Origin of the sequence: Thiomonas sp. UBA7699 (genome assembly GCF_002482605.1) — a bacterium.
Lineage (GTDB): Bacteria > Pseudomonadota > Gammaproteobacteria > Burkholderiales > Burkholderiaceae_C > Thiomonas > Thiomonas arsenitoxydans.
The window spans coordinates 1-112,305 of record NZ_DLGH01000001.1; the positions used below are offsets into that span (position 1 = coordinate 1).

102 protein-coding genes and 3 tRNA genes (1 of these 105 only partly in view) are annotated in these 112,305 nt (G+C 63.5%); 49 read left to right on the forward strand and 56 right to left on the reverse strand.

Annotated features, from left to right (window positions below; all coding sequences use genetic code 11):
- On the reverse strand, positions 1-1,942 hold a 1,942-nt coding region (locus tag B3H47_RS00005; RefSeq protein WP_286985284.1), incomplete at its 3' end, for an FUSC family protein.
- Between the two features lie 80 nt (positions 1,943-2,022).
- Between B3H47_RS00005 and B3H47_RS00010 the strand changes: the two genes are divergently transcribed.
- Positions 2,023-3,027 carry a ketopantoate reductase family protein gene (locus B3H47_RS00010; protein ID WP_286985285.1) on the forward strand — a complete coding sequence of 335 codons (1,005 nt, stop codon included), beginning with the start codon at positions 2,023-2,025 and terminating at the stop codon, positions 3,025-3,027.
- A gap of 181 nt (positions 3,028-3,208) precedes the next feature.
- Here the strand turns inward: B3H47_RS00010 and phaP are convergent, their stop codons facing one another.
- Positions 3,209-3,769, reverse strand: a complete 561-nt coding sequence (phaP, locus tag B3H47_RS00015; RefSeq protein ID WP_286985286.1) for a TIGR01841 family phasin — start codon at positions 3,767-3,769, stop codon at positions 3,209-3,211.
- A gap of 224 nt (positions 3,770-3,993) precedes the next feature.
- A complete protein-coding gene (locus B3H47_RS00020; RefSeq protein WP_276709566.1) occupies positions 3,994-5,016 on the reverse strand; it encodes an inositol monophosphatase family protein in 1,023 nt (340 codons plus the stop codon).
- 61 nt (positions 5,017-5,077) lie between these two features.
- Here B3H47_RS00020 and B3H47_RS00025 point away from each other — a divergent pair, with 61 nt between their 5' ends.
- Both B3H47_RS00025 and cysE read left to right on the forward strand, forming a co-directional pair.
- A complete protein-coding gene (locus tag B3H47_RS00025; RefSeq protein ID WP_286985287.1) occupies positions 5,078-5,860 on the forward strand; it encodes an RNA methyltransferase in 783 nt (260 codons plus the stop codon).
- A 70-nt stretch (positions 5,861-5,930) separates the two neighbouring features.
- Positions 5,931-6,698: a serine O-acetyltransferase gene (gene cysE, locus B3H47_RS00030; RefSeq protein WP_013105289.1), complete on the forward strand. Its 768-nt coding sequence runs from the start codon at positions 5,931-5,933 to the stop codon at positions 6,696-6,698.
- Between the two features lie 41 nt (positions 6,699-6,739).
- Here cysE and B3H47_RS00035 read toward each other — a convergent pair whose 3' ends face one another.
- A complete protein-coding gene (locus B3H47_RS00035) occupies positions 6,740-6,886 on the reverse strand; it encodes a hypothetical protein (protein WP_286730775.1) in 147 nt (48 codons plus the stop codon).
- A gap of 223 nt (positions 6,887-7,109) precedes the next feature.
- On the opposite strand from B3H47_RS00035, the gene B3H47_RS00040 reads away from it, so the two are divergent.
- The 3 genes from B3H47_RS00040 to B3H47_RS00050 all read left to right on the forward strand — a co-directional run bounded on the left by B3H47_RS00040 (position 7,110) and on the right by B3H47_RS00050 (position 8,031).
- Positions 7,110-7,406: a hypothetical protein gene (locus B3H47_RS00040; protein ID WP_414718213.1), complete on the forward strand. Its 297-nt coding sequence runs from the start codon at positions 7,110-7,112 to the stop codon at positions 7,404-7,406.
- Positions 7,407-7,555: 149 nt separating this feature from the next.
- Positions 7,556-7,759: a DUF3563 family protein gene (locus B3H47_RS00045; protein WP_286985288.1), complete on the forward strand. Its 204-nt coding sequence runs from the start codon at positions 7,556-7,558 to the stop codon at positions 7,757-7,759.
- Positions 7,753-8,031, forward strand: coding sequence for a hypothetical protein (locus tag B3H47_RS00050; RefSeq protein WP_286985289.1), 279 nt, complete (start codon positions 7,753-7,755; stop codon positions 8,029-8,031). The genes B3H47_RS00045 and B3H47_RS00050 overlap by 7 nt, the downstream gene beginning before the upstream one ends.
- A 185-nt stretch (positions 8,032-8,216) precedes the next feature.
- Here the strand turns inward: B3H47_RS00050 and B3H47_RS00055 are convergent, their stop codons facing one another.
- From B3H47_RS00055 to kynB, 4 genes are read right to left on the reverse strand one after another with little or no spacing between them, the layout of a single operon-like run.
- Positions 8,217-8,705: an Lrp/AsnC family transcriptional regulator gene (locus B3H47_RS00055; RefSeq protein WP_013105293.1), complete on the reverse strand. Its 489-nt coding sequence runs from the start codon at positions 8,703-8,705 to the stop codon at positions 8,217-8,219.
- Positions 8,706-8,716: 11 nt separating this feature from the next.
- On the reverse strand, positions 8,717-9,574 hold the full coding sequence (kynA, locus tag B3H47_RS00060) for a tryptophan 2,3-dioxygenase (RefSeq protein WP_286985290.1): 858 nt from the start codon (positions 9,572-9,574) through the stop codon (positions 8,717-8,719).
- Positions 9,571-10,854: a kynureninase gene (kynU, locus tag B3H47_RS00065; RefSeq protein WP_286985292.1), complete on the reverse strand. Its 1,284-nt coding sequence runs from the start codon at positions 10,852-10,854 to the stop codon at positions 9,571-9,573. Before kynU ends, kynA begins: the two co-directional genes overlap by 4 nt.
- A 22-nt stretch (positions 10,855-10,876) precedes the next feature.
- Positions 10,877-11,500 carry an arylformamidase gene (kynB, locus tag B3H47_RS00070; RefSeq protein WP_286985294.1) on the reverse strand — a complete coding sequence of 208 codons (624 nt, stop codon included), beginning with the start codon at positions 11,498-11,500 and terminating at the stop codon, positions 10,877-10,879.
- A gap of 176 nt (positions 11,501-11,676) precedes the next feature.
- On the opposite strand from kynB, the gene hppD reads away from it, so the two are divergent.
- Both hppD and phhA read left to right on the forward strand, forming a co-directional pair.
- Positions 11,677-12,783, forward strand: coding sequence for a 4-hydroxyphenylpyruvate dioxygenase (gene hppD, locus B3H47_RS00075; protein ID WP_286985295.1), 1,107 nt, complete (start codon positions 11,677-11,679; stop codon positions 12,781-12,783).
- A gap of 14 nt (positions 12,784-12,797) precedes the next feature.
- The gene (gene phhA / locus B3H47_RS00080; RefSeq protein ID WP_286985296.1) at positions 12,798-13,664 is read left to right on the forward strand and encodes a phenylalanine 4-monooxygenase; all 867 of its coding nucleotides are present in this window, start codon (positions 12,798-12,800) and stop codon (positions 13,662-13,664) included.
- 19 nt (positions 13,665-13,683) lie between these two features.
- On the opposite strand, the gene maiA is transcribed toward phhA, so the two are convergent.
- The 10 genes from maiA to B3H47_RS00130 all read right to left on the reverse strand — a co-directional run bounded on the left by maiA (position 13,684) and on the right by B3H47_RS00130 (position 29,062).
- Positions 13,684-14,328, reverse strand: a complete 645-nt coding sequence (gene maiA, locus B3H47_RS00085) for a maleylacetoacetate isomerase (protein ID WP_286985297.1) — start codon at positions 14,326-14,328, stop codon at positions 13,684-13,686.
- Positions 14,325-15,338 carry a fumarylacetoacetate hydrolase family protein gene (locus B3H47_RS00090; RefSeq protein ID WP_286985298.1) on the reverse strand — a complete coding sequence of 338 codons (1,014 nt, stop codon included), beginning with the start codon at positions 15,336-15,338 and terminating at the stop codon, positions 14,325-14,327. The genes maiA and B3H47_RS00090 overlap by 4 nt, the downstream gene beginning before the upstream one ends.
- Positions 15,335-15,880, reverse strand: a complete 546-nt coding sequence (locus B3H47_RS00095; RefSeq protein WP_286985299.1) for a VOC family protein — start codon at positions 15,878-15,880, stop codon at positions 15,335-15,337. The genes B3H47_RS00090 and B3H47_RS00095 overlap by 4 nt, the downstream gene beginning before the upstream one ends.
- 74 nt (positions 15,881-15,954) lie before the next feature.
- The gene (gene pelG, locus B3H47_RS00100; RefSeq protein ID WP_286985300.1) at positions 15,955-17,325 is read right to left on the reverse strand and encodes an exopolysaccharide Pel transporter PelG; all 1,371 of its coding nucleotides are present in this window, start codon (positions 17,323-17,325) and stop codon (positions 15,955-15,957) included.
- The gene (gene pelF, locus B3H47_RS00105) at positions 17,326-19,089 is read right to left on the reverse strand and encodes a GT4 family glycosyltransferase PelF (protein ID WP_286985301.1); all 1,764 of its coding nucleotides are present in this window, start codon (positions 19,087-19,089) and stop codon (positions 17,326-17,328) included. It abuts the gene before it with no gap.
- Between the two features lie 14 nt (positions 19,090-19,103).
- Entirely contained in the window at positions 19,104-20,252 is a 1,149-nt protein-coding gene (locus B3H47_RS00110) for a HEAT repeat domain-containing protein (protein WP_286985302.1), read from the reverse strand.
- Complete coding sequence (locus tag B3H47_RS00115; RefSeq protein WP_286985303.1) at positions 20,249-21,724, reverse strand: hypothetical protein; 1,476 nt, start codon at positions 21,722-21,724, stop codon at positions 20,249-20,251. The genes B3H47_RS00110 and B3H47_RS00115 overlap by 4 nt, the downstream gene beginning before the upstream one ends.
- A gap of 34 nt (positions 21,725-21,758) precedes the next feature.
- Positions 21,759-22,343, reverse strand: a complete 585-nt coding sequence (locus B3H47_RS00120) for a penicillin-binding protein activator LpoB (RefSeq protein WP_286985304.1) — start codon at positions 22,341-22,343, stop codon at positions 21,759-21,761.
- A 37-nt stretch (positions 22,344-22,380) separates the two neighbouring features.
- Positions 22,381-26,133, reverse strand: coding sequence for a tetratricopeptide repeat protein (locus tag B3H47_RS00125; RefSeq protein ID WP_286985306.1), 3,753 nt, complete (start codon positions 26,131-26,133; stop codon positions 22,381-22,383).
- Positions 26,134-26,164: 31 nt separating this feature from the next.
- Positions 26,165-29,062: a bifunctional glycoside hydrolase 114/ polysaccharide deacetylase family protein gene (locus B3H47_RS00130; RefSeq protein ID WP_286985307.1), complete on the reverse strand. Its 2,898-nt coding sequence runs from the start codon at positions 29,060-29,062 to the stop codon at positions 26,165-26,167.
- 180 nt (positions 29,063-29,242) lie between these two features.
- On the opposite strand from B3H47_RS00130, the gene B3H47_RS00135 reads away from it, so the two are divergent.
- Complete coding sequence (locus B3H47_RS00135) at positions 29,243-30,118, forward strand: TatD family hydrolase (RefSeq protein WP_286985308.1); 876 nt, start codon at positions 29,243-29,245, stop codon at positions 30,116-30,118.
- Between the two features lie 60 nt (positions 30,119-30,178).
- The gene (gene htpG, locus B3H47_RS00140; RefSeq protein WP_286985309.1) at positions 30,179-32,143 is read left to right on the forward strand and encodes a molecular chaperone HtpG; all 1,965 of its coding nucleotides are present in this window, start codon (positions 30,179-30,181) and stop codon (positions 32,141-32,143) included.
- 50 nt (positions 32,144-32,193) lie between these two features.
- Here the strand turns inward: htpG and B3H47_RS00145 are convergent, their stop codons facing one another.
- From B3H47_RS00145 to rpsP, 6 genes are all read right to left on the reverse strand, one after another.
- Complete coding sequence (locus B3H47_RS00145) at positions 32,194-33,168, reverse strand: CobD/CbiB family protein (RefSeq protein WP_286985310.1); 975 nt, start codon at positions 33,166-33,168, stop codon at positions 32,194-32,196.
- A 95-nt stretch (positions 33,169-33,263) separates the two neighbouring features.
- The gene (locus B3H47_RS00150) at positions 33,264-33,974 is read right to left on the reverse strand and encodes an NUDIX hydrolase (RefSeq protein WP_286985311.1); all 711 of its coding nucleotides are present in this window, start codon (positions 33,972-33,974) and stop codon (positions 33,264-33,266) included.
- Between the two features lie 92 nt (positions 33,975-34,066).
- Positions 34,067-34,471 carry a 50S ribosomal protein L19 gene (gene rplS / locus B3H47_RS00155; protein WP_013105313.1) on the reverse strand — a complete coding sequence of 135 codons (405 nt, stop codon included), beginning with the start codon at positions 34,469-34,471 and terminating at the stop codon, positions 34,067-34,069.
- Between the two features lie 110 nt (positions 34,472-34,581).
- The gene (gene trmD / locus B3H47_RS00160) at positions 34,582-35,349 is read right to left on the reverse strand and encodes a tRNA (guanosine(37)-N1)-methyltransferase TrmD (protein ID WP_286985313.1); all 768 of its coding nucleotides are present in this window, start codon (positions 35,347-35,349) and stop codon (positions 34,582-34,584) included.
- A gap of 8 nt (positions 35,350-35,357) precedes the next feature.
- Positions 35,358-35,900, reverse strand: a complete 543-nt coding sequence (rimM, locus tag B3H47_RS00165) for a ribosome maturation factor RimM (protein WP_286985315.1) — start codon at positions 35,898-35,900, stop codon at positions 35,358-35,360.
- 93 nt (positions 35,901-35,993) lie between these two features.
- The gene (gene rpsP / locus B3H47_RS00170) at positions 35,994-36,242 is read right to left on the reverse strand and encodes a 30S ribosomal protein S16 (protein ID WP_013105316.1); all 249 of its coding nucleotides are present in this window, start codon (positions 36,240-36,242) and stop codon (positions 35,994-35,996) included.
- Positions 36,243-36,485: 243 nt separating this feature from the next.
- On the opposite strand from rpsP, the gene B3H47_RS00175 reads away from it, so the two are divergent.
- Both B3H47_RS00175 and B3H47_RS00180 read left to right on the forward strand, forming a co-directional pair.
- On the forward strand, positions 36,486-37,013 hold the full coding sequence (locus tag B3H47_RS00175; protein ID WP_286985316.1) for a GNAT family N-acetyltransferase: 528 nt from the start codon (positions 36,486-36,488) through the stop codon (positions 37,011-37,013).
- A gap of 9 nt (positions 37,014-37,022) precedes the next feature.
- Positions 37,023-37,451, forward strand: coding sequence for a TM2 domain-containing protein (locus B3H47_RS00180; RefSeq protein WP_276727304.1), 429 nt, complete (start codon positions 37,023-37,025; stop codon positions 37,449-37,451).
- Positions 37,452-37,455: 4 nt separating this feature from the next.
- On the opposite strand, the gene B3H47_RS00185 is transcribed toward B3H47_RS00180, so the two are convergent.
- Positions 37,456-38,145, reverse strand: coding sequence for a TetR/AcrR family transcriptional regulator (locus B3H47_RS00185; RefSeq protein ID WP_286985319.1), 690 nt, complete (start codon positions 38,143-38,145; stop codon positions 37,456-37,458).
- A 17-nt stretch (positions 38,146-38,162) separates the two neighbouring features.
- On the opposite strand from B3H47_RS00185, the gene B3H47_RS00190 reads away from it, so the two are divergent.
- Positions 38,163-38,684 (forward strand): hypothetical protein, encoded by a 522-nt coding sequence (locus B3H47_RS00190; protein WP_286985320.1) that lies wholly within the window; start codon positions 38,163-38,165, stop codon positions 38,682-38,684.
- Between the two features lie 57 nt (positions 38,685-38,741).
- Here the strand turns inward: B3H47_RS00190 and folK are convergent, their stop codons facing one another.
- From folK to B3H47_RS00215, 5 genes are read right to left on the reverse strand one after another with little or no spacing between them, the layout of a single operon-like run.
- Positions 38,742-39,248 (reverse strand): 2-amino-4-hydroxy-6-hydroxymethyldihydropteridine diphosphokinase, encoded by a 507-nt coding sequence (gene folK, locus B3H47_RS00195; protein WP_286985322.1) that lies wholly within the window; start codon positions 39,246-39,248, stop codon positions 38,742-38,744.
- A gap of 6 nt (positions 39,249-39,254) precedes the next feature.
- The gene (gene pcnB, locus B3H47_RS00200) at positions 39,255-40,691 is read right to left on the reverse strand and encodes a polynucleotide adenylyltransferase PcnB (protein WP_286985323.1); all 1,437 of its coding nucleotides are present in this window, start codon (positions 40,689-40,691) and stop codon (positions 39,255-39,257) included.
- Positions 40,688-41,359 (reverse strand): HAD family hydrolase, encoded by a 672-nt coding sequence (locus B3H47_RS00205; RefSeq protein ID WP_286985325.1) that lies wholly within the window; start codon positions 41,357-41,359, stop codon positions 40,688-40,690. The genes pcnB and B3H47_RS00205 overlap by 4 nt, the downstream gene beginning before the upstream one ends.
- Before the next feature lie 27 nt (positions 41,360-41,386).
- Positions 41,387-42,139: a DnaA regulatory inactivator Hda gene (gene hda / locus B3H47_RS00210; RefSeq protein WP_286985327.1), complete on the reverse strand. Its 753-nt coding sequence runs from the start codon at positions 42,137-42,139 to the stop codon at positions 41,387-41,389.
- 3 nt (positions 42,140-42,142) lie between these two features.
- Positions 42,143-43,201 carry an AI-2E family transporter gene (locus B3H47_RS00215; RefSeq protein ID WP_286985328.1) on the reverse strand — a complete coding sequence of 353 codons (1,059 nt, stop codon included), beginning with the start codon at positions 43,199-43,201 and terminating at the stop codon, positions 42,143-42,145.
- A 155-nt stretch (positions 43,202-43,356) separates the two neighbouring features.
- On the opposite strand from B3H47_RS00215, the gene purM reads away from it, so the two are divergent.
- Positions 43,357-44,400 carry a phosphoribosylformylglycinamidine cyclo-ligase gene (gene purM / locus B3H47_RS00220; protein WP_286985329.1) on the forward strand — a complete coding sequence of 348 codons (1,044 nt, stop codon included), beginning with the start codon at positions 43,357-43,359 and terminating at the stop codon, positions 44,398-44,400.
- An 8-nt stretch (positions 44,401-44,408) separates the two neighbouring features.
- Here the strand turns inward: purM and B3H47_RS00225 are convergent, their stop codons facing one another.
- Positions 44,409-45,926, reverse strand: coding sequence for an AMP nucleosidase (locus tag B3H47_RS00225; protein ID WP_286985330.1), 1,518 nt, complete (start codon positions 45,924-45,926; stop codon positions 44,409-44,411).
- 162 nt (positions 45,927-46,088) lie between these two features.
- Between B3H47_RS00225 and B3H47_RS00230 the strand changes: the two genes are divergently transcribed.
- From B3H47_RS00230 to rfaD, 4 genes are read left to right on the forward strand one after another with little or no spacing between them, the layout of a single operon-like run.
- The gene (locus tag B3H47_RS00230) at positions 46,089-46,409 is read left to right on the forward strand and encodes a LapA family protein (protein ID WP_013122732.1); all 321 of its coding nucleotides are present in this window, start codon (positions 46,089-46,091) and stop codon (positions 46,407-46,409) included.
- Positions 46,399-47,571: a lipopolysaccharide assembly protein LapB gene (gene lapB / locus B3H47_RS00235; protein ID WP_286985332.1), complete on the forward strand. Its 1,173-nt coding sequence runs from the start codon at positions 46,399-46,401 to the stop codon at positions 47,569-47,571. The genes B3H47_RS00230 and lapB overlap by 11 nt, the downstream gene beginning before the upstream one ends.
- Positions 47,568-48,497, forward strand: a complete 930-nt coding sequence (rfaE1, locus tag B3H47_RS00240; protein ID WP_286985333.1) for a D-glycero-beta-D-manno-heptose-7-phosphate kinase — start codon at positions 47,568-47,570, stop codon at positions 48,495-48,497. The genes lapB and rfaE1 overlap by 4 nt, the downstream gene beginning before the upstream one ends.
- Entirely contained in the window at positions 48,494-49,486 is a 993-nt protein-coding gene (gene rfaD, locus B3H47_RS00245; RefSeq protein ID WP_286985334.1) for an ADP-glyceromanno-heptose 6-epimerase, read from the forward strand. The genes rfaE1 and rfaD overlap by 4 nt, the downstream gene beginning before the upstream one ends.
- On the opposite strand, the gene B3H47_RS00250 is transcribed toward rfaD, so the two are convergent.
- Positions 49,487-50,698, reverse strand: a complete 1,212-nt coding sequence (locus B3H47_RS00250; protein WP_286985336.1) for a YbfB/YjiJ family MFS transporter — start codon at positions 50,696-50,698, stop codon at positions 49,487-49,489.
- 70 nt (positions 50,699-50,768) lie between these two features.
- Entirely contained in the window at positions 50,769-51,746 is a 978-nt protein-coding gene (locus B3H47_RS00255; RefSeq protein ID WP_013105331.1) for a GMP reductase, read from the reverse strand.
- Between the two features lie 140 nt (positions 51,747-51,886).
- Here B3H47_RS00255 and B3H47_RS00260 point away from each other — a divergent pair, with 140 nt between their 5' ends.
- Complete coding sequence (locus tag B3H47_RS00260) at positions 51,887-54,232, forward strand: UvrD-helicase domain-containing protein (RefSeq protein ID WP_286985338.1); 2,346 nt, start codon at positions 51,887-51,889, stop codon at positions 54,230-54,232.
- 156 nt (positions 54,233-54,388) lie between these two features.
- Here B3H47_RS00260 and B3H47_RS00265 read toward each other — a convergent pair.
- The 6 genes from B3H47_RS00265 to B3H47_RS00290 form a co-directional block, all read right to left on the reverse strand.
- A tRNA-Asn gene (locus B3H47_RS00265) sits at positions 54,389-54,464 on the reverse strand.
- A 72-nt stretch (positions 54,465-54,536) separates the two neighbouring features.
- Positions 54,537-55,628 (reverse strand): NAD(P)/FAD-dependent oxidoreductase, encoded by a 1,092-nt coding sequence (locus B3H47_RS00270; protein WP_286985340.1) that lies wholly within the window; start codon positions 55,626-55,628, stop codon positions 54,537-54,539.
- A 75-nt stretch (positions 55,629-55,703) separates the two neighbouring features.
- Complete coding sequence (gene fdxA, locus B3H47_RS00275) at positions 55,704-56,027, reverse strand: ferredoxin FdxA (protein WP_013122740.1); 324 nt, start codon at positions 56,025-56,027, stop codon at positions 55,704-55,706.
- A 155-nt stretch (positions 56,028-56,182) separates the two neighbouring features.
- Positions 56,183-56,650 (reverse strand): DUF6691 family protein, encoded by a 468-nt coding sequence (locus B3H47_RS00280; RefSeq protein ID WP_286985342.1) that lies wholly within the window; start codon positions 56,648-56,650, stop codon positions 56,183-56,185.
- 3 nt (positions 56,651-56,653) lie between these two features.
- Positions 56,654-57,103 carry a YeeE/YedE family protein gene (locus B3H47_RS00285; RefSeq protein WP_286985344.1) on the reverse strand — a complete coding sequence of 150 codons (450 nt, stop codon included), beginning with the start codon at positions 57,101-57,103 and terminating at the stop codon, positions 56,654-56,656.
- A 114-nt stretch (positions 57,104-57,217) separates the two neighbouring features.
- Positions 57,218-57,568, reverse strand: a complete 351-nt coding sequence (locus B3H47_RS00290) for an ArsR/SmtB family transcription factor (RefSeq protein WP_013105356.1) — start codon at positions 57,566-57,568, stop codon at positions 57,218-57,220.
- Positions 57,569-57,658: 90 nt separating this feature from the next.
- Between B3H47_RS00290 and B3H47_RS00295 the strand changes: the two genes are divergently transcribed.
- The 3 genes from B3H47_RS00295 (at position 57,659) to clpB (ending at position 63,681) form a co-directional block, all read left to right on the forward strand.
- Complete coding sequence (locus tag B3H47_RS00295) at positions 57,659-58,525, forward strand: MBL fold metallo-hydrolase (protein ID WP_013105357.1); 867 nt, start codon at positions 57,659-57,661, stop codon at positions 58,523-58,525.
- Between the two features lie 63 nt (positions 58,526-58,588).
- Positions 58,589-60,991, forward strand: coding sequence for a Tex family protein (locus tag B3H47_RS00300; protein ID WP_286985346.1), 2,403 nt, complete (start codon positions 58,589-58,591; stop codon positions 60,989-60,991).
- A 104-nt stretch (positions 60,992-61,095) separates the two neighbouring features.
- A complete protein-coding gene (gene clpB / locus B3H47_RS00305) occupies positions 61,096-63,681 on the forward strand; it encodes an ATP-dependent chaperone ClpB (protein ID WP_286728737.1) in 2,586 nt (861 codons plus the stop codon).
- Between the two features lie 36 nt (positions 63,682-63,717).
- Here the strand turns inward: clpB and B3H47_RS00310 are convergent, their stop codons facing one another.
- Positions 63,718-64,674, reverse strand: coding sequence for a hypothetical protein (locus B3H47_RS00310; RefSeq protein WP_286728736.1), 957 nt, complete (start codon positions 64,672-64,674; stop codon positions 63,718-63,720).
- Positions 64,675-64,944: 270 nt separating this feature from the next.
- Here B3H47_RS00310 and B3H47_RS00315 point away from each other — a divergent pair, with 270 nt between their 5' ends.
- On the forward strand, positions 64,945-65,571 hold the full coding sequence (locus B3H47_RS00315) for an SCO family protein (RefSeq protein WP_276727250.1): 627 nt from the start codon (positions 64,945-64,947) through the stop codon (positions 65,569-65,571).
- Between the two features lie 20 nt (positions 65,572-65,591).
- Here the strand turns inward: B3H47_RS00315 and B3H47_RS00320 are convergent, their stop codons facing one another.
- A complete protein-coding gene (locus tag B3H47_RS00320; RefSeq protein ID WP_286728734.1) occupies positions 65,592-65,840 on the reverse strand; it encodes a hypothetical protein in 249 nt (82 codons plus the stop codon).
- A 162-nt stretch (positions 65,841-66,002) separates the two neighbouring features.
- On the opposite strand from B3H47_RS00320, the gene B3H47_RS00325 reads away from it, so the two are divergent.
- Complete coding sequence (locus tag B3H47_RS00325; RefSeq protein WP_013122748.1) at positions 66,003-66,629, forward strand: SCO family protein; 627 nt, start codon at positions 66,003-66,005, stop codon at positions 66,627-66,629.
- Between the two features lie 72 nt (positions 66,630-66,701).
- Here the strand turns inward: B3H47_RS00325 and B3H47_RS00330 are convergent, their stop codons facing one another.
- The 4 genes from B3H47_RS00330 to B3H47_RS00345 all read right to left on the reverse strand — a co-directional run bounded on the left by B3H47_RS00330 (position 66,702) and on the right by B3H47_RS00345 (position 71,331).
- Positions 66,702-68,501 (reverse strand): TRAP transporter large permease, encoded by a 1,800-nt coding sequence (locus B3H47_RS00330; RefSeq protein WP_286728732.1) that lies wholly within the window; start codon positions 68,499-68,501, stop codon positions 66,702-66,704.
- Positions 68,502-69,095: a TRAP transporter small permease subunit gene (locus tag B3H47_RS00335; protein WP_276707664.1), complete on the reverse strand. Its 594-nt coding sequence runs from the start codon at positions 69,093-69,095 to the stop codon at positions 68,502-68,504.
- A gap of 241 nt (positions 69,096-69,336) precedes the next feature.
- Positions 69,337-70,413, reverse strand: coding sequence for a selenide, water dikinase SelD (selD, locus tag B3H47_RS00340; RefSeq protein WP_286985350.1), 1,077 nt, complete (start codon positions 70,411-70,413; stop codon positions 69,337-69,339).
- 18 nt (positions 70,414-70,431) lie between these two features.
- Complete coding sequence (locus tag B3H47_RS00345) at positions 70,432-71,331, reverse strand: LysR family transcriptional regulator (RefSeq protein ID WP_286985352.1); 900 nt, start codon at positions 71,329-71,331, stop codon at positions 70,432-70,434.
- Between the two features lie 279 nt (positions 71,332-71,610).
- Between B3H47_RS00345 and iscR the strand changes: the two genes are divergently transcribed.
- The 7 genes from iscR (at position 71,611) to fdx (ending at position 77,343) form a co-directional block, all read left to right on the forward strand.
- Positions 71,611-72,147: a Fe-S cluster assembly transcriptional regulator IscR gene (gene iscR / locus B3H47_RS00350; protein WP_013105368.1), complete on the forward strand. Its 537-nt coding sequence runs from the start codon at positions 71,611-71,613 to the stop codon at positions 72,145-72,147.
- Positions 72,148-72,268: 121 nt separating this feature from the next.
- A complete protein-coding gene (locus B3H47_RS00355) occupies positions 72,269-73,489 on the forward strand; it encodes an IscS subfamily cysteine desulfurase (protein WP_013105369.1) in 1,221 nt (406 codons plus the stop codon).
- A gap of 119 nt (positions 73,490-73,608) precedes the next feature.
- On the forward strand, positions 73,609-74,034 hold the full coding sequence (gene iscU, locus B3H47_RS00360) for a Fe-S cluster assembly scaffold IscU (protein WP_286985353.1): 426 nt from the start codon (positions 73,609-73,611) through the stop codon (positions 74,032-74,034).
- 45 nt (positions 74,035-74,079) lie between these two features.
- Positions 74,080-74,403, forward strand: coding sequence for an iron-sulfur cluster assembly protein IscA (iscA, locus tag B3H47_RS00365; protein WP_286985354.1), 324 nt, complete (start codon positions 74,080-74,082; stop codon positions 74,401-74,403).
- 48 nt (positions 74,404-74,451) lie between these two features.
- Positions 74,452-74,988 carry a Fe-S protein assembly co-chaperone HscB gene (gene hscB, locus B3H47_RS00370; protein ID WP_286985356.1) on the forward strand — a complete coding sequence of 179 codons (537 nt, stop codon included), beginning with the start codon at positions 74,452-74,454 and terminating at the stop codon, positions 74,986-74,988.
- Positions 74,989-75,088: 100 nt separating this feature from the next.
- Complete coding sequence (gene hscA, locus B3H47_RS00375) at positions 75,089-76,984, forward strand: Fe-S protein assembly chaperone HscA (RefSeq protein ID WP_286985358.1); 1,896 nt, start codon at positions 75,089-75,091, stop codon at positions 76,982-76,984.
- A 20-nt stretch (positions 76,985-77,004) separates the two neighbouring features.
- Positions 77,005-77,343, forward strand: a complete 339-nt coding sequence (fdx, locus tag B3H47_RS00380) for an ISC system 2Fe-2S type ferredoxin (protein ID WP_013105374.1) — start codon at positions 77,005-77,007, stop codon at positions 77,341-77,343.
- Positions 77,344-77,354: 11 nt separating this feature from the next.
- On the opposite strand, the gene B3H47_RS00385 is transcribed toward fdx, so the two are convergent.
- From B3H47_RS00385 to argA, 4 genes are all read right to left on the reverse strand, one after another.
- A complete protein-coding gene (locus B3H47_RS00385; RefSeq protein ID WP_286985360.1) occupies positions 77,355-78,764 on the reverse strand; it encodes an exonuclease domain-containing protein in 1,410 nt (469 codons plus the stop codon).
- A gap of 71 nt (positions 78,765-78,835) precedes the next feature.
- Entirely contained in the window at positions 78,836-80,104 is a 1,269-nt protein-coding gene (locus B3H47_RS00390) for an OmpP1/FadL family transporter (protein ID WP_286985362.1), read from the reverse strand.
- Between the two features lie 276 nt (positions 80,105-80,380).
- Positions 80,381-80,653, reverse strand: coding sequence for an oxidative damage protection protein (locus tag B3H47_RS00395; RefSeq protein ID WP_013105378.1), 273 nt, complete (start codon positions 80,651-80,653; stop codon positions 80,381-80,383).
- A gap of 22 nt (positions 80,654-80,675) precedes the next feature.
- The gene (gene argA / locus B3H47_RS00400) at positions 80,676-82,001 is read right to left on the reverse strand and encodes an amino-acid N-acetyltransferase (RefSeq protein WP_276727217.1); all 1,326 of its coding nucleotides are present in this window, start codon (positions 81,999-82,001) and stop codon (positions 80,676-80,678) included.
- A gap of 49 nt (positions 82,002-82,050) precedes the next feature.
- On the opposite strand from argA, the gene hrpA reads away from it, so the two are divergent.
- The 9 genes from hrpA to B3H47_RS00445 all read left to right on the forward strand — a co-directional run bounded on the left by hrpA (position 82,051) and on the right by B3H47_RS00445 (position 94,421).
- A complete protein-coding gene (gene hrpA / locus B3H47_RS00405) occupies positions 82,051-86,052 on the forward strand; it encodes an ATP-dependent RNA helicase HrpA (RefSeq protein WP_286985363.1) in 4,002 nt (1,333 codons plus the stop codon).
- A gap of 185 nt (positions 86,053-86,237) precedes the next feature.
- Entirely contained in the window at positions 86,238-88,742 is a 2,505-nt protein-coding gene (locus tag B3H47_RS00410; RefSeq protein WP_286985364.1) for a heavy metal translocating P-type ATPase, read from the forward strand.
- Between the two features lie 9 nt (positions 88,743-88,751).
- A complete protein-coding gene (gene ccoS, locus B3H47_RS00415) occupies positions 88,752-88,970 on the forward strand; it encodes a cbb3-type cytochrome oxidase assembly protein CcoS (protein ID WP_286985365.1) in 219 nt (72 codons plus the stop codon).
- Between the two features lie 170 nt (positions 88,971-89,140).
- The gene (gene ccoN, locus B3H47_RS00420) at positions 89,141-90,583 is read left to right on the forward strand and encodes a cytochrome-c oxidase, cbb3-type subunit I (RefSeq protein ID WP_013105383.1); all 1,443 of its coding nucleotides are present in this window, start codon (positions 89,141-89,143) and stop codon (positions 90,581-90,583) included.
- A gap of 19 nt (positions 90,584-90,602) precedes the next feature.
- Entirely contained in the window at positions 90,603-91,244 is a 642-nt protein-coding gene (ccoO, locus tag B3H47_RS00425) for a cytochrome-c oxidase, cbb3-type subunit II (protein ID WP_013105384.1), read from the forward strand.
- A gap of 9 nt (positions 91,245-91,253) precedes the next feature.
- A complete protein-coding gene (locus B3H47_RS00430) occupies positions 91,254-91,448 on the forward strand; it encodes a cbb3-type cytochrome oxidase subunit 3 (RefSeq protein ID WP_286985366.1) in 195 nt (64 codons plus the stop codon).
- Complete coding sequence (ccoP, locus tag B3H47_RS00435) at positions 91,445-92,389, forward strand: cytochrome-c oxidase, cbb3-type subunit III (RefSeq protein WP_286985367.1); 945 nt, start codon at positions 91,445-91,447, stop codon at positions 92,387-92,389. Before B3H47_RS00430 ends, ccoP begins: the two co-directional genes overlap by 4 nt.
- A 107-nt stretch (positions 92,390-92,496) precedes the next feature.
- On the forward strand, positions 92,497-93,915 hold the full coding sequence (gene ccoG / locus B3H47_RS00440) for a cytochrome c oxidase accessory protein CcoG (RefSeq protein WP_286985368.1): 1,419 nt from the start codon (positions 92,497-92,499) through the stop codon (positions 93,913-93,915).
- A gap of 26 nt (positions 93,916-93,941) precedes the next feature.
- Positions 93,942-94,421 carry a FixH family protein gene (locus B3H47_RS00445; RefSeq protein WP_286985369.1) on the forward strand — a complete coding sequence of 160 codons (480 nt, stop codon included), beginning with the start codon at positions 93,942-93,944 and terminating at the stop codon, positions 94,419-94,421.
- Positions 94,422-94,479: 58 nt separating this feature from the next.
- On the opposite strand, the gene B3H47_RS00450 is transcribed toward B3H47_RS00445, so the two are convergent.
- Entirely contained in the window at positions 94,480-95,217 is a 738-nt protein-coding gene (locus B3H47_RS00450; protein ID WP_013122765.1) for a helix-turn-helix domain-containing protein, read from the reverse strand.
- Between the two features lie 4 nt (positions 95,218-95,221).
- On the opposite strand from B3H47_RS00450, the gene B3H47_RS00455 reads away from it, so the two are divergent.
- The gene (locus B3H47_RS00455) at positions 95,222-96,016 is read left to right on the forward strand and encodes a sulfite exporter TauE/SafE family protein (protein ID WP_286985370.1); all 795 of its coding nucleotides are present in this window, start codon (positions 95,222-95,224) and stop codon (positions 96,014-96,016) included.
- Between the two features lie 14 nt (positions 96,017-96,030).
- Here B3H47_RS00455 and B3H47_RS00460 read toward each other — a convergent pair whose 3' ends face one another.
- The 3 genes from B3H47_RS00460 to B3H47_RS00470 all read right to left on the reverse strand — a co-directional run bounded on the left by B3H47_RS00460 (position 96,031) and on the right by B3H47_RS00470 (position 96,968).
- Positions 96,031-96,573, reverse strand: a complete 543-nt coding sequence (locus B3H47_RS00460; RefSeq protein ID WP_286985371.1) for an NUDIX hydrolase — start codon at positions 96,571-96,573, stop codon at positions 96,031-96,033.
- A gap of 139 nt (positions 96,574-96,712) precedes the next feature.
- Positions 96,713-96,799 (reverse strand) — tRNA-Leu (locus B3H47_RS00465).
- An 84-nt stretch (positions 96,800-96,883) separates the two neighbouring features.
- Positions 96,884-96,968, reverse strand: a tRNA-Leu gene (locus tag B3H47_RS00470).
- A gap of 175 nt (positions 96,969-97,143) precedes the next feature.
- Between B3H47_RS00470 and rnr the strand changes: the two genes are divergently transcribed.
- Positions 97,144-99,471: a ribonuclease R gene (rnr, locus tag B3H47_RS00475; RefSeq protein WP_286985372.1), complete on the forward strand. Its 2,328-nt coding sequence runs from the start codon at positions 97,144-97,146 to the stop codon at positions 99,469-99,471.
- Between the two features lie 44 nt (positions 99,472-99,515).
- Here the strand turns inward: rnr and B3H47_RS00480 are convergent, their stop codons facing one another.
- From B3H47_RS00480 to ompA, 3 genes are all read right to left on the reverse strand, one after another.
- Complete coding sequence (locus B3H47_RS00480) at positions 99,516-100,430, reverse strand: cytochrome c oxidase assembly protein (protein ID WP_286985373.1); 915 nt, start codon at positions 100,428-100,430, stop codon at positions 99,516-99,518.
- Between the two features lie 94 nt (positions 100,431-100,524).
- Complete coding sequence (locus B3H47_RS00485; protein WP_414718214.1) at positions 100,525-101,883, reverse strand: aspartate aminotransferase family protein; 1,359 nt, start codon at positions 101,881-101,883, stop codon at positions 100,525-100,527.
- Between the two features lie 174 nt (positions 101,884-102,057).
- The gene (gene ompA / locus B3H47_RS00490) at positions 102,058-102,750 is read right to left on the reverse strand and encodes an outer membrane protein OmpA (RefSeq protein WP_013106252.1); all 693 of its coding nucleotides are present in this window, start codon (positions 102,748-102,750) and stop codon (positions 102,058-102,060) included.
- A gap of 440 nt (positions 102,751-103,190) precedes the next feature.
- On the opposite strand from ompA, the gene gyrA reads away from it, so the two are divergent.
- The 7 genes from gyrA to rpsA form a co-directional block, all read left to right on the forward strand.
- Positions 103,191-105,797, forward strand: coding sequence for a DNA gyrase subunit A (gene gyrA / locus B3H47_RS00495; RefSeq protein WP_286985374.1), 2,607 nt, complete (start codon positions 103,191-103,193; stop codon positions 105,795-105,797).
- Between the two features lie 6 nt (positions 105,798-105,803).
- Positions 105,804-106,907, forward strand: coding sequence for a 3-phosphoserine/phosphohydroxythreonine transaminase (serC, locus tag B3H47_RS00500; protein WP_286985375.1), 1,104 nt, complete (start codon positions 105,804-105,806; stop codon positions 106,905-106,907).
- 6 nt (positions 106,908-106,913) lie between these two features.
- Positions 106,914-108,011, forward strand: a complete 1,098-nt coding sequence (pheA, locus tag B3H47_RS00505) for a prephenate dehydratase (protein WP_013123469.1) — start codon at positions 106,914-106,916, stop codon at positions 108,009-108,011.
- 35 nt (positions 108,012-108,046) lie between these two features.
- Positions 108,047-109,177 carry a histidinol-phosphate transaminase gene (gene hisC / locus B3H47_RS00510; RefSeq protein WP_286985377.1) on the forward strand — a complete coding sequence of 377 codons (1,131 nt, stop codon included), beginning with the start codon at positions 108,047-108,049 and terminating at the stop codon, positions 109,175-109,177.
- A 4-nt stretch (positions 109,178-109,181) separates the two neighbouring features.
- Positions 109,182-110,096, forward strand: coding sequence for a prephenate dehydrogenase (locus tag B3H47_RS00515; RefSeq protein ID WP_286985378.1), 915 nt, complete (start codon positions 109,182-109,184; stop codon positions 110,094-110,096).
- Positions 110,083-112,062: a bifunctional 3-phosphoshikimate 1-carboxyvinyltransferase/cytidylate kinase gene (locus B3H47_RS00520; RefSeq protein ID WP_286985379.1), complete on the forward strand. Its 1,980-nt coding sequence runs from the start codon at positions 110,083-110,085 to the stop codon at positions 112,060-112,062. The genes B3H47_RS00515 and B3H47_RS00520 overlap by 14 nt, the downstream gene beginning before the upstream one ends.
- A 74-nt stretch (positions 112,063-112,136) precedes the next feature.
- Positions 112,137-112,305, forward strand: the 5' end (the start) of a protein-coding gene (rpsA, locus tag B3H47_RS00525) for a 30S ribosomal protein S1 (protein ID WP_286985380.1). 1,535 nt of this gene lie beyond the right edge of the window; the window shows 169 of its 1,704 coding nt (coding positions 1-169); its start codon is at positions 112,137-112,139; its stop codon lies off the right edge, out of view.

Here is a 112,305-nt window from a genome sequence, read left to right on the forward strand (position 1 = left end):
GGAAAGTCCGACAGCCTCCTAGGGTGTGGCGCAGGCGGGCCTGCTCGGCGGCAGACAGCACCCGGTCGCCGCGCTGCGCCCTAAGCACGCGCAAGGTGGCAAGGTGGGCGCTGAGCAGATCGCTGTGGGTGATGAACGCGGCGAGTTCGCGCCGCATGCGCTGATGCTGACGCGGCTCTTCCAGCATGCGAGCGTGCAGGCCGCCCACGGCGGCGAGCGCGTCTTGAATGCGCTTGCGCTCACGGCGGTAGTTCAGGTCGCTGACCTGCTGCGGGTCGAGCACGGCCTGCGCATAGCCCAGCGCGGCGCGCTGCAAGGCATCGACCTGGCGGCGCAGATCGTTGGCCTCCCACCTGGGCAGCACAAAGCTGAAAGCCCAGGCCAGCGCCGCGCCGATCAGCGTGTCTTGCAGGCGCTGGGTGACCAGAAACTGGGTGCCCGGCTCCAGCAAGGCCACGAGCAGCAGGGCGTTGACGCTGGCGAACAGGGCCGTGAAGCGGTAGTTGAGGGTGATGAAGGTGCGCGCAAAGGCCAGGGAGACAAACACCCCCAGCGTCATCACCCCCAACGACGGGTGGGTGGAGAGCAGGGCCGCGACCAGGATGCAGCCCAGCAACGTGCCCAGCACACGGTCTTTGATGCGCTGGCGGGTGACGCTGTAATTCGGCCGGAGAATCACGCCGATGGTCAGCAGCACCCAGTAGTCATGCGGGTGATAGGGCAGGGCGCGCAGCACCAACTCGCCTGCGAACAAGGCCAGTGCTAGACGGATGGCATAACGCAGGATGGGTGATTCAAAGCGGATGGATTGCCACAGCGCGTTCGGGTCGTAGCGCAGCGGGCTGAGAAAGGCCTGCAGATCCATGCCCTGCAGTGGATCGGGCTGAGCTGCCGGTCCGACGGGTTTTTCTTGAGCGAGCAGATCGCTGATGCGCTGAAACTTGTCGGCACTGGCGCGCAAAGCCATGCGGGCCTGCTCGAATTCGGCGCTGGGCTGGCTGGGCTGCAGGGTGGCGAGTGCATGCTCGATGGTTTGCGCGCAGGGCAGGTGGGCGGGCAGGGTGTTGGCCGGCCTGCCGCGCAACAAGGCGTCGGCGCGCTGGTCGAGGGCGTCGCCGATGCGCTGCGCCCAGTCGCGCAGCGCATCGGGCACGGGCGTGGCGTCGAACTGCTTGAGAATCAGGTCGCCATCGGTCTGGCCGGCCAGCAGGGCTTCGTTGACCTCCAGCAGCAGAATCAGCCGCGCCGCCAGGGCGCGATCCGCCGCGGTGCGCACATCCCGCAGCACGATGTCGCGCGTGTTCTGCAAGGTGTCGTTGATCGCGGTGAGTTGCGCTACCGCGCCGCTCAATCCAGAAGACTGCCCGCCGAAGTGATTCGCCAGCCAATGCGCAAACTGTCCCAACTGCGCCAGCAACTCGGCCAACGCCTGCTCTTTGGTTCGCCGACGCAGCCAGCGCGCCAGCAGCAGGGCATAGGCGGTGTAGAGCAATGCGCCGATGAAAAACAGCGCCACGGCCGCCGCCAGTTGTACCGGGCCTTGCATCGGCGGAGAGCCCACGGTGATGACCGAAATGAACAGCACGCTGAAACTCATCGCCAGCGCCCGCTTGCCCCACACGGCGATCAACCCGCTGATAAAACCCAGCAAGGGAATGAGCACGATCTGCACCGCAGGCCACCACAGGCTGGCGCCGACCAGCGCAAAGGCAGCCGTGCTCGCCACGCTGGTAAACAACAACTCCACACGCTTGACCCGGGTGGGCGCCGGGTTGTCGGCGAAGCAGACGGTGAGCGCGCCGCTGCCCAGGGCGATCGCAGGGCCCAAGCCCGCGATTGCGTAAGTCACCAAGCCGAACAGGGCGACGCCCACGGCCGACACCAGCCCGCCAGTGAAGTAGCGGCCGTGGAGCAGAACGAGGACTTGTCGCGGTGTCAGCATGTGAGGTGTTTTTTGCGTGCTATTGTCGTTGGAGAGTTGTCTATTTGCGCACGGCTGAACGTGCTACGAGGAGCAAGAGCATGGCATCCCCCTGGAAAATTCTGGTCGTTGGCGCGGGCGCCGTGGGCGGTACGCTGGCCGTTCGGCTCGCGGCGGCCGGACACACGGTCAGCGTGCTGGCGCGTGGCGCGCATCTGCAGGCGATTCAGCGCGCCGGGCTGTGTCTGGAAGACCCGCAAGAGCGGGTTTGTGTCGAGGTGCAGGCCAGCGACGATCTGGCCGATTTCGCGCCGCAAGATCTCGTGATTCTGGGCCTGAAGGCGCATCAACTCGGCCCCGTTCTGCCGCAGCTTCGCCCTTTGCTGCATGCCGATACGGTTGTGCTGCCCGCTATTAACGGCGTGCCCTGGTGGTATTTCCACGCCGACACCAGCCCGCAGGCGCGCACGGCGCATGGGCGCATCGCGCATCTGGAAAGCATCGACCCCGGCGGCCGCTTGCTGGGCGCCATCGACCCGGCGCATGTCGTGGGCTGCGTCGTGCACGCCAGCGCCGAGGTGGCCAGCCCCGGCGTGATACGCGTCAATGGGCAATACCGCTATGTGATCGGCGAACCCGCACACACGCGCAGCCCACGCGTGCAAGCGCTGGCCGACCTCTTGCGTGCGGCGGGCTGCGAGCCGGAAGTCACCGACCGCATCCGCGACGCCATCTGGATGAAGCTCATCGGCAACGCCACCTTCAACCCGGTGGCCGCGCTGACGCGAGCGCGCATGAACGCCATCTGCGACAACCCCGAACTCGTCGCCCTCATCCGCGACGGCATGGCCGAGATCATGGGCCTGGCGCGGGCCTATGGTTGTGATCCGCTGGTCAGCATCGAGCAGCGCATGGACATTGCCCGCGGCATCGGCCCGGTGAAAACTTCCACCCTGCAAGACCTGGAGCGCGGCCGCGCACTGGAGATCGCCGCCTTGCTGCACGCTCCGCTGGAAATGGCCCGCCTCGCCCACCATCCCATGCCCACCCTGCAAATGCTGAGCGCCCTGCTGGGTGAGCTTGATCGGCAGGTTTGCAAGGCTTGAAGATTGGCAAAAAAAAGCCGGTCAGAGACCGGCTGGAAGGGTACCTTTGGGGTACCGAGGAGACAACTGTTTGGGCGATAGGCGGCGCTTTTTGAATCGGCCGCTCAGCCTCATGCGCAGTCAACGCAGCGTGGGAGCAAAAGTTGACAAGCCGCCACACCGCGAAATAACGGCTGAACGATCAGGCCGCGGCGCGCTTGGCGGCGGTGCGGCTGGTGGTTTGCGCCGCTTTCATTGCGGTGCTGGTCACAGCGTTCATATTGGCTTCCACCGCTTCGGCGGCCTGCTTGGTGACTTTCTGCACCGAGTCATAGGCGTTGTTGGCGGCGTTCATGGCGCTTTTCATCATGGCCACGGCGGTTTCCGAACCGGCCGGGGCATTCTTGGCGGCGGATTCGGCCAGGTCCATGAACTTCTTGTGGGTTTCAGAAATTTGCGACTCGGCGGTCTTGGCCAATTCGGCCTGGGCGCCAGAGGCAATTTCGTAGGCATGACGTGAGTAGGACAGAACCTTCTCGGCCATCGGCTGCATCCAGCCCGATTGCAGGGTCGAGAGTTCCTGCAGGTCTTTGACCGACAGAAGCGCCATGGTGTGATCGGCGCTTTCTTGCAGCGAGGTCTTGACGGCTTGCATGTTCAGGTCAATCAGTTTTTCCATGTTGTCCATGGACTTGGCGGCCAGACCGAAAAAGGTTTCGAACTGGGCTTTTTGTGCTGCGGCGAATTGCTCGGGGGTCATCATGATGTCTCTCCTGGGTTGAGGGCGTTGGCTGCGGTTTAACTGCTAAAGGGGGCGGCAGCCAACACATTTTGAACCCGCAACGGTGTCACGAAGATGACGGCCTGCTCAGGTTCATTTGTGCACTGCACAATCCATATTGTAGAGATGACTTCTTGAATTGCAAGAAAAATTTGTGCGTTGCAGCAAAATTATTGAAATCTCAATAATTTCAATGAGTTGCCGATCTATTCCTTAGGGCGTTTGGGCTTGTAGACGGAAGGGGGAAGCGACTTTTCGGTTTGCCGCGGCTGGGCAACGTCGCTGGCTTTGATGCGGCGCGGTGCCGCTTTCACCCGTTTGCTTTCGGGTACGGCCAGAGTGCCCGATTTTTTGTCGGCCGCAGCAGTCATCAACTCGACTTGAGCGGCGTTCGTAGAGAAATCGGGCTCCGCGCGGCGCCCCGATTCTGCCGGGGAAACTTTGGAAAACCGCTGCAACAGGCTGACGATCTGACCATAGACGCGGGGCGTGGCGGCGAGCACTTCACCGGTAAAAAGGAAGTCGCCATCGCCGGCAAAATTGCCTACCAGGCCTCCGGCCTCGGTGATCAGCAGACTGCCGGCGGCAATGTCCCAGGGTTTGAGCCCTGTTTCGAAAAATCCGTCGTAGCGCCCCGCAGCCACGTAGGCCAGGTCGATGGCGGCAGCGCCCGGGCGGCGCAGGCCGACGCAGCGCTGCGCCACGAGCTTGAACATTTCGAGATAGGTGTCGATGTCGTCGTTCTTGCGAAACGGAAACCCGGTGCCGATGAGACTGTCTTCCAGACGCACGCGGTTGGAAACGCGGATGCGGCGGCTGTTGAGAAACGCCCCGGCGCCGCGCGTGGCGGTGAAGAGTTCATCGCGGGTCGGGTCGTAAACCACGGCCTGTTGCACTACGCCGCGATGGGCCAGTGCGATGGAGACGGCGTACACCGGCATGCCGTGTATGAAGTTGGTGGTGCCATCGAGAGGGTCGATGATCCACTGATATTCCGACGAGGCATCGCCGAAGGCGCTACCGGTTTCTTCTCCCAGAATGCCATGCTGCGGATAGGCCTTGAGCAGCACGTCGATGATGGCTTGCTCGGCGGCGCGATCGACTTCGGTCACGAAATCGTTGGCGGCTTTTTGCGCGACGCGCAGCAGGTCAATATCGAGACTCGCGCGGTTGATGATTTTGCCGGCTTCGCGCGCTGCGCGAACGGCCACATTGAGCATGGGGTGCATGGTGTCCTGAGCGCCAGCAACGACAATGGCGCGAGAAATTTCGGGAAGTGACAAAGAACAGATGAAAGACGCGCATTTTATCGACGCCGAGGCGGCCGCGTGTGCGCCGTCGCTGGATGACACGGTCTTCGTGCTCGTGGGCACCAGTCATCCGGGCAATGTGGGCGCCGCGGCGCGCGCCCTCAAGAACATGGGTTTCGCCAACCTGCGGCTGGTCGCTCCGCGCTTTGCCGATGTGCTCACCCAGCCCGAAACCCTGGCCTTCGCCAGCGGCGCGGAAGATGTGCTGAAGGCGGCGCAAGTGCACGGGGAACTGGGTGACGCCGTGGCGGACTGCGGCGTGGTCGTGGCGCTGTCGGCGCGGGTGCGCGATTTCGGCCCTCCGCTGCACACGCCGGAGTGGTTGCCCCAACTGGCGCAGCGAAGTGCGGAGCAGGGGCGGCGCGTGGCGTTTGTTTTCGGCAGCGAACGCTTCGGGCTGAGCAACGCCGATGTGTATCGCTGCGATGCCCTGCTGAGCATTCCCGCCAATCCGGCCTACACCTCGCTCAATCTCGCGCAGGCGGTGCAGGTCATCGCGTGGGAGTGGCGTAAAGGGATCGGGCTGCATGCGGTGCAGCCTGCGCAGACCGAAAGCGTGGCGGCGACGGCGGGAGAGGTGCAGGGGATGCTGGCGCATGTCGAGCAGGCTTTACTGGCCTTGGAGGTGCTCGACCCCAACGCGCCGCGCAAACTGCTGCCGAGGTTGCAGCGTCTGGCTTCGCGAGCAGAACTCACGCGCGACGAGGTGCAGATTTTGCGCGGGGTGTGCACCGCCGTACTGCGCAAAGTGCCGAAGGGCTGATGCCGCCGCATGGAAAATCAGGGTTCAATACACTGACCTTTCCCTTCACTAGCTGTAAAGCGACCGATCCATGCTGCAACGATTGCGTGAGACCATCCAGATCATCTTGGAGCGCGACCCTGCCGCGCGTTCGACCTGGGAGGTTGTCACCTGTTATCCGGGCCTGCACGCCTTGCTGTTTCACAGCATGGCGCATGCCTGCTGGAAGCGCGGCTGGCACTGGCTCGGGCGATGGATTTCGCATTGGGGGCGCTGGCTCACCGGCATCGAGATTCATCCCGGGGCCACCATTGGTCGGCGCGTGTTCATCGACCACGGCATGGGCGTGGTCATCGGTGAAACGGCCGAAATCGGCGACGACTGCACCATCTACCAAGGCGTGACGCTGGGCGGCACCTCGCTCTATAAGGGCGCCAAACGGCACCCCACTCTGGAAGCGGGTGTGGTGGTCGGCGCCGGGGCGCAAGTGCTCGGCGGCTTCACCGTGGGCGAGGGCGCGCGCATCGGCTCGAACGCGGTGGTCGTCAAGGCGGTTCCAGCCGGGGCGACCGCTGTGGGCAACCCCGCGCGCATCCTCCAGAAAGAAGTGGATCAGCAGCGTGAGGCCACGGCAGCGCGCATGGGGTTTTCCGCCTATGCCGTCACTCAGAACGGCGACGACCCGCAATCACGCGCGGTGCTCGGGCTGATCGACCATGCCGCGCAGCTCGAACATCAGGTCGCGCTGCTCTGGCAAGCGCTTGAGCGTCACGGCGTTTGCCCGGCCGAGACCTGTCCGCCCGAGGCGCTGCGCACCGAGCATTTTGATAAAGCCAAGCTGGAAAAACTGGTGGAGTGAAGGAGGCAGGGCGGCGCCTTGCGCGCGGGATGATCGCCGCGTCAATGCCGATGAAGAGCGCGACGGTCGCGCAGCATGTGCTCCAGCTCATTCAGGCTGGTGGTACGCACGGCAAAAAGTCGGATCGTTTCGGCAGAGCTGCCGTTTGAGCCGAAGAAGAAATTGAGAATTTGTTTCACTAAGCCCATGATGGCACCGATGTAAGTCTAGGGTTAACCCTTATTCTAAGGGGCGCCTGGTTTTATTGCTGGGCCGCCCCCCCGAGGGGGAGACCACTCCGTGCGCAATGGGCGATGAAAAGGAACCGACTCATGAGACTTTTGATCTGGCTCACGCTGGCCTGTCTTTGTCTGAGCGCTTGCGCTGCGCCGGGGGCGTCGGCTGATCATCATTCCGGCGTGATCCTTTACGGTGAACTGGACGAGGGCGTCCAAATCCATCCTTAGAACCGACCAGCAAATCTCTCAGGCCGTCGCGCAACTCAACACGGTGACCCAGCACAACGCCTCGGCTTCAGAAGAACTGGCCGCGACGGCGGAAGACTTGAGCGAGCAGGCGAAGTTTCTCGAAAAAGCCATGGTGCAGTTCCGCCTGAATGGTGAGCGCGTTCCCGTCGTGCTGTCGCGTGCAGAGCGCAAGCGGCAAGGCGCACAGGACATGCCGGGCACGGGTTCGCTGGCCAGCGAAGGAGGATTCACCGCGTTCTGATGGGAAGAGTACTGCGGGAAGGGTGCAGTGATGCTGCAACGCAACATGCAATAGCCCTGATCGCGCAGCTTGTTGGCAAGCAGACTAAGATCAGGGTTATCCCTTATTCTTTTGCGGATGTTCCCACAAGGAATCACCCGCACCTCATCATGAATCACTTCAAGCATTTTCTCGACAAACTCCTGTCCAGCATCGAGACGCACCAGGGCGCGGACGAGCACTATCTTGCCCAATCCGTCGACGCCTGTGACTTCGAACGCCGCGTGCGCGAGTTGGAATTGCGCGGCTCTCATACCCAAGATTGGACCTGGGCCGATGTGGCGCGAAATCAAACGGAGCGCCATTCATGGTGATGGTGACGGTGTTTGCTGCAGCGCAGCACGACTCGGTGTGCGCGTCTGCGGCGCCTGCGCCGTGGCTGGCTCTGTCCGAAGGCTGGTTGGGGTCGGTCCATGCGGTCAGTCGGCAGGTGCTGTACTGGCCGTTCGACGCGCTGCGAGATCAGTACGCTACTGCCGTGCGTGCGGGGCTGATCGAGCGCTCGCTCATCGCGTCATCACAGTTCGAGCGCAAAACTGCGGCGCTGGAGCAGGCCTTGCTCGGCAGCTACGCCCGGCGGGTCTGATTGCTGAGAGCGCCCTCAGACCTGCCGCGTTCGCGTCAGGCCCCCCGAGGGGGATGAGGCCCGCGGCTCCAAGCTGCCCTGCGGCAGCTTGGACGGAGTCGAATCCGAGCGGCTTGCAAGCCGCGAGGTGGACAAGAAAACTTGGGGCGGCCCTGCGTTTTCTCATGAGCGGCTCACGTAGACAATCAGACTGAAATGCCGGTGAAGGGCTTGACCTCGGTGAGCACGAAGCTGGATTTCACGTCTTCGACGCTTTCGTGTTTAAGCAGGGTTTCGAGCACGAAGTGGGCGTAGTGCTCCATGTCTTGCACATGCACGCGCAGCAAGTAGTCCATCTCGCCGGTCATCGCTAGGCATTCCACCACCTCGGGCCAGCCTTGAACGGCGGCGCGAAAGAGGTCTTGCGGCGAACGCTGGTTGCTGGCACGGTGTTTTTCCAGGCGGACACTGAGCAGGGCGCTCAGGCTGAGGCCGAGTGCGCGCGGGCTGACGATGGCGCGATAGCCCTCGATGACCCCGATCTGCTCCAGCCGCCGGATGCGTCGCTGAACGGCCGAGGCGGAAAGCCCGATCTGCTCGGCCAGCTTTTCCTGCGTCAGTCGTGCATCGGTCTGCAGCAGGGCCAGCAGCTTGCGGTCGATGCGGTCGATGTCTTCAGTCGGGGGTTTGCGCATGACGGGCGGGCTCACAGATCGGTGCGCAGAGTCCACAACTCGGGAAACAGCACGGTGTCGAGCATCTTGCGCAAATAAGGTACGCCGCCGGTGCCGCCGGTGCCACGCTTGAAGCCGATGACGCGTTCGACGGTGGTGACGTGGCGGAAGCGCCATAGGCGAAACGCATCTTCGAGATCAACCAGTTCTTCGCCGAGCTGGTAGAGGTCCCAGTGATCTTCGGGTGAGCGGTACACCGTCAGCCAGGCTTGTTCCACTTCTGCGTGGTCGGCATACGGTTGCGCCCAGTCGCGCTCGAGGTGGGTCTGGGGAATGGGTAGGCCGCGGCGGGCGAGCAGTCGCAGGGCTTCGTCGTACAAGCTGGGCGCGCGCCAGGCGGCCTCTACCGTGGCGAGGTGGTCCGGCCGGTGGGCATGCGGGCGCAGCATGGCCGCGTTTTTGTTGCCCAGCCGGAATTCGATGCATCGATATTGCCAGCTTTGAAAACCGCTGGAACTGGCTAGATACGGCCGCAGCGCGGTGTATTCGCTGGGCGTCATGGTGGCGAGAACGTCCCAGGCGTGGACGAGTTGCTCCATGATGCGCGAAACCCGTGACAGCATCTTGAACGCCGGCTGCAGCGCGTCGGCGCGCACGCAATCGAGCGCGGCGTGCAACTCATGCAGCATCAGCTTCATCCAGAGTTCGCTGGTCTGGTGCTGAATGATGAACAGCATCTCGTTGTGCGTGGGCGAGAGCGGATGCTGCGCGCCGAGTAGTTCGTCGAGATGCAGGTAGTCGCCGTAGCTCATCGACTGCGAAAAATCGAGTTGCGCGCCTTCCTCGCGCACGATCTCCTCGCCTCTGGCTGCTGGCTGAGCGGCGCTCATGTCACTGCTCCCTTGCGGGCGAATCGCGCCTCTCGCCAGACGCCGCTGTCGAGTACGTCGCGCAGCGTCTGCACGGCGTCGAACACATCGACGTAGCGCAGGTAAAGCGGGGTGAAACCGAAGCGCAGCAGGTCGGCATCGCCCCGGGTTTTGTCTCCGGCGCGGAAGTCGCCGATCACCCCGCGGGCGATCAGGGCTTGCATCAAGGCGTAGCCATCGCCGTCGAAGGTCAGCGAGACCTGACTGCCGCGCCGGGCGGCGTCGAGCGGGGTGGCGACGGTGAGCGGGTGCGCGCTCAGTTGCTCGTGAACGAGGCGGATGAACAGGTCGCTGAGCGCCACAGACTTGCGACGCAGCGCCTGCATGCCGCCCATGGGCTCGGCGGCGAGCAGCGTGTCCACGCCGCAATCGAGCGCGGCTAGCGAGAGCAAGGTCGGCGTGCCGCAGAGGTAACGCGCAATGCCCTGCGCGGGCCGGTAGTCGGGGGTGAAAACGAAGGGCGCCGCGTGGCCATGCCAGCCCGACAGCGGCTGCTCCACCCGGTTGACATGGCGCGCATGCACCCAGACAAAGGCGGGCGCACCCGGGCCGCCGTTGAGGTATTTGTAGCCGCAGCCGATGGCGAAATCGGCTTGCGCGCCGTTGAGATCGACCGGCACCGCCCCGGCGGAATGCGCCAGATCCCACACCGTCAATGCACCTGCCGCGCGGGCCGCTGCGGTGACAGCGGCCATGTCGTACAGCGCACCGCTGCGATAGTTCACCTGCGTGAGCAGGAGCACGGCCACGTCGTCGCGCAGGCGGCCGAGGGCCTGCCCCTGCTCCACGAGTTCGAGCTGCATGCCGTGCTGCGCGGCGAGCGACTGGGCCATGTAGAGATCGGTCGGAAAATTTTCCCGCTCGGAAACGATGACGCGGCGCTGCGGGGCATCGGCGCGGGCGATGGCCAGCGCGGCGCTGAGCACTTTGTAGAGGTTGATGGAGGTGGAGTCGGTCACCACCAGTTCGTCGGGCGCGGCGCCCACGAGTCGGGCGATCTTGTTGCCTACGCGCCGGGGTAGATCGATCCAGCCCGCCGTGTTCCAGCTGCGAATCAGGCCTTCGCCCCATTCTTCGGTGAGCACGGTCTGCACCCGCGCGGCGGTTGCCCGGGGCAGGGCGCCGAGCGAATTGCCGTCGAGGTAGATGACGTCGTCGGGCAGGGTGAATTGCTCGCGTAGCGGGGCGAGGGGATCGGCGGCGTCGAGCGCGAGGCTGTCTTGGCGTTGTAGCGTTGTCATAGGCACAGGAAGGAGGGTGAGATCAAAGTTCGCGCAGTACGGCGCGCACCGGCGAGGCGCAGGCGCCTTGCAACTTCAGGGGCAGGGCGATCAGCTCATAGTCGCCTTCGGGAACGTCATCGAGCACGAGGTTTTCGAGCACGCGCAGCTCATGCCGCAAGAGTTGCGCGTGGCTGTCGAGTGTTTTGCTGCTTGCGGGATCGACCGACGGGGTGTCGAGCCCGATGAGGGTCACGCCTTGCGCGGCCAGCCAGCTCACTGTTGCGGGGGCGAACGCAGCAAAGTCCTCCGTCCAGACCGTCAGCGCGCGGTGGCGGGTGCGCACCAACACGCGCGGGGGCAGGTTTGCTGCGGCATGTTGCAGATGGGCGATGTCGATCAGTGCGCCGCAATTCAGAGCGTGAATCACCCGGCATGGGCCCAGATACGGCGCCAGGCCTACCGCGTCGATGCTCGCGCCGTCGTTCGCGTAGTGCAGCGGCGCGTCCGCATGCGCGCCGACATGGGGCGAAAACCGCACAGCGCTGAGATTGACCGGGCAGCCGGGGCCGAGCCGCGCCGTCCACTCCAGAGAAAACGGCTCGTCGCCCGGAAACACCGGGGCGGAGGGCGAGACGGTCGGGGAGATGTCCCATACGCGGCTCATGGGCGGGCCTTCGCTCGGATTGGATAGTGGGTTGCGGATGTGTGCAGCTTATCGGATCGTACGGGCTAATGCGCGCAGGATTTTCCCGCAATACGCCAAAATGGCGCGAGTTTTGCTGAAACCCTGCGCGAGTGCTGGCCTACAGTTTGTGCATTCCAAAAGCAGGAGACCGCCGCATGAATTCCCTTTCCGCCTCGAACCCCATGGGCACCGACGGCTTCGAGTTTGTCGAGTATGCCGCGCCGGAGCCCGAAAAGCTCGGCGCCCTGTTCGCCCAACTCGGCTTTCGCGCGGTGGCCCGCCATCGTCACAAGAACGTGACCTTGTGGCGCCAGGGCGGCATCAACTTCATCGTCAACGCCGAGCCAGACTCGTTCGCGCAGCGCTTCGCCCGGTTGCACGGACCCAGCATCTGCGCCATTGCCTTCCGTGTGCACGACGCCAACGCCGCCTACAAGCGCGCGCTGGAACTGGGCGCCTGGGGCTTCGACAGCCGCAGCGGCCCGATGGAGCTGAACATCCCGGCGATCAAGGGCATCGGCGACAGCCTGATCTACTTCGTCGATCGCTGGCGCGGCAAGGATGGGCGTAACGGCGGCATCGGCGACATCTCGATCTACGACGTGGACTTCGAGCCAGTGAACGATGCTGCTGCGGAGCACGTGGGCGCCGGCCTGACCACCATCGACCACCTCACCCACAACGTGCACCGCGGCCGCATGGGCGAATGGGCGGATTTCTACACCCGGCTGTTCAACTTCCGCGAAATCCGCTACTTCGATATCGAGGGCCAGGTGACCGGTGTGAAGAGCAAGGCCATGACCAGCCCCTGCGGCAAGATCCGCATCCCCATCAACGAGGAGGGGCAGGAGAAAGCGGGACAAATTCAGGAGTATCTCGACCGCTATCACGGCGAGGGCATCCAGCACATTGCGCTGGCCACCGACGACATCTACGCCACGGTGGAAGGCCTGCGCCGCGCCGGGGTGGAGTTTCTCGGCACCCCCGACACCTATTACGAACTGCTCGACAAACGCCTGCCCGGCCACGGTGAAGCGGTGGAGCGTCTGCGCGCCGATCGCATCCTGCTCGACGGCACGACGCAACCTGAAAAACGCCTGCTGCTGCAGATCTTCACCCAGACCGTCATCGGCCCGATCTTTTTCGAGATCATCCAGCGCAAAGGCGACCAGGGCTTCGGCGAGGGAAACTTCAAGGCGCTGTTCGAAAGCATCGAACTCGACCAGATGCGCCGCGGCGTGCTGGAAACGCAGAACGCCTGAGGATGGGGGCGATCATGTCCAGCGTTCCGGTGACTTACGGCGAAGCCAGCATCACCCCGCGCGGTGACTACGCGCATTGCAACGCCGACTACACCTGCGCGCAGCAATGGGCGCGCTACACCCCGCAAGAGCACGAGTTGTTTGCGCGGCTCTACGCGCGGCAGATGGCGCTGCTGCCGGGGCGGGCTTGCGAGGAGTTTGTGCGGGCTTTGCCGCATCTGCAGGCGCGCAGCAGCATTCCGCGGTTTGACGACATCAACGTCCGCCTGAAAGCGGCGACGGACTGGGAAATCGTGGCCGTGCCGGGGCTGATTCCCGAAGCGGCGTTTTTCAGCCTGCTGGCGGCGAGGCGCTTTCCGGTGACGGTGTGGTTGCGCAAGCCGGAGGAGTTCGACTACATCGTCGAGCCCGATCTGTTTCACGATCTGTTCGGCCATGTGCCGCTGTTGTTCGAGCCCCGGTTTGCCGACTATATGCAGGCGTTCGGTGCGGGCGGGCTTAAGGCGCAGGGGCAGCATGCGCTGCAGTTTCTGGCGCGGCTGTACTGGTACACGGTGGAGTTCGGACTGATTCGTACCCCGCAAGGTTTGCGGATTTATGGTGCGGGCATTCTGTCGTCGGGTGGCGAGGTGGAACACAGCCTCCACAGCCCGCAAGCGCGGCGCGTGCGCTTCGATCTGCTACGGCTGCTGCGCAGCCGCTATCGCATCGACTCCTATCAGGCAACCTATTTCATCATCGACAACTTCCAGCAATTGTTCGATGCGACGGCGCCCGACTTCACCCCGCTCTACGACCAAGCAGCCGCGTTGCCGGAGATCGAGGCTGGGGCGCTGCTGCCCGACGAGGTGGACGAAATGGTTAGCGCCGAAACGGTCTGAGGCGGTCTGGCAGGAGGGTCTATTCGGCGTCGGGCTGACGCGCAGGCGCGGCGCGTGCGAAGGCGTCCAGCTCGTCGCATTCTGCGCAGATGCGCTCCACGGTACTCAGCCCCGCCAGGCTGCAGCCAAAGCGGCGGGCATTGAACACCTGCGGAACGAGGCAGCAGTCGGCCAGGGTGGGCGTATCGCCGTGGCAGAAGCGGCCGGTGCGCGGGTCGCTTGCGAGCATTTTCTCCACGGCCTGCAGCCCGCGTTCGACCCAGTGGCAATACCACTCGGCTTTCTGCGCCTCGCTCAGATCGAAGGTGCGGGTGAGGTGCTGCAGCACGCGCAGATTGTTGATGGGATGAATGTCGCAGGCGATGGTCTGGGCGATGGCGCGAATGCGCGCGCGGTCTGCCGCCGATCCCGGCAGCAGCGGCGGGCTGGGGTGGGTCTCGTCCAGGTACTCGATGATGGCCAGGGACTGGTTCAGGATCTGGCCGTCATCGTCCAGAGTGGGCACGGTTTCGTTGGGGTTGAGCGCGGCATAGCCAGCGGCGTGTTGCTGGCCGCCGTCACGCAGCAGATGCACCGGCACCGATTCGAAGGCCAGCCCCTTGAGGTGCAGGGCAATGCGAACGCGATAGGCCGCGGAACTGCGGAAGTAGGTGTAGAGCTTCATTCCGGCAGGGCCTGCACGCGGTTGCGGATGCTGCCGAACAGGCTCAAACCCCGGTCATCGTGCATGCTGATCTCTACCCCATCGCCGTCGCGCAGAAAGGGCGTAGTGGCCTCGCCCTGTTCGATCGTTTCGTAGGTGCGCGCCTCGGCGATGCAGGCATAGCCCACGCCGCCGTGCTCGACCTTGGAGCCCCACAGCCCACCCTGTTTGTTCGACACTGTGCCCGAGCCGATGATCGTGCCCGCAGCCAACCGGCGGGTCTTGGCCGCATGCGCGATGAGCTGGGCGAAGTCGAAGGTCATGTCCACCCCGGCATTGGGTTGACCGAACAGGCGGCTATTGACCTCCACCCGCAGCGGCAGATGCAGCTTGTGGTCGTGCCACGCCGCGCCGAGTTCGTCGGGCGTGAGTGCCACCGGGCTGAACGCCGACGCGGGTTTGCTCTGGAAAAAGCCAAAGCCCTTGGCCAGTTCCGCGGGAATGAGATGGCGCAGCGAGACGTCGTTGACCAGCAGCACCAGGCGGATGGCCAGCGCCGCCTGCGCGGGCGTGGCGCCCAGCGGCACCTCCCCGGTGATGACGGCTACTTCGGCCTCGAAGTCGATGCCCCAGCTCTCCTTGGCCACGATGGGGTCGCAGGGGCCGATGAAGCTGTCGGAGCCGCCCTGGTACATCAGCGGGTCGGTGTAGAAAGTGGCGGGCACTTCGGCCTTGCGTGCCTTGCGTACCAGCTCGACATGGTTGATGTAGGCCGAACCGTCGGCCCATTGGAAGGCGCGCGGCAGGGGCGAGTGGCAGGCGGCGACGTCGAAGGGCTGGGCGTGTCGCGCGGTACCGGCTTGCAAGGCCATCGCCGCATCGCGCAGCAGCGGGGCGCAGCGCGCCCAGTCGTCGAGCGCGGCCTGCAGGGTCGGGGCGATGTCGGGTACGGGCTGGCAGAGCGTCAGGGTGTCGTTGACCACGACGAGTCGGCCGTCCGGGGCCGCGGTTTTCAGCGTCGCCAGCCTCACTGGAACATCTCCTTGTAGCGGCCGTCATGCATCCAGGCGGCATGCTTCGGGGCCTTGCGGGTCTGGCCCCACTCTTCGAGCATGTCCCACTTCACGGCATCGAGCGCGGCGAGCATTTTGGGGCTGGCGGTGTTGCACGCCAGCTCCAGACGGTGGCCGTTGGGGTCGAAGAAGTAGATGGACTGGAACAGCGCATGATCGGTCGGGCCGAGCACGTCGATGCCTGCGCCCTGCAGGCGCTTCTTGGCGGCGAGGAGTTCGTCCATGGAGCCGACTTCCAGCGCGAGGTGCTGGGTCCAGACGGGGGTGTTGGGGTCGCGCCCCATCTCGGGCTGGGTGGGCAGCTCGAAGAAGGCCAGGATATTGCCCTGGCCCGCGTCGAGAAAGATGTGCATGTAAGGATCGGCTTCGCCTGTGGAGGGCACGGTGTCTTCGGCGATGCACAGCACCAGTTTCATGTCCAGATGCTGCTCGTACCAGCGTGCGGTCTGCAGCGCGTCCTTGCAGCGGTAGGCAACATGATGGATCTTTTGGACCAGCATGATGAGTCTCCTGTTTTGATTGACTCTCGAACTCTAGTCGCAAAACAGGCGGCCCGCAGCCCTGTGCGTCGTGGCTACTGCAACATGAAGGTCTGGTATTCCAGCTTGCGGAACAGGCGCTGCAGCAACATCATGCCCAGCATCAGCGTGAGAAGCAGGGCCACGCCGAAGCCGTAGCCGAAGAAGGCTGGGCCGAGGTGGATGGAGAGCATGCTCAGCGCAAAGTTCAGCACCGTCAACGTGGCCGTGATGACCACCACATCGCGTCTGCGGTCGAGGTAATAGAACACGTTGAGCACGGCCAGCAGCATCACCTGAAAGCTCGCCGCCACAGCCTGCACCAGAAACAGCGGGATGTACAGGCTGCTGATGCCGATCCACGAAAACAGCGCCGGCACGAAGGTGTAGACCGCCAGCAGCGTGAGCGCCTGCACCTTCAGAATTTGATAGAGGCCCTCGCGCACCACGCCCTGCATGCCGTCGTGATAGCGGGCAATGTCTTGCAGCGCGCCGCCTTCGCGCACGGCGGTGTAGAACTTGTCGTACCACTCGACGAAGTCGGTCTCGAACTTCACCAAAAAAATGCCCATGCCCGGGATGACGCACAGATAGGCGAGAAACACCGGCAGGTCGTAAATGGTGGAAGCGCGCAGCGGCCCGATGACCGGGGTGGACGTGCCGGTGGTGAACCAGAAGGTGAGCTTGTCCGCCCACACGCCCAAGTTGTAAAGCACCCCGCCCGCGATGAGCGAGAGATACATCTGCCGCGGGCGGAAGCAGGCCAGCGTGATGGGGCGAACCACGGGAAAGTTGCGTAGAACCAGCCACAGCATCAGCACCCACATGACAAACTGCCCGCCGATAAACCCGAGCAGCAAGCCGTCGAGCCCCCAGGGGCGGGCGAAGTACGACAGCAGCACCGAGATGCCGTAGCCCAGCGCATACAGGCCGACGATGGCGCGGTACTGCTTCAGGCCCGAGAGGAACACGGTGGTGATCCACAGGTTCGACAGCAGCGTGAGCCCGACCACGATGAGCACCCGGTACAGATTGCTCACGCCGTCAAACCCCAGCAGCGCCACCAGCCAGCCCAAGGCGCCGCTCACTGCCGTGGTCACGAGCACCACGCCGAAATAGGCCGGAGCGATGTCGTCCTTGCGCTTCTCGAACAGCCGGTCGGCCACCCACCGGGTGAAACCCAGTTGCAGCCCGCCAGTGAGAATGAGCGAGGCCATGATGAGATAGGTCACCGTCACCTGGAACTGGGTGATGAGCGTGTCGGGCGTGACCACGCCGAGCGACAGCACGCCCACCGCGATGAGGCCGATGATGGAAAACACCCACGGCCCGGAACTGATGATGGACGCATAGGTGTAGGCGCGCAGCAGCCCGAGGTAGGACTCGGAGCGCAACAGCTTGCGCAGTTCGAAACCGATGCCGGCCATTTATGTTGCCCCCACGTTCGGGCTGCGCCCTCTCTGCCCCCCGAGGGGGCTGCCGCCGTCTTGAGGCGGCTCGGCGACGGCGGCGGGTTCTCTTTCGGTGTGCAGTGCAGTTTGGGGCGCAGCCGCATCGACCATGAGGGGCGGCTCGTCCAGCGGCGGCTCGCCGCGCAGCCAGGTGGCGACTGCGCCGACTTCATCGCTCAGGCCGACGTCGCGGGCGGCGCTGCGTTGCAGGGCGTCGTCGTAGACCGCGCGGTAGTTGTCGAACATCATGGGTTGGGTGTAGTAACGCTCGACCCGGGCGATGCCTGCGGCGCTGGCGGCCTGCCAGCGGGCCGTGTCGCCCAGCAGTTCGGCGCAGGCTTCGCCCAGCGCCTGCGCGTCGGCGATGCCGACCACGGCGCCTGAGGCGCCCAGCGCTTCGTCTTCTGCGCCCAGGCCGTAGATGAGCTGACGGCACGAGCCCACGTCGGTAGTGACCGAGGGCACGCCGCCGGCGTAGCCTTCGAGCATCACCAGCGGCAGCGCCTCGCTGATGGACGACAGCACCACCAGCCCGACCTTGGGCATGAGCTCGGTGAGCTTCTGGAAGCCGAGGAACTTGAGGGTGTCGCCCAGTTGCAGACTCTCGGCGAGATCACGGCACTCGCGGGCATATTCCGGGTGCTCGTCCTCCGGCCCGGCGATCCAGCCTTCGAGCCCGGGCAGGCGGTTGCTGGCGACGCGCACCGCGCGGATGAAGGTCTTGATGTCCTTGATCGGCACCACCCGGCCGATGAGGCACATCACCAGCGGGGGCGAAGCGGGGCGCAAGGCGCGGGTCGCGGCGAAGGGCGGCACGTTGATGCCGTTGGCGATGCAGCAGGTGGTGATGGGGTTGGCGCCGTCGGCGATCTGCCGCAGGCGGTTGGTTTCGTACAGCGCAATGACGGGATCGGCGGCGTCGTAGCACATGCGGCCCAGCGACTCGAACAGACGAATCCAGAGCTGGCGGAAGTAGCCGGCCTCGCCCGCGGTGCGTTCGAGCACCGGGGTGTTGTCGCTGATCCAGTTGGCCGAGAACAGGTCGATGCGCCGCTCCTTGGTGTAGATGCCGTGCTCCGACAGCACCAGCGGCTTGTTGTAGAGCCGCGCGAGAACCGCGCCCAGATACCCGGCGTAGCCGGTGGAGACGGTGTGATAGATGCGGGCGCGTGGCAGTTCGCGGGCCAGCGTCGCCAGCGTCCAGATGGGGGTGTGCATGGTGCGCACCGTCCAGAAGTAATCGACGAAGGACGGATCGGTGCAGCGCAGTTGGTACTGGGCGGTGAGGTAGCCCCACGATTGATGCGAGTGCAGAAAGTAGTGCAGATCGAGCTTGTCCTGCATGGCTTGCAGGCTGGCGCGCAGCACTTCGGCGCGGCTGGCGGCGTCTTGGCCATCGCGAATCAGGGTGTGCAGGTTTTCCACCAGTTCGGCGGTCGCGGCGTCGCCGCGTTCTTCGCGCGCGGCGGGCAGCACCGCGTCGCTGAACAGATAGTGATGGGTGAGCCCGACCACATTGGGCGGCATCTGGTAGCGCGGCTTGCCATAGTCTTCCTCGCGCGAGCCGAGAAACACCAGATGAAAGCGCAGGTGCGGAAATCCGCTGACGATCTGGTGCACCCAGCTCGACACGCCGCCCGAGACATAGGGGTAAGTGCCTTCGAGCAGCAGCATGACGTCGATCTCAAAGGGGGCTTCGCGGCCCTCGGGTTGCGTGTCGGTGAAGTCGGGTTGCGTCATGTGCAGGGAGAAGATCAGCTCAGCAGCAGGCGGTCGGCATCGCTCAGCGGGCCGGGCGCCGGGGTGGGCTCGGCAGGGCGCGGCGTACTTCCAGGGCGCTGCACGGCGGGTGTGTCGGAGATGACCGGCTCGCTTCGAGTCGGGGTTTCGGTCTGCCAGACCCGCACCACGGGACGCAGCCGGGGGGCCACCTGCCGAGTGCCCAGCGGTTGCAGCACGCCGGTGATGCGGCCGAATCGCCGCTCGATCCATTCCAGCTCCGCGGCGTAAGGGCGCCACAGCGTCGGGCTGGCGCCTTCCGAGGCGAGATGTTCGAGCACCTCGCGGGCCGCATCGGTCTTGCCCGCGGCCAGAGACAGGCGCAGGAACATCATCTGCAGGCCGGTGTCTTGCGGCAGCGCGTCGCGGGCGATCGTGCAGTAGTGCAAGGCCTGCTGCAAGGCGAAGTCGCGCAGGTCGCCTTGGGCCAGGCCCTGATAGATGAACTCCATCTGCAACTCGGCCACGCGCTGCGCTGCACGCGCCAGTGCCGCTCCGCTGGGCGCGGTGTGGCGCACGACTTCGACTTCGCGCAGGGCGTCCTGCAGACTGTCGGTCAGTCGCTGCTCCCAGGTGTTGCTGATGCCGTAGGCCAGCAGGCGGATTTCTTCATCGGGGTCGGAGAGCAGCTTGCGCAGCACCGGCAGGGTCATGCGCGGCGACATTTCGCGCAGCGCCAGCACGGCGCGAATGCGCTGGGTCTGCGGCTGGCTCTGGTCGCGGGCAATACGGGCGGTCTGGCCGGCGGGCAAGTCGCGGCGCTGGTCGTCGTCGATATGCGAGACGGAGAACACCTGCAGCGACGGCGCTTCGCGCAGGTGCTCGGTGGCCTGGTGGCGCATGGGCAGCCATTGCGCCAGCCGCGCGGCGATCAGCAGGCCGAACACGCCGACGACCGGAAAGAAAAACGCCAGCAAGGTCAAAAGGGTGAGCGACAGCCGCTTGGGTTTGCGCAGTTCGGCGGGCAGCAGCGTCCACAGCAGCAGCCCGACCAGCACCGCTGCCGCACCATGCACCGCCCAGAACAGCAGCAGGTCCGTGTCGTCGCGGCTGACCAGCAGCCAGGCCGCCACCGTCTCCAGCAGGACGATGAGCGAGCCGAGCTTGTAGAACAGGGGATTCATGAGGTCTTGGTTTCCGCGGCGGCGCTGCTCAGCAGGCGGCGCAACTCCAGGAAGCTGGGGGCGCCCGAGACTTCGAGAAAATCCAGATCGAAGGCCTGATCGGGGCGCTGGTTGCTGCGGCTGAGAATCTGCACGAGCTGGCTCGCCATGTCGCGGCGGTAATTCGCCAGCCCGCCGGAACTCAACAAGGGCAGCAGCACGATCAGCGCGGGTTTGCCGCCCCGGCCCTTGAGCGTCCAGGTGGAGCTCTCCACCGGCTGCAGACCGGCGAACTCGGCCAGCGCGTCGTCGCTCACACGGCCTTGCCCGCTCCACACTGCGCAGTAGCTGCGCAGTTTGAAGTTCTGCCCCAGCTCGCTGAGCTGCGCCCACTCTTGCTGCAGGCCGATGGGCGCCTGCACCCAGGCCGAGCGCACATCTTCCACGCTGAGTTCGAGCTGGCTGAAATCGAGATAGGACGCGCACAGCACCTGCAGGCGCTGCAGATTGTTTTCCTCGAACGACATGAAGGGCATGGTATGCACCGCCAGCAGGGCATCGACCTCGTCGTATTCGTCCAGCCGCAGCGGGGCGGCGAATACCCAGGGGTTGCTGCCGTCGGTTTCGTTCAGATGCGCTTGGGCGATGTGCACCGACTGATGCGTCTCCAGAATGCGGTTGATCAGTACCTCGCCGGGATCGAGCGGGGGCAGGGTTTGGCCCAGCGAGGCGGCCAGCCGCCATTGCAGCCCCAGCGGGCCGATTTCGCGCACAAAGATGCCCGCCTCGACCAGGCGGCACGACTGGCTGAGCAGCTGCAGAAAGGCGCGCGGGTCGGGCAGGGGCGCGGGCGTCGGCAGGCCGGGGGTGGCTGCAGGGGCGGCCAGCGCCGGACGGTTGCCCTGGAAGGTGAAGGTGCGGCGCAGGTCGAGCAGGGCGTCGCGCAGGGTCATGGGACGGTCGGTGAGCTCCTGCTCCAGGGTGGACAGTGCTTCCTTGATGACGAACAGGCGGCGCTTGGTGCGCTCCAGCCGCGCCGTCAGGTCTTTGGTGACTTCGCGGTGCAGCACCTGCCGGTTGCGGAAGGCCGCGCCGAACTCGCCCAGAATCAGGGTCATCAGCATGCCGCCGAGAAAGAACTCGGCCGGAAATTCCGCGGCGGGGGCGTTATGGAACAGCGCAGGGGAGAACTTCCAGAACGCCGCGTAAAACCCCACGCCGAACAGCCCATACCCGGCGCCGTAGCGCACCGCGATCAGCCAGGGGCCGAACCAGGCCCAGGGAAAACCGGCGTGAGCGCCCAGCGGATCATCCGGTCTGAGCTTGGCGCCCAGCCACAGCACCAGCACCGGCAGCAGCACGGCTTCGAACATCGCCATCAGCCGCCCCGACTGCGTATTCGGCCGCCAGTAGCGCAGCCATTGCCAGCGCATGCGCGCCGACTCGCTGCGCATGCGGCGGCTGACGCGGGTGGAGAGATTGTCGAGTTTCATGCGGCGGTAAGAGAGGCGCTGGGCGCTGAGCGCTTCAGGGCTTGGCGGCGGTTTTTTCGACCGAGGCCGTCACGCGGATGCCGCGCAGCAGCGCTTCGATCTGCGACTGCCCGACCGCGGCCAGCGCCTGATAGCCCCAGCCCGAGCGGCCGCCGCTGGCGCTCCAGACCACCTGGCCTGTCGGCACATCGGTGACCTGCAGCGTGATGCCCACCGCGGGCTCGCTGTCCACCCCGGTTTTGTAACGCCATTCGGTGACCGTGCCGGAGAGCGCATAGCGTGCGCCTTGCTGCTTGGCCCAGGCCAGCGCCTGCGCTGTGGTCACCGCGGGCTCGGCCTCCAGCGGGTTGTCGGTGGATTTCTGCGGATAGACCACCACGTCGCGCAAGCCCTTTTGCTGCAGCAGCGAGACGGTGATGGCCTGCGCCCGGCGCTCGACCAGCGGCACATCGGTGGCGTTGGCCAGCGGCAGCACGGCGAACTTGGCATCCGCTGGCACGCTGAGCGACTGGCCGGGCAGGGCGGTGACGGCGCAGCCTGCGAGCAGCATCACGGCGGCGCCGGCCAGACCGAGCGCGGCGCGGCGGGCGGGGGAGTGTGGAGTGGGGGATGGGGACATGGAACTCTCCTGCTTCATCGGGGTGAAAAGAACGCGGTCATCGACCGAACCACAAACGGTACTGCAGACTCCACTGCCGGTTCAGGCCCGAGGTGTTCTGCTGGCGCTGGTAACTCAAAGACAGTTGATCGGGCCCGAACACCGGGCCGTGCAGCCCCAGGTTCAGGTTATTGGTCAGCCCCAACCGGCGTGATTGCAGCACATCGACCTCGGCATAGGGCATCCAGCGGCGGGTGTAGGTGTCGCTGTGCGCCATATTGAAGCCGAAACCCAGGCCGTACACATCGTCACCGGCCGGGATGAAAAACGCGGCATTGGGCGCGGCGCCGCCCGGCACCAGCGGCGCGTAGTCGGGCAGCGGCGGCCCGGCGTTGGCGCTGAATTGATTGGAATAGCCCAGCAGTTTCACACTGAGATCGGGCTCGCTGCGGCGAAACCAAAAGCCCAATTCGAATTGCGTGCTCGCGCCATGCCCCAGCGGATTGCCGCGGCGGGTGTCATACGACATCACCGCCGTGCTGACATTGGCCCACACCCGCCCGAAATCGCGCGACAGTCGCAGCGCCAACCGGTCGCGCGCGCCTGCGATCTGCAGCGGGCCGGATTCATCGGCCACGGCGTTGTGTTCCGCTTCAAGCTGCGCCCGTACTTGACCCGGAAGCTGCGTGCCGCCCTCGATGCGCCAGCCACTCAAGCGACCCACGGCGGTGTTGTGGGTGAGCGCGGCGCCGAGTTGCGAACGCTCGCCCTGCCACTGCAGGCCCAGCTCTGCGTCGCTCCAGGTGGACGGCACGCCGACCAGTGCCGCGGTGTTGTTGCTGTGCATGGACTGGCGGCTGGCCTGCGCCTGCAGCCGCCACTGCCCACCGAGTTGCAGCGCCAGCCGCAGCACCGGCCCCTGGCGGATCACGTTGTCGATCTGGCGATGCTCCAGCGTAACGGTGGCGCGGTGCGCCAGCGCCAGTTGCTGCTCGGCGGTCTGCCGGGCCAGGGCTTGCAGCGCCGGGTTGTCCTGGCCGCGCTCGGCGGCCGTCTCCAGCACTTTTTCGGCGGTGGCCAGGGCCTGCAGCGGCCGACCGGCAACGCGCTCGGCCTCCGCCCGGTCTTGCGGCAGCAGATGGCGGGCGGCGCCTTGTTGAAACAGCCGATTGACAGCCTCGCGGTCGCCCGCGCGCAGCGCCATCTGCAGCTCGATGGATTGCCGCGCTGCCGGAGTGAGCACGCGCCGCGCCAGCCACCAGCGGGCAGCCGAATTCGTGTCCAGGCGCAGCAGCCAGTCGGCAATCGCGGCGTTGGCCTGCAGGGTTTGCGGGCCGGTCAGATCGCCGCTGCGCAGCTTGTCGCGCAACTGCCCGAGCAGCGCTTGTTGATCCGCGCCATCGAGCCGGGCGTGACTCAGGCGCAGGCGGGCGAGCAGTGCGTTCAGTTCCTGGTCGGTGGTTTTGCCGACAGATTTTTTCCCGCTCGCGGCGGCTTTTTGCAGCAGCGCCCACGACTGGTTATAGGCCGCCTGCGCGCGGCGGCTGTCACCGGCCTGCGCCAGCAGATCACCGTAGTTGAGCAGCCAGAGCGCATCGGTCTTTTTACGGGGGTAGAGCTGTTGACCGTAGCGCACGGCGGCGGCGTTATCGCCCAGGGTTTGCGCCGCGGCGGAAAGCACGTCGAGGCCATCGGGCAGGCCTTGCAGGCTGCGGCTGTAGAGCGCCACGTCTTGCCGCAGGGCGTCGAGCTGGTTGACGTCGATCAGCATCCACAGCAGGGCGATCTGGTTATCGGTATTGCCGGGCGAAAGACGCAGGGCCTCATGCAGATCGGCCAGCGCCCGGTCGGTACGGCCCAGCGCGCGCCAGACCTGCGCGCGTGCGGCGTACATCTGCGGCTGCTGGCGCAGCGGCGCGCCCGCGGCACTGCCCAGCACGACGCGTTCCCACTCGGCGATGCCTTGGGCGCTGGGCTGACGCACCAGCGATTGCAGCCACAACAGCGCCAGCGCCTCCGACGGGGCCTTGGCCCAGGCCTGCGGCAGCAGACGCAGCGCGGCGGCGTCGCCCTGCGATTTTTGCGTGAGGATGATGAAGCGTTGCAGCTGATAGGGCTTGATGCGGTCGCGCAGTTGCGGGCTGTTCCAGATGCTGCCGTAGGCGCTTTGCGCGCTGCGTTGTTCGCCCATGTCCCAGGCGATGTCGCCCAGCAGCCCCTGGTGCGCAGCGAGCAAATCGACATCGTTGCAAGGCGGGGTTTTCGCGGCGGCGCTGCCATCGGTGATGACGGCAGCAGCGGGCGCGTTGTGGCAGGGCGTGTCATCCGAGAGTTGCTGCGTTTGCTCAAGCGTCTGCCGGGCCTGCTCGAACTGCCCGTTTTGCAGCAGGGCGATGGCGTAGTCGATACTGCCGCGCAGGCTAAGCGCCCCGCGCTTCAGCGCCTCGGCGTACGTCGCCAGCGAAGTGTCCACCTCGCCCATATTGCCCAGCAGCCAAGCCAGGGAGGTGAGCACCTCGGGCTGCTTGACCGCGGCTTGGCGAAGAATGCTCACCGCTTTTTCAGGATGGCCGCGCACCTCCAGCGCCTGGGCGTATTGCAGCCACTCATCGGCGGTCAGCGAGGTGTGCGCAGCGCGCTGTTCCCAATAGGCGTCCAGGCCGCTGCTCGAATGCAGCGCGAGCGCCAGCCGACGCAGTTCGTCGAGCGCGTGGCGGGTGAACTCGGCGCGCAACAGGGCGATCCACTGCTGCATGGCGGCATCGGGCTGGCCGCTCCACTCCAGCACCTGGGCGCGGCGTTCGGCCCAAGTGCGGCTGCCCGGCTGCTGCGCCAACGCGGCATCGGCGATGTGCACCGCGCCGCGCAGATCGCCCCCGGCCAGCAGCACTTGCCAGGCCAGTTCGCGCTGCGCCGGGGTGAGGGCCTTGCCCAGCGCGGCGGCGGGCAGGTCGAGATCGACGGCTTTGCGCAGCCAGTCACCCGCCTCGGCGGGCTTGGCGCCCAGTGCCAGCTTCACCATGAACCACGCCATCTGCGGCGCAACCGCGCCTTTGCCGAGCGCCGCAGCGGTCTGGCGATAGGCCTGTTTCGGATCGCCGGAGGCCAGCAGAGCGCGGGCGGCCTGCTCGATGAGTTGCTCGCGCTCGGCCTCAGTCACCCGGGTCTTGGCGGTGGCGAACAAGACCTGCGCAGCCAGTGGCTCGGCGTGCACGCCCACCAGCAGACGCGCAGCCTGCAGTGCGGCGGCTGGCGGCAGCGGCAGAAAGCGGGTCACCATGCCGGTGAGCCGCTGCACGGCTTGCGGCTCGTCGAGGCCTTGCAGCAGCATCAGGGTGTCGCGCCATTCGTTGAAGTTGGCGGGTTGGGTGCGCTGCAGCAGTGCGGAGAGGGCCTGCCGGGCCTGCGCCTCTTCCGTGGCGTGCCCCAGGGCGCGGGCATCGAACCAGCGGGCCTTCCAGATTTGCAGCCGAAGGGCGTCGGCCTGCGGGGTGTGCACCGAACGCAGGGTGTCTAGGGCTTGTTGCGATTTGCCGATGTGCACATAGCGCTGCGCCAGCATCAGGCGCAGGTCGATATTGCCGCCGCGCAGATCGACCAGATGGCGCAGGTAGTCGATGGCCAGCCCGTCGTCGGCGCTGGTGCTCAGCAGCCGCATCAGGTTCTGCCCCGGATAGACCAGCGCCAGCGTACCGGCGCACAACAGCCCCAGCCCCAGTAAGGCGCCACGCGGAAATAGACGACTGCGCTGCGGATCGTCTGGAGAGATGTGCAGCGGGTCGCGGGTGGCGGGGCGGGTTTTTTCCAGCATTGAGGCAGATTGTCGGTCAGCGCGCGGTCGGTCAGGCCCGCTTCAGCGTGAGATCGACGGTGGCGCCACTGCTGCTGACCCGCACCCCTGCGGCCGCTTGCTCGACTTTCGCCCCTTTGGCCGCCTGCACGCTCCAGCCGGAGGGCAGTTGAAACAGGGCTTCGACGGGCAGATGTCCTTGCAGGCTGATTTGTACGCTGCGGTCGTTTTGCACGGCCCATCGGGTGACGTCGGCATTGGCCTCGATCAGACGCGGGACAACCGCGGCTGGGGGCTGACCCGCGGCTTGGCTACGCAGCACGGCCTGTCCAGCCGTCGCGTGCAGATAACGCTGCTGTCCATGCTCGTTCCAGCCGACGATGTTCTGGCAGTTGGCCAGTGCGGGCGTGGCGGCGGTGACGGGCTGGGTCCATTGGCGCATTTCTGCCCCGCTGCGCAGGCGCCAGCCACCGGCCAGCAGCCGGGCCACCGTCGCTTGCCGCCAGTCGTTCACGCTGCGGAAGTATTGGTGGCCGTAAATCGCATGCAACGGTTGTTTGAGCACCCATTGATAGACCGTATGCAGACTTTTCGCCCCTGCCGCCTTGGTCACGATGTAGGGGTGGTAATACAGGTCGATGGGCTTGATGCGGCGCGGCGAGTCGGTCATCTGATAGCTCTCGACCACGCGCTCGAAGCCGAAATAAGGCCCCTGCCAGTTATGCGTAAAAACCTCCTCGTTCGACTGCGCGGCATAGACCTGAAAATACTTGCCCTTGGGAATGCCCATGGGCCAGACATCAGACAGCGTGGGCCGGGTCTTGCTGATGGGGGCGCCGCCGCCGTTGATATTGCCAAGCCCGGTTTCATAGGCCATGGCCACGGCCTCATCGGGCGGATTGCAGTCGCCAGGCCAGAGAATCATGTTGCATTTCTTACCGGGCGGGCAGAGCTTGTCGTCGATGTATTGCGCGGCGCCGACCACATTGCTCTTGGTGCTGAAGGTGTAGTTGGGCAGCGGCAGGTAATTGCCGTAAGGGAAGTTTTTGGTTTCCTTGCCGCGGCTATGGGTCTCGCTCGCTGCAACCCAGTTGAACGGGTGCGACCAAGTGTGGCTGCCGACTTCCACCCAAGGCAAGGCGTACATGCGCTTGGCCCATTTCTGCGACTGGTCGGCCAGTTTGGGATACAGCCCGTCGTGGCTGATCTCGCCGATGATCACCGAGGCCAGGGTGGGCACCTTGTACTTTTCGAGGAATTCGCTCACCAGCACTTCGCAGGCCAGCGGCGAGCCGGGCTGGTCGCAGGCGTTCGGCCAACCGTCGCCGTCGAAGTGCACGAAAAACGCCCGTCGCCCGGTGCGGGTGGTGATGTCGGGCATGGGGTCTGCGCCCACGCGCAGCGCCGCGCGGAAAAACTCGATCGGCTCGACCGACCAGCGCGTACCGGTGTTGCCCGGTAGATTGAACACGCCGAACCCGCCCAGCGCATATCCGCCCCAAGGCGTGATGGCGGCGCCGTCCATGCTCCGGCCATCGCCGCCGGTGGCGCGCAGCCAGACCTCCGATCCGGCACTGGCGGTCAGTTGCACCGTGTCTTGCGGGCTGATGAGTGGTATGACTTCGCCGTTGGGCGTGCCGGGCTGGCGCTGTACCTTGATCGGCGCGTTCAGCGGCTCCCCGACGTGTTCGCCAAGATCGTCGAGCACATCGAGATCGGCGTAGCCCAGCACGGCCACGGGCACGCCTTCGGCCTTGGCGCGCTTGAGCAAGGCGCGGATGTCTGCGGGCACCTTGCCGTCATCGGGGTAGAGCACCACGGCGGCGTAGCGGCCCGCCAGCGGTTCGGTGATGGCGGGGGCGCCGACATAGCGATATTCCGGAACCAGGCCGAGATATTCCAGCGGCATGGCGCCGTAAAGGTGCGCGCTCTGCGCCTGCAGCTCCGGGCTGTCGCCCTGTTCGCAGGAATGCAGCAGCAGCACGCGGCGCGGCACCAGCTCGACTGTGCCCACACCCAGGCTTTCCAGCGTGGGGTCGGCCACCCAGGGAATGAGCCCTTGCGCGGCGATTTGCTGCGCCGTCTGCCGGGCAGCAGCGCGGTCTTGCGGGGCGCAATAGTCGATGGCAATGCCCGGCAGCTTGAACCGGCTGCGCATGTCGCCAAAGCGGGCGAGCAGCCATTCGCGGTCGTCGGCCTTCACTTCGACATAGGTGGTTTCGGCTTGATTCCAGCCGCGATAGAGCGATTCGGCGGCCACGGCCAGAATGCTCGGCGCCAGGGTGGCATCGACCAGTTCGAAGCCGCGGTTGAGCATCAGGCGGATGCCCGGATAGGCGGCAACCAGGCCGCGCAGGGTTTCCGCCAGCGCCTTGGCCTGTTGTTGCTGCGCCTGCGGGCTTTTAGCCAGCAGTTGATAGGAGTCGAGGGTGTCGAGGAAAAAGGCGCGAAAGCCCGCGTCCCACAGCGGTTTGACGATGCGTTCGCGCAGAAATTGCGGCCAGCCGGCGGCGGTCTGGTCGATCACCTTCGAACCCCAGGCGGCGTTCGACGTCGGCAGCCAAGCCTTGGGCATGTCGGCGTAGTAGGGCCGATCCGCAGTGACTTCGCCCACCGAGACATAGGCCAGCGCCAGGGTGTGCGGCCCCAGCGCGGAGACCATTTTTGTATCTTGCGCCAGGGCATGCTGCGGTTCGAGCACCACCCAGTCGAAGGCGCGCAGATCGTCCACCGGAATGCGGGCGCCGTAGTAAAAAGCGACTGCGGGCGGCGTGGTGTTGCCGCCCTGCAGGCAGTCGGGGCAATTTCCGCAAGTGCAGGCGGCGTTCTGGGCCAGGGCTCGGCCGGCAGTGGCGCCGAGCAAGCCCAAGCCCAACAGACTTCTGCGGCCCAAAGGGTTGGCAAGCAGGCGGCTCTGCGCAAGAGATTGGAGAAATTGGCGGCGTTGCATGAGGAATTTCAGGGTGGACGACACACGTTCAAAGCGCGCCTTGAAGTGAACCGTTCTGTGATCTATACGGACTATGTCCGCAATTTTCCATGAGTTTTGGGAGCGCTTATAGGGTTTGCCTGGGGATTTGGCCTGGAACTGTGATTTTTTACGCTTACGGCATAGTTTGGAGGAGTTTTGATGGCGGCGTTCCCCATGCAGACGATGGGCTGGATCGATACCCACGCCCATCTCGATGCCGCCGAGTTTGGCGGACGGGCGCGGGAGGTGGCTGCTCATGCCCGGCAGGCGGGGGTGGTGGGCGGGGTGATTCCGGCCGTCGAGCGCAGCAATTTCGACACGGTGCGTGAGCTTGCCCAGACCTGCGGGTGGGCCTACGCCCTGGGCATTCATCCGCTCTATGTCGACCGGGCGCAAGAGGCCGATCTGGAGGCGCTGCGGCACAGCGTGGGCGAGGCGTTGGTCGATCCGCGTTTTGTCGGTCTGGGCGAGATCGGGCTGGATTTTTTCGTCCCCGGACTCGACCTCGAAAAACAGCAGCGTTTCTATCAGGCGCAGTTGCGTATCGCCCGCGACTTTGATTTGCCGGTGATTCTGCATGTGCGCAAATCGCAAGACGCCTTGCTCGCCGGACTGCGCCGCGCGGGCTTCGGGGCAGGACGGCCCGCAGGCATCGCCCATGCCTTCAACGGCAGCCTGCAGCAGGCGCAGGGCTTCATCAATTTGGGTTTTTCGCTGGGATTCGGCGGCGCCATGACTTTCGAGCGCGCGCTCAACATCCGCCGTCTGGCGGCCGAGGTGCCCGAGACCGCGCCGGTGCTCGAAACCGATGCGCCCGATATCCCGCCGGTCTGGCTTTACCGTCCGCGCGAGGCGCGCGACGATGCGCCCCCGACCCCCAACTCGCCCGAACAGTTGCCCCGCATCGCGCAAACCCTGGCCATGCTGCGCGGCTGGTCGCCGGAACAAACGGCCCGGCAGACCACGGCCAACGCCCTGCGCGCCTTGCCGCGCTTAGGCGGTGCGTTGAACCTCGAGATCGAATCTGGGGCTTGATTTTTGAAGTCTTGACCGTATCTGCCTGCAGGTTTTTTCTTTTCTTTTTCCGCACGCACCATGAGCACTGAACAAACTAATCCAACCCCTGCTGCCGCGCATACCCACGCCTTTCAGGCTGAAGTGCGGCAACTGCTGCACCTCGTCACCCATTCGCTCTATTCCAACCGCGACATCTTTCTGCGTGAACTGATTTCCAACGCCTCCGACGCCTGCGACAAACTGCGCTTTCAGGCCATCGACGACGCCTCGTTGATGGAGGGCGACGCCGATCTGCGCATCCGCATCGCGGTGGACGCCGAGCAGCGCACGCTCACCATCAGCGACAACGGCGTCGGCCTGAGCCTGGAAGAAGCGGTCGAGCATCTGGGCACCATCGCCAAGTCGGGCACGCGCGAGTTCATGCAGAAACTCGGCGACAAACAGAAGCCCGATGCGGCGCTGATCGGACAGTTCGGCGTGGGTTTCTACTCCGGCTTCATGGTGGCCGAGCGCATCACCGTCGAGTCGCGCCGGGCCGGCATGACGCAGGCCGAGGGCGTGCGCTGGGAGTCCGACGGCACGGGCGAGTTCACGGTGGAAACCATCACCCGCGCCAAGCGCGGCACCGATGTCATCCTGCACCTGCGCGCCGATGCCGACGACACGCCGCACGAGGACAAGATCGACAAATACCTGCGGGTGTGGACGCTCAAAGACCTCATCGGCAAATACTCCGACCATATCTCCCTGCCTATCGAAATGCGCAAGGAGAAGTGGGACGCCGAGCAGAGCAAATACGTCGCCACCGACGAGTGGGAGCAAATCAACAGCGCTGCGGCGCTGTGGACGCGCAGCAAGTCCGAGATCACCGAAGAACAATATCTCGAGTTCTACAAACAACTCAGCGGCGACAGTCAGCCGCCGCTGCGCTGGACGCATAACCGCGTTGAAGGCCGCAGCGAATACACCCAGTTGCTCTACATCCCGGCCAAGGCGCCGATGGACTTGTGGGACCGGCAGCAGAAAGCCGGGGTCAAGCTGTATGTCAAGCGCGTATTCATCACCGATGACGCCGAAAGTCTGATGCCCACCTACCTGCGCTTCGTGCGCGGGGTGATTGACAGCGCCGATCTGCCGCTGAATGTGTCGCGTGAAATGCTGCAGGAAAGCCGCGATGTGCGCGCCATCCGTGAAGGCTCGGTCAAGCGCGTGTTGTCCATGCTCGAAGACCTGGCAGGCAGTGAAGACCAGGCCGAGCGCGATAAATACGCCGCGTTCTGGGCCGAGTTCGGCGCGGTGCTCAAGGAAGGCTTCGGCGAAGATTTCAGCAACCGCGAGCGCCTGGCAAAGCTGTTGCGCGCAGCCTCCACGCACAGTGAGGATGATGCGCCGAGCGTGTCACTGGCCGACTATGTCGCGCGGATGAAAGAGGGCCAGAAAGCCATCTACTACATCACCGCCGAGACGCCGAAAATCGCCCGCTCCAGCCCGCAGCTCGAAATTTTCCGCAAAAAGGGCATCGAGGTGCTGCTGCTCACCGACCGGGTGGACGAATGGATGTTGGGCTTCCTCAATGAGTTCGACGGCAAGCCGCTGCAATCGGTAGCGCGCGGGGCCGTCGATCTCAGCGACATCAAGGGCGCAGAGGACAAGGCCGATGAGGCCAAGGACGACAAAGAGCCGTCTGCCGATCATCAGGCCCTGATCGAGCGCTTCAAGCAGGCTTTGGGCGAGCGGGTGAAAGAGGTGCGCATTTCCAAGCGGCTGGTCGATTCTCCGGCCTGTCTGGTCGCCGCCGACGATGGCATGAGCGCGCATCTGGCGCGCTTGCTCAAGCAGGCCGGGCGCGACGAAATGCCGTCGACCCAACCGGTGCTGGAGATCAATCCGGCGCATGTGCTGGTCAAGCGCGTGGCGACTGACGAGGCCCATGCCGACGATCTGGCTCAGGTGGTGTTCGATCAGGCCTTGCTGGCCGAAGGAGGCCAACTCGACGATCCGGCGGCTTATGTTCGCCGGGTCAACGCTTTGCTGGCGGGCTGAGCGCGTCCCCGCGGGCTAGTCGTACCCAGGCCCAGGGGCTCAGCTTGGTTTCAGCTCACCCAGCTGACCACGCTGAGCATGGCCAGCAGCAGCATCCACAGCAGCACCGAGCGCCACACCAGCCCCACCACATTGCGTAAATGCGCGGGCTGGGGAATGGCGCCGGGCATCGTGGCTGCAAGGCCGCTCATGCCCAGATCGCCGTTCTCACCTTCCTGGGTCCAGCCGGGCTCTGTCGGGGCGGCGGGCGTGGCAGCGGCTGTTGCTCCGAGCCGAATGCCTACTGCGCCCGCGGCAGAGGCCAGCATCACCCCGGTATTGCGGTTGGCCCAGAGCTGCGAATAGCCGCGCCAGACATCGACGGCATCCTCGAAATTGCCGACGATGGCGTAACCGCTGGCGGTCAGGCGGGCGGGCGCCCAGTCGAGCAGGTCGAAGGCTTTTTGCGAAAAGCTCTGCAGCGCAGGGCTGGCTTCGCTGTCGGTCTGATTCCATTTGCCCGCTACATAGTCGCTAAGGCGATATAGCACGGCGCCCGCCGGGCCGATGGGCAGAATGAACCAAAAGAACACGCCCAGCACATAGCGTTGCACCGACACCAGGGCATGTTCGATGGTCTGCTGGGTGACATCACTGGTGCTCATGTCCACGGTATCGAGCGCTTTCCACTGTTTGAGCAGGCTGCGCGCGGTGGCGGCATCGTTGTGATTGAGCGCGTCCTGGATATCAGTGAAGTAGTGGCTGAACTGGCGAAAACCGAGGGTGAAATACAGCACCGCCACATTCCACGCCAGGGCCAGCAGCAGGCTGTAGTGCAGCGCGACGAGATAAATCGCCAGTGTGATTAAGGCGGGCAGCAACACGGCGATGAACCAGGCCGCGACGCCGTGATGCGGCCGTCCCGCATCGAAGTTGCGCGCGGCAATATCAGCCAGACTCTGGCGCAGCCGGTACACGGCGCTGCCGCGCCCCAGGGGTTTGAGTTGCTCGACAAGCAGGGCGATCAGAACGGAGAGAAAAGCCATGCATCTATCCTAAGGCAACCCTGAACAAGCCTTTTGCGCCTCGCAGCTTCGTTGGGCCGTGTCGTTGGGCCGTGCGGGAAGGGCTGGGCTTGGCCTTACGCAACCAGCAAGCGGTACAAATTGCGCAGCATGGCGGCCGTCGCGCCCCAGATGACGTAGCGCTGCCCGTTTGCGACATAGGGCATGACCAGAAAGCGGCGCCGCACGGCAACAGGGTTGGGCGCAACATCGTTGCCCGGCCTCCATTCCCGAAGCTCGTGATGCCGGGGGTTCATCAGGAAGGCCAGCGGTACTTCGAAGACCTCGCTGACCTCGTCGGGTTGAGGCTGCAGGTTTTCAGCGGCGGGAATGAGCGCCACCACGGGGGTGACGGCGTAACGCGATGCAGTGCAATACAGCGGCAGCGTGCCGAGCACTTCGGCCCCCGCCGGGCGCAGGCCGATTTCCTCATGGGCCTCGCGTAGTGCGGTGGCGGCAGGATGAATGTCCTGGCGGTCGCAGCGCCCACCGGGGAAACTGATCTGGCCGGCATGTTCGTGCAGGTGGAGATTGCGGCGGGTGAGCAGCACCTGCAGGCCTTCGGCGCGCGGTACCAATGCAATCAGAACGGCGGCGCCTCGCAGCGCTTGGGAACTCAGGCGTAGTGAATCTTCAAACAGCTCCGGTGTCCACGCGGTGGGTGAGGCAAAGCGGCGCCGCAGCCAATCCGGCTCAAGCCTCTCCGGGGCGACGGCGGGCAGACCGTCATCGCGGCCGATCAGGTCAGCGCTTTCGGGGTCGATGGGCGTGAGGCGAAGAGTGGACACGTTTGATGTAGCAAACAAAAAAGCCGACGTGCAGTGCAAGTCGGCTTCGGCGGTGATCCGGCTGGGCCGGCATGACCAGGGACAAACGCTGATTAGGCCTCTGCAGTTGCGTTTGCCTGAGCCGCGGCGGCAGACTTGAGCACCAGTTTTTCCTTGATGCGTGCGGACTTGCCGGAACGGCTGCGCAGGTAGTACAGCTTGGCGCGGCGCACATCACCCCGACGCTTGACTTCGATCGACGCGATCTGCGGCGAATAAAGCTGGAACGTACGCTCCACGCCTTCGCCGGCCGAGATTTTGCGCACGATGAAGCTGGAATTCAGCCCACGATTACGCTTGGCGATCACCACGCCCTCGTAGGCCTGGTTACGTTTGCGGTTGCCTTCAACCACCTTGACGGACACGATGACGGTGTCGCCCGGGTTGAACTGCGGAAAAGTTTTGCCAGCGCTGACGCGGGCGATTTCTTCCTGCTCCAGAGTTGCGATCAGATTCATTTCATGCTCTCCAATGATCTTGCCGTGCCGGTGTGGGTCAGTTGTCGTTGCCGCAGCGCTGATGATGCACTAACAAGTGCAGTCAGCCTGGCGGCTAGGCCAGCAGAGGATCAAACCTGAAGAGTATACCCCAGAGCAGCCAGAAATCTCAGATCTTTCTGGCTCAACTGGTCGGCAGCCTGCATCTGCGCGATCAGGTCAGGGCGCCGCTGCAAGGTCAGGCGCAAAGACTGTTCCCTGCGCCATTGAGCGATGCGGGCATGATCGCCGCTGAGCAGGGCTTCGGGCACGCCGTGGCCCTGATAGTGCTCGGGTCGTGTGTAATGCGGGCAGTCGAGCAGACCGTTCGAAAAACTGTCCTGCTGGGCTGAATCGGCACTGCCCAGCACGCCTGGCAGCAATCGGCAGACGGCATCGAGCAGCGCCAGGGCCGGAATCTCACCGCCCGACAGCACGAAGTCGCCCAGGCTGATCTCCGCGTCCACCCGGCGGTCGATCAGGCGTTGATCCACACCTTCGTAGCGGGCGCAAAGCAAGGTCACGCCACCGGATTGGGCCAGGTTTTCCACGAGTCGCTGATCGATGCGCCGTCCGGTTGGCGAAAACAGCCAAACCGGGGCTTGCGGATGAGATGCAAGACGCCGGTCGTCGGCGATGGCGTCTAGCGCTTGTTCCAGCGGCTCGGCCAGCATGACCATGCCGGGGCCGCCGCCGTAGGGACGGTCATCGATGGTTCGGTGCGCATCGGTGGTGAAATCGCGCGGATTCCAGCATTGCAGTTGCAACTGTCCCGAGTCGAAGGCGCGGCGCGATACGCCGTGGTACTTCAGCGGCTCGAAATAGGCGGGAAACAGGCTGATGACATCAAAGCGCAGCATGGGACGGGTCAGTCGTAACTGGCGTCCCACAGGGCGATGATGGTCTTCGCGGGCAGATCGACCGACACGATGTAAGCCTCGACGAAGGGAATCAGCCGTTCGCGCGGTTTGGCGTCCGCGCTGGCCTGCGGAATCTGCACGCGCAAAACGGCGTGGGCGGCGCTTTCCATCAAGCCAATGACGCGGCCGAGATCGGCCCCTTCCGGGCTGCGTACCTCGCAGCCGATCAGGTCGGCCCAATAGAACTCGCCCTCGTCAGGCGGGGGAAAGTCGGCCCGTCGTACGGCGATCTGACGCCCGCGCAGCGCTTCGGCGCCGCTACGGTCTTCCGGTCCTTCGAGCAGTGCGACCAGGGCGCTGCCGTGACGCCGAACCAGACGTACCGCAATCGGCGTGGGCTCGTTTTCAAAGCCTGGACGGCTGAGCCACCAGGTCTTGGATTTGAGCAACGCGGTCGCTTGCGGGGCGTCCGGGGCGACCTTCACCCAGCCGCGCACGCCCCAGGCGTCGAGGATATGCCCCACGAGGTAAAGGTCGTCTGGAGTGGCCACGATACAAGCCGGTGCGCGGATGAAAAATGCAAGTAAAAAGCGGGACGACTTTTCAGCCGACCCGCTGCAGGCAAAACCCGTCAGGCTGACCGGTCAAGCAGACTTCTGCGCGGTTTTCACCAGGCGCTGCACGGTGGGGGAGACCTGTGCGCCCACGCTGGTCCAGTGGTTCAGACGCTCGGTCGCAATGTGCAGGGGCACTTCGGCGCCACGGGCAACCGGGTTGTAATAACCCAGGCGCTCGATGTAGCGACCATCACGACGGCTACGTGAATCGGTGGCGACGATGTGGTAGAAGGGGTGTGCCTTGGCACCGGCACGGGTCAGACGGATCACAACCATTTTGCTTCCTTGTCAAAAAATGAGAGCCTACGAAGGGGTCGTGGGCCATGTGTTTGGGCATCGCTTGGGTCAAGCGCTGGCAACCAACCGCGTGGAACCAGGCTTTCTGGGTAGGTGCCTTGCAGCAAATACCGGTGTTGTAGGGCAGCCGTCCGTCGGACGAGTATTGCCTTCAAAAACTTGGGGCGCGGCGCTCGAATAAACTCGCCATTATAAACATGCTCATCTCCCGTAATGCACTTCATGCCTGAATTCACCATTCGCGCCGCCGCTGCGGCAGATGTACCCGCTGTCACCGCCATTTATGGACACCATGTTCTGTATGGCACAGGCACCTTCGAAACCCTGGCGCCTGACGAGGCCGAGATGCTGCGCCGTCTGCAGGAAGTGCAGTCGCGCGGGCTGCCTTGGCTGGTCGCCGTGCGCGGTCAGGAGATCATCGGCTACGCCTATGCCAACTGGTTCCGGGCGCGCGAGGCTTTCCGGTTTACGGTCGAAGACTCCATCTACATTGCCCCGAACGGCTTGCGTCAGGGGGTTGGCGGCCAGTTGCTTGATGCCTTGATCGACACATGTACCCGAAGCGGGATGCGGCAGATGCTGGCTGTCATCGGAGATTCCGCAAACGCCGGTTCAATCGGTCTGCACCGGGCGCGCGGGTTCGAGGAACTGGGACGTATGCCGGCAGTCGGCTGGAAATTTGATCGCTGGCTCGATGTCGTGTTCATGCAACGCGCGCTGGGTGCGGGCGCCGAAACCTCTCCGATTTGACGGCCCGCCATGACTGCTCAGACCGGGTTCAAAAATAAATTCACCGCCGCTTTACTGGCTCTGCTGACCGGCGTGCTTGGCGGTCACCGCTTTTACCTGCGCGGCTTGCGAGATCCGTGGGCCTGGCTGCACGGCCCCTTGTTTCTGTTGGGTTTGCTTGGGGTTTGGCGCTTTGTCGCCCATCGTCAAGATGACCCGCTGACTTGGGCCTTGCTGGCGGTTTTTGTTGCCGTGGTGATCGCTGTGGTGGTGCAGACCCTGGTGATCGGCCTCACTCCGGACGCCAAATGGGATGCGCGCTGGAACGCGGCGGCTGACCGTCGCAGTCAGAACGGCTGGGGCCCGGTGCTGATCGTGATCTTTGCGCTGTTCATGAGCGTGGGTTCGCTAACCGGTGGGCTCGCCTATGTGCTGCAGCGATTTTTTGGCGGCAGTTGAGCTCTCACCCCGCTGTGGGGGGATCAGACGTGGCCGATGTCGGTAGCCCCGCGCCGGCCAATCCAAGCACGGCTTGGATGCGATCTTCCACATTGGCTTCCGCTCCCAGCTGGCCGTCGATGATGAGCATTGCCAAGCCATGTGTAATCGACCACAAATACAGCGCGGCGTCAGGTACTTTCTCGGGGGGCAAGCGCAGGCTCAACCCGGCGCTGAGCTTGTCATAGGTTAGCTGCCTGAGTTGCCTGATCGGCCCAGAGGCGTTTGAGGCCAAGCGAAACCCTTCGCCAAACATGAGTCGATACAGATTGGGGTTTGTGCAGGCAAAACGAATATAGGCCGTGCCAGTCTCGCGCATGCGACCTTTGGCGTTGGTTGGCGCTTCTTTGAGTTGATGCGCAAACTCGGTAAACCCTTGCTCCACGAGAGCAAGCGTGAGGGCATCGAGATTGGCGAAATGGTGATAGACCGAAGGTGCGGCCACGCCCACGCGACGCGCAATCTCGCGAACACTCAGTGACGCCGGACCTGACTCTTCCAGCAGCACTCGTGCGCTGGCCAATAGCGCGGCTCGCAAGTCGCCGTGGTGATAAGAGCGGGCTGGCTTGGAATACGGACGTGTCACATCACTGCTATCTTTACTTGTAATACTAACGTCGTTAGGATTTGTGGCGCCCATGATGCTTGCCTTCATTTTCTGGATGCCCTGCCATGAATTACCTTCAGCACATACCGACCTATGTCTATGTCGTTTTCATCGTATTGATGTGGATGGGTGTTGCCCGCTGCTATCCCCGCAGCATTCGGGTCGAGCGCTTGACACTCATGCCGATGCTCATCGTCATTCTGGCTGTGCGCGCTTACCTGCAATTGTTTCCTCAACCCGGCCTGATTGACCTGGCTGCTTGCATTTTGGGTACGGCTGTTGGCATTCGGATTGGCTGGCAGCACGCTCGGGGCTGGGTGGTGCAAGTGAATCTGGAGACGCGGCGGCTTGCCGTGCCCGGCGACATCCTGATGTTGGGCATTATTTTCGGGGCATTTGTGTTCGAGTTCGCGCTGCATTTTGGAATTGCGACGCACGCGGCGTGGATTGAGTTGCTGGTTGCGCAACCAGGGGCCGCATTCATCTGGGCATGGTTAGCCGGTATGACTGTGGGGCGCAATGTCAACTTGGGTCTGCGTTATCGTGCCGCCGTGCAGTCGGCTGCAAAATTGTCGGAGGTTCATTGACCATTGCTGCTCGATTTCGCGAAACGAAATGGGGTCTGACCTGCGCCTGAACCTATCTCACAGCGGCCCGAGTTTTTCGATCGCCTGACCTTCGGCGACGCGCTGTTCGGCCAGTTCGGCGACGCGCGTGCCGTCGATGCGGCCTTCCAGCCAGATTTCGGCCAGCGGGGCCAGTACGAAGGCGCGCTGTGCCATACGGGGATGGGGCAAGGTCAGACGTTCGCTTTGGCGTTGCAGACTGCCGTAGAGCAGAAGGTCGAGATCGAGGGTGCGCGGGGCGTTGATTTCGCCGCTGGGACGCTGGCGGCCGAGGTCGGATTCGATGCGCAGCAGGGCGTCGAGCAAGGCGTCGGGCGATAGGGCGGTGCGCGCCAGAATGACGGCATTCCAGTAGTCGGGGCCGCTGGCGTGTTGCGGGGCGGTGCGGTAGAGGCTGGAGCGGGCGGCGACGCGCGTCAGCGGCAGGGCATCGATGGCTTGCACCGCAGCACGCAGGGTGGCTGCGCCGTCGCCCAGATTGGCGCCAAGGGCGACGAACGCTTCGACGTCATCGGCGCAGGACATCGCGTTTCACTCGGAACTGTCGTTGCTGGCGCCGTCGGCAGGGTTCGCATCAGACGGTTTTTTGCGCCGCCGCCTCCGCCGGGGTTTGCTGGCTGCGCTGGGCTGCGGCGCGGTGGCGAGCATGTCGGCACGGCCCTCGGCGTCGGCGAACTGGAAAGCCTCCCACCATTGCACCAACTCCGTCTCGGCTTGGCCGCTGCGCGCGCGCAGGCTGAGAAAATCGTAGGCGGCGCGAAATCGCGGGTGTTCGACCAGACTGTTGGCGTAGCGCGGGGTGCGGCGTTCGAAGCGCGATTGCAGCGACCAGATTTCGCGCATGTCGGTGGCGATGCGCCGCTGGATGGCCAGGCGCTCGGCCTGCGCGGCCAGCACTTCGTCAGCGGCCTGATCGAGCGCCATGAGGGGGGCGATGCCTTCGGCCAGCAACGCGTTCCAGCGTTGCTCCACGTCATGCCAAAGCAGGCAGGCGAAGAGGAAGCTGGGGCTGGCGGTCTTGCCTTGGGCGATGCGCTCGTCGGTGTCTTGCAGCGCATTGGTGATGAAGCGCTCGCCCTCGGGTTTTTCCAGCGCGGGATCGAGCAGCGGCAGCAGGCCGTGATGCAGGCCCAGGCGGCGCAGTTGTTGCAGCGAGGCGACCGCATGGCCGGTCTGCAGCAGCTTGATGGTCTCGTCGAACAGGCGAGCGGCCGGCACATTGGCGAGCAAATCGGCGCTGGGGCCGATGGGCGCGAGCGTGGCCGGGTCGATATCGAAGCCGAGTTTGGCGGCGAAGCGGGCGATGCGCAGCATGCGCACCGGGTCTTCGCGGTAGCGGGCGGCGGGGTCGCCGATCATGCGCAGGCGCCGCTCTTTGAGGTCTTTCATGCCCCGGTGGTAGTCGACCACCACGTCGCGGATCGGGTCGTAATAGAGCGCGTTGACGGTGAAGTCGCGGCGCTCGGCATCGTCGTCGAGCGTGCCCCAGACGTTGTCGCGCAGCACGCGGCCGCTGCTGTCTACCGCCAGGGTCTTGTCGGCCAGGGCGCGGCGCGAGGTGCGCTCGTTGCCGTCCACAGACTCGGCGGCCAGCGCATCGTGCAGGGCACGGTAGGTGGAGACCTCGATGATGTCGCGGCCATACATGACGTGCACGATGCGAAAGCGTCGGCCGATGATGAAAGCGCGCTTGAACAGCGGTTTGACCTGCTCGGGAGTGGCATTGGTGGCGACGTCGAAGTCTTTGGGCTTGAGGCCCAGCAGCAGGTCGCGCACCGCGCCGCCGACGATGTAGGCCTCGAAGCCCGCCTGCTGCAGGGTCTGCACGGTGTTGCGGGCGTTCTGCGAAAGGCGGCTGGCGTCGATCTGGTGCTGGGCGCGGGGCAGGTCGCGGCGTTGGCCACGGTTTTGCGGGTTGGTTTCGGCTTTGTTCGCGGTGAACAGGCGGCTGATGAATTTGCGGATCATGTCAACAACTGAAGTGTGGGCCAGCCTTTTTCCTGGGCGACTGCGGCCAGCAAGGGGTCTGGATGGACGACCACGGGGTGGGTGGCGTGTTCGAGCAGAGGGCGATCATTGATGGAGTCGCTGTAGAACCAGATCTGGTCGAAGTCACCCCAGCCCAGTCCTTGCGCGGCCAGCCATTGTTCGGTGCGAACGATCTTGCCTTCGCGGAACGACGGAACGCCCACCCAGTTGCCGGTGTAGCGGCCCTGGCCGTCGCGTTCGAGTTCGACGCCGATGAGGTGCTCGACGCCGAAGGCGTCGGCGATGGGGCGGGTGACGAAGGTATTGGTTGCAGTGACGATGCAGCACAGATCGCCTGCGGCTTTGTGACGGTCGACCAGTTGCTGCGCGGCCGGTTGCATTTGCGGCTGCACGACGTCGCGCATGAAACCGGCATGCGCGGCGTGCAGTTCGTCGAGGTCGCGCCCGGCAATCGGCTGCAGGGCGAAACGCAGATAGGCGGCGAGATCGAGGGTGCCGGCCTTGTATTGCCGATAGAACGCCTCGTTCTGCTGGCGGTGTTGCTCGGCATCGACCCAGCCCAGCTCGGCAACGTACTGCCCGAAGGCGTGGTCGGAGTCGAAAGGAATCAGCGTGTTGTCGAGATCGAAGAGGGCGAGCTTGCGCATGGAGTGTGAAGGCTGGGTCTGTAGGGATCAGCCTGAAACGGATTCGGGCGACGCCGCGTGCAGCAATTGCGGCTGCGCGGCCAGCAGCGATTTGAGCAGAGGCACGGTGGCCGGTCGCTGCGCTGCCAAAGCATAGCGGTCAAACGCGGCCATCAGTACGCCCAGTTGCGACAGGTCGCGGCTGAGGTGGGTCAGCATGTAGTGCAGCAATTCGGGACTGAGTGAGTAGCCGCGTTCGTGCGCCAGGCGCTGAAGCACGCGGGCGCGCACGGCGTCGTCGGGCGCTTGCAGGCGCAGCGCCAGTCCCCAGCTCAGGCGGGTGCGCAGGTCGGTGCGCAGGGGCAACGCGGCTGGGGCGGCGTTGCCGCAGGCGAGAAAGGCGAGCTCGGCCGAGCGGGCGGCGTTGTATAGACCGAACAGCCAGTCCTGCTGCCAGTCGGAAAGCTGCTGCGCGTCGTCCACCGCCAGCAGGCCGCCGGCTTGTTGGGCGAGCAGATCGGTGACATCCGGCCAGGCCGATGCGGAGGTTTGCGGGGTGAGCAGCAGCGCCCAACGTCCTTGTTTTTGGAGCTCGTGGCAGGCGGCCCACAGCAGGTGGCTTTTGCCGCTGCCGGTCTCGCCCCAGAGATACAGCGCATTGTGGCGGCGCTGTTGCAGCAGATCATGCAGCGCTTGCAGCGCTAGCGCATTTTCGGGCTGAACGCCGGGATCGAAATTCTCGAAGCTGCGCTCATCCTGCCATTCCAGCGGCAGAATCTGCTGGCGCGTAGTTTGCAGCATGGGTCAGACGAACAGCGCGCTCTGCCGGTACCAGGCCAGCAGGCGGCGCACCACGACCAGCAGCACGGCGCCCGCGGGCAGGGCCAGCAAAATGCCCCAGAAGCCGAAAAGGGTGCCGAAGGCCAGCAGAATGAAAATGACCAGCAGGGGATGCAGACCAATGCTCTCGCCGACGAACTTCGGGGTGATGTACATGCTTTCGATCAACTGGCCGATGCCATACACGATGGCCACGGCAATCACGCCGTACCAGCTCAGAAATTGCAGCGCCCCGGCCAGCAGTGCTAGCAGCAGGCCCAGGCCGAAGCCTACATAAGGGACGAATACCGCCAGCCCGGTGAAGATGCCCACGGGCAGGGCCAGATTGAACCCGGCAATCACCAGGCCGAGGGAGTAATAAAACGCCAGAATCAGCATGACCAGCAACTGTCCGCGCAGATACTGGCCGAGGATGACGTCGCAGTCGTGAAAAAAACTCAGCACGGCGTCGCGGTGTTTGGGGGGGATCAGACCACGAATTCGCACCAGCGTTGGCGTCCAGTCGAGCAGCAGATAAAAGGCCACGACCGGAATCAGCGTCAGATTGCCCAACAGAACCAGCAGGCCTATGCCGCCAGTGCTGGCTGAGCGCAGCAGCAGCCCGGCCCAGTCTTCTCCGTGCGCGGACAGGTATTTGGACAGGGTCTGCTGCACGCTGGCGGTATCGAACTTCACATGAATGTCGAATCGCGCGAGCAGCGGGGTGCCCCAGTTGATGATGGTCTGGAGCAGCAGCGGGAATTTTTCGCGGATCAAGGGCACGATTTCCGTGACCACAGGCACCAGCAAGAGAAAAAGGCCGACGAAAAGACCGATGGCCACGATAATCGCCACCGCTGCGCCCAGCGCACGCGGAATGCGTCGCCGTTTGAGTCGCTCGACCAGCGGGTGCAGCACGTAAGCCAGCGTCAGCCCGACGAGAAAGGGCATCAGGATGCTGCCGAGCAGCCAGATCAGCCAGAGCGCGACAAGGCCGATGCCCAGCCAGATGAGGGCATTCTTGACGGGAGGGGTCAGGAGCATGGGGGCGGTCGGGGCGTCGGGGGGAAAGGCTTGCGCAACGGCGCCAGCTTCGGAGCGAAGCAGCAGGCGCGGGCGCGCTCTCGATAAAATCTTCGCCTTGGCATTTTATGCGGGGCGGGTGCTGCGCTCCCGTTCCTCTTCCTCTGCTGCCCATCATGCAAAAAACTCCCCTGACTTATCGCGACGCCGGTGTGGATATCGACGCTGGAGATGCGCTGGTCGATGCGATCAAGCCCCTGGCCCGGCGCACGCTGCGCGACGGCGTGCTGGCGGGTATCGGCGGTTTCGGGGCGTTGTTCGAGGTGCCCAAGCGCTATCGCGAGCCGGTGCTGGTGTCGGGCACGGATGGCGTGGGCACCAAGCTCAAACTCGCGTTCGAGTGGAACCGACACGACACGGTGGGTATCGATCTGGTGGCGATGAGCGTCAACGATGTGCTGGTTCAGGGGGCCGAGCCGTTGTTCTTTCTCGACTATTTTGCCTGCGGCAAGCTGGCGGTGCAGACCGCCACGCAAGTGATCGGCGGTGTGGCGCAGGGGTGCGAGCAGGCCGGTTGTGCGCTCATCGGCGGCGAGACCGCGGAAATGCCTGGAATGTATCCGGCGGGCGAATATGACCTGGCGGGTTTTGCCGTGGGCGCGGTGGAGAAGAGCGGCATTATCGACGGCCGCAGCATCGCGGCGGGCGACCGGGTCATTGGCCTGGCGTCGAGCGGCGCGCATTCCAACGGCTATTCGCTGGTGCGCAAGATCATCGCTCGCAGCGGGCCGGACGAGCTGCCGACGACACTGGACGGACAGGATTTCCGCAGCGCGGTGATGGCGCCGACGCGCATTTACTGCAAACCGGTGCTGAAGGCGCTGGCGCAGCACACCATCAAGGGCATGGCCCATATCACCGGCGGGGGTTTGAGCGAAAACATTCCGCGCGTGCTGCCCGAAAATGTGCAATGCGTGCTCGACCCTTCTACCTGGGGCCAGACCGAGCTGTTTGCCTGGCTGCAACGCGAAGGCGGCGTGGATGACGCCGAAATGCGCCGCACCTTCAATTGCGGCGTGGGCTTCGTCCTGGTGGTGGCCGCGGCCGAGGCCGAGGCCGTACTCGCCACTCTGCGCGCTGAAGGTGAGACCGGCTGGATCATCGGGGAGATTCAGCCGCGTCCTCATGCCGATGCGCATCAGGTGCGCTATACCGGCTGAGCCCGGTTTTACTGAAACGCGACTTCATCGAAACTGCGCAGCTTGCGGCTGTGCAGACGCCCCATGGTTTGCTGACGCAGCCGCGCGATGGCGCGCAGGCCGATTCGTAGATGCTGCTCGACTTGCTGGCGATAAAACTGGTCGGCCATACCCGGAAGCTTGAGCTCGCCATGCAGCGGCTTGTCGCTCACACACAGCAAGGTGCCGTAGGGCACGCGGAAGCGAAAACCGTTGGCGGCCACCGTGGCGCTTTCCATGTCGAGCGCAATCGCCCGGCTCTGGCTGAAGCGCCGATCGGGGCCGGGGTAGGGCAGTAGTTCCCAGTTGCGGTTGTCGGTGCTGGCCACCGTCCCGGTGCGCAGCACGCGCTTGAGTTCGTAGCCGTGCAACTGGGTGATGTCGGCCACGGCGCCTTCGAGCGCCTGCTGCACCTCGGCCAGCGGCGGAATGGGCACCCACAGCGGCAGTTCCTCGTCGAGCACGTGGTCTTCGCGCACATAGCCATGCGCCAGCACGTAGTCGCCCAGGCGCTGCGAGTTGCGCAGTCCGGCGCAGTGGCCGAGCATGATCCAGGCGTGCGGCCGCAGCACGGCGATGTGGTCGGTGATGTTTTTTGCATTGGCCGGGCCGACGCCGATATTGACCAGGGTGATGCCGCCGTGACCCGGCAGGATGAGGTGATACGCCGGCATCTGCGGCAGTCGGGTGGAGGCTTGTCCCTCGGTTCGCGCCGCGCCCTGGGCGGTGGCCCGGTGGGTGATGACGTTGCCGGGTTCGACGAAGGCGGTGTAGGGCGCGTCGTCGTCGGTCGCAGACGCGGCGGGCTGGTTCATCAGAGCATGCGCCATGCGCACGAACTCATCGACGTAGAACTGGTAGTTGGTGAACAGCACGAAGTTCTGGAAGTGTTCGGGCGCGGTACCGGTGTAGTGCTGCAGGCGGTGCAGCGAGTAGTCGATGCGCGGCGCGGTAAACAAGGCCAGCGACATGGGCTGGTCGTTTGGCGTGTCGTGGGTGCCGTTGGCAATGCCGTCGTCCATCGCGGCCAGATCGGGCAGATCGAAAATATCGCGCAGTTGCTGGCGCTGCTCGACGCTGAGATGGCCTTCGACATGCGCCTGACCGGCAAAGCTGAAATGCAGTGGAACTGGCTGTTCACCCACCCCTATTTCAAGCGCAACGCCGTGGTTGGTCAGCAGCAACTGGAACTGGGCGAGCAGATAGTCGGCGAACAGATCCGGCCGGGTGAGGGTGGTTTCGTAAACGCCGGGAGCGGCAACAAACCCGTAGGCCAGACGCGAGTCAGGGTGCGCGACGCTGTCGATGCGTACCCGCACCACCGGATAGCAAGCCCGCACGCGGCCGGGCGGCAGGGTTCCCGCGATGAACTCGGCCAGCTTGTCGCGCAGATGGGTGACGGCGGCGGTATAGAGGGCCTGCACCTGATCGAGCGCGGCTTGCGCATCGGTGAAGACGGCGCTGGCGGTCGGGGCGGGGCAATGCAGGGCGTGAGGGCGGTGCGACATGTTGCGGGCTGATGGCGAGAGATGGCGAGAGGTGGCGGAACGATGGCCAGTATTGTCTACCCGGAGTTTTTCACATCACCACACAACGCTGCACGGCAAGCACCCAAGAATGCAATATGCTTGCTCGGTTGCCCCTATCTTCCCTGTTTCGGTTTTATTTCCATGCGCATCCTGAGCTGGTTTTTGCGGTTGGTGGTCTTCCTGCTTTTGTTCGGTCTGGCGCTGAACAATCTGGAGACCGTGACCCTGCACCTGCTGTTCGGCACCGAGTGGCGCACGCCCATGATCGTGCTGCTGCTCGTGGTGTTCGCCATGGGCGCGGTGCTGGGCGCGCTGGCGCTGCTGCCTTCGTGGATGCGGCATCGCAAACAGGTCCGGCTGGCGCGCAACAGTGAGCCGCCGCCCAAACCGTCTGCTGCCACCGCCGTCGCCCCGGCCGATTTCCCGCAGCATCCGATCGACAGGCCGATCGATGGAGTTTGACCTTTGGTGGCTTCTGATCCTGCCCCTGATGTTCGCGCTGGGGTGGCTGGCGGCGCGCGTGGACCTGCGGCAGGTGGGCAAGGAGCGCGCCCTGCGGCGTGATGCCCCGCAGGCCTACTACCGCGGTCTCAACCACTTGCTCAACGAGCAGCAGGACAAGGCCATCGACGCCTTCATCGAAGCCATGACCGCCGATCCCGATACCGTCGATCTGCACTTTGCGCTGGGCAATCTGTTTCGCCGCCGCGGCGAGTATGAGCGTGCGGTGCGGGTACACCAGAACCTGCTCGCCCGCGCCGACCTGCCGCGCGAAGCGCGTGAACGCGCGCAACTTGCCCTGGCGCAGGATTTTTTCAAGGCCGGGCTGCTCGACCGCGCCGAATCCGCCTACGAAGATCTGCGCCGCAGCGTCTATGCCTCGCAGGCGCTGACGGCGCTGCTGCAGATCAGCGAGCGCACCCAAGACTGGAACAAGGCCATTGCGCGTGCCGGCGAACTGGAGCTGCGCGCCACCGGCGCCTATCAGCGGCAGATTGCGCAGTATTGGTGCGAGCTGGCCGTGCAACATCACGCGGCAGGGCGGGCGCAGGAAGCCCAGCAGTCGCTCGACGCCGCGCTGCAGGCCGCGCCTCAGGGCGTGCGGCCGCGCTTGCTGCGTGCTCAGTGGGCGCAGCAGCACGGTGAACTGGAATCGGCTTTGCGCATACTGGAATCCATCGATCTGGTGCAGCCTGAATTCATTGCGCTGGCGGCGGTGCAGATCGCCCAACTGCGTCAGCAGCTCGGGCAGGTGGCCGAAGGGCTGATGTGGCTGCGTCAGCGTTTGCAGCAGACCCCGGCCATCGACCTGCTCGACGCCGTGCTGCTGCTCGACCCCGATCCCGCCTCGCAGGCCCGGTGCGCGCAGGACTATCTGCTGTCGCATCGCAGCCTGCTGGCACTCAAGCGCGTGCTCGAACACCCCATGCCCGGCGCCACCGTGCCCGAAGCGGCAGCCGCCATGCAGGGCGCGGTGGACAATGCCTTGCGCAGTCGCCAGCGCTACCGCTGCGCGGCCTGCGGTTTCGAGGCGCGGCAATATTTCTGGCACTGTCCAGGCTGTCAGGGGTGGGAGACTTACCCGCCGCGCCGCCTGGAAGAACTCTCCCTTCTTGGATCATGAACGCAGAACAACTCGCCCAATCCCGTGTGCTCATCGTCGGTGACGTCATGCTCGACCGTTACTGGTTCGGTTCGACCGATCGCATTTCTCCCGAGGCGCCGGTGCCCGTGGTGCGTGTGCAGCGCGACGAAGACCGGGTGGGCGGCGCGGCCAACGTGGCGCTCAACGCCGCCGTGCTGGGCGCGCAGGCCACGCTGCTGTCGGTGGTGGGGGCGGACGAGCCGGGCCGCAAGCTGGTCACGCTGCTGGTCGATACCCCCATCCGCAACGCCATGCGGCAAGACCCCACGCTCAAGACCACGGTCAAGCTCAGGGTGGTGTCGCGCCAGCAGCAGCTTATCCGTCTGGATTTCGAGCACAAGCCCGATCACGAAGTGCTCGCCGCGATGATGGAGCGCTACGAGCAGGAACTGGCCTTCCACGACGTGGTGCTGCTGTCGGACTATGGCAAAGGCGGCCTTGAACACCTCGACCAGATGATGAATCTGGCGCGCACCCAGGGCAAGGCCATTCTGGTCGATCCCAAGGGCCGCGACTACAGCCGTTACGCCGGCGCCACCCTGCTGACGCCCAACCGCGCCGAGCTAGCGCAAGTGGTGGGCGACTGGAGCAGTGAGCAAGACCTCACCGCGCGTGCGCAGGGTCTGCGCAAAAAACTCAGCCTCAAGGCGCTGCTGCTGACGCGCTCGGAAGAAGGCATGAGTCTGTATACCGAGACCGGTGAACTGCATATTCCCACCGAGGCCAAAGAGGTGTATGACGTTTCAGGCGCGGGCGACACGGTAATTGCTACGGTGGCCGTGATGCTCGGCGCCGGGCTTTCCATGGAAGACGCGGTGCGCACGGCCAACCGGGCGGCGGGCATTGTGGTCGGCAAGTTGGGCACCGCCAGCGTGACGCCGAAGGAACTTTGGGGAACGACATGAGAGTCATCGTCACCGGTGCGGCCGGTTTCATCGGCAGCAATCTCGTCAAGGGGCTCAATGCCCGCGGCATTACCGAAGTGATCGCGGTGGACAACCTTACCCGCGGCGACAAGTTTCACAATCTGGTGGACTTGCAGATCTGCGACTACCTCGACAAGACGGTGTTCTTCGAGCAGTTCGCCAGCGGCCACTACGGCAAGGTCGAGGCCGTGTTTCACCAGGGCGCCTGTTCCGACACCATGGAACACGATGGCCGCTACATGCTCGACAACAACTACCGCAACAGCCGCATGCTGCTCGACGCTGGCCAGAAGCAGGGCGTGCGCCTGCTCTATGCGTCCAGCGCCGCCACCTACGGCGCCAGCAGCGTGTTTCGCGAGTCGCCCGAGTTCGAGCGCCCGCTCAACGTCTATGGCTACTCCAAGATGTTGTTCGATCAGGTCGTGCGGCGCGTGCTGCCGCATGCCACGACGCAGGTCGCGGGCTTTCGCTATTTCAACGTGTACGGCCCGCGCGAGCAACACAAGGGACGCATGGCGTCGGTGGCGTTTCATCACTTCAACCAATACCGCGAACACGGCCAGGTCAAGCTGTTTGGCGAATATCAGGGCTACGGCCCCGGGTTGCAGGAACGCGATTTCGTCTGGATCGACGATGTCGTGGCCGTCAATCTCTGGTTTTTCGATCATCCGGGCAAAAGCGGCATTTTCAACCTCGGCTCAGGTCGTGCGCAGCCGTTCAACGATGTGGCGCAAACCGTGGTCAACACCCTGCGGCAGGAGGCGGGGCAACCGGCCTTGAGTCTGGCGGAATTGGTGGATTGCGGCGAGATTGCCTATATTCCTTTTCCCGATGCGCTGGTCGGCAAATACCAATGCCACACCCAGGCCGACCTTAGCCATTTGCGCGCGGCGGGTTGCAGCCACCACTTCGCCACGGTGGAAGAAGGCACCGCGCAATACATGCGCGCGCTGCTTGCCGCGGCCTGATCAACTCCGCTGCGCTTGTCGTGCGGCGTCGCGCAGCATCACCAGTAAAAGCCCCATGCCCGCGAGCATCACCACCGCTGTGATGACCAGCGCGCCGCGGTAGCTCCCCGTTTGCGCGGCAATCGAACCGGCCATCGCCGGGGCGACAATTTGCGCCACGCCGTAGCTCAAAGTCAGCCGGGCCATGGCCTTGGCGGGGTTGTCGGGAAAGCTGCGGCCGATCAGCGTCAGGGTGAGACTGACGATGCCCACGAACGTGCCGCCATACAGCAGGGCGCTGAGCAGATTCAGCGGCAGATTGAGCGTCATCGCGGGCAGGATGATGGAGACGGTCTGCAGCCCGAACGCCAGCAGCAAGGCCTGGAGGTCGCCCATGCTGCGCGCCAGCCGATCCCATACAAAGCTCGACGGCGCCGCGGCAAGCCCCACGATCACCCAGACCCAGCCGCCCTTGTCCGCCAGCGCAGGCAGTTTGTCGAGAATGGCGACGATAAAGGTCGCGCTGATCACATAGCCGAAACCGGCGCAGAAATAGACGGCGATGAACAAAGCCATCCAGCGCCTCGGGGGCGGAACGACAGCGGTTTTTGCACCAGCGCCCCCCAAGGGCCCGGGCGCTGCGGGCGAGGGCAGCCATAGCCAGGCGGGTACGAAAAACACCAGACCGAGCAAGCCCAGCCCCACCCATTGCTGCGCCCAGTCGAGCCGATCCATCATGGCGCCAACGGCCAGGCCCGAAACCACGATGCCTAGCCCCAGCCCGGTGAAATGCAGACCCAGCTCGGGCCGGTGACCGTGGCGGATCAGCCAGTTCAACGCCAGGCCCGAGGCCAGCAGCAGCCCCGCCGTACTCGACAGCCCGGAGACAAACCGCAGCACGGCCCAGACCGCGGTGTTGTCGGTGAAGCCCAGTGCGGCGGTTGTCACCACGGCCAGCACCAGCCCGATGCGATACATCACGAACTTCTGCCGCAAATTGCCCACCGCTGCGGCAATGAGTGCGCCGGTGATGTAACCGGCGTAATTGAAGGTCGCCAGCCAGCCCGCTGCCAGATTGGTGAGACCGGCCTCGCGGTGCATCACCGGCAGCATGGGGGTGTAGGCAAAGCGCGCGAGCCCCACCGTGAGGATGAGGGCGCAGATGCCTGCAAACAGCACACGCAGGCGCGCGCCGTTGCTGGCGATCGGGAGGGGGGATTGGCGGGTTGGCATGAAGGGGCGCAGAGCTTGCGGCGCTCGTAGCGCTCGCAGCAGATGCTATTCCCAGCCCCCTGCAAGCGGCTTACATCAGCACATGTTCGCCGGCATTGTTCTGGCCGAGGATGATGTAGTTGACCTTGCGGATGTCGGCGAGTTGCGTGCCCCCGGCATAGGAAATGGAGCTTTGCAGGTCTTCCTCCATTTCGCGCAGGGTGTCGGCCAGGCGGCCCTTGAGCGGCTCCAGAATGCGTTTGCCCTCGACGTTGCGGTAGGCGCCCTTGTTGTATTCGGAGGCGCTGCCGTAATACTCCTTGAACAACTGGCCATCGACTTCCACAATCTTGCCCGGCGACTCTTCATGGCCGGCCAGCATAGAGCCGATCATCACCATGCTGGCGCCGAAGCGCACGCTCTTGGCGATGTCGCCATGTTCGCGGATGCCGCCGTCGGCGATGATGGGTTTGGTCGCCACTCGCGCGCACCACTTCAGCGCCGAGAGCTGCCATCCGCCGGTGCCGAAGCCGGTTTTCATGCGGGTGATGCACACCTTGCCCGGGCCGATGCCCACCTTGGTCGCATCGGCGCCCCAGGCTTCGAGATCGATCACCGCCTCGGGGGTGCCGATATTGCCGGCGATGACGAAGGCTTGCGGCAGCTTGTGTTTGATGTGCGCGATCATGCGCCGCACGCTGTCGGCATGACCGTGGGCGATGTCGATGGTGATGTAGTCGGCGCCCGTGCCCTCGGCGGCGAGTTGGTCGATGAGCGCCTTGTCGTCTTCCTTGACGCCCAGCGAGATCGAGATGAACAAATCGGCATCGCGCATCTGGCGGGCGAAGGCCGCGACATCCACATCGAAGCGGTGCATCACATAAAAGTAGCCATTGGCCGCCAGCCAGCGACAGACGTTGGCATCGACCACGGTTTTCATATTGGCCGGCACCACCGGCAGGCGAAAGCGCCGCCCGCCAAACTCGGTTGACGGGTCGCACTGGCTGCGGCTCTCCACCCGGCATTTGCGCGGCAACAGCAGAATGTTGTCGTAGTCGAAGATGTCCATCACAGTCTCCAGAAGCGGCGCACGTTGGCAGCGCGCACAAAAAACCGGGCGGCAAGAAATTTGCGGCCCGGTGACTTATTCTAGGCCGATGCACATCGCTTCGGCACCCCAGGAGCCGCTCGGGCTCCTAGAATTCCGCAATGTCCGCCCTCATCCAACAACTCAATCCCGAGCAGCACGCCGCTGTCACCCTGCCTGCTGAAAATGCCCTGATCCTCGCCGGCGCCGGGAGCGGCAAAACGCGGGTGCTCACCACGCGCATTGCCTGGCTGATTTCCACCGGGCAAGTCACGCCCGCAGGCATTCTGGCCGTGACCTTCACCAACAAGGCGGCGAAGGAAATGATGGCGCGGTTGTCGGCGCAACTGCCCATCCCGGTGCGGGGTATGTGGATCGGCACTTTTCACGGTCTGTGCAACCGCTTTCTGCGGGCGCACTGGCGCGAGGCCGGGTTGCCGCAGACTTTTCAGATTCTCGACATCCAGGATCAGCTCGCCAGCATCAAACGGCTGCTCAAGGCGCTGAATGTGGACGATGAACGCCACCCGCCCAAGCAGGTGCAATGGTTCATCAACGGCGCCAAAGATCAGGGTCTGCGTCCGGGCGATGTGGAAGCGCGCGATCAGCAAAGCCGACAACTGGCCGAGATCTACCTGGCTTACGAGGCCCAATGCACGCGCGACGGCGTGGCCGATTTTGCCGAGCTGTTGCTGCGTTCCTACGAGATTCTGCGCGACAACGCCGCCATCCGTTCGCATTACCGCCAGCGCTTCCGGCACATCCTGGTGGACGAGTTTCAGGACACCAACCGCCTGCAATACCAGTGGCTCAAACTGCTTGCCGGACCGGAGGACGCGCAGGGCGCTTGCGTGTTTGCCGTGGGCGACGACGATCAGAGCATCTATGCCTTTCGCGGGGCGCATGCTGGCAACATGGACGATTACCAACGCGAGTTTCGTGTGCGCCACCTCATCAAGCTGGAGCGTAATTACCGCTCGCACGGCCACATTCTCGACAGCGCCAACACCCTGATCGCCAACAACGCTCGCCGCCTGGGCAAGAACCTGCGCACCGAAGCAGGGGCGGGCGAGCCGGTACGTGTGTTCGAGGCGCCGAGCGACTATGCCGAAGCCCAGTGGCTGATCGAGGAAATCCGGCAATTGCTGCGAGATGGGCTCGTGCACAGCGAGATCGCCGTGCTGTATCGCGCCAACGCGCTGTCGCGGGTCATCGAAGGGGCGCTGTTCAATGCCGGCCTGCCTTACCGCGTGTATGGCGGTCTGCGGTTTTTCGAGCGAGCGGAGGTCAAGCATGCGCTGGCCTACCTGCGCCTGCTCGACAACCCGCAGGACGACACCGCCTTCCTGCGCGTGGTCAACTTCCCGGCGCGCGGCATCGGGGCGCGCACTCTGGAGCAGTTGCAAGACGCCGCCCGTCTGCGCGCCACGCCACTGAGCGAAGCCGTGGACGCCCTCGGAGGGCGTGGTGCAGCCAGCCTGCAGGCCTTTCTCGATCTAGTGGCGCAGATGCGCTTTCAGACCGCCGCGATGAGCCTGCCCGAACTAGTGCGCCATGTGCTCGAAGCCAGCGGCCTCAACGCCCACTACCGCGAGGAACGCGAGGGTCAGGAGCGGCTGGAAAACTTGGAGGAACTGGTCAACGCCGCTGCCGCCTTCGTCACCCAGGAAGGCTTTGGCCTACAGGCGACGGCGCAGCAGCGTCAGGCGCTTGGAGCCGCGCCCGACAGCTTCGCCGCCACAGACGGCATCGACCCCGCCACCGGCGAAACCCTCTCGCCGCTGACCGCCTTTCTCACCCACGCCGCGCTCGAAGCCGGCGACAACCAGGCGCAGAACGGACAGGACGCCATTCAGATGATGACCGTCCACGCGGCCAAGGGATTGGAGTTCGACGCCGTGTTCATTACCGGGCTGGAAGAAGGCTTGTTCCCGCACGAAAACGCGCTGAGCGAAACCGATGGCGTGGAAGAAGAGCGTCGGCTGATGTATGTGGCCATCACCCGCGCGCGCAAGCGCCTCTACCTCAGCCTGGCCCAGACCCGCATGCTCCACGGCCAGACGCGCTACAACCTGCGCAGCCGGTTCTTTGACGAACTTCCGGCCGAATCGCTCAAGTGGCTCAGCGCCAAACAGCCGGGGTTCGGCGGCGGTTTCGGTACCGATCAGCACAGCAGTTGGAGTTACACCCCAAAAGTGTCGGTGCCGTCGTTCACGCCCGCGACTTCCAACGCCGGATCACCCTCAAGCACTGGGTTTTCTCCGGCAGGCGTGAGGGGAGCAAGTTCGTCAGGAGCACGCCCGCACGGCCTGCGCATCGGTCAGGCCGTGTTTCACAACAAATTCGGTGAGGGCGTCGTGCTCAGCTTGGAAGGCAACGGCGAAGACGCCAGAGCCCAAGTCAAGTTCAACCGTCACGGCGCCAAGTGGCTCGCGCTGAACATCGCCAAACTCACGCCAGTGAATTAGGGACAGTCTGCACAACTGCTTGCATGAGGCGGCTGAACCAGCCGCCTCATGCAAGGTTTTAGACCGCTAAGCGCTGACATGCCCTGTTTTCGGCTTGAAAAATAAAAAAGGCCTCACAGCAAAAGCTGTAAGGCCTTGATTTTTCTCTGTATTCTGTGGCTCCTCGACCTGGGCTCGAACCAGGGACCTACGGATTAACAGTCCGGCGCTCTACCGACTGAGCTATCGAGGAACAGCAAAGCACAAAACTATACCGCGCAATCAATCTGACGTCAATAGATTTCGCAGTGATGCGCGAAGACGCTCAGTCGAACACTGGCGTTTCCACCCCGAGAACCTTGTGCAGTTTCGGGCTGGTGGTGGTGTATTGCAGGTGGATTTTTTTCTCCGGGAAGATGAAGGGCGCTGCGCCGAATGCGGCGAGGGCGGCTTCGTGGAAACCGGAGAGGATGAGTTTCTTTTTGCCGGGATAGGTGTTGATATCTCCCACCGCAAAAATACCGGGGATGCTGGTCTGGAATTTTTCGGTGTCGACGACGAGTTGCTTGCGCTCGATTTCCAGCCCCCATTCCGCGATCGGGCCCAGTTTGGGAGACAGGCCGAAAAAGACGAGCAACATATCGAGCGGCAGGCGGCGAGTGATGCCGTCGTTGCCTGTGACCTTGATCATGTGCAGCTGACCCTCGGCATTTTCTTCGTAGCCGCTGACTTGGCCGACGAGGAATTGCATCTCGTGCTGTTCGCAAAGGGTGTGCATTTGCGCGACGGATGCGGGGGCGGCGCGAAAGCCGTCGCGGCGATGAATGAGTGTGACGCTTTCCGGCTTGTTTTCGCTGGACTGAACGAAGTGCAACGCCCAGTCGAGTGCCGAGTCGCCGCCGCCCACGATGACCAGGTTTTTGTTGGCGAACTGCGCCGGATTGCGAACCCGGTAGAACAACTGGCTGCCTTCGAATTTATCGAGTCCGTCCACCTTGAGGGTGCGGGGCTGGAAAGAGCCCACCCCGGCAGCGATGAACACGGTCTTGGCGAGCAGCCGGGTGGATTTGGTGGTTTCCACGAGGAAGCGGCCATCGGCCTGGCGTTCCAGTACAGTGACTTCCTGCCCGAGGTGGAGGGTGGCGCCGAAGGGTTCGATCTGCTTGAGCAGGTTGTCGGTCAGCTCCTGCCCGGTGCACACCGGCACGGCGGGAATGTCGTAAATCGGTTTGTCGGGGTAGAGCTCGACACATTGCCCGCCCGGGTGAGCCAGGGTGTCGATGACGTGGGCCTTGATCTCCAGCAGGCCGAGCTCGAACACCTGGAACAGGCCGACCGGGCCTGCGCCGATGATGACGGCGTCCGTTTCAATGATGTCGGCCGCGACTGAAACGGGAGAGGCGTTGGATAGGTCCATGCGAGAGGGTCTTGAGAAATAGATCAAGGCGGCAACACGGCCGCCGATAGAGTTAGAACGTGCGCGGTGAGCAGATCAGCGCTGCAGGAATTGCAGCTTGTCGGGCTTGTCTTTCCACTCGTCCGCGTCATCGGGTGCGGCTTTGCGTTTGGTGATGCTGGGCCACTGGCGAGACAACTCGGCGTTGAGCTTGATGAAGGCTTGCTGATCGCCCGGCACGTCTTCTTCGGCGTAGATCGCGTTGGCCGGGCACTCGGGCACGCACACGGCGCAGTCAATGCATTCGTCGGGATCGATGGCGAGGAAGTTGGGACCTTCACGGAAGCAGTCCACCGGGCAGACGTCAACGCAGTCGGTGTATTTGCAGCGGATGCAGTTTTCAGTAACGACGAAAGTCATTTGCGGAACCGGATGTATCAAAGGGTCAAAATTTTAACTGGCGCGGCCAGGTCGGCTCTGCATCAGATCAAAACCCGGCTATCGCAGGGGTGAGGCCACGAAAAAACCACCGCGCCCGGCAGGCAGGCAACGGTGGTCGAGTGGTGGCAACGCGCTCAGGTTTTGCGCGAAGTCGCTGCGACCAGCGGCGCGGCCGGCGCACTGCGCGTGCGTTGGCCCATGCGCTGCCACAACTCGAAGCCGATCATGCCCGCGACCATGCTGCTGAAAAACAGCCATTCCTGCCAGGTCGAGGCGGCCAACGATGCGAGCGAGGGCCCCGGGCACAGGCCGGTCATGCCCCAGCCGATGCCGAAAATGGCACTGCCCAGAATGAGCTTTCCGGTGATGCCCTTGGTCGATGGAAAGGCGATTTTTTCGCCGACGAGCGATCGGGCGCGTCGTTGCGCCAGTTGCATGGGCACCAGTGCGACGACCACCGCAGTGACCATGACGAGAATCAGGCTCGGGTCCCAAGGCCCGGCGATGTCGAGAAAGGCAATGACCTTGGCGGGATCGGTCATGCCCGACACGAGAAGGCCGATACCGAACACGATGCCGCTGAGAAAGGCGAGGGTTTTCATGGCTCAGGCCCCTCCGAGGATGTGGCGCATGACGAACGTGGTCGCCATGCCCATGCCGATGAAGGTGCCCACTGCCGCCATCGAGCGCGGCGAAAACCGGGACAGCCCGCAGACGCCATGGCCGCTGGCGCAACCCGAGCCCAGCCGGGTGCCGAAGCCCACAATCAATCCGCCGATCGCAATCACCGGCCACGTCTCGCCGTAATGTGCGCCGGGCACCGGGCGGAACATCACCCAGATGAACGAAGCGGCGATCAGTCCGCCGAGAAACCACAGCCGCCATGGCGTGGGGCGTTTGGCCTGCAGGGCTTCGTTGATGGCGCCGCCGAAAATGCCGCTGATCCCGGCGATCTTGCCGCCGCCCAGCGCCATGGCGCCCGCTGCCGCGCCAATCAGCGCCCCGCCGAGAATGGCCGTGCCGGGCGTGAAATGCGCCCAATCGATGTTGAACATTTGTCTCTCCTTCGTGACATGGGCATGTTTGTCTCTGGTTTTATTGACGCCAGCCAGTATTCTGGTCAGGCCGTTTGCCGTACCGCGCCGACATGCGAGCGTCGCGGTACCAACTCATTTGCCAGGCGGTTCGTTGCCGCCGTGGCAGTAAATCTGATAGAGGGTCATCAGCACCGCGCTGGCTGCCGGGCTGGCCAGGCTGTAATACACCCGCTTGCCCTCCCGACGGGTTTTCACCAGGCCTTGCGCACGCAGCACGGTGAGCTGCTGCGAGAGCGTGGGCTGGCTGACGTCGCAGGCCACCTCCAGGTCGCTGACGCAGATCTCCCCGCGGTTGATCTGACACAAAATGAGCAAACGGTCAGGATTGCCCAGGGTTTTCAACAAGGCGCCCGCCTGTTCCGAGTTGCGCCGCATGAGCTCGACGCTGGGAATCTCAAAATCTTGCGTGCTTGACATTGACATGGCTCACTTAATCAGGTAACTACTAATGGAAAAACAATATATTCTTTTCTATAGTGTTTCTGCAACGCATTTCGCCTAGGAGATACCCGTATGAGTACGCAGACCCCCACCGTTCAGAGCTGGTTTCACGCGCCCACCTTTACGGCGACCCATTGCATCATCGACCCCGAAACTCGCCACTGCGCAATTCTCGACAGCGTGCTCGACTTCGACTACGCCTCGGGTCGTACCAAAACCGACTTCGCCGACCAGATCGCCGCCTACGTGCGCGAGCAGGGGCTCACGGTGGACTGGCTGCTGGAAAGTCATGCCCATGCCGACCATCTCTCCGCCGCGCCCTATCTCAAAAAGCTGTTCGGCGGCCAGATCGCGATTGGCGAACACATTCAGGACGTGCAAAAGGTGTTCAGTCAGGTGTTCAACGACAGCACCATGCCTACGGACGGTTCGCCCTTCGATCATCTGTTCAAGGACGGTGAGACCTTTGCCATTGGCAAGCTGCAAGCCCGGGTGATGCATACCCCCGGCCACACGCCCGCCTGCGTCACCTATCTGGTGGGCGACAGCGCCTTTGTCGGCGATACTCTGTTCATGCCCGACTACGGCACGGCGCGCTGCGACTTCCCGGGCGGCGACGCGCATGTGCTTTACCAATCGGTGCACAAGCTCTACAGCCTGCCGCCGCAGACCAAGCTCTACCTTTGCCACGATTACATGCCCGGCGGCCGCGACCCCATCTGGCAGACCACGGTGCAGGCCGAACGTGAGGGCAATGTCCAGCTCAATGCCCAGACCACCGAGGAGGAGTTCGTCGCTTTCCGCAAAAAGCGCGACGCCACGCTGAACATGCCCGCGCTCATCCTGCCCTCGGTGCAGGTCAATGTGCGCGCCGGTGAAATGCCCAAACCCGAAGCCAATGGGGTCAGCTATCTCAAGCTGCCGGTGAACGCGCTGTAAACCATGTCGGAGCGGGTCCGGGCTGGTTAGACTGCTGGGCTTTTGCCTGTCTTCTGATCCGCCATGACCGCTGCCGATACCGCTTCCCAGAATCCGTATGCCAACCCGCAGGCCGCCGCTCGGCGGGTGCTGCAGGCGCTCAGCGCCGAACTGCAGCTTCCGGCGCAGCAGATTCAGTCGGCCATCGAACTGATGGATGGCGGGGCCACGGTGCCCTTTATTGCCCGCTATCGCAAAGAGGTGACGGGCGGTATGAGCGACGACCATCTGCGCACGCTGGAAGAGCGCCTGCTCTATCTGCGCGAACTCGAAGACCGCCGCGCCGTGGTGCTGCAGTCCATCGCCGAGCAGGGCAAGCTCACGCCCGAACTGCAGGCCGCCATCAGCGCGACTGGGCAAAAGCAGGAACTCGAAGACCTTTACCTACCCTACAAGCCGCGCCGCGTCACTCGGGCGCAAAAAGCCCGCGAGGCCGGGCTGGAGCCGCTGGCCGATCTGCTTTGGCTGCAGCCGCAGACTGATCCGCTGCAGGCGGCGGCGGGTTTCGTCCGCCCGCAGGACAGCACCGAGGCGGCAGATACCTCCACCCCGCAGGCCTGCCTCGACGGCGCCCGCGACATTCTGAGTGAACGCTGGGCCGAAGCCCCGGCGGTGGTCGCCCCGATGCGTGAATGGCTGTGGCAGACCGGCCACCTGATCAGCCAGCTGCGCGCCGGAAAAGAGCAAGAAGGCGCCAAATTCCGCGACTATTTCGACTACGCCGAGCCGCTGGACAAAGTGCCTTCGCACCGCGCCCTGGCCGTGTTGCGCGGGCGGGCGCAAGAGGTGCTCGATGCCCGCATCGACCTGCCGCCAATGCCTGAAGGCACGGTCGCACCGACGCTGGCTGCCCTGGCCGAGGGGCGTCTTGCCGTGCTGCTGGGCTGGAGCCATCAGGGCCGCGCGGCAGACGACTGGTTGCGCCGCGCGATGCAGTGGACCTGGAAGGTCAAACTCTCCCTCACGCTGGAGCGCGAGTTGCTGTCGCGCCTGCGCGAACAATCCGAGGCGGTGGCCATCGATGTATTCGGCGCCAATTTGCGCGACCTGCTGCTGGCCGCCCCTGCCGGGCCGAAGGTGGTCATGGGACTCGACCCCGGCATTCGTACCGGGGTGAAAGTCGCCGTGGTCGACGCTACCGGCAAACTGCTCGATACCGCCACGGTTTACCCCTTCGAGCCGCGGCGCGACGTGCAAGGCGCACTCGCCACCCTGGCGGCGCTGGTGCAACGCCACGGCGTGCAACTCATCTCCATTGGCAACGGCACGGCCAGCCGCGAAACCGATCTGCTCGCCGCCGAACTGCTGCGCAACGCCAACCAGCCGGGCTTGACCAAGCTCACGGTGAGCGAGGCCGGCGCCTCGGTGTATTCGGCCAGCAGTCTGGCCAGCCGCGAGTTTCCCGATCTGGACGTGAGCCTGCGTGGCGCGGTGTCCATCGCCCGCCGGGTGCAAGACCCATTGGCCGAACTGGTGAAGATCGACCCCAAGAGCATCGGCGTCGGCCAGTACCAACATGACGTGAACCAGACCGCGCTGTCGCGCAAGCTCGGCGCAATCGTCGAAGACTGCGTGAACGCCGTCGGCGTCGACCTGAACACCGCCTCGGCGCCGTTGCTGGCCCGTGTGGCGGGCCTGAGTGCGCGCATTGCCGAGCAGATCGTGCTGCACCGCGACCAGACCGGCGCCTTCGCCAACCGCGAGGCACTCAGGGCGGTGCGCGGCCTGGGCGACAAAACCTTCGAGCAGGCCGCAGGTTTTCTGCGCATCAACGGCGGTGACAATCCGCTGGACCGCACCGGAGTGCATCCTGAGAGCTATCCGCTGGTGGAAAAGGTGCTGGCTGCGGCAGGCCAGCCGATCAGCCTGTTGATGGGCAATCGGGATGCGCTGCAGCGCCTGCGCCCCGAGCAGTTCGTGGACGACCGCTTCGGCGCGTTCACCGTGCGCGATGTGTTGGCCGAGCTGGAAAAACCCGGCCGCGATCCGCGCCCCGAATTCCGCACGGCCAAGCTGCTCGATGGCGTGCACGACATTAAGCAGCTCGAAGCGGGCATGCAGCTCGAAGGCACGGTTACCAATGTCACCGCGTTTGGCGCGTTCGTCGATCTGGGCGTGCATCAGGACGGGCTGGTGCATGTCTCGCAAATGGCGCAGCGCTTCGTGAACGACGCCCGCGAGGTGGTCAAGACGGGCGACATCGTCAAGGTGCGTGTGGTTGAGGTGGATGTGGCGCGCAAGCGCATCGCGCTGTCGATGCGGCCGGCCGACCCGGCGCGCGATGCGGCGCGCCCGCAGGGCGGGCAGGGCCAGTCCCGTCCGCGTGAACGCCAGGAGGGCGGCCGCACGGGCAGCCATCGCGCGGGCGCCGCACCGTCTCCGCAGAACACCGCCATGGCGGCCGCCTTCGCCAAACTCAAGCGCTGAGGATGCGCCTGTTTGCCGTGTCAGATCAACTGCCCTGACACCGTCGCGCTTGAAAATATCTTCCTGACGCCGTATCTACAGGGCAGTTCAAGACGGAGGATTCCATGCGGATCGAAAAACTCACCACCCAGTTTCAGGAGGCATTGGCCGAGGCGCAATCGCTTGCGGTCAATCACGGCAACGCCTATATCGAGCCGGTGCATCTGCTGCATGCCTTGCTCGGCCAGGACGGCCCCAAAGCGCTGCTCGCACGCGCCGGGGTGAATGTGCCGGGGTTGACGGCAGCCACCGCGCAGGCCATCGACCGTTTGCCGGAAGTCGAAGGCACGGACGGCAATGTGCAGGTCAGCCGCGAGCTCAATGGCCTGCTCAACCTCACCGAGAAAGAAGCCACCAAGCGCAACGATCAGTTCGTCGCCAGCGAATTGTTTTTGCTTGCTGTGGCCGACGACAAGGGTGAGGCCGGGCGCATCGCGCGTGAAAACGGCCTCTCCCGTAAGTCGCTGGAGTCGGCCATCGAGGCGGTGCGCGGCGGGCAGAACGTCAACAGCGCCGAGGCCGAAGGTGCGCGCGAATCGCTGAAAAAATACACCATCGACCTCACCGAGCGCGCGCGCCAGGGCAAGCTCGATCCGGTGATCGGCCGAGACGACGAAATTCGCCGTGCCATCCAAGTGCTGCAGCGCCGCACTAAAAACAACCCGGTGCTGATCGGCGAGCCGGGCGTGGGCAAGACGGCCATTGTCGAAGGGCTGGCGCAGCGCATCGTCAACGACGAGGTGCCCGATAGCCTACGCGGCAAACGCCTGTTGGTGCTCGATATCGCTCTGCTGCTGGCCGGGGCCAAGTTTCGCGGCGAGTTCGAGGAGCGGCTGAAAAACGTGCTCAAGGAGTTGTCGCAAGACGCTGGGCAGACCATTGTGTTCATCGACGAGATTCACACCATGGTCGGCGCGGGCAAGGGCGAAGGCGCGATGGATGCGGGCAATATGCTCAAGCCGGCGCTGGCACGCGGCGAACTGCACTGCATCGGCGCGACCACGCTCGACGAATACCGCAAGTACATCGAGAAGGACGCCGCGCTGGAGCGCCGCTTCCAGAAGGTGATGGTCGATGAGCCCAGCGTGGAAGACACCATCGCCATCCTGCGCGGCCTGCAGGAGAAGTACGAGGTGCACCATGGGGTGGAAATCACCGACCCGGCCATCGTCGCCGCGGCGGAGCTGAGCCACCGCTACATCACCGACCGCTTTCTGCCGGACAAGGCCATCGACCTGATCGACGAGGCCGCGGCCAAGATCAAGATCGAGATCGACTCCAAGCCGGAGGCGATGGATAAGCTCGATCGCCGGCGCATTCAGCTCAAGATCGAGCGCGAAGCGGTGAAGCGCGAGAAGGATGAAGCCTCGCAAAAGCGTCTGGCGCTGATCGAGGAAGAACTCGCCAAGCTCGACCGCGAGTACGCCGATCTGGACGAAATCTGGAAGGCCGAAAAGGCCGCGGTGCAGGGTTCGGCCGCGATCAAGGAAGAGATCGACAAAATCCGTTTCGAGATCGAGGAACTCAAGCGCAAGGGCGATTTCAACAAAGTGGCCGAGCTGCAATACGGCCGTCTGCCTGAACTGGAGCGCAAGCTGCATGAGGCGCAGGCCAAGGAAACCGCGGATGGCGACCAGCCGCAGGCGCGGCGCCTGCTGCGCACCCAGGTGGGCGCGGAGGAAATCGCCGAGGTCGTGTCACGCGCGACCGGCATTCCGGTGTCCAAGCTGGTGCAGGGCGAGCGCGACAAGCTGGTCCACATGGAAGAGCGCCTGCACCGCCGCGTGGTGGGGCAGGACGAGGCGATTCGCGCGGTGTCCGACGCCATTCGCCGCTCGCGCGCCGGTCTGTCCGATCCGCGCAGGCCCTATGGTTCTTTCCTCTTCCTCGGCCCGACGGGCGTGGGCAAGACCGAACTGACCAAGGGACTGGCCGAGTTCCTGTTCGACACCGACGAGCACATCGTGCGCCTCGACATGAGCGAGTTCATGGAGAAGCATTCGGTTGCCCGTCTCATCGGTGCGCCGCCGGGTTATGTGGGCTATGACGAAGGCGGTTACCTCACCGAAGCCGTGCGCCGCAAGCCCTACAGCGTGGTGCTGTTCGACGAGGTAGAGAAAGCGCATCCGGACGTGTTCAACGTGCTGCTGCAGGTGCTCGACGACGGGCGGCTCACCGACGGCCAGGGCCGCACCGTGGACTTCAAGAACACCGTGATCGTGATGACCAGCAATCTGGGCTCGCATCAGATCATGGCGATGAGCGGCCAACCGCAGCAGGCCATTCGCGATGCGGTGTGGGAGGAGGTGAAGGCGCATTTCCGTCCGGAGTTTCTCAACCGCATCGACGAGGTGGTGGTGTTCCACGCTCTGGGGGAGAAAGAGATCGCGGATATCGCGCGCATCCAGTTGCGCGGTCTGGAAGGGCGACTGGCGCAGCTCGATATGCGGCTGGATGTCAGCAGCGAAGCACTGGCCGAGATTGCCCGAGAAGGCTTCGATCCGGTGTTCGGCGCACGGCCGCTCAAGCGCGCCATTCAGCAGCGCATCGAGAACCCGCTGGCCAAGCTGATTCTCGAAGGCCGCTTCGGCCCGAAGGACGTGATTCCGGTCAAGCTCAAAAACGGCCAGATCGTGTTCGAACGGGGCTGAACACCTGCCAGGGTGACCGGCTGAAGGGCGGAGCGTTCAGCTTTTCAGCCACTTGAGGAAGTCGGCATAGGCCTTCGGGCTGCCGACTTCCCATCCAGTGATGCCCAGGGCTTTGTTGGCCCGCTCCGAAGCGGCGCCGAGTAAATCGGCGCGCACTTTGGCCACCGAGTCCTCCGGCACGCTTGGGGCGGCCAGCACGGCCCACATGGGCATGGGCTGATGCTGCAACAACACGCCGCCTTCGGCCAGCCACTGCTTGGATACGACGGGGGTCACCACCCCGATGGCCGCGACATGCATGTCGCGCATCAGACCTGTGACCGCATTCTGCGTTTTGACGTGAACGACTTTGGGCAGCTGCTTGGCATGCTCCAGCCATAGCTTTTGCGCAATCATGTCCACCAGGCTACCCTTTTGCGGCGCAAGCAACACCGCCGACGGCGAATTCCACACCGCGTCGGGTGAGATGCAGGTCTCCGGCACAGCGGTGCTGAGCCCGAGCACGCTCAGACTGCTGCCGCCAACGAGAATTTTCCCGGCCTGATTGGGACATTGCCGGGCGATTAGATCGGTGCCGAAGTGCATCGTGTCTTTGCCCACGGCAACCAGCTGCCAGCCCTTGGCCAGCAGGGCGGCGGTCAGGTTGGGCGGTTTGACAAAGGCAAAGCTGTAGCGGCTCGCGTCGGAACTCGCCTCCGCGGTCTTGAGGTCGAAGTTCGGCAACCACAATACCTTGCGGTTGACCGCGTTGCTGACGACATCGCTGAGTGTCTGCCCGATGACATTCAGGGCTTGTTGGTTCTCAGCGGCCAGTCCAAACTGAAAGCCCATGAGCAAGGGCGCTGCGGATGCGACCGCAGGCGTCGGCGCGGCCTCGGCCTGGCGGGTCGCCAGGCCGCCGCAGAACAAGCTGACCAGCAGCACGCCCACGACGGCAAATGAGAGGATGGGGCGCGTTTGCCCTGGATCTGTGTGCAGATGGGAAGAGAACATGATGTGGTAGGGCCCCGTGGACAGTCAGGCGACTTGTGAGCGGTGGATTGCACCGGGAAGTGGCGCAACGGGTCGGCTTCGATGTCAGTGCGCTGCTGTAATACATTGAATTAGACGCCTCACTTTACAGTTGGGCTGAGTTTGTCCGATCAGGAGTTTCCCTGGGGCTGACAGAATGTGAAGTCTGTGCGTGCATGTGTTTGCGCCGAACTCGCACGTTGTCGGCAGACTCCACCACAGCACAGAAACAAAGATCGGGAGCCTGGGGGAATGGTTGCTTTCAAATGGATGTTGATGAGCGCGCTGGTTCTGGCGTTCTCAGGTTGTGCCCAGCAGCCGCATGAACAGAAATGGGCGATGGACTACATCGGTCCGAAAATCATGCAGCCGCTGCAATTCACCGATATGGCTTCGAGCAGCGGCAAGCTGGAGTCGTCCAAGGACTTTCTCGGCAAGGTGGTGGTGCTGTATTTCGGCTACACCCACTGCCCGGACGTCTGCCCGACCACCATGGCGCACCTCGCCCGGGCCGAGCAACTGCTGGGACCGCAGGGCAAGGACGTGCAGGTGATCTTCGTCACGGTCGATCCCAAGCGCGATACGCCCAAAGTGCTCGATGCCTATGTGCACGCCTTCATGTCCAGCGCCATCGGTCTGAGCGGCACCGTGGCGCAGACCAAAACGCTGGCGGGTCGCTATCACGTCAGCTATTCCTACGGCAAGCCCGATGCGCATGGCAACTATGTGGTCAACCACAGTGCGGCGATCTATGTGTTCGGCCCCCACGGCAATGGCCGCTTGATCGGCACCGAACTCACGCCGTCCGAAGGCATCGCCCACGACGTGCACCAGCTTCTTGCCGACGCCCACAAAAGCTGGTGGCAAAAGCTGGTTTGACGGCGCTGATCTGACGGCGATCAGGCGCTGCCGCGTGCGAAGCCCTTGACCTGCAAGGGACGATGCGTGTCATTGACCACCATCACACCTTGTCCCGGCGGCAGGGCGGTCAGGGGCAATGCGTGATGATCGAGCGGGGCGATATGCAGCACATTGATCGCCATCAGCGGCGCTTGAGGCGCGCTGGCCGCGTGAACCGTGAGTGCCGCGGTGGCCAGGGTGGTCAGCCCACCGGCCAGCAGGGCTTTGAGAAGGGCGCGCTTGGACATGGCACACTCCAGATGCAGTCAGAGCGCTTTGGAGTGGCTGGGTGACGTTTGGTTGCGCCTTGCCTGGTAAAGAGTTGTGACGCGAGTTGTGACGCTCATCCGAGCCCGGACACGGCACAATGCGAGCCTGTTTGAAAACGAACGTTTTTTGCGAAATTCACCATGACGTTGCCCCCCATCTTGTCTCAATCTCGATTCCTGTCGCGCCGCCTCGTTTTGCTGGGAGCGCTGGCCTTGCCGCTGGCGGGCTGCGGGCACCACAACAACCAGACCTGGCAGCTCAGCAACATCACCGGCGTGATGCCCAATCTCGAATTCAATCTCACCAACGATCTGGGGCAGAAGGTCACGGCGGAGAACTACAAGGGCAAGGTTGTTTTGCTCTACTTCGGCTACACCCATTGCCCCGATGTTTGTCCGACCACCATGCAGCTCATGTCGAATGTGGTGCAGCAGCTTGGCCCGCAGGGCAAGGATGTCCGTATCCTGTTCGTCAGCGTGGACCCCAAGCGCGACTCCAACACCATACTCAAGGCGTACACCGCGGCATTCAGCCCCAACGCCGTCGGCCTGACCGGCACCATCAAACAGATCGATGATTTGACTCGGCGCTATCGCGTGGCCTTCAGCTATGGCAAGCCCGATGCGCAGGGGAACTATGTGGTGGATCACAGCGCGGGGGTTTACATTTTTGGTCGCAGTGGACGCATTCATCTGCTGGGTTCTGACACCAATCCTCCCGCCGCGTTTGTGCACGACCTCAAGCAACTGATCGCCGACGAGGGCTGACGCAACCCTGCGTTGATGCCAGGAACGAAAAAGGCCCGGAATTCCGGGCCTTTTTCATGGGCGACAACCGCGCTATTTCGCTGCCCCACTCGCCGATGGCTCGGCCTGCAGCGAGCGCATCACCGCAGCGGCGGGGTCTTCCTCTACAGCGGCTGGTGCACTGCCACCTTCGGCCGGGGCGGCCTCTGATGCACCAAAGCTCGGCGGGGCGATGGACTCATAGCTGTTGTCATCAGACGGCCCAATGATCTGCACCTTGTTGATATCGACTTCAGCATGATGGTCCAGGCCGCTGGTGACCAGACCCGGGAAGGCAATGACCAGGCCAACCATGATGATCTGGATCAGCACGAAGGGCACCGCACCCCAGTAGATCTGTCCGGTGGTCACGCGGGCGATGCGCTTGCCGGTCTCCTTGTCGGTGTAGTCGTCCTTGGCCGCGACGCTGCGCAGGTAGAACAGCGCAAACCCGAAGGGCGGGTGCATGAACGAGGTCTGCATATTCACCGCCAGCAGCACGCCGAACCAAATCAGGTCGATGCCCAGCTTCTCCGCGACAGGGCCAAGCAGCGGAATGATGATGAACGACAGCTCGAAAAAGTCGAGGAAGAAGGCCAATACGAACACCAGAATGTTCACGACGATGAGGAAGCCCAGCACACCGCCTGGCAGGCTGGTGAGCAGATGCTCCACCCAGACGCGGCCATCGAGTCCCTGGAACACCAGGTTGAACACCGTGGAGCCGATGAGAATGAACAACACGAAGGTGGAGAGCTTGGTCGTGGTGTTGAGCGCCTGCTTGAGCAGATTCATATTGAGCCGCTTGCGGCTGAACGCCATGATCAGCGCGCCCACGGCGCCCATCGCGCCGCCTTCGGTGGGCGTGGCCACGCCCAGGAAAATGGTGCCCAGCACGAGGAAGATCAGCGTGAGCGGCGGCACCAGAGCGAATGTCACGCGTTCGGCCATCTGCGACAACAGATTGAGTCGGAAGGCTCGGTTGAGCAGAGACAGCACCAGCGAAAGAATCACGCCGAAGGTCATGGCCACGACGATGGTTTCATCCGTCGCAGCAATCACTTCGTGCCCCGCGCGCCAGCTCAGCAGCGCGCTGTAGTTGCGGGCCAGCACGATGCTGGAAATCAACACCACACCGAACAGAATGCCCAGCGAACGCAGGCCGCTGTCACCGTTGGGCTCGCGAATGGTGCGGGCCTCGGGGGGCAGCGCCGGGGCCCATTGCGGCTTAATCAAGGTCACGCCCACGACGTAAGCGAGGTATAAACCCGTGAGCGCGAATCCGGGGATGAACGCGCCCTTGTACATATCGCCCACGCTGCGGCCGAGCTGATCGGCCATGACGATGAGCACCAGCGACGGCGGGATGATCTGCGCCAGCGTGCCTGAAGCGGCGATCACCCCCGAGGCCAGACGGCGGTCATAGCCGTAGCGCAGCATGATGGGCAGCGAGATCAGGCCCATCGAGATCACCGAAGCCGCCACCACGCCCGTGGTTGCCGCCAGCAGCGCACCGACAAAAATCACCGCGATCGCCAGACCGCCGCGAATCGGGCCGAACAACTGGCCGATGGTTTCCAGCAGGTCTTCGGCCATGCCGCTGCGCTCGAGCAGCAGGCCCATGAAGGTGAAGAAGGGAATGGCCAGCAGGGTGTCGTTCTGCATGATGCCGATGATGCGCAGCGGAATGGCTTCGAGCAGCGCCTGCGGCATCAGCCCGAGTTCCACGCCGATGAAACCGAACAGCAGGCCGCAGGCTGCCAGGCTGAACGCCACCGGAAAGCCGACCAGCAAAAACAGCACCAGCGCCGCGAACATGATGGGCGCGATATTCGCAATGAGAAAGGCGGTCATTTATTGGGCCTCGTTTTTTTTCTGCGCCAACATGAATTCGGCCAGTTCTTCTTCTGCCGTTTTTTCGTTTTTCTTCACCAGCGGGTCGTCGATCAGCCCGCGCAAAAATGCCACGCGCTTGATCAGCTCGGACACGCCCTGCAGCCCGAGCAGCGAGAAGCCAATGGGCACGAGGATGTAAACCGGCCAGCGGATCAGCCCGCCGGCATTGCTCGACATCTCGCCCGAGGCGATGGCGTTGATCACCGTGGGCAGCGAAAGCCGCACGGTTTCAACCACGAAGGGAAACAGAAAGAACACGATGCCGATGATGTCGATCCAGTTGCGCCCACGCGGCGAGAGCTTGCTGGAGAGCACGTCGATGCGCACATGCTCGTTGTGCAAAAACGTATATCCGGCCGCCAGGAGAAACACCGCGGCGAACAGATACCACTGAATTTCCAGAAAGGCATTCGAGCTGTAGTCGAAGACTTTGCGTACGACCGCATTGAGTGCGCTGATGATGGCCGAAGCAAGAATGAGCCAGAGGGCAAAGCGGCCCACGCGCTCGTTGAGCCAGTCAATCCCGCGGGATAGGGCAAGTAAGGCGTTCAAGACATCTCCCGATTGTTTTGTGAACGAGTCGTTGACGGCTGTTTGTTCAGAGAAGTGTCATGGCAAGGCTTTATCGCATGACAGATCTGAAACAGTCCGCGGCGGAAGTATAAAGATGTAACAGATGCGAACTGAAATTTCCGGGCTCGGGTTTGCCCGCAGAGCAGGGGGTGAAGCAGTCTTGCGCGCGGCGGCGGTAATCGCCGCGGCGTGCAAGGAGAGGGATAAGAGGCAGCGGCGCTCAGGCGCGCACGTCAATGCCCGGAGTGCCCGCTTTCAATAGGCCGATGACGGCGGCTTGGGCAAAGCCTTCGTCGCGGAAGACGCGCAGCACCTCGTCAACCTGCTCCGGCGCGCAGCTCACGAGCAGGCCGCCGGAGGTCTGCGGATCGGTGAGCAGCGTTTGAGCCAGCGGCGGCAGATCGGCGGCAAGCGCGACTTCGCCGCCATAACTGGCCCAGTTTCGGCGCGATGCGCCTGTGATGTGGCCGGCGTTCGCCAACTCCACCACGCCTTCGATGAGGGGCACATCGGCGAAGCGCACGTCCGCCCGCAGTCCCGAGCCGCGGCAGACTTCCAGCAGATGGCCGAGCAGGCCGAAACCAGTGACGTCGGTCAGGGCATGCACGCCGGGCAGCAGGGCCAGCTTCTTGCCGGGGGTGTTGAGCTGCGTGGTGTTGGCAATCATGCGCGCGTAGCCCGCGGCATCGAGCGCTTCGCTTTTGAGCGCAGCCGACTGAATGCCCACGCCCAGCGGTTTGCCCAGCACGATCACGTCGCCGGGTCGGGCGCTGTCGTTGCGGAGGATGTGGCTGGGGTGCGCCAGACCCATGACCACCAGTCCGTAAATGGCCTCGACCGAATCGATGCTGTGCCCCCCCGCAATGGGAATGCCGGCCTGCGCGCAAACGGTCTCACCGCCCCGCAAAATGTCCCCCACGATATCCAGCGGCACCACGCCGATGGGCATGCCCACGAGCGCCAGCGCCATGATGGGCGTGCCGCCCATGGCGTAGATGTCGGAAATGGCGTTGGTCGCGGCGATCCGTCCGAAATCGAAGGGATCGTCCACGATGGGCATGAAGAAATCGGTCGTGGCAATCAGCGCCTGTTCGGGGTTGAGCAGATACACCGCCGCATCATCCGCAGACTCGTTGCCGACCAGCAGGGCCTCAGGCCTGGGCAGCAGCGGCGCGTGCTTTTTCAGGATTTCGGACAGGACGCCCGGCGCAATCTTGCAGCCGCAACCGCCGCCATGCGACAGCGAGGTGAGGCGGGGGGCGGCGGTTGCGGCAGGGGTGTTGGGAGCTGAGTTCATGGGACAAGGCTTTGTGAATCAGCCAGGAGTAGAAACAAAAGAATCGTCCTGCCAGTTCTGGCAGAACTGCAAAAAGCGTTGCAGCGGCTGGGAGAAGGTCTTTTTCTGGTGATGCACGATGTAGAGCGTGCGGTGCATGGGCGGCAGCGGGCTGCGCACGGTGACGAGGTGGCCGTGATCCAGCGCATCGCGCACCAATCGGCGGGGAATACAGGTCAGCCCCAGGCCGGCGATGGCCGCGCCGCGTATGGCCTCCGAACTACCCAGCACCATGGCCCGCTCGAAGCCGTGCAAATGTTCGAGCAGCAGGGTTTCGACGGTTTCGCGGGTGCCCGAACCCGGCTCACGCAGCAGCCAGCGGGCTGTGCGCAACTCGTCCAGACTGACCTCACGGCCCGCCAGAGAACTGTCAGGGGCGCAAACCACGACCAGCGCATCACGCAGCCACGGTGCAATGGCCAGGTCGTCGCGGTGACAGGCGCCTTCGACGAGCCCGAGATCGACCTCGAACTGCGCTACGGCCTCGGCGATGGCCTGGGTGTTGCCCACACGCAGACAGAACTGCGCGGCGGGAAACTCGCGGCAGAACTCCGCCATGATGCCCGGCAGAATGGCGTTGCCCACGGTGCTGCTCGCGCCGATGCGCAGCGCCGCGGCGCCCGCGCTGAACAGCGCTTCGATCCCGCGGGTCTGGTCGAGGATGGCCATGGCGCGGGGCAACAGCAGGCGGCCGGAGTCATTGAGCACCAGCCGTTTGCCAACCCGGTCGAAGACGCGTTCACCGAGCTGCGCTTCCAGTTCCGCCAGCGCCGCACTGACGGCGGACTGCGACATCGACAGGGTGTCGCCTGCGGCGGTGGCACTGCGGCTGTGTGCAATCTCCACCAGCACTTCCATTTGCCGCAGGGTCAGTCGCATGAGTTTGATCTATTCATTGGATTGATTTCAAGCCAAGCATAAACCAGACGGCTTGAATACCCACGCAGCCATCACAGAAAAAATTGCCTTCCGCCTTGGAACTTTGGGGCTGGGGAAAAGTCTGAGATGTTGACGAAAAAGATCGGGATTTGTAGAATTGGCCCACTAGTTTCGTCGGGTATTTTCCATTCCGGCACTGTGTAATGTCTGCTGCAAGCCTGCCCAAGGCGGTCGCCCTGACGTTGCAACTGGCCATCATTCATGTTGAGGAGAGCCGCCATGCGACTGACCACCAAAGGACGTTTTGCCGTAACCGCGATGATCGACGTGGCCATGCGTCAACATCTCGGCCCCGTAACTCTGGCCGGCATCAGCCAGCGCCAGCATATTTCCCTTTCTTATCTGGAGCAGCTGTTCGGCAAACTGCGCCGTCATGAGCTGGTGGACTCCGTGCGCGGCCCCGGAGGCGGCTATACGCTTTCGCGCAAATCGGAAGAAATCAGCATTGCCGACATCATCATCGCCGTGGACGAGCCTCTCGACGCCACTCAGTGCGGCGGCAAGGAAAACTGCAACGGCGAAGACAACGGCCCCTGCATGACGCACGACCTCTGGGCGCAGCTCAATGCCAAGATGGTGGAGTTTCTCGATTCGGTCAACCTCAAAGGGTTGGTCGAGCAGAACCTCGCCAAGGGGGTCACGGTGGAAGAGGTGGCCATCACCCGTAAACCCGTGTCTCCGCTGCCGGTGACGGCCAAGCCGATCAAGGTCAAGGCGCCGAACTCGGTGTTCAACCTCGCGCAGACTTTGAATTAAGCCTGGTTTCAAGAGATTTGAGCCCGGCGCTGCGCGCCGGGTACGTGTCGGGTGCATTTCGCGATGAATTTTCGCCGATAACGAGCACACATCCTGAGCATTTCCACTGAGCATTCCCACCATGTCCACCACGCCTCATCTTCCGATTTACATGGACTACGCCGCAACCACGCCCGTGGACCCGCGGGTGGTCGATGCCATGATTCCCTGGCTGCGCGAGCATTTCGGCAACCCGGCGTCGCGCAGTCATGCTTGGGGCTGGGAGGCGGAGGCTGCGGTGGAAAAGGCTCGCGAGCAAGTGGCCGCGCTGATCAACGCCGACGCCAAGGAAATCATCTGGACGTCCGGTGCCACCGAGTCGAACAACCTCGCCATCAAGGGCGCTGCGGAGTTCTATCAAGGCAAGGGCAAGCACATCGTCACCGTCAAGACCGAGCACAAGGCGGTGCTCGATACCGTGCGCGAAATGGAGCGCCGGGGTTTCGAGGCCACCTATCTCGACGTGCAGCCCAACGGCCTGCTCGACCTCGACGTATTCAAGGCGGCGCTGCGGCCCGACACCATTCTGGTTTCGGTCATGCTGGTTAACAACGAGATCGGCGTGATTCAGGACATTCCGGAAATCGGCCGCATCTGCCGTGAGCGCGGCATCATTTTTCATGTCGACGCGGCGCAGGCCACCGGCAAGATGGTGATCGATCTGCAAACTTGGCCCGTCGATCTGATGAGCTTGGCTTCGCACAAGACTTATGGCCCCAAGGGCATCGGTGCGCTGTATGTGCGGCGCAAGCCGCGGGTGCGGCTGATTCCACAAATGCACGGTGGCGGACACGAGCGCGGCCTGCGCTCGGGCACGCTGCCCACGCATCAGATCGTGGGCATGGGCGAGGCGTTTCGCATTGCCAAGGCCGAACTCGGCGCGAGCATCGAGCGCGCCCGCATGCTGCAGCAGCGCCTGCTCGACGGCCTCAAAGACATCGAAGAGGTTTATGTGAACGGCGACTTGGAGCGCCGCGTGCCGCACAACCTCAACATCAGTTTCAACTACGTCGAGGGCGAATCGCTGATCATGGCGATCAAGGGCATTGCAGTATCCAGCGGCTCGGCCTGCACTTCCGCCAGCCTGGAGCCCTCGTATGTGTTGCGCGCCCTGGGCCGCAGCGATGAGTTGGCGCATTCCTCGCTGCGCATGACCATTGGTCGCTACACCACCGAAGAGGAAATCGACTCCGCCGTGCGTCAGCTGCGCGAGAGCGTGGCCAAGCTGCGTGATCTTTCGCCCCTCTGGGACATGTACAAGGAAGGCATCGACATCAGCACCATCCAGTGGGCGGCGCACTGAGCTCCTTGCGGCTAAGCGCCTATCTGCATCAGGGTTGTGCAAATAGCCGACAATAGATATCGGAATTATTGGATGTGTCGTTCGCCGCTTCTGGCGAGCGCTTCGAGGAGGACAAGATCATGGCTTACAGTGACAAAGTGGTGGACCATTATGAAAACCCGCGTAACGTGGGCTCTTTTGCCAAGGACGACCCGCAGGTCGGCACCGGCATGGTGGGTGCTCCGGCGTGTGGCGATGTGATGAAGCTGCAGATCCGCGTCAACGATCAAGGCGTGATCGAAGATGCCCGCTTCAAAACCTACGGCTGCGGTTCGGCCATAGCCTCGTCTTCGCTGGTGACCGAGTGGGTCAAGGGCAAGACGCTCGATCAAGCGCTTGAAATTCGCAACAGCCAGATCGCCGAAGAATTGGCGCTGCCGCCGGTCAAGATTCATTGCTCCATCCTGGCCGAAGACGCCATCAAGGCCGCAGTGAGCGATTATCAGCAGCGTCATGGTCGTACTGCCGGGCAAGCGCTAGCCACTGAGCAGGCCCAGGCAGCCTGAGCGCGCTCAATTAGACGTAGACCAAGGGAATCGAGGGAACCGAAGATGTCAGTCACATTGACCGAGCGCGCGGCCGAGCAGGTGCAGCGCCATCTCGCCAAGCGGGGTGCGGGGCTGGGAGTGCGCCTGGGCATCAAGACCACCGGCTGCTCCGGCATGGCTTACAAGCTCGAATTCGTCGATCAAGCGTCTGATGAAGATCATGTGTTCGACAGCCACGGCGTCAAGATTCTGGTCGATCCCAAAAGCTTGGCCTACGTGGACGGCACCGAGCTTGATTTCGTGCGCCAGGGCTTGAACGAAGGCTTCCAGTTCAACAACCCCAACGAAAAAGATCGCTGCGGCTGCGGCGAGTCGTTCCGGGTTTGAGCGGCTTCGGCGCCTTGCTCATGGACGTCGCTCGGCGCCTTTGATCTGATGGATCTCGCTCAGTCTTATTTCGCCCTGTTCGGCCTTCCCGAAACCTTTTCCCTCGACGCAGCGCAGTTGGAACGGGCGCGGCTCGCGGTGCAGTCGCAAGTGCATCCCGACCGATTCGCCTCCGGCTCGGATCGCGATAAGCGCTTGGCCATGCAAATGGCAGCTCAGGCCAACGCGGCCTACCTCACCCTCAAGAACCCGGTTCAGCGCGCTTCTTACCTGTGCGAGCGGCGTGGTGTGGCGGTGCAGGCGGAGAACAACACCGCCATGCCGACCGAATTTCTGATGCAGCAGATGCAATGGCGCGAAGCGCTCGATGAGTTGCGGGAAGCGGCCGATGCCAGCGGGCTCGAGATCTTGCGGGCCGAGGTGCAGGCGCAGCGCGCTCAGCGCATCGAAGCCATTCGTCAGGCGCTCGATGAGCAGAACGCCCCTCAAGCGGCCGCCGAGCAGGTGCGCGCCCTGTTGTTTCTCGACCGTTTTGTCGAAGAGCTGCGGCGCACGGCCGATTCTTTGCCGCAGTCCTCCGCTTGATGCATGTTTGACACTCGATTGATACTCGATTGATTTCATTTCCTCGCTCCGGCACTTCAAGTCAACCTCGGCCGAGCTGAGCGATTACCTCCCTTTTGCCATGGCCTTGTTGCAAATCTCCGAACCCGGACAATCGCCCGACCCGCACCAGCACCGACGTGCCGTGGGCATTGATCTGGGCACCACGCATTCGCTCGTCGCCGCCGTGCTCAGCGGCTCACCGCAATGTCTGCCTGATGCGCAGGGAGAGGTGCTGCTGCCCTCCGTGGTGCACTACCACGCTGATGGCCGCGCCGAAGTGGGCCTGCGCGCGCGTGAAGAGCAGGCGCTCGATCCGGCCAATACCCTCGTTTCGGTCAAACGCTATATGGGTCGCAGCCCGAGCGACCTGCCGCCGACGGCGCTTGCGCATTACCGCATCAATCACGATGCGCGCATGGTCCGATTCCAGACCGCCGCTGGCGAGATGACGCCGGTTCAAGTCTCGGCCGACATCCTGCGCGTGCTGCGCTGGCGTGCCGAAGACACGCTGGGCGGCGAGCTGGTCGGTGCGGTGATCACCGTGCCCGCCTACTTCGACGATGCCCAGCGCCAGGCGACCAAGGACGCCGCGCAACTCGCGGGTTTGCATGTGCTGCGCCTTATCAACGAACCCACGGCCGCGGCGCTGGCCTACGGGCTCGATCATGGCGCCGAAGGTCTGTATGTCATTTACGACCTGGGCGGAGGTACCTTCGATCTTTCCGTGCTGCGGCTGAGCAAAGGAGTGTTCGAGGTGGTCGCCACCAGCGGCGACACAGCGCTGGGTGGTGACGATTTCGACCAGCGCATCGAGGCGCTGATGCGGCAGCGGGCCGGCAATCCCGAGCTGTCAGCCAGCCTGCAACGGCAGTGGCGCATGGCCGCACGCCAAGCCAAAGAAGCGCTGAGCGCGGCCAGCTCGGTGGAATACACCGTGGCACTGGCCGATGGGGCCTCTCACACCGGCACTTTGCAGCGCGACGATTTCGAGCAGGCCAGCGCCGATCTGGTGCAACGCACCCTCGCGCTGTTGCGCCGCGCTTTGAGCGACGCGCAGGTCAGTACCGCAGACGTGCAGGGCGTGGTGCTCGTGGGCGGCGCCACGCGCATGCCCATGATTCGCCAGGCGGTTGCGCGCGCCATCGGCAAGGCGCCGCTCACCGATCTCAATCCTGACGAAGTGGTCGCGCTGGGCGCAGCCATCCAGGCCAACGCGCTGGCGGGCAATGCCGGGGCCGACGATGTATTGCTGCTCGACGTCATTCCCCTGTCGCTCGGCGTCGAGACCATGGGCGGGCTGGTCGAGCACATTCTGCCGCGCAACAGCACCATTCCTCAGGCGCGAGCGCAAGACTTCACCACCTTCCGCGACGGGCAGACCGCCATGGCCATTCATGTGGTGCAGGGCGAGCGCGAGCTGGTGAGCGACTGTCGTTCGCTGGCGCGCTTCGAGCTGCGCGGCATTCCGCCCATGGTGGCGGGCGCCGCGCGTATCCGCGTGACCTTCGCCGTCGATGCCGACGGTCTGCTCGAAGTCAGCGCGCAAGAGCTGACCACCGGCGTGCAGGCCCAGGTGCAGGTCAAACCGGCTTACGGCCTGGACGACGCGCAAATCGCGCAGATGCTGCACGACAGCGTGGCCCACGCCCAAGACGACCGCGACGCCCGCATGCTGCAGGAAGCGCGGGTGGACGCCCAGGCTCTGCTGGCCGCCACACGCAACGCCATGCAGCTCGACCGCGATCTGCTGAGCGAGCAGGAAGTCGCGCAGATTCACACGGACATGGCCGCGCTGGCGCAGGCCGAACAAGGCGGCGACATCGATCAGATCCGCCTCGCCACCGAGGTGCTGACGCGGCAGACCGATGCGTTTGCCGAGCGGCGCATGAACCGCAGCATTCAACGCGCGCTGGCGGGTCAATCCGTCGATCAAATCGCGCAGCTCACCGACACGCCGTCCAGTACGGCGTCCTGAGACTTTTCTCGATTCTCACCATGCCCATCATCACGGTTCTGCCGCATCCCGAATACTGCCCGCAAGGCAAACAAGTCAGCGCCGGGCGCGGCACCTCGATTTGCGAGGCCCTGCTGGAAAACGGCGTGCCCATCGAACACGCCTGCGACATGCAATGCGCCTGCACCACCTGTCATGTGGTGGTGCGCAAGGGCTATGACAGCCTGGGTGAACTCGACGAAAGCGAAGAAGATCTGCTCGACCGCGCCTGGGGACTGGAGCCCACCTCGCGTCTATCCTGCCAGGCCATTCTGGCTGACGAAGACGTGACCATCGAGATTCCGAAATACTCGATCAACCACGCCAAGGAACACGGCTGAGCCGTCGTGGCTCACCGCAGGCGGATCAGATCGGGCGGCGGGCCCTTGGTGCCCGCTAGACGGCTCAGCAGCAGGCGGTAGATGTCCAGGTCGAAGCCGCTGCTGTCGGCCTCGCGTCGGCCCTCCATCAACTCGGCCACATCGGTTTCGCAACGCGCCGTGCCCAGATGCCGCCACTGGTCGAATACATGCACCTCGGTGCGATCCTGCTCAGGGCTGTGCTCGCGCAGCCCGACGGGCCCGGCGTAAGGCCAGGCGCGCAGGCGTTCCGCAGCCAGCGCCAGCAGCAGGCGGGCATGATGCCGCTCGGCTGATTCGAGGCCACAGCACACCCCCTTGCACTGACCGATTTGCTGCGCGAAGCAGCGGCCCTTGCCCGATTCAAGCCCCAGCGCCTGCGGGCACAGCGCGTGGCGCTGGGCAAGGGCGCGTAAGCCCTCGACAGCCTGTCGCTTGCTCCGGTAACAGCCATACAACTGCGGGAAAAATCGCGGATCGAGTTCGTCTCCGCGCACCAGCGTGAGCAGCGGCCGAGCCACGGGATCTTCCGCCAGCCGCCATGCGCAAAGCTGTCGCTCACGGCGCAGTTGCCGGTTGAGCAGGGGCTGTAGCTCCTTGATGAGCCGCATCTCCAGCAGCAGGGCGCCAAACTCACCCGCCGTCTCGCGCCATTCGACCCGCCGCACCTCCTGCGCCAGGCGCAATTCCCGCGCGTCGCGGTGATCCGCCTGAAAGTGCGACAGCACCCGACTGCGCAGGCGCACGCTCTTGCCGATATAGAGCGGTACTTCACCTTCGCCGTAGAACAGATAGACCCCGGGCGCTTCGGGAATGTCGTCCACCGGGGTTTCCAGATGCGGCGGCAGGCTCGCACTGCCGCGCAACAACTCCTGCGCCGCAGCCTGCACCGCAGCAGGCCCGAGTTCCGTCTGGGCGATGTGCAGCCATTGATGCAGTAGCTCAACATCGCCCATCGCCCGGTGGCGCGCCGTGGTGTGCAGCCCGTGGCGGCGCATGATGGCGTCCAGCCCATGCCCGCGGGCCTGCGGGTAGAGCTTGCGCGACAGGCGTACGGTGCATAAGGTTTTCACCCGCAGATCCACTCCTTCGCGCGCCGCGGCCTGCTTCAGAAAACCGTGGTCGAAGCGCACGTTATGCGCCACGAGCACGGCCCCGTCCAGCACGGCGAGCAGTTCGGGCAGCACCTCGCCAAACGCCGGAGCCCCCGCCACCATGGCGTCGTCGATGCCGGTGAGCTGCTGGATGAAAGGGGGAATGCGCTGTCCCGGATTGAGCAGCCGACTCCAATTCGCCACTACTTCTCCTTGCTCAACCCGCATGACCGCCACTTCGGTGATGCGATCGAGCACCGGGTTGGAGCCGGTGGTTTCGAGGTCGAGCAGAACGTAGCAAGGAAGCATGGCTGGAATTGTCGGCGAAACAGGAATAAAAAAACCGCAGCCGAGGCTGCGGTTTTCTGGGTTGGGACGAATCAGAACTTCCAGCCCACCGATACGCCCAGAGTGTTCTGGGACATGGACAGTGCCTCAGGCACCTGTCCAACCAGTTGACCTGATTGGTTGAACTGAGGAGCCTGACCATTGACAGTACTCTTAAACGCATGGATGTAATCAGCAGAGATTTCCATGCTGTTATTCACTGCGTAAGTCATTCCAAGAGTCAGGTGATCCTTAACGACACCTGGCGCGATGGTGTTGAAAAAGATGTTTGATGAAGTCACAGGATTGTCGCTATGGTTCCAGCCGGCCCGAACCGTCAATGCCTGATTAACTGCATAAGCAACGCCCAGTTTCACGACGGTCACATCTGTCCAGCCAAAGCCCGTACCCCCGGAAGCGCCCAGTTTGGGGGCCGGTTGGCCCATAACAAGTGCAAATAGCGGAGCAGACGAGTTGCCAATTGCGCTGACACCGCTGTAAAGAATGCGTTCAACATCGCCGGCCACAGTCAATTGCCCAGTTGGCTTCCACGCAAAGCCGATACCGTAATTTGCCGGAATATCGAAGCTGCCTCCATCAGCAAACAGGCCACTGTATTTGCTGAACTTGCTCATGTGGGTCTTGGGCTGATAGGTGGCGCCAAGCGAGAAGCCAGGTGCCAGTTCGCCGATCCAACCAATGCGAACGCCGATGCCATTTGACGAATCATGACCAGGAGCGAGGAAACTATTTGGGTTTGTCGTGACGTTCGGATTGGCGAAACCCTGCAGTCCATTCGCTCTGAAAGTTTGGTGAACGAGATTCACTGCAACACCGATCGTCTGAGTCGGCGTTACGCGCCAGGCGAAACTGGGCGAAATGAACATCTGCTGAAGATCGACGCCTGCCCCATTCATCAGGCCAGTGCGGGAGTTCATAATGGTGCTGTAGCCCGAGTTCATCCCGCCGTTGCCATACAAGCTCACGCCGGCCGACATGGTCGGGTTGATCATGTAGTTGGCGCCGATTTCCGGGATGATGAAGTTCTGCTGGTCGTTGCCGCTGTAGGTCGTGCCGTTGATCTTGGCCTGGCGGTCCGGGCGGAACAGGCTGATGCCGCCGTCTACACGATTACCGATCAGGGCCATGCCAGCCGGGTTGGTAGCGGCGGTCAGCGCGTCTTGCGGCAGGGCGATACCCACGCCGCCCATGCCGTTGGCCTTCACGCTGAAGCCGGGCTCGAAGTACCCGTCGGTCGCGTGCGCTGCGGGAAGTGCGATGCCGGCCAGGGCCAGCGAGAGTGCCAGTTTTTTCAGATGCATTCTTTTGTCTCCTACCGAGCGAGCAGCCCGGCCTCCATAGGTGGTTGATGGCGCCGCTCCATCACGGCAATGACTCGAAATACTGATTTGAGTATTTGAGGCTGAGGTGATGTTAGGAGGACATGCGCATACACCACATTGTGTTTAGTGTTGATTGCGCCAGTGTGTGAATTGTTGTAGTGAATCCGGAAAAGCCGCACAAATACTATATGGAGTATTAGCGCGGCGAGTGTGCGGAATCTGTATTGCGTCCAGCTTCAGGCTGCTCAGTTCAACTTAGGCCGTGGGCGGCACATAGCCTTGCGGCATTTCGGCGCCTTCGCCGAAAAAGTATTTTTCCATCTGCCGCGCCAAGTATTGGCGGGCGCGGGCGTCGGCCAGGTTGAGGCGGTTTTCATTTACCAGCATGGTCTGGTGCTTGAGCCAGGCCGCCCAGGCTTCCTTGGAGACGTTGTTGTAGATGCGTGCGCCAAGTTCGCCGGGGTAGGGAGCGAAATCGAGGCCTTCAGCCTCGCGGCCGAGTTTGATGCAGTGAATCGTGCGTGCCATGAAAGTGTCCTTTATTGAGGTTTCAACCGAGATGTTTGACCAGCACACGCGAGCGTCGCTGGTCGTCGTAGCGCAGGCGGCGCTCGGGCGGCAGCCATTCGCGCTCGACCAGCACAAAGCCCCGCTTGAGAAACCAGTGCATGGTGCGGGTGGTGAGCACAAAAATGCTGTGCAGTCCCAGCGCCCGAGCGCGTTGTTCGATGTGTTTGAGGATGCGCTCGCCATCGCCCTGACCTTGGGCGGACGGGTGAACGGTGAGCGCGGCCATTTCGCCGGTTTTCTGCTCGGCGTAGGGGTAGAGCGCGGCGCAGCCGAAGATGATGCCGTCGTGCTCCAGTACCGTGTAGTAGCTGATGTCGCGTTCGATCTCGGTGCGGCTACGCTTGACCAGCACGCCTTGTTCTTCCAGCGGCTCGATGAGTTGCAGGATGCCGCCCACGTCGTCGGCCGTGGCTTGCCGCAGATGTTCGAGATGCTCGTCGGCGATCATGGTGCCCACGCCGTCGTGGGTGAAGAGTTCGAGCAGCAGCGAGCCGTCGATGGCAAACGGCACGATGTGCGCACGCGTCACGCCGCCGCGCACGGCGCGTACCGCATGGCGCAAATAAAACGCGGTGTCGGTGGGCTGCTGCGGATCGGGCAGGCGCGACAGCAGGCTCTCGGCTTGCGCCACGGTCAGTTCGGGAATGAGGTTGTGCGCGTCGTCGATCACGCCGTCCACCTCGGTGATCAGCACGAGCTTTTCCGCCTTGATGGCCGCGCCCACGCTGCTGGCCACGTCTTCCATGCTGAGGTTGAAGGCTTCGCCGGTAGGCGAGTAGCCGAAGGGCGACATGAGCACGACCGCGCCATATTCCAGCGCGCGTTGAATGGTGGGCGCATCGACCTTGCGGACCAGCCCGGTGTGCTGGAAATCAAGGCCGTCGATCACGCCTACGGGGCGGGCGATGATGAAGTTGCCCGACACCACGCGTACGGTGGCGCCGGCCATCGGCGTGTTGGGCAGGCCTTGCGAGAACGTGGCTTCGATCTCGAAGCGCAACTGGCCTGCGGCTTCCTGCGCGGCATCGAGCGCGACTTCATCGGTCACCCGCATGCCATGCGAGTAGCGCGCGCCGACGCCTTTTTCGCGCAACTGCGCTTCGACCTGCGGACGAAAGCCGTGCACGAGCACGATGCGCACGCCCATCGCGGTGAGCAGCGCAACATCCTGCACCAGCGCGTTGAGGCGTCCGGCCGCGATCAATTCGCCGGCGATGGCGACCACAAAGGTCTTGCCGCGGTGGGCATGGATGTAAGGCGCGACGGAGCGCAGCCAATCGACGAATTGTTCTTGCTGGGCGATCATGGCCCGATTATCCGAAAATGTCGGGTTGCTTTTGTTTTTGATGTCTTCCATGCCCGAATCCACCGCCGCCCGACCCCCACGCCAGCGCCATGCTGCTGCGCCGCGCAAGCCTGTGGCGGCCACGCCCGTGGGCGAAGTGCGCTTTCCTGAAGATCTGCCGGTTTCGCTGCGGCGCGAGGACATCGCGCGTGCACTGCGCGAACATCAGGTGGTGATCGTCTGCGGCGAAACCGGATCGGGCAAGACCACGCAGTTGCCCAAGATCGCGCTGTCCATCGGGCGCGGGCTGGGAGCGGGCGGAACGGGGCTGATCGGCCACACCCAGCCGCGGCGGCTGGCGGCGGTGAGCATCGCCCGGCGGATCGCGCAAGAACTCGGCAGCGAGCTGGGCGCGATTGCCGGATACAAGGTGCGCTTCAACGACCGGCTGCAGCCCGGGGCGTCGATCAAGCTGATGACCGACGGCATCTTGCTGGCGGAAACCCAGACCGATCCGCTGCTGCGCGCCTATGACACCCTGATCATCGACGAGGCGCACGAGCGCAGCCTGAACATCGACGTGCTGCTGGGCTACCTCAAACAGTTGCTGCCGCGCCGTCCTGATCTGAAAGTGATCGTGACCTCGGCCACCATCGATGCGCAGCGGTTTGCGGAGCACTTTGCCGAAAGCGCTCCCCGCCCGGCGCCGGGCCGCCCCAAGCCGGGCGGCGCCCCCTCGGGGGGCAGCGACGGGGCGCAGCCCGGAGCGTGGGGGCAGTCCACTCTTGCTCCGGTCATCGAAGTTTCGGGGCGGCTATATCCGGTGGAAGTGCGTTGGCGTCCGTTCGGCATCGACAAGGGTGATGACCGCGACCAGTCTGCGGCGATCTGCGATGCGGTGGACGAGCTTTGGCGGCTCGGCTCCGGCGACATTCTGGTGTTTCTGCCTGGCGAGCGCGAAATCCGCGAAGCCGAGGCTGCGCTGCGTAAACACCATCTCGACACCAAGCGTGTCGGCGTGGAAATCCTGCCGCTGTACGCCCGCCTGTCGCAGGCCGAGCAAGACCGGGTGTTTGCCTCGGGCGGTGCGCGGCGCATCGTGCTGGCAACCAATGTTGCCGAAACCTCGCTGACCGTGCCTGGCATCCGCTACGTTATCGACGCCGGTCTGGCGCGGGTGAAGCGCTACAGCTACCGCAACAAGGTGGAGATGCTGCAGGTCGAGCCCATCAGCCAGGCGGCGGCGCAGCAACGCGCGGGCCGTTGCGGCCGGGTGGCCAACGGCGTGTGCATCCGGCTGTACGACGAAGCCGAGTTCGCCGAGCGGCCGCGGTTCACCACGCCGGAAATCCAGCGGTCTTCGCTGGCCGCGGTCATTCTGCGCATGAAGGCGCTGGGGCTGGATTCCATCGAGCAGTTTCCCTTCATCGAGCCGCCGCCGGGCAAGGCGATTGCCGACGGCTACCAGCTGCTCACCGAACTGGGCGCGGTGGACGACCGCAATGCGCTCACCCCTCTGGGCCGCGAGCTTGCCCGACTGCCGCTGGACCCGCGTATCGGCCGCATGATTCTCGAAGCCCGCAACCGCGAGGCGCTGACCGAAGTGCTGATCATCGCCGCGGCGCTGTCGGTGCAAGACCCGCGCGAACGTCCCGCCGAGGCGCAGCAGGCAGCCGATGAAGCGCATCGCAAGTTCAGCGACGAGCGCTCCGAATTTCTCGGCTGGCTCAAGCTCTGGGCGCATTACCACGCGGCCATTGCCCACAAAAAGTCGCAGCGCAAATTGTGGGGCGAACTGCGTGGCCAGTATCTGTCGCCGCTGCGCCTGCGCGAATGGCATGACGTGCACAGCCAGCTCCACACCCTGGTGTCCGAGCAGGGCTGGCGGCTCAACACGACCGAAGCCACCTTTGAGCAGATTCATTGCGCTTTGCTCAGCGGCCTGCTCGGCAACGTGGGCTACAAGGGCGATGACGATGCCCAGTACCTTGGCGCGAGAGGCATTCGCTTTGCCATCCATCCGTCGTCGCCGCTGGGGCGCAAGGCCGGGCGGTGGATCATGGCGGCGGAGCTGGTGGAAACCACGCGGCTGTACGCCCGCAGCGTGGCGCGCATCGAGCCGCATTGGCTGGAGCGCGTAGGCGCGCACCTGCTTAAGACCAGCCTGCTCGATCCGCATTGGGAAAAGAAGCCAGCGCAAGTCACCGCCTTCGAACGCGCGACGCTGTACGGACTGGTGGTTTACAACCAGAGACGGGTGGATTTTGGTCGTTTCGACCCCAAGCAGGCGCGCGAGATCTTTCTGCGCGAGGCCCTGGTGGCGGGCGAGTGGGACTGCCGCTGGCCGTTTTTCCAGCACAACCAGGCGCTGATCGCCGACATCGAACGCCTCGAACACAAGGCGCGGCGGCTCGACGTGCTGGTGGACGAAGAACTGATCTACGCCTTCTACGACCAGCAAGTGCCCGACGAAGTGCACGGCGGCGCCAGTTTCGACCGCTGGTATCGCGATGCGGTGCGGGCCAAGCCGAAGCTGCTGTTCCTGCAGCGCGACGAGTTGATGCGCCACGAAGCGGCCGGCATCACCACCGAGACGTTTCCCAATCGCCTCAAGCTCGGCGCGCTGGAACTGCAGCTCGACTACACCTTCGACCCCGGCGGCGCGCGCGACGGCGTCACGGTGCAGGCGCCGCTGGCCGCGCTCAACCAGATTCCGGCGCAGCGGCTGCAATGGCTGGTGCCGGGGCTGCTCAAGGAAAAGATTCTGGCGCTGCTCAAAAGTCTGCCGCAGCGCCCGCGTTCACGCCTCGTGCCGCTGCCGCAAACCGCCGAGGCGTTCGCCGCGCAGCTCACGACGGCGGGGCGATTCGGCCAGGGCGATCTGCTCGACGCCTTGCGCGATCTGGTGCGCGAGCACACCGGGCTGGCGCTGCAGCGCACCGACTTCAAGCTCGAAACCCTTGGGCCTCATCTGTTTTTCAACGTGCAGGTGATCGACGCCCACGGACGGCGCATCGACGTCGGGCGCGACATCGACAAACTGCGCGCAGATCATGGTCAGGCTTCACGCAGCGCGTTTGCCGAACTGGCCAAGCTGCGCACCGGGCTGTCTCCGCAAAAAGACGCCAAGGCCCCGTCCGAAGCCCCGGCACCTCCCCGCGCGGCGGCCGGCGCGGCGGCCTCAGCGCCGAGCGAGGCGCCCATCAATGTGCCCACCGATGCGCTGCAAGGACTGACCGATTGGACCTTCGACGCCCTGCCCGAACTGCTGGAACTACGCCGGGGCGCGCACACCCTGATCGGCTTTCCCGCCCTAGTGGACAAGGGCGGCGCGGTTGATGTGGAGGTATTCGACACCGCCGAGGAAGCCGCACGGTTGCACCGTAGCGGCCTTCGGCGTCTGTTCGCCCTGCAGCTGCGCGATCAGATCAAGCATGCAGAAAAAAATCTGCCCGGATTCCAGCAGGCGGCGATGCAGTTCATGTCGCTGGGCACGGCTGAACTGTTGCGCGCGCAGATTGTGGATGCGGCGCTCGACCGGGCCTTTCTCGCCGAGCCGCTGCCTGCCGACAAGCCCGCCTTCGCCCAACGCTTGAGTGAGGGCAAGCCCCGCTTTCAACTGTTGGCCGCCGAAATGGCGCGGCTGGCGGCGCAGATTCTGGATGAATACGCGCAAGTGCAGAAAAAACTCGCCGCGTTCAAGAACCAACCCGCGCTGCACGCCGACATCCGCGCTCAGCTACAGGCTTTGTTGCCCCCGCGTTTCATCGCCGAAACGCCGCCCGCGCAAATCGCGCACTTTCCCCGCTATCTGCAGGCCATCGGGCGGCGGCTGGATAAATTTCGCACCGATCCGGCCCGCGATGCGCAACTCGGCACCCAGCTCGCCCCTTGGCTCACCCGCTGGCAGCGCGAGGCGGCGAGCTATCACGGGCTCTTGCCGCCACGCCTGCAAGAGCTGCGCTGGCTGCTCGAAGAACTGCGGGTGTCGCTGTTCGCCCAAGAACTGCGCACGCCCATGCCGGTATCGCTCAAGCGTCTGGAAAAAATCTGGGCGCAGTGGCAGGGCTGATCCAGACTGTCCATTAGGCGGGGCTTTGCCCCTACACGGGCGCCAATCCATCCCCAACCCGCCGCGCCATCATCCCGTGTCCTAATGAACAATCTGGGCTGATCCGGGAATACCCTCGACAATGTATAGATACTTCTTGATACATCTCAAGGCGAGGTGAGGGCGCAGTTTCTAGCATGGTCATCATGTCGAGTTCCATCCTTCCCCTGTCCGGCGCCCCCAATCAGATGCCGAAGCTCCCTGCTGAAGCGACCGGCTGCTATCACTGCAGCCTGCCTCTGGGCGACGCGCCGGTGCGCATGGAATTGGACGGGCAGTGGCGCAGCTTTTGTTGCCAGGGCTGCGCGGCGGCCGCCGAGATCATTGTGCAGGGCGGGTTGTGCGCTTATTACGACCGCCGCACCGCGGGCGAAGGCGCGCTGGCCGCGCTGCCGCGCGAAGAGATCGACAAACTCCATCAACAGTGGATGGCGCTGGCCGACCCGGCGTTTCTCTCTGCCTATGCCACGTCGCTGGGCGAGGGCCGGTGGAGCACTCAGATTGCGGTCGATGGCATTCATTGCGGCGCCTGCGTCTGGCTGATCGAGCAGCGGCTGCGGGCCATTCCGGGCGTGCTCGCCGCCACGGTGAACTACTCCACCCGCCGCGTGGCGTTGCAGTGGGACGCCAACACCGTACAACTGGCGCAGGTGTTTCAGGCGCTGGCCGAGGTGGGTTATCGCCCGCTGCCCAACGCGCGTCACCAAAGCGAGCTCAACCACCGCCGCGCCCGTCGTCTGGCCATTTTGCGCACCCTCGTGGCCTGGCTGGCGATGATGCAGGTGATGATGTTCGCCTGGCCGGGCTACCTCGATGCCGAGGGGCTCAACGCGGCGGAGCAGGGCATTTTCCAATGGGGCAGCCTGGCGCTTACCTTGCCCGCCTTGCTGTTTTCCGGCTGGCCTTTCCTCATGGGGGCGCTGCGCGACGTGCGCAACCGTCGCCTGGGGATGGACGTGCCCGTCACTCTCGGTCTGTGGAGCGCGTTTGCCGCCAGTGTGTGGAGCGTGCTGCACGGCCAGAGCCATGTGTATTTCGATTCGGTGGTGATGTTTCTTGCTCTGTTGCTCACCGCGCGCCTGATTGAAGACGGCCTGCGTCAGCGCAGCCTGAACGCGGCCGAAGAACTGATGGAACAACTGCCCGCCGCCGTGCGGGTGCGAGCCAGCGGCGAAGAAGATTGGCGCAGTGTGGCCATCACCCAGGTGCGTGCGGGCGATGAGGTGGAGTTGCCCAGCGGCAGCGCAGCCGCGGTGGACGGTGTGGTGATCTCGGGCGCGTCATTGGTGGACGAAGCCCTGCTCACCGGCGAGAGCCATGCCGTGCCCAAGCAGGCGGGCGACGCCATTCTGGCGGGCAGCATGAACCGGCAATCGCCGCTGATCGTGCGGGCCACGCAAACCGGCGCGGGCACGCGCATCGCGCAGATGGTCGAGCTGATGCAGCATGCGCTGGCCAGCAAGCCGCGCTCGGCCCAGTTGGCCGACATCGCCGCGCAATGGTTCACGCTGGGTTTGCTGGCGGTGGCTGCGCTTACCGTGCTGCTGTGGTGGTGGCTCGATCCGGCGCGCATCGTGCCGACACTGGTGGCCGTGCTGGTGGTGAGCTGCCCCTGTGCCTTGTCGCTGGCGGTGCCTGCAGCGCTGGCGGCGTCCACCGCGCAACTCTCGCGGCACGGCGTGCTGCTCGCACGCGGGCACGCGCTCGACCGTGCGCCGCAGGTCGATCTCTGGTTGTTCGACAAGACCGGCACGCTGACCACGGCCGAACCCGTTGTCTCGGCCGTGCGCCTGCTCGATCCGTCCTACAGCCGTGAGCAGGTGCTGGCGCTGGCGCGCGCGCTGGAGCAGGGTGTGCAGCATCCGCTCGCACGGGCGTTCATGGCGTCTGCCGCGCAAGGCGACGCCGTAGAAACGGTGCAGGATTTGCGCGCTGTGCCGCATGGCGGCATGCAGGGCGTGTGGCAGGGGCAGACGCTGCGGCTGGGGCATGCGGCCTTCTCGGGTGTGGCGCAAGCGCAGCCACCCGAAGTCAGCGATATTCCGCTCACCCGTCTTGGCCTGAGCCTCGATGGGCGTGCGCTGGCCGTGTTCGACATCGCCGAAACGCTGCGCCCCGGCGCGCAGGAGGCCTTGCAGTCGCTGCAAGCCGCTGGCGCCGAGGTTGCGGTGTTGTCGGGCGATGCGGTACGTACCGTTCAGGCCTGGGCCGCGTGGCTCGGCGTGGCGCGCGCCGAGGGCGGCCTGAGCCCGGAGGACAAGCTCGAACGCGTGCGCCAATGGCGCGCGCAGGGGCGGGTGGTGGCGATGGTGGGTGACGGGGTGAACGATGCCCCGGTGCTGGCGGCAGCCGATCTCTCGGTGAGCTTTGCCGGCGCCGCGCCGATTGCCCGGGCCGGGGCTGATGTCATCTTGCATCACCCGGACATGCGCGCCTTGCCGCGGCTGGTCGCCACCGGACGGCGCACGGTGGGCGTGATGCGGCAGAACCTGATCTGGGCCGTGGTCTACAACCTGCTGGCGATTCCGCTGGCGGTGGCGGGCTTCATCACCCCGGTCTGGGCGGCGGTTGGCATGAGTACCTCCTCGCTGCTGGTGGTGCTCAATGCAGCCCGCCTGGCGCGCCGCGATCGTGTTGCGCCCACTCTTTGAAAGCGCGCCATGGAAGGCTCTCTGCTCATTCTCATCCCCATCAGTGTGCTGCTGGTGCTGCTCATCGTGGGTGTGCTGTGGTGGGCGGCGCGCAGCGGTCAGTTCGACGATTTGGAAGGTCCGGCCCACGCCATTCTGATGGACGACGATAAACCCAAACCTGAGTCGCTACCCGACAAAGACGCCGAGAGATCTGTTGACGCTGAAGCGCCGCAACAACGGACTTGATCTGCACATTGCGGCAAGGTGTCGCATTGACAGCGTAGCGACCCCGGCCTCTTCCTAGTGCTTACCCTTACGAAATGAAATGTGTTGATACATGTCAATTCAGTGTGTCCATAAGTAAATGACCATACTCTACATTACGGTTCGTTACTTCTTATCAACAGGTGGAGCAGATGAGCGATCTGACGCTTAAACAGACTTACAACTACGCGCTGGTGCGCAAATTCACCGTCATGACTCTGGTTTGGGCCGTGGTGGGCATGCTGGTTGGCGTGTTCATTGCGGTGCAACTGGTCTTTCCCGACATGACCTACGGCATGGAGTGGCTGAGCTGGGGGCGTTTGCGTCCGCTGCACACCAATGCGGTGATTTTCGGTTTTGGCGGTACGGCGCTGTTCGCGACCTCTTACTACATCGTGCAGCGCACTTGTCAGGTGCCGCTGTTCGCGCCCAAACTGGCTGAGTTCACCTTCTGGGGGTGGACGGCGGTCATCGTGCTGTGCGCCATCACCTATCCGCTGGGCATCACCAGCGGCAAGGAATACGCGGAACAGGAATGGCCGATCAGCCTGCTGATCGTCGTGACCTGGGTGGCGTATGCCGTGGTGTTTTTCGGCACCATCATGAAGCGCAAGACGCCGCACATCTATGTGGCGAACTGGTTCTTCGGCGCCTACATCATCACCATTGCGCTGCTCTACATCGTCAACAACATCAAGCTGCCCATCAGCCTGCTGTCGTGGAAGAGCTACTCGGTGTACGGCGGCGCGCAGGACGCGATGATCCAGTGGTGGTACGGCCACAACGCCGTGGGCTTTTTCCTCACCACCTCCTTCCTGGGCATGATGTACTACTTCATCCCCAAGCAGGCCGAGCGCCCGATCTATTCGTACCGCCTGTCGATCGTGCACTTCTGGGCGCTGATCTTCACTTATATGTGGGCCGGCCCGCACCACCTGCTCTACACCGCGCTGCCCGACTGGACGCAGTCGCTGGGCATGGTGTTTTCGCTCATCCTGTTGGCGCCGAGCTGGGGTGGCATGATCAACGGCATGATGACCCTGTCGGGCGCCTGGTACAAGCTGCGCGAAGATCCCATCCTCAAGTTCCTGATCACCGCGCTGTCGTTCTACGGCATGTCCACCTTTGAAGGGCCGATGCTCTCCGTCAAGACGGTGAGCGCACTGGGTCACTACACCGACTGGATCATCGGCCATGTGCATTCCGGCGCCATGGGCTGGGTGGGCATGATCACCATGGGCAGCCTGTACTACCTGATTCCGCGCCTGTGGGGTCAGACCCAGATGTGGAGCAAGCGCCTCATCGAAGTCCACTTCTGGACGGCGACCATCGGCGTGGTGCTCTACATCGCCTCGCTGTGGGTGGCTGGTGTGACCGAAGGGCTGATGTGGCGCGCCATGCAGGCTGACGGTTCGCTGACCTACAGCTTCATCGAGAGCGTCAAGGCGGTCATTCCCCTCTACGTCATTCGCGCCATCGGCGGCTCGATCTATCTCTTCGGCATGTGCCTGATGGTCTACAACGCCTATCGAACCATCCGCCAGGGCAAGCCCGTCGACGCGCCGGTGCCCGCACTGAGCGTGGCCCACGCCTGATCACGATTCGGAGATATTCATGGCAACTTTTAATCACGAGACCATCGAGAAGAACGTGGGTCTGATGATCGTGCTGGTGGCAATCGTCGTCAGCATCGCCGGGCTGGTTCAGCTCGTGCCCCTGTTTTTCGACAAGAGCACGACCCAGCCCATTCCTGGCGTCAAGCCCTACACCGCCTTGCAGCTCGAAGGTCGCGACGTGTATCTGGCCGAGGGCTGCTACCTCTGTCACTCACAGATGATCCGCCCGCTGCGCGCCGAGGTCGAGCGCTACGGCCACTACTCGGTGGCAGGTGAGTCGGTTTACGACCATCCCTTCCAGTGGGGCAGCAAGCGTACCGGCCCCGATCTGGCTCGCGTCGGCGGCAAGTACTCCGACGAGTGGCAGCGCCTGCACCTGCGTCAACCGCGCGATCTGGTGCCCGAGAGCATCATGCCGGCTTACACCTGGCTGCAGCACCAGCCTGCCGAGGCCAATCAGATCCAGGCCAAGATGCGCGCCATGAAAACTCTGGGCGTGCCTTACACCGAAGCCGAGATCGCTGCGGCGCCGCAAGAGCTCGAAGGCAAGACCAAGGAAGACGCGCTGATCGCCTACCTGCAGGGTTTGGGCACGGCGCTGAGCAACTACAAGTCCAAGGCCAACTACATCAACTACTGAGGAAGCGCCATGTCCTTCGGCTCGATCGTTCTCGTTCTCTCCATGGTGGTCTTCGTCGGCATCGTATGGTGGGCGTTTTCGCCCCGGTTCAAAAAGACGCATGAAAAGGACGGAATGATCCCTTTCCTCGATTCCAAGAATCACCCGCCCGAGTCTTTCGACAAGGGCGATGAGTCCGAGACCTCCGACAAGACCAAATCATGAACCAGTTCTATTCCCCCGGGTGGGCCTTCTGGATCGGCGGCGTCACCATTGTTTCCATCGTTGCCCTGTTCCTTTTTCTGCGCGGTACAGCACGGCAAACCGTGTTTCGCGACAAGGCGGGTAATCCCATCGCTACGACCGGCCATGTCTGGGACGGTGATCTGCAGGAGTTCAACAACCCCTTGCCGCGCTGGTGGATGGGGCTGTTCATCCTGACACTGATTTTTGCAGTGATCTATCTATCGCTCTACGGCGGCCTGGCGTTTTACAAGGGCATCCTCGGGTATTCCAGCGACAAGATGTACCAGCAGGAATCGGCCGCGTTCGATGCGCGCATTGAGCCCCTGTATGCGGCCTACATGAAAACGCCGATTCCCGAACTCGCTGCCAACCCCACGGCCATGGCCACCGGTCAGCGCATGTTTCTGACCTATTGCTCTCAGTGTCATGGATCAGACGCGGGGGGCACCAAGGGCTTTCCCAACTTGACCGTCCACAACGCCAATGCCTGGCTGTACGGCAACAGCACCGAGGTTTTGGTGGAAACCATTACCAACGGCCGCTTGGGCATGATGCCGCCGATGGAGGCCGCGGTTGGCGGCAAACCCGGCGTGCTCGCCGTGGCTAATTATGTGCGCAGCCTCAGCGGTATGAAGCACGACGCTCAACTGGCGGCTCAGGGCAAGCCCTTGTTCGCCACGGCCTGCGCGGCTTGCCACGGCGCCGACGGCACAGGCAACAAGGCTCTGGGCGCCCCCGATCTGGCCGACCCCAAGCGGCAGTGGCTGTTCGGGTCGAGCATCGAAACCATTTCGCACACCATTGAGAAGGGTCGTGCCGGCCAGATGCCTGCGCAGAAAGACTTTCTCTCGCCCGAAAAGATTCACTTGCTTGCGGCCTACGTTTACAGCATCAGTCATGGTGCGCAAGCGGCGAAGTAAGTCCAGTCTTCGATTCTTTTCATTCTCTGACCTGCATCGGGGCGCAAGATCAAATGCGCCCCGATGCCGCTTGAGTCAGTCCCGTATTTATCAGCCCGGAACGTGCGATGAACGCCAAGGCGCCAGAACCCAGTGACGACGATATTTCAGCCTCTGAAGAGTGGCTGTACGAGGTTCGCAAAAAAATCTACTCCCGCTCCGTCACCGGTTGGTTCAATAACTGGCGGGTGTTCATGGTGGTGTTCACCCAGGCGCTGTTCTACGGCTTGCCTTGGTTGCAGTGGGATGGCCGCCAGGCCGTGCTGCTCGATCTGTCCACCCGGAAGTTCTACTTTTTCGGCATGATTCTGTGGCCGCAGGACGTGATCTTCCTCGCTCTGCTGCTGATCATCTCGGCCTACGGTTTGTTTTTGTTCACGGCCATCGCTGGGCGACTGTTTTGCGGCTATGCCTGCCCGCAAACGGTGTACACCGAAATTTTCATGTGGATCGAGCGTAAGGTCGAGGGCGACCGGCTGGCACGCATCCGCCTTGACGGCTCCGATTGGAATGCCCGCAAGATCGGCAAAAAAGCGCTCAAGCACGGGTTGTGGATTGCAGTGGCCCTGTGGACGGGCTTCACCTTCGTGGGCTACTTCACGCCCATTCTGACCTTGGCCGGTCAGGTCATCAGCGCAAGCCTTGGCCCCTGGCAAACGTTCTGGATTTTGTTCTACGGTTTCGCCACCTATGGCAACGCCGGGTTCATGCGCGAGCAAGTCTGCAAGTACATGTGCCCTTATGCCCGCTTTCAGTCGGTGATGATCGACAAGGACACGCTCATCGTCACTTACGACACCGAACGGGGCGAGCCGCGCGGCAAACGGGGCAAACATGTCGACCCGCGCGCGCAAGGCAAGGGCGATTGCGTGGACTGCAGCATCTGCGTGCAAGTCTGCCCGACGGGCATCGATATCCGCGATGGCCTGCAATACATGTGCATCGGCTGCGGCGCCTGTGTCGATGCCTGCGATCAGGTCATGGACAAGGTGGGTTATCCGCGCGGGCTGATTCGCTACTCCAGCGAAAACGCCATGAAGAACAAGTGGAGCAAGCGCCAGCAATGGGCGCATCTACTGCGACCGCGCATTCTCATTTACTCGGCGTTGCTGCTCATCATGGTGGGGCTGTTTGTCGGCGGGCTGGCCACGCGCGATCCCTTAAAGATGAACGTGATGCGTGATCGTGGCGTGCTGTCGCGCGAAATTCCCGGTGGTCTGGTCGAGAACGTCTATCAGATCCAGCTGATGAACACCACGGAAAAAGCGCGAAAGATTCGCGTCGAGGTCAAGGGACTGGAGGGCGTGGCGGTGCATGATCGAAATACCTACGAGTTGCCCGCATCGACCAATATTCTCGAGCCGCTGGAAGTGACTATTCCAGTCGACAATGCGAAGAAGGGCGTTTACAAAATCGAGATCATTGCCACATCAGAAGGCGAAAAGCCGATCTCTGCGTCGAGCAAGACCACCTTCATCGTCCCTTGAACACCCGAACCGCAGGAGATGTTTCCATGCAAACCGCCGCTTTCCGCCCCTGGTACCGTGAGCCATGGCCCTGGTTTTTGATCGCGCTTCCCCTGATCGCGGTTTTGGCCAGTGTCTACACCATCTACCTGGCCAGCCGCACCCCCGACAGCCTGGTGACCGACCACTACTACAAAAAGGGGCTCGCGGTAGGCGGCGATATTCAGCGCGAGCGACATGCCCAGGCCCTGCATCTTTCGGGGCAGATCTCAATCGCAGCCGGGCGCATTGACCTCAAGCTCAACCAGCAGATCGCTCCCGACACTCTGCACTTGATGTTGCGTCACCCCTTGTCCAAGCAGAAAGACGTGCAGATCGACTTGCACCGCGGCGCCTCAGGTACTTACAGCGCCTTCTCCCCACCTCTTGAGCCCGTGCGTTACCGCGTGCATGTGGAAACGGCAGACTGGCGCCTCGCGGGTGTCTGGATTCCGGGGACGACGCTGACGCTTGAGCCGGGTGTCTGAACAAAATAAAGGGGCTCCTCTCGGAGCCCCTAAATTCACTGGCTATCACTCAGAGTGATCAGGTTTGCGGCATCAACAATTCAGCGAGGGCGCGGCGATCCGTGATGCGAATCTGGCGCTGCGCCACATGAATCAACCCCGCGGAGTGAAACTTGGACATCAGACGGCTGACCGTCTCCAGTTTCAAGCCGAGATAACTGCCAATCTCTTCGCGGCTCATGCGCAAGACGAATTCATCGGGCGACAGGCCACGGGCCTTGAAGCGTTCGGACAAGTCGAGCAGAAAGCGGGCCAGCCGCTCATCTGCATGCATGCTGCCCAGAGAAAACTGATCTTGCTGCGCCCGCACCAACTTGCCGCCGACGATGCAATGCAGCTGATGCTGCAGCGCGGGCAGGTCGCGCGTGGTGGTTTCCAGCGCACGCAGATCGATTTCGCAGGCCTCGCTGTCTTCGAGCGCGACCGTGTCGGTGAAATAGGTGTGCTGCCCCAGACCCTCCAGGCCCATCAACTCACCGGGAATGTGGAAACCGACAATCTGCTCGCGTCCGTCGGAACTGGTGACATACGATTTGAAAGATCCTGCATGCACCGAATACACCTTGGTCATGGCCTGGCCGGTGCTGAAAAGCGCTTCGCCCTTCTGCACCCGCACGGTTGCCTGAATCACGTCTCGGATACGCCCCATCTCCGACGGCTGCAGCGCAATCGGCAGGCAGAACTTACTTTGAAAGCACACATCGCAAGGATGGGGTTTTTCCATCTGCGTGGCGGTGGGGGTCGGGGTCGATTTCATAGATTTGGATGTCGCGATATTTGCTTCAGTTGATGTTTACAGAATACAGCAGAACATCATGAATACAACCATTCCACTGACCCTATTGTTGATGGGCCTCACAGGCGGGCTGCACTGCGCCGCCATGTGCGGGGGACTGGTGGTGGCCTCCGAGCGCGCATCTACAGAGCATGTGCTCCTTCCGGCGCGTCGGTTGTTTCAAAATCAGCTGCAATTACAGGGCGCACGGGTGTTGTCCTACACCATTTTGGGGGGAATCGCGGGTTTGATCGGGGCTGGGGTGTGGGCCGCGAGCGCGCGGCCGGTGCAACTGAGCCTTTTTACCCTTGGCAACCTGGTGCTCGTTGCGGTGGGCCTATGGATGATCCTGCAACAGGTGCTTTCACCGCGCTGGTTGGCCTGGCAGCAGAAGTGGCTCGGCGGCAGTTGGGTTGGGCGCGGATTGACCCGGTTGACTCAGCCCTTGCTATCGCGGCTGCTGCCCTTCAACACCTTTCCCAAACGGCTGGGCGCCGGGCTACTCTGGGGTTTGCTGCCTTGTGGACTGGTGTATTCCGCGCTTTCTCTGGCGTTTCTCAGCGCCACGGCTTGGGAGGGTGCCCTGGCCATGCTGGCCTTCGGCCTGGGCACTCTGCCGCATATGCTCTTTGCCGGTCACACGCTGCGTTGGGTAAGTCAGCGCACCAATCAGCGCTGGTTTCACTTGGCTGCCGGTACGTTGCTCTTGCTGTTTGCCGTCTATGGCTTCTGGAAACTGTTCCATGCGGGCAGCGAATTGCCGATGGGCGGCTGCGCCTGAGCGAGCCCCAGCTTTTAGGCGATGTCGAAGGTGTGGATTTGGAAGTGCCCGGCGCGCAGGTCTGCGAAGTAGCGCTGCAATGTTTGCGCCACGCTGCGAAAGGCGATCCGCTCCCAGGGAATGTCCGCTTCGTGAAAAAGCTGGACATCGAGACTCTCTTGTCCCGCTTGCCATTGGGGCTGGGTGAGTTGCCCCCGGTAAAAGAAATAGACCTGATTCGCGGGCAGCACGTTGATGACCGCGTAAAGACCCTTCAACGCCACTTCGGCGCCGGCTTCTTCACGGGTCTCGCGAAGGGCGCCCACTTCGGTGCTTTCGCCAATTTCCATAAAACCCGCGGGCAAGGTCCACAAACCATAGCGCGGCTCGATCGCCCGCTTGCACAACAAAACCTGTTGCCCCCAGGCCGGTATGACGCCGACGATGTTGCGCGGATTTTCGTACTGGATGTGCCCGCAGGCCGGGCAAACCGCGCGCGGACGGGAATCGCCTTCAGGAACGCGGTAGATTACCGGCGAGCCGCAAGCGGTGCAATGGCGTATGGGCGGATTGTGCATGGGCTTGGCTAAGTGCAGGAGGGCAGTCTATTTTGAAACCAATGCGCTGCCAACTCGGTACCGTCAACGTACAAAAGTCCTAAACGCGTTGATGGCTTTAGGGCTTTTGCACTGCTGTGCACTGCCGAAAACGATTAGATGGTGCCGGGAGCGGGACTCGAACCCGCACGCTTTTAAGGGCGCTGGATTTTGAATCCAGTGCGTCTACCGATTCCGCCATCCCGGCTGGGAGATCAGGCATTCGTGCATTTGCGCCTGACGGAAAGCAAAACGGGGAATCGAAATCCCCCGTCTGTACTTTCTGCAATTTTGGTGCCCAGAAGAGGACTCGAACCTCCACGCCTCGCAGCGCTAGTACCTGAAACTAGTGCGTCTACCAATTCCGCCATCTGGGCAACGAAGCTGAACATCTTAGCATAAAGTTCGTGCTTGTAAAGACTGGGCCGCGCTTTTGAGGTTGATCGGGGTCCGCGGTGATAATGCAGTAGTCAGAACAATGTTTGGCATCATCTCCATGCGGCACCAAGGCCGCGACTCTGCAGTGGTCTGCAGTCAAGAAAAGGATCATCCGTGATTGTTGAAGGTATCGTGCGCGGTCATCGCGATGGTCATGGCTTTGTCACGCCCGATGATGGCGGCCCCGATGTTTATCTTCCGCCGCAGCAGATGCGCACTGTGCTACATCTGGACAGGGTGCGAGTACGTGTGGGCAAGCCCGATCGGCGGGGGCGGACTGAAGGGCAGATCATCGGCATTCTGGAACGGAGCACGCGCCCCATCATCGGGCGTTTGTTGCAAGAGGGCGGAACGTGGTTGCTGGCGCCCGAGGACAAGCGCTATGTGCAAGATATTCTGATATCACCCGATGCCATTGGCAAGGCGCGTGCTGGTCAGGTGGTGAGCGCTGAAATCACCCAGCCGCCGCTGCCCAACGTGCAGCCGGTCGGGCGGGTGCTGGAGGTGTTGGGGGAGCTCGATGACCCCGGCATGGAGATTGAAATTGCGGTGCGCAAGTACGGCGTACCGCATTTGTTTTCGAGCGGCGCGCTGCGCGAAAGCGCGGCTTTGCCTGACGCGGTGCGTGATGCCGACTCGGCCGGGCGCATCGATTTGCGCGATGTGGCGCTGGTGACCATCGACGGCGAGGACGCGCGGGATTTCGACGATGCGGTGTATTGCGAGCCCGCGAAGATCGGTCGCGCCAAGGGCTGGCGTTTGCTGGTGGCGATTGCCGATGTCTCGCATTACGTGCGCGAAGGGACTGAGCTCGACGCGGATGCGCTGGAGCGTGCGACCTCGGTGTATTTTCCGCGGCGCGTGATTCCCATGCTGCCGGAAAAGCTGAGCAATGGCCTGTGCTCGCTGAACCCTCAGGTGGATCGTCTGTGCATGGTGTGCGACGTGCTGATCTCCGCGCAGGGGGAGCTCAAGGCCTATCAGTTTTATCCGGCGGTGATGCGTTCTCAGGCGCGACTGACCTACACGGAGGTTGCAGACATCTTGTCGAACACGGCAGGAAAGCTAGCGCGCGAGCGTGCGCCGCTGGTGCCACATCTGCTCAATCTGCATGCCGTGTTTCACGCCTTGCTCAAGTCGCGGCAGGTTCGGGGCGCGCTCGATCTCGATATTCCCGAAACGCAGATTGTGGTGAATGCCGCGGGCAAGATCGAGGCCATCGTGCCGCGACATCGCAACGACGCGCACCGGCTGATCGAGGAATGCATGCTGGCAGCCAATGTGTGTGCCGCCGATTTTCTGGAACGCAACAAACAGCTTGCGCTCTATCGCGTTCACGAAGGCCCAACGCCCGAAAAGCTCGAAACACTGCGCACCCTGCTGCGCAATCTCGGGCTCACGCTGGGCAGCAAAGGGGCGCCCGAACCCGCCGACTATCAGGCGCTGGCGCAGTCCATCGAGGAGCGGCCGGACGCCCTACAGATTCAGACGCTTCTGCTGCGTTCCATGCAGCAGGCCATTTATACGCCGCACAACAGCGGGCACTTCGGCCTGGCCTATCCCGCCTACACCCATTTCACCAGCCCGATTCGTCGCTATCCCGATCTGCTCACGCATCGCGGCATCAAGGCCATTCTGCACGGCACGCATTACACCCCGAAGTTCAGCGAACGCATCGAACTCAATCGTGGCGAGCAGAACGCGCGCCGCGCGCCGCAGCGTCAGCTTGCAAGCGTGGCTCCGGCGGCTCCGGTATCCAAGGAGAGGGCTAAGGACATGCCGATCTGGGAGGCGGCCGGGGTGCATTGCTCGTCCAATGAGCGTCGGGCCGACGAGGCCAGCCGCGATGTCGAGAGCTGGTTGAAGTGCTGGTATATGCGCGACAAGCTCGGCGAGGAGTACGCGGGCACGATCACCGCAGTGACCGGCTTTGGCCTTTTTGTGCAACTCGATGCCCTGTTTGTCGAAGGCCTGGTGCATGTCTCGGAGATCGGCGCCGATTACTTTCGCTACGACGAGGCGCGCGGCGAGTTGCGCGGTGAACGCACCGGTATTCGTTATGCCTTGGGCGGGCGTCTGCTCGTGCAGGTCAGCCGGGTCGATCTGGATGGCCGCAAAATTGACTTCCGCCTGGTGCGCGAAGGCGGCAAGTCCAGCCCGTCTAACAAGCCTTTGCCGACTTCCGGAGAGATCAAGGGAGTCGACGAAGACGTGTTTGCGCTGAATCCGCAAATGTCGGCCGGTGTGCGCAAATCCCGGACGTCGTCGAACGGGGTGGGCAAAGGAGTGGCCAAATCGGGCGGCAAGAGCCAGCGTGGCCCAGCGGAGGCCGCGATTAAAACCGCGGCCGCGCCAAGTGCCAACGGCAAGGCGGCGAAGGGAAAATCGTCCGCAGATCGCAAGACTGGCAAGTCGACCAGCCCGCGCAAACGGGTCCGCTGAGCCGCTTGCAGCCTGCGCCGTTCGAACTCGACAGGTGCAAAGTCTCAAACGACGGGTGGTACGGCGGCCGCAGCCGAAGCAACGGTGCGCTTATTAGGCCGCGTTTTGAGGCGGCCTCGGTCTGAAAGCCGCATCCAACTGCGCAACGCGATCATGCTGGCCAGGATCATGGGGAAAGAGCCCGGAATCCACAGGATCAGGCCGCCAAGGTGTTGGTCAGTCAATGGGTCGAGGCTCAGCGCGCGTCCGCAAATTTCATAAATCGGGTAGTAGTCGGTCATGCTCAGAGCGAGGATCGCGCCCCACACCATGGTCGGTAGCATGCTCAGCAGAGGCAGAAAAACCCGTTTTCCCGGCGAGAGATGGGCAGGCGGATTGGGACGGGTATCGAGAACCAGCCACCAGAACAAAAGACCATCAAGCGCCATGCTCCAGTTCATCAACCGGTAGGTCGGCGCATTGAGCATGACAAAGGGGTGAAAAGACGGAATCAGCCAGAGCAATGCCATGCCGCCAAACAAAAACGCGGCAAAGTAAGGGTTGAACAGCACGAGCTTGGTCGCCCGTACAACTGCGTTGCGCTGAAAAGGCTTCAGCCAGCGCACCCTGATGCTCACGGGAATGCCGGCTCGCAGCACAGCGAGCGGATAGCTCCACATCATGAGCAGCGGCGCGAAATCATGCAGCGAAATTTGCTGCGAGATATGCACAAAAAACTGATGTTCGGCGTAGTAGTCCCAGCGGGTTTGGAAGGCCTGCCACATCAGCACCCATCCCAGCCAGAACCGAACCTGGCGCGAGACTGAAATCTTCCGTCTGCGGCAGCCGCGCACATAGAGAACAGCCGCAGTCGCCAACAGGACGAGGGCCGTTGGAGACAGTTCCCAGGGTATGAACCAACGCAGCAGGGAGTCCATGTGTGGAAGGGAAAAAAGAAAGTGCAATTCGCGATAAGACACGCACTTTAACGCGCGGCGACAGTCTCGAGGTCGAGAGGCCGACAAGACATGAAAAACCCGGCGCGAGGCCGGGTTGACAAAGGGGGCGAACCGTTCAGTCGATGGTGCGCAGAACGTCCCGAAGGGTCGACATGATCTGATCGATCTGGCCGCGCTCGATGATGAGCGGCGGCGACAGCGCAAGGGTGTCGCCCGTGTACCGCACCAGCAGGCCGCGTGCGTAGCAGCCGACAAACGCTTCAAAGGCCCGTTTGCCCACGCCGGCAGGCCGCGACTCCAGCTCGATGGCGCCGATCAGCCCGATATTGCGAAGGTCTTTGACGTGCCGCACGTCTCGCAGGGCGTGCAGCGCTTCCTGCCAGTAGTGTGCAATGCCGTCGTCCTGCACGCGGGTGAGCAGTTGGTCGCGCTTGTAAATCTTTTGCGCCGCGACGGCAGCGGCCATGGCCAGAGGATGGCCCGAATAGGTGTAACCGTGGAAAAATTCGACGGTGCCGTCCGGAGATCCGTTCACGACCGTGTCGTAAATGCCATTACGCACGAACACGGCGCCCAGCGGCACCGCCGCATTGTTCACCGCCTTGGCAGTGGTGATGATGTCGGGCGTGACCTTGAAATACTGTGCGGCAAACGGCGTGCCCAGCCGACCATAACCGGTGATGACCTCATCGAAAATCAACAGGATGCCGTGTTTGTCGCATATTGCGCGCAGCCGTTCCAGATACCCCTTGGGCGGCACGAGCACACCGGTTGACCCAGCGACGGGCTCGACGATCACGGCGGCGATATTGCTCGCATCATGCAGCGCCACAATGCGTTCGAGCTCATCGGCAAGGTGTCCGCCCCATTCCGGTACGCCCCGCGAAAACGCCTGATGGTCAGGCGCGTAAGTGTGGGGCAGATGATCCACATTGGGCAGCAGCGAACCGCGGAAGGTCTTGCGATTCGCCAACATACCGCCCACGGAGATGCCCCCGAATCCCACGCCGTGATAGCCGCGCTCACGCCCGATGAACAGGGTGCGCGTTCCGTCACCGCGCGCCCGGTGATAGGCCAGGGCGATCTTCAGGGCCGAGTCCACCGACTCCGAGCCGGAGTTGGTGAAAAATACCTTTTTCAGATCGGCGGGAGCGATTTCGGCCAGCAGATTGGCCGCCTCGAACTGCACAGGGTGGCCCATCTGGAATGGGGGGGCATAGTCCATCTCCTGCGCCTGATGGGCAATGGCCGCGCTGATCTCCGGTCGGCCGTGGCCTGCGTTGACGCACCATAGGCCCGATGTGCCGTCCAGAATTTGACGTCCGTCGTGAGAGCGGTAATACATGCCTTGCGCACTGACGAGCAATCGGGGGGCGGCCTTGAACTGCCGGTTGGCGGTGAACGGCATCCAGAGCTGGTCCATCGACGGTAGCTCGGTCATTGCGCCAGAACGCTGAAGTTCGGCTTGATCCATGAAACTCTCCTGTGAACGGGAATGTGTGTGGCTCCGATGTTTCGGTCTGTGCCCCCTCAAATATAGCGAAGGCGTTGTCAAGCAGCGACACCGCGCCAAAAAGAAAAAGCCCCGCAGGGCGGGGCTTTTTCGGTGAAGCAGTCAGCTCTAAGTAGGCAGCTTTCTTGAAACAGCTTACTTGGTGACCATATGGGTACCGACAACCTCGACCACCGTGCGGCGGTTGGGGGCTTGGCATTCCACTTGGCTCTTGAAGGAGCCCTTGCAGCTCTTGGGATCGACGCGGAAGTCGGTCTTGCCCTTGCCTTCGACGTAGATCTTGTCAGCCGGAACACCCTGGCTCACCAGATAAGCCTTCACGGCTTCAGCACGGCGAACGGAGAGCTTCTGGTTGTAAGCCACGCTGCCGAAGCTGTCGGTGTAGCCGGTAGCGATCACGACTTCCAGATTGATGGCCTTGATCTTGCCAGCCAGATCATCGAGCTTTTCCTTGCCAGCGGGCAGCAGAACAGCCTTGTTGAACTGGAAGAAGGCGTCGGCGTTGTAGGTGACCTTTTCGCTCACAGGCACAGGGGCCGGAGCGGGGGCGGGGGCGGGCGCAGGCGCGGCAGCAGGTGCGGGGGCAGGTGCCGGAGCAGGTTCAGCCTTGGCCACGACAGGCAGGCCACAAGCTTCGCTGGAGGCGGTTGCCGGCGTCCAGAAGTTGTCTTGCCAGCACAGCTTGTTGTCGCCGTTCATCCAGGTCAGACCGTACGGGTCTTGCCAGTTGTTGATGCTGCGAGCCTCACCGGCATGGGCAGCCGCCAGCGAAGATGTTGCGAGAACCGCAGCTGCGAACAATTTTGCGATTTTTTTGGGGTGGATCATGTTATTTCCTCTCGGTCGTTGATCGTTCATCGCAGCCAGAACTGCGTGTTGCCATAATAAGCGCCAGGATGCTTTGGGGTGTGAGCAATTGCCGCTTGAACTCGTTCACTGCCCGAGAACCCGACACCTGACGCATTCACTACTAGTAAACCCGAAGACATTGTGCCACAGCGTCTGTGACGTTCAATTGCTGAAACGATTCGTTTACGTTCTGCCCCGAGGTGCGCATACCGGCGTTGCTGTTTCGCAACATTGGCCTGATTTTTCTGCTCCACATTCCGTCATCCATTTCGCTGCTGCGCTGAAACCGAGCGAGGAAATACGGGCTGCTAACATCGTTCGCTTGACTGGGGGCGCGTCTGCTAGACGGGCGACGCCCGGTTTGTCGGGCCCGGTCTGGTCGCTCCGACGTCTGATCTATTGCTGCGAAGCACTCACTCATGTCCGTTTTTGCCAAAGAAACCCTGCCAATCAGCCTAGAGACGGAAATGCGCCGCTCCTACCTCGATTACGCGATGAGCGTGATCGTGGGTCGTGCACTTCCCGATGTGCGAGATGGCCTCAAGCCGGTGCATCGGCGCGTGCTGTATGCGATGCACGAATTGAGCAATGCCTGGAATCGGCCTTATAAGAAGTCGGCGCGCATCGTGGGTGACGTGATCGGTAAATACCACCCGCACGGTGACCAGTCGGTGTACGACACCATCGTGCGCATGGCGCAGGATTTTTCCTTGCGCTACATGCTGGTGGACGGACAGGGCAACTTTGGCTCGGTGGACGGCGACAACGCCGCGGCCATGCGCTACACCGAAATCCGGCTGTCGAAGATCGCGCACGAAATGCTGGCCGATATCGACAAGGAAACCGTCGATTTCGGCCCCAACTATGACGGCTCAGAGCAGGAGCCGCTGCTGTTGCCTGCGCGTCTGCCCAATTTGCTGATCAATGGCTCGTCGGGTATTGCGGTGGGCATGGCCACCAATATTCCGCCGCACAACCTGGGCGAGGTGCTCGACGCCTGTTTGCATTTGTTGCGCAACCCCGGGGCGACGATCGAAGAGTTGATGGAGCGCGTGCCTGCGCCCGACTTCCCGACGGCGGGCATCATCTATGGCACTTCGGGAGTGCGCGACGCTTACCGCACTGGACGCGGTCGGGTGGTGATGCGGGCGCGTTGCCACTTTGAAGATCTCGAAAAGGGTCAGCGTCAGGCCATCATCGTCGACGAGTTGCCGTACCAGGTCAACAAACGCACCTTGCTTGAGCGCATCGCCGAGCTGGTGCAAGAGAAAAAGATCGAAGGCATCAGCCACATCCAGGACGAGTCCGACAAGTCCGGCATGCGCGTGGTCATCGAACTCAAGCGCGGCGAAGTGCCTGAAGTGGTGCTCAACAATCTGTACAAGCAAACCCAGCTGCAAGACACCTTTGGCGTCAACATGGTGGCGCTGGTGGATGGTCAGCCGCGTTTGCTCAACCTGCAGCAGATGATCGCGGCCTTTTTGTCGCACCGCCGCGAGATCATCACCCGCCGCACGGTGTTCGACCTGCGCAAAGCGCGTGAACGTGGGCATGTGCTCGAAGGTCTGGCTGTGGCGCTGGCCAATGTCGATCGCATGATCGAACTCATCAAGGCCGCGCCCACGCCGCCGGTGGCGAAAGAGCGTCTGCTGGCGCAGACCTGGGAGCCGGGCGAGGCGCGCGCCATGCTGTCGCGCGTGGAGGGTGACATCACCCAGTTCCAACCCGACGATCTCGACGCGCGTTACGGCCTCAAACCCGACGGTTATTACCTCAGCGAGACGCAAGCGCAGGAAATCCTGCAGATGCGGCTGCAGCGCCTGACCGGCCTGGAGCAGGACAAGATCGTGAGCGAATACAAGGACGTCATGGAGCAGATCGCCGATCTGCTCGACATCCTTGCCAAGCCTGAGCGCATGACCGAAATCATCACCACCGAAATGAGCACCTTGCGTGCCGAGTTCGGCGATGCGCGCCGTTCGCACATCGAGGTCAATGCTTACGACATCGATGTCGAAGACCTCATCACCCCGCAAGACCTGGTGGTCACCATCTCGCATTCGGGCTACGTCAAGAGCCAGCCTCTGGCGGAATACCGTGCGCAGCGCCGCGGCGGCCGGGGCAAGCTGGCCACGGGCACCAAGGAAGACGACTGGGTCGAGCAACTGTTCGTGGCCAACACCCACGACATGCTGCTGTGCTTCTCCAACCGGGGCCGGGTGTACTGGATGAAGGTGTACGAATCGCCGATGGGCGGACGCGGCTCGCGCGGCAAACCTCTGGTCAATCTGTTTCCGTTGCAGGCCGGTGAGAAGATCACCACCGTACTGCCGGTCAAGGCCTTCGACGAGCAGCACTATGTGTTCATGGCGACCGCGCGCGGCACGGTGAAAAAGACGCCGCTGACGGCGTTCGCCAACCGTCGTACCGCGGGCATCATCGCGGTCGGGCTCGATGACGACGACTACCTCATCGGTGCGGCCATTACCGATGGTCAGCACGACGTCATGTTGTTTTCGGATGCGGGCAAGGCGGTGCGTTTCGACGAGGCCGACGTACGCCCGATGGGCCGCGAGGCGCGCGGGGTGCGCGGCATGCAGCTTGAAGCCGATCAGTCCGTCATCGCCTTGCTGGTGGCCGAAGACGAAACCCAGAGCGTGCTGACCGCCACGGAAAACGGCTTCGGCAAGCGCACGTCCATCACCGAGTACACCCGTCATGGGCGCGGTACCAAGGGCATGATCGCCATCCAGACTTCGGAGCGCAACGGCAAGGTGGTGGCGGCCTGCCTGGTGCGGACCAGCGATGAAATCATGCTCATCACCGATACCGGTGTACTGGTGCGCACGCGGGTGGAAGAGATTCGTGAAATGGGCCGGGCGACGCAGGGCGTCACCCTGATCGCGCTTGACGCCAAGGCGCATCTCATCCAGGTGCAGCCGGTGGTGGAGGCGGACGACGACGAGCTGCCCCCGACCGAGCCGCCCCCGGCGGAAGACGGCGGCGCCGACACGGCCGCGGAGTGAGCCGAGATGGTCAAGCAACGCCCCTATAACTTCTCCGCCGGGCCGGCCGCCATTCCTGAAGAGGTGCTGGAACAGGCCGCGGCCGAGATGCTCGACTGGCACGGCTGCGGCATGAGCGTGATGGAAATGAGCCACCGCGGGCCGCAGTTCGAGTCCATCATCGCGCAGGCCGAGGCCGATCTGCGCGAGTTGCTGCAGATCCCTGACGACTACGCCGTGCTGTTCATGCAAGGCGGGGCGATTGCGGAGAACGCCATTGTTCCGCTGAATCTATCGCGCGGGGCCAAGGCCGACTATGTGGTGACCGGAAGCTGGTCGCAAAAAAGCCAGCAAGAGGCCCGCAAATACTGCGATGTGCACCTGAGCGCCAGCGCCCACGACGATCAAGGCTACGGCAGCATTCCCGACAACGCCGCCTGGAGCATCCGCCCCGACGCGCAATATCTGCACGTCTGCACCAACGAAACCATCGACGGGGTTGAGTTTCACTTCGTGCCCGATAGCCGCGGCGTGCCGCTGGTGGCCGATATGTCCTCGCACCTGTTGTCGCGTGCAGTGGAGGTGTCGCGCTACGCCTGCATCTATGGCGGCGCGCAGAAGAACATCGGCCCGGCAGGACTCACTCTGGTCATCGTTCGCCGCGATCTGCTGGGCCATGCCCTGCCGCATTGCCCCAGCGCCTTCGACTATGCCGTGGTGGCGGCCAACCATTCCATGTTCAACACGCCGCCCACTTACGCGATCTACATCGCCGGACTGGTGTTGCAGTGGATCAAGCGTCAGCGTTTCGATGGACTTGAAGGGTTGGCCGCGGTGGAAGCGCGCAATATTGCCAAGGCGCATCTGCTGTACGACGCGCTCGACGCCTCGCAGCTTTACGAAACCCGCGTGGCGCGCGATTGCCGCTCGCGCATGAATGTGCCGTTTCATCTGCGTGATACCGCTTTGAACACCGCTTTCCTGCAAGGCGCCGAGGCGGCGGGGCTGCTGCAACTCAAGGGGCACAAGTCGGTGGGCGGCATGCGGGCCTCGATCTACAACGCCATGCCGCTTGAAGGCGTGCAGGCGCTGGTGAACTACTTGCAAGACTTTGAAAAACGCCACGGCTGAAATCCGATGAGCCAAGATTCCCAAGATGACCTGAGCCCCTGGCGTGACCAGATCGACGCCCTCGACAAACAGATTCTGGCGCTGCTCAACCAGCGGGCCGAAGCCGCGCAGCAGATCGGCCATATCAAACAGCGTTTGAACATGCCGGTGTTCCGTCCCGAGCGTGAACGTCAGGTGATCGAAAAGCTGCATGAGCACAATGCCGGGCCGCTGCGCAATGCCGGCGTGAGCGCCATATGGCGCGAAGTCATGTCGGCCTGCCGCGCGCTGGAGGCGCCGCAGCGCGTGGCGTATCTGGGCCCTGCGGGCACGTTCAGCGAGCAGGCGGCGCGGCGGTTCTTCGGTGCCAGTGCGCAAGGCTTTCCCTGCGCGACCATCGACGATGTGTTTCGCAGCTATTTGAGTGGTGAGAGCGAGTTCGCCATCGTGCCGGTGGAAAACAGTACCGAAGGCGCGGTGGCGCGGAGCATGGATCTGCTGCTGGCGCATCCGGTGCATCTGTGCGGCGAGGTCAGTTTGCCGGTGCGGCATTTCCTGATGCGGCAGATGCCCGATCTACAGGGCATCCAGACGGTCGCTGCGCATCCTCAAGCTTTGGCCCAGTGCGCAGGCTGGCTGCGTGCGCATCTGCCCAATGCCGAAATTCGTCCCGTATCGAGCAATGCCGAGGGCGCCCGGCTGGCTGCGGAAGACGCCAGCATCGCCGGGATCGCCGCCGAGGCGACCGCGGTGCTTTACGGCCTGCACATCGCCGCGCGCGCCATTCAGGATGAGGCGCAGAACACCACGCGCTTTGTCGTGCTCGGCGCGGCGCAGCCCGAACCCACCGGGTCCGACCGCACCAGCCTCATCCTCTCCGTGCCCAACCGCGCCGGTGCGGTGTACGACCTGCTCAAACCGCTGGCCACGCATGGGGTGAGCATGACCCGGTTCGAGTCGCGCCCGGCGCGCTCGGGCGAATGGGAATACGCTTTTTATATCGACGTCGAAGGGCATCAAGACGAGCCTCGGGTGGCGACCGCTTTGCGCGAGCTGCAAGGGGTGTGCGCGATGTACAAGTGCCTGGGCTCCTACCCCATCGATAAAAAACCACGCGACAACTGAGCTGAGCACGGCTCGCATCTCCCGAGAGATTGAACATGTCAGAACAACACGCCACCCAAGCCCGCTGGGGCGCCGATTACGTCCAGGCCATTTCACCTTACGTCGGGGGCAAGCCCATCGCCGAAGTCGCGCGGCAGTTTGGTTTGCAGCCCGAGCGCATCGTCAAGCTGGCCTCGAATGAAAACCCGCTGGGCATGTCGCCCAAGGCGCGTGAGGCCATCATGGCCGCGATGGCCGATAGCACCCGCTACCCCGACAACGACGGCTACGCGCTGAAACAGGCGCTGGCCAGCAAGCTGAGTGTGCCGGCCGAGTGGATCACCCTCGGCCATGGTTCGAGCGACCTGCTGGAAATGGCCGCGCGCGCCTTGCTGACCGACGCCGATGCCGGCATGTATTCGCGCTACAGCTTCATCGTTTACACGCAAGCGGTGCAGGGCGTGGGGGCAACGCATCAGGTCGTGCCCGACCGCGATTTTGGTCACGACCTGTCGGCCATGCTGGCCGCCATCACCCCGCAGACCAAGCTGATCTTCGTGGCGAACCCCAACAATCCAACCGGCACGTTTTTGCCGGCTGGCGAGCTGCACGACTTTCTGCGCAAGGTGCCGCCGCACATCGCCGTGGTGCTCGACGAAGCCTATGTGGAATACATCGAACCCGCGCTGCGTTATGACAGCATGGCTTGGGTGCGCGAATTTCCCAATCTGATTGTTTCGCGCACCTTTTCCAAGGCTTACGGCCTGGCGGGCCTGCGCATGGGCTACGGCGTGTCGCAGCCGGCGCTGACCGATGTGCTCAACCGGGTGCGCTCGGCCTTCAACACCAGCACGCTAGGACAGGCCGCGGCGCTTGCCGCGCTGGACGATCTGGCTTTCATCGATCAGGCCTATGCGGTCAACCGCGCCGGTCAGGCGCAGTTGGCTGCGGCGTTCGAGGCGCTGGGCCTGCGCTACATCCCCTCGCAAGGCAACTTCATTCTGGTGAAGGTGGGCGATGACGCAAAGGCTGGCGCGCGATTGAATCTGGCGCTGTTGCAGCGCGGCGTGATCGCCCGTCCGGTGGACAACTACGGACTGCCCCAATGGCTGCGCATCTCGGTGGGTACCGAGGCGGAAAACGCCACCTGTATCGCCGCACTGCGCGACCACTATGCCGCAAGCTGAGGCCATGGACACTGTGATCGGCGACGAAGCCTCTGTGCAGTTCGAGCGTCTGGCCATTCTCGGGGTCGGTCTGCTCGGTGGCTCGTTCGCCCTGGCTGCGCGTCGAGCCAAGCTGGCGCGGCGCGTCGTGGGCTACAGCAAGTCGCCCACGACCACCCGCACCGCGCTGGAACGCGGCATCATCGACGAGGAGGCCGATTCGGCGCTGCGTGCGGTGCATGGCGCAGATCTCGTGCTGCTGGCCGTGCCGGTGGTGTCCACCGGCGATCTGCTCAAGCAGTTGCGGCACGGGCTGGAGCCCCACGCCCTGGTGATGGACGTCGGCAGCACCAAGGGCAATGTGGTGGCGGCGGCGCAGTCGCAACTCGGCGCGCGGCAAGGCCAGTTCGTGCCCTGCCATCCCATAGCGGGTAAGGAAAAGAGCGGGGTGCTGCATGCCGAAGCCGGTTTGTTCGACGGCAAGCGCGTGGTCATCACGCCGCTTGCGGCCAACAGCGACAGCTTTGTGGACATCGCCACCCAGGCGTGGGAGTCGATCGGCGGCGTGGTTTCGGTGATGTCGCCCGAAGAGCACGATGCGGCCTTTGCCGCCGTCAGCCACCTGCCGCATCTGCTGGCGTTCAGCTATGTGTATGCGCTCTCCAGCCAGCCGCAGGGCGGCGCTTTTCTGCAACTGGCCGGACCGGGGTTTCGCGACTTCAGCCGCATCGCCGGGGGCGATCCGCACATGTGGCGCGACGTGCTGCAGGCCAATCGCGACGAAGTGCTGCGGCAACTGCAACTCTACAAACAGGCGCTGGCGGGTTTTGAAGCGCAGATTCAGCAGGGCAACTGGAGCGCGGTCGAGGCGCTGATTCGCCGCGCCAGTCAGGTGCGGCAGGGCTGGGACGCTCCGGCGTCGTCCGATGATGAAGTCTGAGGTGCGCGATCTGCCGCCGCTCATCGGCGCGGGCGGACGGGTGAAGCTGCCCGGTTCCAAGAGCATTTCCAATCGCGTCCTGCTGCTTGCGGCGCTGGCAGAGGGCCAGACCGAGATCACCGGCCTGCTCGATTCCGACGACACCCGCGTGATGCTCGCTGCGCTGCAAGCGCTGGGCATTGCCGTGCGGCGCGAGGGCCAGACGGCTCATGTGCAGGGCGGGGCAGGGCGCTTTCCGGCAGCGCAGGCCGATCTGTTCATGGGCAACGCGGGCACCGCGATCCGGCCGCTGACCGCCGCGCTGGCGCTGCTGGGAGGCGACTATGCGCTGCACGGCGTGCCCCGCATGCATGAACGCCCGATCGGCGATCTGGTCGATGCGCTGCGGCAGTTCGGTTGCGACATCCGCTACACCGGGCAGGAAGGCTATCCGCCGCTGCACATCGGGGCCAGCCATTTCCGCCTGAATGGCGACGTGGCCGTGCGCGGCGATGTCTCCAGCCAGTTTCTCACCGCCCTGCTGCTGGCGCTGCCACTCAAGGCGAGCGATCACGACATCGCCATTGCGGTGCAGGGCGAGCTGATTTCCAAACCCTATATCGAGATCACCCTCAACTTGCTGCGGCGCTTTGGCGTGCAGGTGCAGCGCACCGGGTGGGAGCGGTTTGTCATTCCTGCGGGCAGTCGCTTGCGTAGCCCTGGCCGTATCGCCGTGGAGGGCGATGCTTCGTCGGCCTCTTACTTTCTGGCGGCGGGTGTGCTGGGTCAATGGCACGGCAGGGGCGCGCCGGTGCGGGTGGAGGGCGTGGGGCGAGACAGCATTCAGGGCGACGTGGCGTTTGCGCGCGTGCTCGAAGACCTCGGCGCCCAGGTGCGCTGGGGCGACGACTTTATCGAAACCGACGGCCTGCAAGCCGGATTGACCGCGCTGCGCGGTGGCGACATCGACTGTCTGGCCATTCCCGACGCTGCCATGACCCTAGCGATGACCGCGCTGTTCGCCGACGCGCCCACCACGCTGACCGCCATCGGCAGTTGGCGCGTGAAAGAAACCGACCGCATCCACGCCATGGCCACCGAGTTGACCAAGCTCGGGGCGCAGGTCGAATCCGGCCCCGACTGGCTGCGTGTGCATCCCTTGCCCGCAGCGCAGTGGCGCAGTGCGGCCATCGCCACTTACGACGATCACCGCATGGCCATGTGTTTTTCGCTCGCCAGCTTCGGCCATGCCGACATCCGCATTCTCGATCCGGGCTGTGTGGCCAAGACCTACCCCGGCTATTTCGACGACTTTGCCCGCATTGCCCGGCCCGTGCCGGTCATCGCCATCGACGGCCCCACCGCCTCCGGCAAAGGCAGTATCGCCACCGCCGTGGCCGAGGCGCTGGGCTTCGATTGCCTCGACTCGGGCGTGCTCTACCGCCTCACCGCCTGGGAGGCATTGCAGCAGGGCGTGCCGCTGGACGACAGCGACGCGCTGGCCCGGCTCGCGGCCGATCTGCCCGTGACCTTTACTGCGGGCGGCATCGTCCTGAACGGACAAGTTTTCGACGCGGCACAACTTCGCACCGAAGCCGTCGGGCAAGCCGCTTCGACCATCGCCGCCATTCCCTCCGTGCGCGAAGCCTTGTTTGCCTTGCAGCGCAGCTTTCGCCGCGCGCCGGGGCTCGTGGCCGATGGTCGAGACATGGGCACTATCGTCTTTCCAGACGCCCCCCTCAAGGTCTTCCTCACCGCCAGTGCCCACAGTCGCGCCGAGCGCCGGTATAAGCAATTGATTTCACAAGGGATTCCCGCTATACTTGCCGACGTTTTTGCGGAGCTTGAGTTGCGCGACGCACGCGATACCCAGCGTGACGTGGCTGCGCTGAAGCCCGCGCCAGACGCCCAACTGCTTGACAGCACCGATTTGAGCCTTGAGCAAACGGTTGAAGCTGTGTTGGCTTTGTGGCGTCAATCCGTCTGAACGCGCGCCCTGCGCGTCTCAGTTTTTTCTCTCTCCAACCCCACGGTCTTTCGTGGTTTGAAGGTCTTAACTCAATGTCCTCTGTCTCCCCAAGTGCTGCTTCCACCGAGTCGTTTGCCGCACTGTTTGAAGAATCCCTGCAATCACGCGACATGCGCACCGGCGAAGTCATTACCGCCGAAGTCGTGGCGGTCGATCAGAACTTTGTCGTGGTCAACGCCGGGCTGAAGTCCGACGCCTACA

What these genes read in the sequence shown, in the direction of transcription:
- B3H47_RS00010 (WP_286985285.1), top strand. Translation starts at nt 2,023, where the DNA reads ATGGCATCCCCCTGGAAAATTCTGGTCGTTGGCGCGGGCGCCGTGGGC.
- phaP (WP_286985286.1), bottom strand. Translation starts at nt 3,769, where the DNA reads ATGATGACCCCCGAGCAATTCGCCGCAGCACAAAAAGCCCAGTTCGAA.
- B3H47_RS00020 (WP_276709566.1), bottom strand. Translation starts at nt 5,016, where the DNA reads ATGCACCCCATGCTCAATGTGGCCGTTCGCGCAGCGCGCGAAGCCGGC.
- B3H47_RS00025 (WP_286985287.1), top strand. Translation starts at nt 5,078, where the DNA reads ATGAAAGACGCGCATTTTATCGACGCCGAGGCGGCCGCGTGTGCGCCG.
- cysE (WP_013105289.1), top strand. Translation starts at nt 5,931, where the DNA reads ATGCTGCAACGATTGCGTGAGACCATCCAGATCATCTTGGAGCGCGAC.
- B3H47_RS00035 (WP_286730775.1), bottom strand. Translation starts at nt 6,886, where the DNA reads ATGGGCTTAGTGAAACAAATTCTCAATTTCTTCTTCGGCTCAAACGGC.
- B3H47_RS00045 (WP_286985288.1), top strand. Translation starts at nt 7,556, where the DNA reads ATGAATCACTTCAAGCATTTTCTCGACAAACTCCTGTCCAGCATCGAG.
- B3H47_RS00050 (WP_286985289.1), top strand. Translation starts at nt 7,753, where the DNA reads ATGGTGATGGTGACGGTGTTTGCTGCAGCGCAGCACGACTCGGTGTGC.
- B3H47_RS00055 (WP_013105293.1), bottom strand. Translation starts at nt 8,705, where the DNA reads ATGCGCAAACCCCCGACTGAAGACATCGACCGCATCGACCGCAAGCTG.
- kynA (WP_286985290.1), bottom strand. Translation starts at nt 9,574, where the DNA reads ATGAGCGCCGCTCAGCCAGCAGCCAGAGGCGAGGAGATCGTGCGCGAG.
- kynU (WP_286985292.1), bottom strand. Translation starts at nt 10,854, where the DNA reads ATGACAACGCTACAACGCCAAGACAGCCTCGCGCTCGACGCCGCCGAT.
- kynB (WP_286985294.1), bottom strand. Translation starts at nt 11,500, where the DNA reads ATGAGCCGCGTATGGGACATCTCCCCGACCGTCTCGCCCTCCGCCCCG.
- hppD (WP_286985295.1), top strand. Translation starts at nt 11,677, where the DNA reads ATGAATTCCCTTTCCGCCTCGAACCCCATGGGCACCGACGGCTTCGAG.
- phhA (WP_286985296.1), top strand. Translation starts at nt 12,798, where the DNA reads ATGTCCAGCGTTCCGGTGACTTACGGCGAAGCCAGCATCACCCCGCGC.
- maiA (WP_286985297.1), bottom strand. Translation starts at nt 14,328, where the DNA reads ATGAAGCTCTACACCTACTTCCGCAGTTCCGCGGCCTATCGCGTTCGC.
- B3H47_RS00095 (WP_286985299.1), bottom strand. Translation starts at nt 15,880, where the DNA reads ATGCTGGTCCAAAAGATCCATCATGTTGCCTACCGCTGCAAGGACGCG.
- pelG (WP_286985300.1), bottom strand. Translation starts at nt 17,325, where the DNA reads ATGGCCGGCATCGGTTTCGAACTGCGCAAGCTGTTGCGCTCCGAGTCC.
- pelF (WP_286985301.1), bottom strand. Translation starts at nt 19,089, where the DNA reads ATGACGCAACCCGACTTCACCGACACGCAACCCGAGGGCCGCGAAGCC.
- B3H47_RS00110 (WP_286985302.1), bottom strand. Translation starts at nt 20,252, where the DNA reads ATGAATCCCCTGTTCTACAAGCTCGGCTCGCTCATCGTCCTGCTGGAG.
- B3H47_RS00115 (WP_286985303.1), bottom strand. Translation starts at nt 21,724, where the DNA reads ATGAAACTCGACAATCTCTCCACCCGCGTCAGCCGCCGCATGCGCAGC.
- B3H47_RS00120 (WP_286985304.1), bottom strand. Translation starts at nt 22,343, where the DNA reads ATGTCCCCATCCCCCACTCCACACTCCCCCGCCCGCCGCGCCGCGCTC.
- B3H47_RS00125 (WP_286985306.1), bottom strand. Translation starts at nt 26,133, where the DNA reads ATGCTGGAAAAAACCCGCCCCGCCACCCGCGACCCGCTGCACATCTCT.
- B3H47_RS00130 (WP_286985307.1), bottom strand. Translation starts at nt 29,062, where the DNA reads ATGCAACGCCGCCAATTTCTCCAATCTCTTGCGCAGAGCCGCCTGCTT.
- B3H47_RS00135 (WP_286985308.1), top strand. Translation starts at nt 29,243, where the DNA reads ATGGCGGCGTTCCCCATGCAGACGATGGGCTGGATCGATACCCACGCC.
- htpG (WP_286985309.1), top strand. Translation starts at nt 30,179, where the DNA reads ATGAGCACTGAACAAACTAATCCAACCCCTGCTGCCGCGCATACCCAC.
- B3H47_RS00145 (WP_286985310.1), bottom strand. Translation starts at nt 33,168, where the DNA reads ATGGCTTTTCTCTCCGTTCTGATCGCCCTGCTTGTCGAGCAACTCAAA.
- rplS (WP_013105313.1), bottom strand. Translation starts at nt 34,471, where the DNA reads ATGAATCTGATCGCAACTCTGGAGCAGGAAGAAATCGCCCGCGTCAGC.
- trmD (WP_286985313.1), bottom strand. Translation starts at nt 35,349, where the DNA reads ATGCTGCGCTTTGATGTCATCAGCCTGTTTCCCGCCTATTTCGAGCCG.
- rpsP (WP_013105316.1), bottom strand. Translation starts at nt 36,242, where the DNA reads ATGGTTGTGATCCGTCTGACCCGTGCCGGTGCCAAGGCACACCCCTTC.
- B3H47_RS00175 (WP_286985316.1), top strand. Translation starts at nt 36,486, where the DNA reads ATGCCTGAATTCACCATTCGCGCCGCCGCTGCGGCAGATGTACCCGCT.
- B3H47_RS00180 (WP_276727304.1), top strand. Translation starts at nt 37,023, where the DNA reads ATGACTGCTCAGACCGGGTTCAAAAATAAATTCACCGCCGCTTTACTG.
- B3H47_RS00185 (WP_286985319.1), bottom strand. Translation starts at nt 38,145, where the DNA reads ATGAAGGCAAGCATCATGGGCGCCACAAATCCTAACGACGTTAGTATT.
- B3H47_RS00190 (WP_286985320.1), top strand. Translation starts at nt 38,163, where the DNA reads ATGAATTACCTTCAGCACATACCGACCTATGTCTATGTCGTTTTCATC.
- folK (WP_286985322.1), bottom strand. Translation starts at nt 39,248, where the DNA reads ATGTCCTGCGCCGATGACGTCGAAGCGTTCGTCGCCCTTGGCGCCAAT.
- pcnB (WP_286985323.1), bottom strand. Translation starts at nt 40,691, where the DNA reads ATGATCCGCAAATTCATCAGCCGCCTGTTCACCGCGAACAAAGCCGAA.
- B3H47_RS00205 (WP_286985325.1), bottom strand. Translation starts at nt 41,359, where the DNA reads ATGCGCAAGCTCGCCCTCTTCGATCTCGACAACACGCTGATTCCTTTC.
- hda (WP_286985327.1), bottom strand. Translation starts at nt 42,139, where the DNA reads ATGCTGCAAACTACGCGCCAGCAGATTCTGCCGCTGGAATGGCAGGAT.
- B3H47_RS00215 (WP_286985328.1), bottom strand. Translation starts at nt 43,201, where the DNA reads ATGCTCCTGACCCCTCCCGTCAAGAATGCCCTCATCTGGCTGGGCATC.
- purM (WP_286985329.1), top strand. Translation starts at nt 43,357, where the DNA reads ATGCAAAAAACTCCCCTGACTTATCGCGACGCCGGTGTGGATATCGAC.
- B3H47_RS00225 (WP_286985330.1), bottom strand. Translation starts at nt 45,926, where the DNA reads ATGTCGCACCGCCCTCACGCCCTGCATTGCCCCGCCCCGACCGCCAGC.
- B3H47_RS00230 (WP_013122732.1), top strand. Translation starts at nt 46,089, where the DNA reads ATGCGCATCCTGAGCTGGTTTTTGCGGTTGGTGGTCTTCCTGCTTTTG.
- lapB (WP_286985332.1), top strand. Translation starts at nt 46,399, where the DNA reads ATGGAGTTTGACCTTTGGTGGCTTCTGATCCTGCCCCTGATGTTCGCG.
- rfaE1 (WP_286985333.1), top strand. Translation starts at nt 47,568, where the DNA reads ATGAACGCAGAACAACTCGCCCAATCCCGTGTGCTCATCGTCGGTGAC.
- rfaD (WP_286985334.1), top strand. Translation starts at nt 48,494, where the DNA reads ATGAGAGTCATCGTCACCGGTGCGGCCGGTTTCATCGGCAGCAATCTC.
- B3H47_RS00250 (WP_286985336.1), bottom strand. Translation starts at nt 50,698, where the DNA reads ATGCCAACCCGCCAATCCCCCCTCCCGATCGCCAGCAACGGCGCGCGC.
- B3H47_RS00255 (WP_013105331.1), bottom strand. Translation starts at nt 51,746, where the DNA reads ATGGACATCTTCGACTACGACAACATTCTGCTGTTGCCGCGCAAATGC.
- B3H47_RS00260 (WP_286985338.1), top strand. Translation starts at nt 51,887, where the DNA reads ATGTCCGCCCTCATCCAACAACTCAATCCCGAGCAGCACGCCGCTGTC.
- B3H47_RS00270 (WP_286985340.1), bottom strand. Translation starts at nt 55,628, where the DNA reads ATGGACCTATCCAACGCCTCTCCCGTTTCAGTCGCGGCCGACATCATT.
- fdxA (WP_013122740.1), bottom strand. Translation starts at nt 56,027, where the DNA reads ATGACTTTCGTCGTTACTGAAAACTGCATCCGCTGCAAATACACCGAC.
- B3H47_RS00280 (WP_286985342.1), bottom strand. Translation starts at nt 56,650, where the DNA reads ATGAAAACCCTCGCCTTTCTCAGCGGCATCGTGTTCGGTATCGGCCTT.
- B3H47_RS00285 (WP_286985344.1), bottom strand. Translation starts at nt 57,103, where the DNA reads ATGTTCAACATCGATTGGGCGCATTTCACGCCCGGCACGGCCATTCTC.
- B3H47_RS00290 (WP_013105356.1), bottom strand. Translation starts at nt 57,568, where the DNA reads ATGTCAATGTCAAGCACGCAAGATTTTGAGATTCCCAGCGTCGAGCTC.
- B3H47_RS00295 (WP_013105357.1), top strand. Translation starts at nt 57,659, where the DNA reads ATGAGTACGCAGACCCCCACCGTTCAGAGCTGGTTTCACGCGCCCACC.
- B3H47_RS00300 (WP_286985346.1), top strand. Translation starts at nt 58,589, where the DNA reads ATGACCGCTGCCGATACCGCTTCCCAGAATCCGTATGCCAACCCGCAG.
- clpB (WP_286728737.1), top strand. Translation starts at nt 61,096, where the DNA reads ATGCGGATCGAAAAACTCACCACCCAGTTTCAGGAGGCATTGGCCGAG.
- B3H47_RS00310 (WP_286728736.1), bottom strand. Translation starts at nt 64,674, where the DNA reads ATGTTCTCTTCCCATCTGCACACAGATCCAGGGCAAACGCGCCCCATC.
- B3H47_RS00315 (WP_276727250.1), top strand. Translation starts at nt 64,945, where the DNA reads ATGGTTGCTTTCAAATGGATGTTGATGAGCGCGCTGGTTCTGGCGTTC.
- B3H47_RS00320 (WP_286728734.1), bottom strand. Translation starts at nt 65,840, where the DNA reads ATGTCCAAGCGCGCCCTTCTCAAAGCCCTGCTGGCCGGTGGGCTGACC.
- B3H47_RS00325 (WP_013122748.1), top strand. Translation starts at nt 66,003, where the DNA reads ATGACGTTGCCCCCCATCTTGTCTCAATCTCGATTCCTGTCGCGCCGC.
- B3H47_RS00330 (WP_286728732.1), bottom strand. Translation starts at nt 68,501, where the DNA reads ATGACCGCCTTTCTCATTGCGAATATCGCGCCCATCATGTTCGCGGCG.
- selD (WP_286985350.1), bottom strand. Translation starts at nt 70,413, where the DNA reads ATGAACTCAGCTCCCAACACCCCTGCCGCAACCGCCGCCCCCCGCCTC.
- B3H47_RS00345 (WP_286985352.1), bottom strand. Translation starts at nt 71,331, where the DNA reads ATGCGACTGACCCTGCGGCAAATGGAAGTGCTGGTGGAGATTGCACAC.
- iscR (WP_013105368.1), top strand. Translation starts at nt 71,611, where the DNA reads ATGCGACTGACCACCAAAGGACGTTTTGCCGTAACCGCGATGATCGAC.
- B3H47_RS00355 (WP_013105369.1), top strand. Translation starts at nt 72,269, where the DNA reads ATGTCCACCACGCCTCATCTTCCGATTTACATGGACTACGCCGCAACC.
- iscU (WP_286985353.1), top strand. Translation starts at nt 73,609, where the DNA reads ATGGCTTACAGTGACAAAGTGGTGGACCATTATGAAAACCCGCGTAAC.
- iscA (WP_286985354.1), top strand. Translation starts at nt 74,080, where the DNA reads ATGTCAGTCACATTGACCGAGCGCGCGGCCGAGCAGGTGCAGCGCCAT.
- hscB (WP_286985356.1), top strand. Translation starts at nt 74,452, where the DNA reads ATGGATCTCGCTCAGTCTTATTTCGCCCTGTTCGGCCTTCCCGAAACC.
- hscA (WP_286985358.1), top strand. Translation starts at nt 75,089, where the DNA reads ATGGCCTTGTTGCAAATCTCCGAACCCGGACAATCGCCCGACCCGCAC.
- fdx (WP_013105374.1), top strand. Translation starts at nt 77,005, where the DNA reads ATGCCCATCATCACGGTTCTGCCGCATCCCGAATACTGCCCGCAAGGC.
- B3H47_RS00385 (WP_286985360.1), bottom strand. Translation starts at nt 78,764, where the DNA reads ATGCTTCCTTGCTACGTTCTGCTCGACCTCGAAACCACCGGCTCCAAC.
- B3H47_RS00390 (WP_286985362.1), bottom strand. Translation starts at nt 80,104, where the DNA reads ATGCATCTGAAAAAACTGGCACTCTCGCTGGCCCTGGCCGGCATCGCA.
- B3H47_RS00395 (WP_013105378.1), bottom strand. Translation starts at nt 80,653, where the DNA reads ATGGCACGCACGATTCACTGCATCAAACTCGGCCGCGAGGCTGAAGGC.
- argA (WP_276727217.1), bottom strand. Translation starts at nt 82,001, where the DNA reads ATGATCGCCCAGCAAGAACAATTCGTCGATTGGCTGCGCTCCGTCGCG.
- hrpA (WP_286985363.1), top strand. Translation starts at nt 82,051, where the DNA reads ATGCCCGAATCCACCGCCGCCCGACCCCCACGCCAGCGCCATGCTGCT.
- B3H47_RS00410 (WP_286985364.1), top strand. Translation starts at nt 86,238, where the DNA reads ATGTCGAGTTCCATCCTTCCCCTGTCCGGCGCCCCCAATCAGATGCCG.
- ccoS (WP_286985365.1), top strand. Translation starts at nt 88,752, where the DNA reads ATGGAAGGCTCTCTGCTCATTCTCATCCCCATCAGTGTGCTGCTGGTG.
- ccoN (WP_013105383.1), top strand. Translation starts at nt 89,141, where the DNA reads ATGAGCGATCTGACGCTTAAACAGACTTACAACTACGCGCTGGTGCGC.
- ccoO (WP_013105384.1), top strand. Translation starts at nt 90,603, where the DNA reads ATGGCAACTTTTAATCACGAGACCATCGAGAAGAACGTGGGTCTGATG.
- B3H47_RS00430 (WP_286985366.1), top strand. Translation starts at nt 91,254, where the DNA reads ATGTCCTTCGGCTCGATCGTTCTCGTTCTCTCCATGGTGGTCTTCGTC.
- ccoP (WP_286985367.1), top strand. Translation starts at nt 91,445, where the DNA reads ATGAACCAGTTCTATTCCCCCGGGTGGGCCTTCTGGATCGGCGGCGTC.
- ccoG (WP_286985368.1), top strand. Translation starts at nt 92,497, where the DNA reads ATGAACGCCAAGGCGCCAGAACCCAGTGACGACGATATTTCAGCCTCT.
- B3H47_RS00445 (WP_286985369.1), top strand. Translation starts at nt 93,942, where the DNA reads ATGCAAACCGCCGCTTTCCGCCCCTGGTACCGTGAGCCATGGCCCTGG.
- B3H47_RS00450 (WP_013122765.1), bottom strand. Translation starts at nt 95,217, where the DNA reads ATGAAATCGACCCCGACCCCCACCGCCACGCAGATGGAAAAACCCCAT.
- B3H47_RS00460 (WP_286985371.1), bottom strand. Translation starts at nt 96,573, where the DNA reads ATGCACAATCCGCCCATACGCCATTGCACCGCTTGCGGCTCGCCGGTA.
- B3H47_RS00485 (WP_414718214.1), bottom strand. Translation starts at nt 101,883, where the DNA reads ATGGATCAAGCCGAACTTCAGCGTTCTGGCGCAATGACCGAGCTACCG.
- ompA (WP_013106252.1), bottom strand. Translation starts at nt 102,750, where the DNA reads ATGATCCACCCCAAAAAAATCGCAAAATTGTTCGCAGCTGCGGTTCTC.
- gyrA (WP_286985374.1), top strand. Translation starts at nt 103,191, where the DNA reads ATGTCCGTTTTTGCCAAAGAAACCCTGCCAATCAGCCTAGAGACGGAA.
- serC (WP_286985375.1), top strand. Translation starts at nt 105,804, where the DNA reads ATGGTCAAGCAACGCCCCTATAACTTCTCCGCCGGGCCGGCCGCCATT.
- pheA (WP_013123469.1), top strand. Translation starts at nt 106,914, where the DNA reads ATGAGCCAAGATTCCCAAGATGACCTGAGCCCCTGGCGTGACCAGATC.
- hisC (WP_286985377.1), top strand. Translation starts at nt 108,047, where the DNA reads ATGTCAGAACAACACGCCACCCAAGCCCGCTGGGGCGCCGATTACGTC.
- B3H47_RS00515 (WP_286985378.1), top strand. Translation starts at nt 109,182, where the DNA reads ATGGACACTGTGATCGGCGACGAAGCCTCTGTGCAGTTCGAGCGTCTG.
- B3H47_RS00520 (WP_286985379.1), top strand. Translation starts at nt 110,083, where the DNA reads ATGATGAAGTCTGAGGTGCGCGATCTGCCGCCGCTCATCGGCGCGGGC.